The sequence below is a fragment of the Cellulomonas sp. P4_H4 genome, assembly GCF_056400865.1.
In genome coordinates, this window is the sequence record NZ_JBFUKL010000009.1 from 1 (window position 1) to 99,079 (window position 99,079).

A 99,079-nucleotide genomic window follows, 5' to 3' on the forward strand; every position below is an offset into this window, starting at 1 on the left:
TGCGGATCGAGGTGCCCGACGTACGCATCGACATGCCGGTCGACCCGGTCGGTGTGGCGGCGGACGGCTTGATGCAGATCCCCGAGGACGCGAACCGCGCGGGCTGGTACCAGTTCGGACCGACCCCGTGGGATCCCGCCGGCTCCACGCTCGTCGCCGCCCACGTCGACAGCTGGCAGACCGGGATCGGCCAGTTCTCCCGCCTGCGCAAGGTCTCCGTCGGTGCCACCTTGACCGTGACGACCGCGGACGGGGTCGCGCACGCCTACCGGGTGGCCTCGGTCGAGAAGACGCCCAAGTCGCAGGCTCCCGTGGACCAGTGGTTCGACCGCACCGGAGCGCCCCGGCTCGTCCTGGTGACCTGCGGAGGAACCTGGCAGCCCGAGATCGGGCACTATTCGGACAACGTCGTCGTCATGGCAGAGCCGCTGGGTGGCTAACCGTGATATTGCTGGGCGGTGGACCCGTCCCCGGGGTGTCGAGTGAGGTGCCGCCGATGAGCGCGCCCGGACCTCGCGCGGCCCATCGCACGGACCCTGACGGTGAGGGTGTCGAGGAGCTCGGTCGTGCGTTCGCCGCCGGCGACGAGGCCGCGGTGGCCGAGGCCTACCGACGCTGGTCGACCCTCGTGCACACCGTCGCTCTGCGCTCGCTCGGCAGCGTCGCGGACGCCGAGGAGGTCACCCAGCTCGTGTTCGTCGAGGGATGGCGCAGCCGGCACCGCTTCGACCCGTCGAAGTCGCGGCTGCCTGCCTGGCTGCTCGGCATCACGCGACACTGCGTGGCCGACGCCCACGAGCGTCGCTCGCGCGACCGCCGCCTCCGTGACGCGTCGATCACCGACGAGGCCGTGGTGACCTCGGCGGACGACCGGGTCGTGAACCAGGTGGTGGTCGCCGACGAGCTGGACCGGCTGGGCGACCCGCAGCGCACGATCCTGCGGCTCGCGTTCTACGAGGACCTGACGCACGACCAGATCGCTCGACAGCTCGACCTGCCGCTCGGCACGGTCAAGAGCCACGTGCGACGCAGCCTGGCTCGCCTGCGGACCCGATGGGAGGTGGATGGTGCCGTTCGATGACTCGCACGTGGACGGTGAGGTCCTCGCCCTGCTCGCACTCGGGGAGACCGCCGGCAGCACGACCGACCTCGCGCACATCGAGGAGTGCGAGGTGTGCTCCGACGAGGTGACGGCCCTGCGCAGCGTCGTCGACGCCGCCCGGTCCGCCGGTCCGATGGTGCCGCCCGCACCGCACGTGTGGGACCGGATCGCCGACGAGCTCGGGCTGGCTGCGGCGCCACCGGTCGCCACCGACGCGCCGTCCGACGCCGAGCCCGCCGCCGTGACCGACCTCTCCTCTCGCCGCACCGCGCGCCGAGGACCCCGCCAGTGGCGCTGGGTCGCGGCCGCGGCCGCCGCGGGCGTGCTCGTCGGCGCGACCGGGGTGTGGTGGCAGACGTCGAAGGACGAGCCGACCTCCCTCGTGGCGACCGCCACGCTCGAACCCCTGCCGGGCTGGGACGCGAGCGGGTCGGCGGCGGTCGAGACCTCGTCGGACGGCACCCGTGTGCTGGTGGTCGACCTGGACGAGGGCGACGTCGGCGACGACGGGTTCCGTGAGGTCTGGTTGCTCAAGCCGGACGTCAGCGGCCTGGTCAGCGTCGGCACCCTGGAAGGGTCGTCGGGCCGGTTCGACCTGCCCGCGGGCCTCGACCTGACGCAGTTCTCGGTGGTCGACGTGTCCGAGGAGCAGTTCGACGGGGACCCCGCGCACTCGGGGAACTCGATCGTGCGCGGCGCCCTGCAGGCCTGACAGACGCCGGACGCCGCCGACCTGACGTGCAGGTCGGCGGCGTCGGGCGCTGGTGGTGCGTCCCCGTCAGACCGCGGGCGGCGCCGGCGGAGCGGGCGGTGCAGGGGGCGCCTGCGGCGTCGTGCGCTGCTCGACGACCTCACGGTGCGTCGTGTTGTTGCGCTGCGCGTTCATCGCGATCGCCAGGATCAGCGCGAGCGCTCCCGCGCCCATGCAGATGTAACCGATCACGGTCAGGTCCACGCCCTCGATCCGGTCGCTGACCCCGAAAGAGAGGATCGCGCCGATGACGATGAGGGCGATGCCGCCTCCGATACCCATGTCGGAACCTTTCGTCGTGGCGGGCATCTGTTCACCCGTCCATGAGCGGCGATCCTCCCGCGGGACCGACCGACCCGCATCCGGGGGCGGTCGGGATCACCCCAACGTGTCCGGGTACTCGGCGTCCTTCCCGAGCACGTGCTCCGCCAGGAACGCCTCCACCACCTGGTACCAGACGACCGCGTGCTGCGGGCTGAGCACCCAGTGGTTTTCGTCGGGGAAGTAGAGGAAGCGGTGCGGGCTGCGGCCCTCCTCGTCGGCCGGGAGCGCACTCTTGGCCAGCAGCTCGTACCAGAGCCGCAGGCCCTCGCCGATCGGCACGCGGTAGTCCTTGTCACCGTGCACCACGAGCATCGGGGTCGCGATCTTCTCGACGTGCAGGTGCGGCGAGTTGTCGAGCGCCATCTGGTCGGTCATCTCGCGCGCCCAGTAGAACGCCGCGTCGGTGGTCGGTCCGAACTGGTCGAGCGCCCACAGGCTCGCGTGCGTGACGATCGCCTCGAACCGGTCGGTGTGGCCGGCCACCCAGTTGGCCATGTAGCCGCCGAAGGATCCGCCCATCGCCGCGGTCCGGGTCTCGTCGACGGCCGGGTGCTGCTCGGCCGCGTCGGTGATCGCGAGCAGGTCCGTGTATGGGGCTGCGCCCCAGGCACCCCAGCCGTCCTGGACGAACTGCTGCCCGTACCCGGTCGACAGCGCGGGGTCCGGGAGCAGGACCGCGTACCCGCGCGCGACGAGGATCCACGGGTTCCAGCGCCACGACCACGCGTTCCAGGAGCCCAGCGGGCCGCCGTGGATCCACAGGACGAGCGGCGCCTTGTCGTCCGAGGTGGGCCGTGCGAGCCAGGCCCGGACACGCCGGCCGTCCGTCACCGACTCGACCTCCTCGAGCGTGCCGGGGAGCTCCGGCGTGGCGACCGGGCTGATCAGGGGCGTGCTCGCGACCGGGGCGTCGGCGGTGAGGTCGATCCGGACCGGGTGCGACGGCGCCTCGTAGGAAGACCTCAGCGCGTACGCCGTCCGGCCGTCGGGGCTCACGCTCACGTCGGTGAACGTCGCGTCGTCGCTCGTGACCTTGCGGACGTCGCCGGACGCGAGGTCGATGCGGAAGATCGGCCCGCGACCGTCGTCGTCGGCCGTGACCAGGATCGCGTCCGAGTCCGGCAGCCAGACCGGCCCGTGCGGCCAGCGGTCCCACGTCTCGGCGAGGAGCCGCGGCTCGCCGCCCGCCAGCGGGACGATCCCGAGACGGACGACCGGGGCGTCGAACGGCGTCGAGACGGTCTCGTGCGAGAACGCGACCCAGCGCCCGTCCGGCGAGACCGCCGGACCGCCTACGTCCGCACCGGGATCGTCGACGAGTACGCGGCGCGACCCGGTCGCGACCTCGATGGCCACGAGCTTCCCGCGCAGCACGCCGCGCCCGGTCGGCACGTACCAGCCGCTGACCACCGTCGACCCGTCGGGGCTGATCGTCGACCCCTGCTCCAGGAGCTCCTGGCGCGCGTCAGGCGTGACGTCGGTCAGGGTCAGCCGGGGGTCGGTCGCACCCGCGAGCGGCTGCGTCACGTGCTCGCTCAGCGTGGCGGTGAACAGGTGCGGGGCGTCCGGACCCAGGTCGTGGTCCCAGAACCGGATCGGGTACCCGTCGTGCAGGATCGCCGAGACCTTCTTCTCCTTGCGCGCCTTGCGCAGCTTCTCGTCGGACGCGGCGTCGGTGGCCGACGGCAGCACGTCCGACCCGACCAGCACCACGGGCGCGTCCCGGGCCACGACGACCTGACCCAGCCCCGCCGCCCGGTCCGCGATCACGCGTGCCTCGGCGCCGTCGCGCGGCAGGAGCCACAGCGCGGGCACCGGGTCGTCGTCGTCGGAGGCCTTGTCGGGGTCCGGTCGTGCGCTCGTGAACAGCAGGTCGCCGTCGGCGGTGAACGCCTGGCTGCTCTCGCCCTTCGCGCTGCGGGTCAGCCGCCGGGGCTGCTTCACGCCCTCGGGGTCCACCTCCCAGAGCGCGGTCACGAACTTGGTCTTCTTGCTGTCCAGCGTCGCGACGCCGGTCACCAGCCGCGTGCCGTCCTTGTTCAGCACCAACCCGCTCAGCCGCGGGATCGCCACGTAGTCGTTCAGGTCATCGAAGGAGGTCTCACCCATCCCCCCGTCCTATCATCCGCGGCCGCTCCTGCGCGGAGCTCAGCGCGCCGGGGGCTCGCCTGCGTCCCGAGCCGCGAGAGCCGCGAGCATCGCGTTGTACTCGTCCATCTCGACGTCGCCGTCCCGGTCGACCTGCCGGTCGCGGCGGCGGGCGGTGCGCTCGTCGTCGCGCGACCAGGAGATGGCGACCAGCACGGCCAGCACGAGGGTCGGCAGCTCGCCGATGCCCCACGCGATCGCGCCGCCCGCCTGCTGGTCGGCGATCGCCGACGCACCCCAGGGCCGACCCATGAGTCCGAACCAGTCGGCGACGAACAGTGCGTCGCCGGTGACGAGCGTGACGCCGAAGAACGCGTGGAACACCATGGTCCCGAACAGCAGGAGCAGCCGCTGCGGGTAGCCCCACCGACGCGGCCCGGGGTCGATCCCGACGAGCGCGTTGACGAACAGGTACCCCGCGAGCGTGAAGTGGACGACCATCGCCAGGTGCCCGACGTCGCTGCGCAGCGACCACTCGAACAGCCCCGAGTAGTAGAAGACGATCATCGAGCCGATGAAGTTCACGGCCGCGACCAGCGGGTTCGCGAGGAACTGGCCGACGTGGCTGTGCACGAGGACGAGGATCCACTCGCGCGGACCTCGGGACTCGTCGGACCGCAGGAGCGAGGTCCGGACCGGCAGGGCCCGGAGCGCGAGCGTGACCGGCGCGGACAGCACCAGGAAGATCGGCACGACCATCGCCAGGGTCATGTGCTGGATCATGTGGCCGCTGAACAGCACGTGCCCGTACATGTTGGGCGCCCCGTTCGTCGCCCAGCCGAACAGCACCATCCCGGCGGTCCACGAGATCGCGCGCCCGACCGGCCAGTGGTCACCACGCTTGCGCAGCCGCAGCACCCAGCGCCAGTAGACGACGAGCCCGGCACCGACCGCGAACGCCAGGATCAGGTCCCAGCGCCACTCGGTGAGCCAGCGCAGGCCCGTCGGCTCGGGCGGCAGGGGGTGGCCGGTGATCTGGTAGGCGGGCGACGGGTCGACGGGCGGCTCTTCGGAGACGGGCGGCGCGGTCGCACCGAGCGCCACGGCCACCCCGGAGACGGCGCCCATGACGGCCAGCTCGACGAGCACGAGCCGCCAGAACAGCACCCCGCCGACTCGTCGGACCTGGCCCGCCGCGCCGCCCGCGAGCCGGGGCAGGACGCGACGCCGGTGGGCGAGCCCGAGCAGGCCGAGTGCGCCGAACAGGGCCGCCTTGGCCAGCAGGAGGACGCCGTAGGTCGTCGTCAGGTCGGACCAGCCGCCGGTGCGCAGCAGCCCGTTGACCAGTCCGGACACCCCGACGGCGACGAAGCACCAGCCGGCGACGACGGAGTACCGCGCGACCGAGACGGACAGGTCGGTGCCGACGCGCGTGACGAGCAGCGCCAGGGCCGCCAGCGCACCGATCCAGAGCGCGGCGCCGACGAGGTGGACCACCATCGACGACGTCGCGATGCTGTGCCCGGACGCGCCGGCGGCGTGCCCGAGCTGAGCCTGCTGGAACAGGGCGACGAGCACGAGCGCACCGGTCCAGGCCGCTCCGGTCGGCGTCGCGACGACGAGCGAGAGGGCCGTGACGACGGCCGCCACGGTCGTGATCAGCAGCAGCGTGCGCCCGAGGTCGAGCTCGGTGACGAACACCCCGAGCTGCGCGCCGAACGCGTCGGAGGTGAGCGCCTCGCCCGCGACGTCCGCGTAGGTGAGCACCAGGTGCACGATCGACAGCACCGTCCAGGCGCCGGCGGCCACCCCGGCGACGACCAGACTGCGCGGGTAGGCCGTGCCCTCCGCGGTGCCGACGCCGGCACGGGCCGCCCGTGAGGGTCGGGCGCCCGCGGTGACGCGCGGCAGGATGCCGACCGCCAGCAGCAGCGCTCCGAGCGTCACGGAGCCGGCGAGCTCCGACAGGGCCGACGACGCGGGCAGCCCCCACCGGACGAGCGGGCCGGGGTCACGCAGGACCGTCGAGACGGCCGCACCCGAGAACCAGATGCCCAGCAGCGCGAGGGCCACCGCGGCCAGCGGGAGCACGACGACGCGCCACGGACCCAGGGGTCTGCTCACGCCGGTTCCTCCGGCGCTCGTCGCCGGCGCACTCACCCGCTCAGCCTAGGTCGCCGCGGTCAGTCGAGCGGACGGCGTCGCAGGAGCAGGACAGCCGTCAGGCCCCGCCGGCCACGACCACAGCGACGGCGCCGAGGACGGCGGGCGCGGGCAGTCCCCGGACCTCGTCCGCAGGGCAGCCATTGGCTCGGACATGCGGGACGCCGTAGCCGGTGGCAGCGTGGACGTCGCCGCGTGACCGGGAACACATCCGGGTCCGGTGGTTGTTTGATCTCGGTGCGGGATGGTTGTCTCGCGCAACCACTTGCAGCCGGTCGTAACCGCACCCCGTCTCGAGAAGGCCCGATGACCCAGCAGCGCACCGACGCCCCCGCCCCCGCCTCCGGCTTCACGGCTCCGACGCACCGCGAGATCCTCACGATCCTCGGCGGGCTGATGCTCGGCATGTTCATGGCCGCGCTGGACCAGACGATCGTCGCGACGTCGATCCGGACGATCGGCGACGACCTCAACGGCCTCTCGCTGCAGGCGTGGGTCACCACCGCCTACCTGCTCACGGCGACGATCTCGACGCCGCTGTACGGCAAGCTCTCCGACATCTACGGCCGCAAGCCGCTGTACATGATCGCGATCTCGCTGTTCGTCGTCGGGTCGCTGCTCTCGGGCACCGCGAACTCGATGTACGAGCTGGCCGGCTACCGCGCGCTGCAGGGCCTCGGCGCGGGCGGTCTGATGGCGTTGGCCATCACCATCCTCGGCGACCTGGTGGCGCCCCGGGAGCGCGCGGTACCAGGGGTACTTCCTCGCGGTGTTCGGCGTCTCGAGCGTGCTCGGACCCGTGGTCGGCGCGTTCTTCGCCGGGACCGAGACGATCCTCGGGATCGCCGGCTGGCGCTGGGTGTTCCTGATCAACGTCCCGATCGGCATCATCGCGCTCATCGTCATCTCGCGCGTGCTGCACCTGCCGCCGCTCAAGAAGGTCCAGCACCGCATCGACTGGCCGGGCGCCCTGCTGCTCGTCGTCACGCTCGTGCCGATCCTGCTCGTCGCCGAGCAGGGCCGGGTGTGGCACTGGGACTCGCCGAAGGCGATCGCCTGCTACGTCATCGGCGTGCTCGGGCTGATCGGGTTCATCATCGCCGAGCGGTTCGCGAAGGCCGACGCGATCCTGCCGCTCTACCTGTTCCGCAACCGCACCTTCTCGATCGGCGCGGGCGCCAACGTGGTCATCGGCCTCGGCATGTTCGGTGGACTGGCGACGCTGCCGCTCTACCTGCAGATCGTGAAGGGGCAGACCCCCACCTCGGCGGGCCTGACGCTGATCCCGTTCACTCTCGGGATCATGGCGGGCTCGATCATCGCCGGTCAGACGACCTCGCGCACCGGCCGGTACAAGGCCCTGCCGGTGTTCGGCACCGTGCTCATGGCCAGCGGCTCGCTGATGTTCTCGCGGATCCAGACCGACACCTCGTTGAACTTCATCTTCGCCTGCTCGGTGGTGTTCGGGCTCGGGCTCGGCTTCACCATGCAGCCTCTGGTGCTGGCCGTGCAGAACGCGGTGCCCGTGCGGGACATGGGCGTGGCCACGTCGTCGTCGCTGTTCTTCCGGCAGATGGGCGGAACGCTGGGCACGGCGGTCTTCCTGTCGATCCTGTTCTCGACCGTCGGCGACAACATCAAGGCGGCCTTCGCGGCGGCGGTCAAGACGCCGGCGTTCCAGCAGGCGATCGCCGACCCGGCCGTGCAGAGCGATCCGGCCAACGCACCCGTCCTCGGGCTGCTCCAGCCCGGGTCGGGCGCGACGCTGCCCTCGCTGGACAACTCGTCGTTCATCAACGACCTGGATCCACGGCTCGCCAGGCCGTTCCTCGACGGGTTCTCCCAGTCGATCGACACGGTGCTGCTCGTCGCCGCCTGCATCATCGCCGTCGGCATCCTCCTGACGGCCCTGCTGCCCGAGCTGCCGCTGCGCAACGTGTCGGGGATCCAGGGGCGGATGGACGCGGACGCCGCCGACGCCGCAGCGGACGTTCCCGCCGCGGCCGCCGGAGCGACGGCGGTCAGCGGCGTCGCCGCGATCGTCGCCGACCAGTCAGCCGTCGACCGCGCCACGCCCAGCTGACCGTCCCGCTCGGCGCGGCGGTCGGATGGGCGCTAGCGTCCGAACGACACAGGTGCCGCGTGCGGTGAACCTTGCACCACCCCGTCTCGTGACAACTGGTGACAGCTCGTCACTGCTCGCGCACGGAGGTGGACATGTCGTCGCTCATGGATTCCCCGAAGACGCTCAGCCCTCACGACCCGCACCCCGACGGCTGCGGCCGGTGCCTGGACCGGCGGCAGGTGCTCGCCCGGGCGGGCGTCGTGACCATGGGTGTCGCCGCCATGGGGGTGCTGGCGGCCTGCGGTGGCGGCTATGGCGACGGCTCGTCGGACGACAGCAGCAGCGGTGGTGGTGGTGGATCCAGCGACGGGGTCCTGGCCCAGCTATCCGACATCCCCGAGGGCGGCGCGATCTCCGCCGAGGATGCCGACGGCAAGCCGATCATCCTGACGCAGCCGACCGCCGGGACCGTCGTCGCGCTCTCGGCGATCTGCACGCACCAGGGCTGCACGGTCGCGCCGGACGGCAAGCAGCTCAAGTGCCCCTGCCACGGCTCGGTGTACGACCTCGAGGGCGGCAACGTCTCGGGGCCCGCTCCCGATCCGCTGCCCGGGATCGACGTGCACGTGGCCGACGGCGCCGTCGTCGCGGGGAAGGCCTGAGCCATGGAGTGGCACCGCGGTCCTCAGGCGACCTCCGACGTCCTGCGCGCCCTGCTCAGTGCGTGCGTGATGCTGTCGGCGGTCGTGCACCTCGACCTGTGGGCGAACGGCATGAAGTCGCTCGACGTGGTCGGCCCGGCGTTCCTGCTCAACGGAGTCGGCGGCATCGTCCTGGGTGTGCTGGTGCTCGTCTGGCGGCACTGGCTCCCCCTGCTCGGGGCGATCGGCTTCGGCGTCGCGACCCTGACCGCGTTCCTCATCTCGACCACGCCCGGTGGGTTCTTCGGGGTGCACGAGCAGTGGGTCGGCATCCCGGTGTGGCTGTCCGCGATCTCGGAGATCGGCGCGATCCTCCTGGGCACCGCGGCGATCCTGGTCGAGCGCCGCGCACCGGCGACGAGCACGACGCGACGCACCACCAGCACGGGGGCGCGGGCAGCCTAAGGTTCGCCGAGCAGGCGCCGCTCGTAGGCCGCGACCACCTGTGCCGGCGTCCAGTCCTCGGTGCCGACGGCCTGCGACCGGCCGACGTACGTCCCGCGCCCGCGCTCGGCGCCGAGCCAGCACGCCTCGTCGAGGAACACGGCCCGCGCCTGGGCGATCGCACGCGAGGTGAACAGGCTCGTGGTCGCGCCGCTGTCCCGGTAGCCGACGGCGAACCCGTCCGGCCCGGCCTCGAGCACGATGCACTCGTCCCCCATCGACGCGCTCGCGCCGACGACCACGAAGTCGACGCCGTCGACCAGGTCGTTGTCGAGGGCGTCGTCGCGCAGGTCCGTGAGCTCGGCCGGGGCGCCTTCGAGGACGGGGGGCGACGAGGGAGCGGTGGCCGCCGGTGCCGGCTCGGCGACCTTGTGCAGGATCCGGAACCGCCTCAGGTCACGGACGGACAGCGGGGACCGGTTGGTGTCGAGGAACCGGTAGGCCGGACGGTCGGGCGTCTCCGGCGGGTGGGACGCCTCGAGCAGCACCAGCGCGTCGAGCACGAGGCTGCTGGAGGTGTCGACGCGGTAGCGGTGCGCGTTCGAGGCGCCCGTGTCCGGGACCAGCACCTCACCGCGCTCGTACCCGACGCGGCTCAGTGCGAGGTCGTCGTCCACCGTCAGGGTCCGCACCACGCTCATGCCCGGAGCCTGACACACGCGCAGCGGTCGGGCGCCGCCCGCCTCAGCCCCAGACCAGGCCCTGCGCCGGGTCGTGCAGGACGCGGGCGACGTCGGCGAGCACGCGGGACCCGAGCTCGCCGTCGACCAGCCGGTGGTCGAAGCTCAGCGCGAGCTGCGTGACGTGCCGGATCTTGATCTTGCCCTTGTGCACCCAGGGCTGCTCACGGATCGCGCCGAACGCGAGGATCGCGGCCTCGCCCGGGTTGAGGATCGGGGTGCCGGTGTCGATGCCGAAGACCCCGACGTTGGTGATCGTGATCGTCCCGTCGGACATGTCGGCGGGCGTCGTCCTACCGGCTCGCGCCGTGGACGTCAGCTCCGACAGCGCGATCGCGAGCTCCTTGAGGCTCAGCCGGTGCGCGTCCTTCATGTTGGGCACGACGAGCCCGCGGGGGGTCGCGGCCGCGATCCCGAGGTTGATGTAGTGCTTGTAGACGATCTCCTGCGACTGCTCGTCCCACGAGCCGTTGATCTCCGGGTGCCGGCGCACGGCCAGCATGAGCGCCTTCGCGGCGATCAGCAGCGGGGTCACCCGGACGTCCGCGAACTCGCGGTCGGCACGCAGGCGCTCGACCAGCTTCATGGTCGCCGTGACGTCGATCGTGTGGAACACGGTGACGTGCGGCGCGGTGAACGCGCTGGTCACCATGGCCTCGGCGGTCCGCTTGCGCACCGACTTCACCGGGACACGCGTCTGCCGGCCGTCGGGCGAGACCGTGCCGCTGGCCAGCCAGGGGGCGTCGTCGCCGGGGTAGGTGGCCAGCGTTCGGGCCTCGGCCTGCGCCGCACGACCGAGGATGTCCTCCCGCGTCACGATGCCGCCGGGACCGGTCGGGGAGACGGAGTCGAGGTCGACGCCGAGCTCTCGGGCCAGCTTGCGCACGGGCGGCTTGGCCAGCGCGTGCGGGCGGTTGCCCGGCGCCGCACCGTTGGCGGCGCGCTCACGTCGAGCGGTTCCGGCATCAGCGACGCCGTAGCCGACGAGCACCGCCTGCCGTTCGGCCGGCGCCTCGGCCACGGCGGGCTCCGGCTCGGGCTCCTCGGCGACGACCGCGGCAGGTGCCGCCGGTGCCGCGTCGCCCGCGCGACCCGCACGGGCGGCCTCGATCTCGTCGGAACCACCGGGCTCGACGCCCTGGTGACGGTTGGGCCGCCCGCGGTGCCCGTGCTCGATCGCGCTGCCGCCCTCGTCGGAGATGCGGGCGCGCGACGCCTCGATCGGGGCGCCGTCGTCGGCCGGTGCCCCGGCCGGGTCGATGTCGACCTCGATGATCGGGGTGCCGACGTCGACCGTCTGCCCGGGCTCGACCAGGATCCGCGTGACGACGCCCGACCAGGGGCTCGGCAGGTCGACGAGCGACTTGGCCGTCTCGATCTCGACGATGGTCTGGTTGACGGTGACCTCGTCGCCGACGGCCACGTGCCACGCGACGATCTCGGCCTCGGTCAGACCCTCACCGGCGTCGGGGAGGGGGAACTGCTGAAAGTTCGGCACGGCTAGCTTCTCCTCGGCCGCTCGTCGGATGGTGCAGTCTCAGAAGGCGAGCGAGCGGTCCACGGCGTCCAGGACGCGGTCCAGCCCGGGCAGGTAGTCGTGCTCGATCTTGGCGACCGGGTAGGGAGCGTGGAAGCCACCGACCCGCAGCACGGGCGCCTGCAGGTGGTAGAAGCAGTCCTCCGCGATCCGCGCCGCGACCTCGGCGCCGGTGCCGTACAGGACGGGTGCCTCGTGCACGACGACGCAGCGGCCCGTCTTCTTCACGGACTGGGCCACGGTCGCGGTGTCGAGCGGTGACAGGGCCCGCAGGTCGACGACCTCGATCGACGTGCCCTCCGCACCGGCGACCTCGGCGGCCTTGAGCGCGGTCTGCACGGTCGGCCCGTACGCGACGACCGTCAGGTCGGTGCCGGGCCGGATCACGCGCGCGGTGTCGAGGCCGGGGTGCGGGGCGGTCAGCGCGGCGTCGAGGTCGACCGAGCCCTTCTCCCAGTAGCGGCCCTTGGGCTCGAAGAACAGCACGGGGTCCGGCGAGGCGATGGCCTGCTGGATCATCGTGAACGCCTCGGCCGGGCTCGACGGGCTGACGACCCGCAGGCCGGCTGTGTGCGCGAACAGCGCCTCGGGCGACTCGCTGTGGTGCTCGACCGCGCCGATGCCGCCGCCGTAGGGGACGCGGATCACGACGGGGAGGTTCAGGCGGCCCTTGGAGCGGTAGTGCATCTTGGCCAGCTGGGTGGTGATCTGGTCGAACGCCGGGAAGATGAACCCGTCGAACTGGATCTCGCAGACGGGGCGGTAGCCGGCCAGCGCCAGACCGATCGCGGTGCCGACGATGCCCGACTCGGCGAGCGGGGTGTCGACGACGCGGTCGCCGCCGAAGTCCTTCTGCAGCCCGTCGGTCACGCGGAAGACGCCGCCGAGGGCACCGATGTCCTCTCCCATGAGGAGCACCTTGGGACTCGACTCGAGCGAGCGCCGCAGCCCCAGGTTGATCGCCTTGGCCATCGTGACGGTCTGCACGCCGGTGGTCGTGGAGCTCGTCTGTACGGGCGCGTTCATCGGTGGCTCCCCTCGCCGGAGTGGCTGGCGTCCAGGAACGACGCCTCGTACTGCTCGAACCAGGCACGCTCGGACTCGACGACCGAGTGCGGGGCGGCGTAGACGTGCTCGAACATCGAGGCCGCCGACGGACGCCCCATCCCCCGGACGGTAGTCCGCAGCCGCTCGCCCAGCGCGTCGGCCTCGGCGTCCAGGGTCGCGACGAAGTCCGCCGTCAGCTCGCCGCGCTCCTCGAGGTGGATGCGCAGGCGGTCGATCGGGTCGCGCTGACGCCAGTGGTCCTCCTCGGCCGCCGAGCGGTAGCGGCTCGGGTCGTCGGAGGTGGTGTGCGCGCCCATCCGGTACGTGAACGCCTCGATGAACGTCGGGCCGCCGCCGCTGCGTGCCCGCTCCAGCGCCTCGGCGGTCACCGCGTAGGTGGCCAGCACGTCGTTGCCGTCGACCCGCACGCTCGGCACGCCGAACCCGGGCCCGCGGTCGGCGAGCGGGACCCGGGACTGGCGGATCGTGGGCTCGGAGATCGCCCACTGGTTGTTCTGGCAGAAGAAGACGACCGGTGCGTTGTTGACCGCCGCGAAGACGAGGGCCTCGTTGACGTCGCCCTGCGAGGTGGACCCGTCGCCGAAGTAGGCGACCACCGCGGAGTCCCGGTCCGGGTCGCCCGTGCCGACCGCACCGTCGCGCTGGAGCCCCATCGCGTAGCCGGTCGCGTGCAGCGTGTGCGAGCCGATGACCAACGTGTACAGGTGGAAGCCGAACTTCTCCGAGTCCCAGCCGCCATGGTCGATGCCACGGAAGATGCGCAGGACGTCCGCGAGGTCGACGCCTCGGGTGTGCGCGACGCCGTGCTCGCGGTAGCTCGGGAAGACGTGGTCGTGCTGGGCCAGCGCGCGGCCGGAGCCGATCTGTGCGGCCTCCTGGCCGAGCCCCTGCGCGAACAGGGCGAGCTCGCCCTGACGCTGCAGCGAGGTGGCCTCGTTGTCGAACCGGCGGACCAGCACCATGTCGCGGTAGAGGCCGCGCAGGGCCTCCGCGTCCAGGTGGGCCACGCGGGCGTCGTAGTCGGGGTGGGCTGTGCGCTGGCCTGCGGGGGTCAGCAGCTGGACGAGTCCGTCCTCGGTCACAGGGCCGTTCGGGGCCACGCGGTTCTCCTTCGCGTGCAGCGGTCGAGGGGCCGCTCCGGATGGTCGACGCGAGCGACGGGCTCGCAACCTACGACACCGTAGCCTACGGAACCGTAGGTTGCCGCGACGAGGCGCGGCCAAAGGTCCCCTTTCGTGGTTGTGGGGTCTCCACAGGGACCCGGTTCCTTCACAGCTGCCCGCCGTCAGCGGGCCCGCCGTCAGCGGGCGAGCCAGTCCGCCGTGACCTCGAGGAGCAGATCGGTCGCCTCGGGCTCGCCGACGCTGACGCGGACGCCGTCACCCGCGAACGGCCGGACGAGCACACCGGCGCGGCCCGCACGGTCCGCGAACGTCGACGCCTGGTCGCCCAGGGCGAGCCACACGAAGTTGGCCTCGCTGTCAGGCACGGTCCAGCCCTGCTTGCGCAGGCCCGCGAGCAGGCGGGCGCGCTCGACGACGATCTGGTCGACCCGGGCCAGGAGCTCGCCCGTCGCCTGCAGGGACGCGAGCGCCGCGAGCTGCCCGACGTGAGAGACCCCGAACGGCGTCGACGCCATGCGGATCCCGGCGGCCAGGCGCGGGCGGGCGACCGCGTAGCCGACGCGCAGGCCGGCCAGGCCGTAGGCCTTGGAGAACGTCCGCAGCAGGACGACGTTGGGGTGGTCGGCGAACACGGCGAGCCCGTCGGCGACCTGCGGGTCGCGGACGAACTCGACGTAGGCCTCGTCGAGCACGACGAGCACGTGCTCGGGCACGGCGGCGAGGAACGTGGCCAGCTCGTCGGCGCGCACGGCCGGGCCGGTCGGGTTGTTCGGGGTGCAGACGAGCACGACCTTGGTCCGCGGCGTCACGGCCGCGGCCATCGCCTCGAGGTCCAGCCGCCCGTCGTCGCCGACCGGCACCCGCACCCCGGCCGCACCGGCCAGCGTGATCGCGATCGGGTACGCCTCGAACGAGCGCCACGGCAGGACGACCTCGTCGCCCGGCTCGCACACAGCAGTCAGCACGTGGCCCAGCACGGCGACCGAGCCGCAGCCCGTGACGACCGACTCCGGTGCGACGCCGAAGGAGCCTGCGATCGCACCGACCAGCTCGGTCGCGTACATGTCGGGGTAGCGGTTCACGTCAGCGGCTGCGTCCGAGATGGCCATCAGCACGGACGGCAGCGGCGGGAACGGGTTCTCGTTCGACGACAGCTTGTAGGCCGCGGCGCCGACCGGGACGCGAGCCCCCGGGACGTACGCGGGAAGATCGGCGAGGGCCTGGCGAAGCGGGACTCGGCTCACGCGCACAGCATGCCATCCCCTTCGTCGCTGAGGCGTCCCCGCGCAGGGACCGCCGGCGGGAAGGCGTCGGCCGACCCGCGCGCACCTCCCGCAACCGGTGGCAAGATCGGGCACATGGCCTTCGTGATCCGCGTCCTCATCAACGGCGTCGCCATCTGGTTCGCGCAGCTGGTCCTGCCCGGGCTGACGATCGTCGGCGCCGACACCGGATGGCAGCAGCTCGCGATCATCCTGCTGATCGCGCTCGTGTTCGGCATCGTCAACGCGATCGTGAAGCCGATCGTCGCGTTCCTGTCGATCCCGCTCTACGTCCTCACGCTCGGTCTCTTCACGATCATCGTGAACGCGCTCATGCTCATGCTCACGGCGTGGATCACCGAGGCGACCGACTGGGGCCTGCGGATCGCCAACTTCGGCACCGCGTGCTGGGGGGCGATCATCATCTCGATCGTGAGCCTGGTGCTCTCGCTGCTCATCCCGGGCCAGCAGTCGCGGTCGCGTTCCGTCGAGGTGCAGAGCACGACCTACTACGGCTAGCCCTGACTGAGCCTCGGCGTGAGGGTCGCCACGACCTCCGGCTCCCGCGTCGCCCGGAACTGGAACGTCACCGCGGTCGTCCCGGGTGGCCCGAGCACCGACGCAGCGGCGTCGTCGAACGGGGCCATGAACGGGTCGTCGGCCAGCGCCTCGGCGGCCCCGGCGGCCGACTCCGCGTACCGGTCGATGCTGTGCGCCTCGGACGGCGTCGCACCCGTCGTGCCGTCGGACTGATCGAGATCGCGGCGCACGACGGTCTCGTGCGCGCTGCGCCGGTCGCCCTGGCCGTCGAGCTGCGGCACGAGGTCCTCGTCGTGGACGTAGTGCCGCACCTGGACGTCCGGCGACGTGAGCCGCGGGATGTCGGGCGAGCCGGCGGTGACCACCGCCTTGATCGAGTACATCGACCCGTACACCGCTGCGACCGTCATCGCCGCCATCCCGCCCTGGCTGTGCCCGGCGAGCAGCACCGGCTCGTCGGCCCCGACGCCAGCCAGCCGCATCGCGTCCATGATCGAGGTGCTCAGGTCGTCCGGGAGCCCTGCCATCAGGTTCACGTTCGTCGTCAGGTCCATCGGGGAGTCGGAGCCCGGCCGCCAGTCCTGCGTGCCCGGGACCTCGACCACCCACGCGCGCGTGCCGTCCGGGTGCGTCAGCTGCTGCACGGAGATCACCCCCGTCGGCGTGCCCGGCACCCCGGTGGCGGTCGAGTCGTCGTAGCTGCTGCCGATGTTGGCGAGCACGTCGGCGACCGAGCGTGGAACCGGGAGCTGGGGCGGGTCCTCGCGCGGGACCGTCCCTGCGGCACGGGAGGGACCGAGCATGCCCGCGACGTCACGAGCGGTTGCGGGTACCGGGTCGAGCGTCGGGACCTGCATCCCCGGCTCGAGGGCGCGAAGGAACGCGGCGGACCCGGCCATCGCCACCGAGGCGCGCTCGTCGGCGAGCGTCGCCGGGTTGCGGACCTCGGCGAGGACGAGGACGCCCGCCACGCTGATCCCGAAGAACGGCGCGAACCACATCGACTCACCCATCACGGCCGACGCGATCACCGCACCCTGTCGGAGCCCCCGAGACGCCGCCGACTCGGCGTCCGCGTACCCCGTGACCGCCTGCCGGAGCCGGTGCGCCACGGAGCGCAGGTCGGCTGCGGCGAGCGAGGCGCCCCTCTGTGCGGCCTGCAGCGCGGACCTCGCCGCGTGTGCCGTCGGGTCGCCGAACGTCGGCGCTCCCTGCAGCTGCGCCGCGATCAGGACAGCACCTGCACCCGCGAGCCGGTCCGAGGCGGCCTCGAGCAGACGGCAGGCCTGCGCGAGCTCGTCGAGGTCGGCGACCGTGGGCGTCCCGGTCAGCCGATACCCGTCGCCGCTGCTCAGCGGACCGGCCAGACGCCCGGCGACGAGAGCGTCGACTGCGCGTCGAGCGCCGCGACGGGCATGGCCGCCGCCTCGAGCAGCACGGCGACCCGGTGCACCCGCCCCGTGGCCACCTCGACCACCGCACGGTACCTGCCGGCTGCTGGGGACGACCACGCCGCCGTCGCCGTCGCCGCCGTCACGAGGGCACGACGGGCCTCCTCCACCTCGTGGGTCGCCGCTCGCAACGCCCTCGCTTCCGCAGTCCTCACCATGCGGACGACGGTAGGGACCGCGCGCGCGGTCGAGCGGGCGCCCGCAGGACCTCGACCCGGAGCGTGGCTGGGGGCGGGTCACGTTCGCCACCTGAGGATCCGGCGGGGCGGTCGGCGCCCACCGTCGGCAGGGACCGTGAGGATCAGACGACCGGTTGCCGCAGCACCGTCTTGAGCCGCTCCGGCGCAGTACGCCGCGGGTCGCTCAGGTAGATCTCGTGGTGGTCGCCGCCGAACGCGAAGCCGTGCGCGGGCATGAACTCGTGGTGCAGGCGGTGCAGCACGGGCGCCTCGTCGTCGTACGAGCCGATGTGCATCGTCTGGACGGACCGGCCCTCGGACAGCGTCGTCAGCCGGACGGACCCGAGTGCCGGGGAGTGCTCCGTCTTCGCGCCGGCCGTCACGACGGCGTCCTCCACATCGGCGGCCGTGACCCAGGGCGGCTGCGAGATGAGCATCGTCCATTGCCAGGCGTCCTTGTCGCGGCCGGTGAACGCGTCCATGTCGTCGGCACGCCAGAGCCCCTCCAACGGTCCGACGACGAAGTCGCGCCCGTCAGCCTTGCTCGTGAACTTCACGGCGTAGGAGACGGCGTACAGCGCCGAGACGGCCGCCGTGTAGGCCTCGGACGTGTTCGGGTCGCCCGCGCCCCCGACGGCCACGAACGTCTGCGTCGGGACGTCGACGATCGTGAACTCGCCCGCCTTCGGCGCGTAGAGCAGCCGCAGGTCCTTCTTGACGTCGTACTTGTCCACGCCTAAGCGTCGATCGAAGCGCGCGGAAGCACCAGCACGGTCACCGCCATGGCGCTGATCGCCGCGACCGCGCGCCACAGGTCCGCGGCGGCCAGGGACGTCCCGGTCAGCGCGAGCGCCGCGACCGCCAGCACGAGCGCGAACACCTGGACGACGGCGACGTCCCGCAGCCCTCGCCCGATCACTCGCCACTCGATCGCTGCCCGCCATGCGGTCCGCGCGGCCAGCGCCGAGGTCCACAGCGTCAGGTGCACCAGGACGACCAGGCCCAGCACCTCGCCCGACGACGGCGGCTGGAACAGGAGCACCCGGACCCCTGCGACGAGCACGACGAGCGCGCCCAACCCGATCTCCGGCCGCAGCACGACCGCGACGACGAGCGCGAACAGCCCGGCCGCGAAGAGTCCGTGCGCCGCTGGCCCCGGACCAGCGAACGCGATGACCAGCGTCGTCAGGCACAGCGCTCCGAGCACGAGCCGGACGAGCACCGCGGGGACGCTCGGCCCGATCGGGACGACGACCTCGCGTGCGGCACGCGTCGGCAGGAACGGGATCCTCATCGCGACGCCCCCGCCCGCCGCTGCGTCCGCCGGGCGAAGCCCGCGAGCGCCACCGACGGTGCGTCGCGCCACGCGACGATCTCGACGTCCTGCGCCGCGACCACCGCCAACCGGTCTTCGCGCGAGAGCCGGATCAGGCGCAGAGCGAGCCGTTCCCGGTCGGCCAGGTGCGCCTCGCGGACGGTCGGCAGAACGTCGACGGCGATCACCCGGTGCCCGGCGCGCCGCCAGGTGGTGGCGACCGCGGCGGCCTCGTCGTCGAGGAAGGTCGAGAACAGCAGGACGAGCGCACCGGACGGGATCTGCGGGGGTCGCAGCCGACGCAGCGGCTCGCCCTCGGGGTGCGTGAGCGCGAGCGCGTGGCGGATGCGCGACAGCTGCCGACGCCCACCACCGGGCGGCAGGGGCCGACGCACCACGCCGAGGTCGTCCAGGCCGACCCGGTCACCCTGGTTGAGGAACCCCTCGGCGACGGACGCGGCCGCCTGCCGGGCGAGGTCCAGCGACGTCGGGTCCTTCGCACGCGGCGGCGTCGAGCCGCGCCAGGTCATCGGGTCGGGGCCGACCTCGTCGCGCGAGTCGACGACGAGCATCACGACCGCCTCGGCGAGGGCGTGCTCACGTCGGACGTACAGCTCGTGCAGGTCAGGGGCGCGGCGCGCGGTCACGCGCCAGTCGATCCGGCGGAGCCGGTCGCCCGGTGCGTACGGGTGCACGTCACGCAGGCCGCCGCCCTCGCCGGGTCGTCGCGACTCGTGCGCGCCGGTCAGCCCGCGCAGCCGGGGCGGGAGCGGGAGGTCGCCGAGCGGTCGGGTCGACGGCAGGACCAGCGCGGTCCGCGACGAGGGCAACGACGCCTCCGACACGCTCGCCACCCCCGGGCCGACTCCCTGCACGTCGACGACCGCGACCTCCTGCGGCCCGGTGCGGACCGTGTGCACGGTGATCGGCAGGATCCGGGTCCCGTCGACGGAGACGAGGACCTCGGCGATGTCGTCGCGTCCTCGTCGGACCCCGACGAGCACCGCCTCTCCGGGCGACGTGAGGACCGCGTCGACCCGGAGCGCGCCCGCCACGGCCTCGGCGTCGGACGCCACGACGCGCACGGTCGGCATGCTCGACGGCCGTCGTCGCCAGTCCCAGAACCCGGCGACCACCGGCGCGGCCCCGAGGACGGCCACGTCGGGCCGGCCAGCGAAGGCGCCCACCACGACCAGCGCGAGGCCGACGACGACCCCGCAGACGGTCGCGCGCGAGCGGTCCCAGTCCATGCTCAGGCCGATCGCCGCGTCGTCGTCGGCCCCGCCGTGGTCTTGAGGACGTCGGCCACGACACCTTCCGGCGCCGTCCCCGTCGCCCAGGCCTGGGGCGTGAGCGACAACCGGTGCGCGAGGGCCGGGACCGCGACGGCCTTGACGTCCTCGGGCGTCACGAAGTCGCGGCCGTGGAGCACCGCGAGCGACCGCGCGACGAGCACCAGCGCCTGCGACCCACGCGGCGAGGCGCCGACCTCGACCGCGCCGTGCGCGCGCGTGGCCGCTGCCAGGTCGACGCAGTACCGCAGGATGTCGCCCTCGACGTGCACGGCCTCGACTCCGGCCTGCATCGCGAGCAGGGTCTGGGAGTCCACGATCGTGCGGACCGACCCCACCTCGGTGCGACGCGCGAGCCGGCGCGACAGCACGTCGACCTCGTCGTCACGCACGGGGTAGCCGACCGCGAGCCGCACCATGAACCGGTCGAGCTGAGCCTCGGGCAGCGGGTAGGTGCCCTCGTACTCGACCGGGTTCGACGTCGCGACGACGTGGAACGGCGCGGGCAGCGGGTAGGTGGTCCCGTCGACGGTCACCTGCCGCTCGGCCATCGCCTCCAGGAGGGCCGACTGCGTCTTCGGGGCGGTCCGGTTGATCTCGTCGGCAAGAAGGAGCCCCGCGAACACCGGACCGGGCCGGAACGTGAAGCTGGCCGAGGCGGGGTCGAAGACGCTCGACCCGGTGATGTCCGACGGCAGCAGGTCGGGGGTGCACTGCACGCGCCGGAACGTCAGGCCCAGCGCGGTCGCCAGGCTCCGCGCAGCCAAGGTCTTGCCGAGTCCCGGCACATCCTCGAACAGCACGTGCCCGCCCGCGAGCACGGCCGCGAGCGCGGTCTTCAGCGGGTCGCGCATGCCGACGACGAGGGTCGCGACCTCGTCGAGGATCGCGCCGCCCCGGTCGGCCACCTGCGCGACGGTGAGTGTCTCGGTCATGGATGCATGCTCCCTGGTTCGCGCGTGGTGGGGCTGTTCGTCGTCGTGCCGATCTTGTCGAGCGCGTCGATCGCCTGCTTGACCTCGGCCATCTTCGGGTGCGGCGAGGAGGTGCGGGTCAGCGTGCGCAGGGCCTTGGGTCCGACGAGGGCCGCGATGGCCTCGGCGTCGGCGGGATCGCCGAGGTTCAGCCCGTGCAGGGCGAGCCGTCCGGTGCCGACCTCGCGCACGCGCCGCAGCACCCGTTCGCTCACGCGCCCGTCTCGGGCGACCATCGCCCACGCGAGCTCCTGGACCTCGCCGCGAGCGCCGTGCCGCCGGTCGTACTGCGCCCGGTCGAAGCCCGGGTCCGGCCGCGACTCGAGCCGCGTCAGGACGAGGAGCCCGGCGACCGCCGCGACGCCGACCAGTGCGATCGTCACGTAGGTGAGCCCAGCTGCCCACGCGGCTGCCGCAGCGACGACGAACGCGACGTAGACCCGCCAGTCCCTCACGACAGCCCCTCGGCGATCGTCGTCAGGCTGGCCCGAGCGGTGTCGACGTCCTGCGGGGTGAGCGCGTGCTCGCTGTACCGCGCCGCGAGGTAGAGGTCGAGCAGCGTCTGCGTCGCCTGCGGGTCCGCGTGCGTCCCTCGGAGCACCTCGATCGTGAACTCGGTCGCGGTCTGCGCGCGGTCACGGTGGATTCCGGTCTCCTCCGCCGACGCCTCCAGCGCCACCCACGCCGCGATCACCGCGTCCCCGGGCGGCACCTCCTGCTCGAGCACCTGCGCGGCCCGCTGAGCTCCGGCGCGCATCGCGACCGTCGCGATGTCGACCGCGTCGTCCTCGAGAGGGATGTCCGGGTCCGCCGGGTCGATCTCCCGCCCCACGCGCCGCTCCCGCATCTTCTGCGCGATCTTGCGGGCGACGAATGCCAGGACCAGCACCGCGAGGAGCCCGAGCATGCTGAGGATGACGAGGTAGATCCAGCGCTCCTGCTCGATCGGCATCATCTCGCGCGGCGTCGCGCTGCTGCTCGGCTCCGGAGCGTTCGTCTGCGGCGGCAGCGTGACCACAGGCACGGTGCCGCCGGGCACGAACCTGTGCGCGAGCTGCCACGGCCCGGCCAGCGCCGCCATCAGCACCGCCACGGCCACCAGCGCACCGACGAGGAGCACCGGGCCAGGCTTGCGGGGTGGCGGCACTGGACTCCTTGCAGACGGGGGACCGCCTCAGCGCGGCCGATGTGCGGCCAGGCTACCGACCGGGTCACCGACCGTCCGGCGTTCTCGCCCTTCGCGACCACGGTGGCGGCTGCGGACAGTGCCGCCGCGTCGGGCGCCACCCTGGGATGATGGCGTCATGACCCGTGCTCGACTCGCTGACGTCACGCCTGCCATCGCCCTCGGTCCGCTCGACGGGCGCTACCGCGCGTCGGTCGCGCCGCTCGTCGACCACCTCAGCGAGGCGGCCCTGAACCGCGAGCGTGTGCACGTCGAGGTCGAGTGGCTCATCCACCTGACGACCAACGGCGTCGTCCCGGGTGCCCCGACGCTGACGGACGACGACATCAGCTACCTCCGGAACGTGGTCGCGACCTTCGGGGCGGACGAGGTCGCGGAGCTCGCCGAGATCGAGCGCGTCACGGTGCACGACGTCAAGGCGGTCGAGTACTTCCTCAAGAAGCGGCTCGCGGACGCTCCGGCCGACAGCGCTTTGCGAGGCGTCGGCGAGCTCGTGCACTTCGCGTGCACCAGCGAGGACATCAACAACCTGTCCTACGCGCTCATGGTCCGCGGTGCGGTCGACGAGGTGTGGCTGCCGAAGGCCCAGGAGCTCACGGACCAGGTCGCCGCCCTCGCGCACGAGGAGAAGGACCAGCCGCTGCTCGCCCTGACGCACGGGCAGCCGGCCACGCCGACGACGCTCGGCAAGGAGCTCGCGGTCCTCGCGCACCGGCTCCAGCGACAGCTCAAGCGCATCGCGGCCGACGAGTACCTGGGCAAGCTCAACGGCGCGACCGGCACGTTCGGCGCGCACGTCGTCGCGGTGCCCGGAGCCGACTGGCCCGCCGTGTCCCGGTCGTTCGTCGAGCACCTCGGCCTGACCTGGAACCCGCTGACCACGCAGATCGAGTCGCACGACTGGCAGGCCGAGCTGTACGCGGACGTCGCGAGGTTCAACCGCGTGCTGCACAACCTGGCCACCGACGTGTGGACCTACATCTCGCGCGGTGTCTTCATCCAGATCCCGGTCGCCGGCGCGACGGGGTCCTCGACCATGCCGCACAAGGTCAACCCGATCCGGTTCGAGAACGCCGAGGCCAACCTCGAGCTCTCGTCGGCACTCCTGGACACGCTGGCATCGACCTTGGTGACGAGCCGGCTGCAGCGCGACCTGACCGACTCCACGACGCAGCGCAACATCGGCCCGGCGTTCGGGCACTCGCTGCTCGCGATCGACAACGTGGCCCGCGGACTGCGCGCACTGTCGGTCGATCGGGTCCTGCTCGCGCGTGAGCTCGACGAGAACTGGGAGGTGCTCGGCGAACCCGTCCAGTCGGCCATGCGCGCGGCCTCCGTCGCGGGCGTCACCGGCATGGAGAACCCGTACGAGCGGCTCAAGGAGCTCACGCGGGGCCGACGCCTCACGGCCGACGACATGCGCGAGTTCATCGGCGGCCTCGGGCTTCCCGACGAGGTCGCGGCGCGGCTCGTCGAGCTCACGCCCGCGTCCTACACGGGCATCGCGGCGTCGCTCGTGGAGACCTACCTCGACGCCTGACGGTCAGAGACCCTTGCCGGTCATGTCAATGACCGCCCCGGCACCCTCCATCGCGAGCTCGCCCGCCTTGCCGATCGCCGACGCGACGTCGACCACGTCCGCGGCGCCGTTCACGAGGTCCAGGGCGCCGCGACCGACCTCCTGCGCGTCGTGAGTACGCCCTGACGTCGGTTGTCGAGACCCGACCCGCGCAGTGTCCTTGTTTGCCCGAGTTTCCGGGCAAGTCATCACCCGTACGAGCGACTCGTCGGCAGATGAGAACGCCGCCGTGACCTGCTAACTCACCCCAATGCGTGTCGCCATCTGGACAGGTGCCCGGTTAGGGCAGCACAATCGTGCACCGAACCGTCTGATTCATCCGGTTCATCCCCTCGATCCATCCTGTTCATCCCCTCCATGGCAAGGATGCCCATCGTGACGCTTATGCAGAAGGCGATCACGCCAGCGCTCTCCCGCGCTCACCTCACCGCGGGTCACGACCGACTGGCGGGTTACGTCGTGCGCGCCGAGGACGTCGCCTTCGCGACGACGCCGGCTCAGCTGTTCGAGGTTCACGGCCTCGGCTACGAGGGGTCGCCGTTCAGCCCCTACGACCGATCGATCGACGTCCTGCGCTTCGAGAGCTCCCCTCAGCTCCAGTACCGCGACGTCCCGGGCTACATCCTGCCGCTGTGGTGGCTCCGCCACTCGCGCGTCCCCCCGGGCGCGGAGCTCGTCCGCATCTACGACAACGGCACCTCCACGCTGCTCGCGCGCTACGGCGACGTCGGTGCGGGCTGGACCGTCACGCAGCTCGGCGCCCCTCGGCCCTCGCTCGCGTCGCTGTCGCGCTGCGTCGGCCCGGTCGCCAAGTGGCACGGTGCCTACCTCGAGGCCGACGTGGTCGACGGCGGCCACACGGTCGTCCTCGCGCTGGCCAACCCGCCGCTCGCCGAGACTGGCTTCCACCAGTCGGCGTCGGGCCGCTGGTTCCGTCGCGTGGCCCGTGAGGACGTCAGCGAGCTGTTCGAGCTGGACCTCACGGCCCGGTGGAACGGCCTCCACGTGCGTGTGGTCGACCAGTGGCAGGACGCGCAGCGCTACGTCGTCGCGCGGATCTCGCACCTGGGCGACGACATCGAGCGCGCCGAGCGTCTCCAGCTCAGCCGTGTCGAGGCTGGCGTCTACGAGGGAATCGTCTACGCTGCGGAGCTGACCGACATCCAGACCAACCAGGTGGTCCCGCACACGTGGGCCCCCGGACCGGCCGCTCACCAGCAGGTCGTCCGGAGCAGCTAGAAGTCCCCCGATCTGGGGTCACGACGACGACGTCGCGGCTCCGACAGGCGCGTGCCGGGCCAGACCCTCCCCCCCGTTCTGGCCCGGCACGCCCCATGTCCGGCCCCAGAGATCAGCTCGGGCCGAGGTCTGCGTCGTGCACGTACCGCGCCACCTGCACGCGGTTGGTCACGTCGAGCTTGGTGAACAGGCTGCCCACGTGCGTCTTGACGGTCGCGACGCCCATGAAGAGGTCCTGCGCGATCTCGGAGTTCGTCCGCCCCTCGCTCACGGCGATCGCCACCTCGCGCTCCCGGTCCGTCAGCCGGGCCATCGCGGCGCGCGCGGCTCGTCGACGGTCGTCGTCGTGCGGCTTCGTCACCGCGGCGATGAGCTGCGACGTGACGCTCGGCGAGAGCATCGGGTCCCCGGCCGCCACACGACGCACCGCGGCGATCAGCTCGACCGGCGGCGTGTCCTTGAGCAGGAACCCGGACGCACCGTTCTGGAGCGCGGTCAGCACCATCTCGTCGGTGTCGAACGTGGTCAGCACGATGACCCGGGTGGTCGACGAGCGCAACGCCCGGGTGGCCTGCAGGCCGTCCATGCGCGGCATCCGGATGTCCATGAGGGCCACGTCCGGCCTCACGCGCTCGACGAGCTCGACCCCGGCCTGCCCGTCGGACGCCTCGCCGACGATCTCCAGGTCGGGTGCACCTCCGAGGATCATCCGCAGGCCGGCCAGCACCAGGCTGTCGTCGTCCACCAGGACGACCCGGATCTGAGGGTTCACAGAACCCACGGCAACCTCGCTCTCACCAGGAACGACCCATCGGGCTGTCCGCCGTACGTCAGTGCCCCGCCGGCCAGCTCGGCCCGTTCGGTCATGCCCGTCAGCCCCACGCCGGGACGTCCCCCACCCACGGAGACTCCCACCCGGTTGCGCACCTCGAGCTCCAGGACCCCGCCCGGCTCACCGGCGAGCCGCACCGACACCGACTCGCCGGGTGCGTGCTTGCGGGCGTTCGTGAGCGCCTCCTGGACGATCCGGAACCCCGTGCGCGAGAGCGTGACCGGGATCTTGGCCAGGTCCGAGCTGCTCAGGCCCAGCACGTCGAGCTGCACCTGCGAGCCGGTCTCGCGCACGTCGGCCAGGAGCGCTGCCAGCTCGGCGAGGGTCGGTTGCGGCGCCTCGACGCCGTCGGCGACCCGGCCCGCGCGCAGCACACCGAGCACCTGGCGCAGCTCGGCCAGCGCCAGCTGAGCGTTCGCCTGGATCGTCGCGGCGGTCTCGGCGGTCTGCTCGCGGGTCAGGTCCTCGCGGTACGCCAGCGCGCCCGCGTGCATCGCGACCAGCGAGATCCGGTGCGCGAGCACGTCGTGCATCTCGCGGGCGATACGGGTGCGCTCGGCGTCCCGCGCCGCCTCCGTCGTCAACGCCTGCTCGCGCTCCGCCGTGAGGATCCGCTCGTTCAGCGATGCGACCAGCTCACGCCGGGCGCGGACGTAGAAGCCGGTGACGATGGCGAGGCCGTAGAGGAGCACGCCGAGCAGGTTGTTCGCCACGATCGCGTACCAGGGCTCGCCCGACGGAGGGAGGTCGCGCGCGGTGTAGATCGCCGCCGAGACGGCGCCGGACAGGATCCAGACGACCCCGATGACGATGACCCAGTTGCGTCGCCGCCACGTCGCCATGGACACGGTGGCGAGGGCGGCGGCGCCGATGCTCGCCGTCGAGACAGAGGTGGCCGCGACCGTCACGAACGCCACGAGGAACGGGCGCCGGCGCCGCAGGGGCAGGAGTGCGACCGACACCACTCCGAGCACCAGGTCGAGCAGCAACCAGCCGACGAGGAGGTGCTCGGGCGCAGTGGACGGGTGCGCGCCCAGCTGCTCGGCCGCTGTCACCGCCCAGGCGATCAGACCGGCGAGCACCGCGATCAGGTACCTCCACACACGCGACCACGTCTGCAGCGGCGGGTGCAGCAACGCCTCGGGGACCGGGGTCACCCGGATCGGGGTCGCAGCAGGCAGGGACACACGAGCAGCCTAGGCAGCATGCTCGGTTCACCGGATCAACCGGTCGGCCTGATCCGCCTCCACCGCGAGGGGGAGGGCGTCGGTCCGCCGCCGTCGGGAAGTGCCCGACGGAGGGGCAGTCAGCCCGCGTCGGCGAGGGCCGGGACCGGGATCGCGGCGAGCTCGGCGAGCGCCTCGGCGTAGGCGACCATGTCTCCGGCCCGTGCGGCCTCGCGGGCACGGACGGTCGGGCCGTGCAGCGCTGCGCGCGTGCGGCGACGCAGGGCGCGGACCGCGCGCTCGTCGGACAGGTCCACGAGCTCGGACTCCAGTCCGCCGAGGACCCGGGTGCGCTCCGCGACGACGGCGGGGTTCCACTCGCGGACCCGACGGTCGGCCTCGTACGCCTCGGCGGCTGCGACGACGACCTCGTGCGCGGTCGCGACGGCGGCATGCTCGGCGGGGGCGTGCTCGGCGACCGTGTGCAGGCTGACCAGGCGCACGCCGGGCAGCGAGCGGACGCCGGGGTCGACGTCGTGCCGCAACGCCAGGTCGACCACCGTGAGCGGGTGGGCCGCGTCCGTGCGGGCCGCGGCGAGGGCGTCGACACCCAGCACCGCGCCGGCCGCGCCGCTGCAGGCGACGACGAGGTCCACGTCGGACACCTCGGCGGCCAGGTCGGCGCCGGTCGGCAGCGAGCGGACCCCGCGCGCGGCGGCGAACGCCCGCGCGCGACCCGTGGTGGAGAACACCCGGACGTCGGTACAGCCGCGCGCCTTGAGCTGCGCCAGGGTCGCGCCCGCGTAGGAACCCGTCCCGATGAGCACGCACCGCACCGACGACCAGTCGGGCAGCTGCCCCTCGGCGATGTCGAGAGCGACGCCGACGACGGACCGCCCGGTCGCGCCCAGACCCGTGCGCGCCTCGACGTCGCGCGAGACGCGCGACGCCGCCTGGAACAGGGACTCGAGGCTGCTCGTCGTGGTGCCCTCGCGGCGAGCGGTGCTGAGCGCGCGGCGGACCTGACCGGCGATCTCTCGCTCGCCGACGACCATCGACTCGAGCCCGCTGGCCACGGCGAACAGGTGGGACGCCGCGTCGGTCCCGGTCAGGACACGCAGGTGGGAGGCCACCTCGTCGGCGCCGTAGCCGGAGCGCTCGGCCACCGTGGCTGCCGCGGCGGCCCGGGCGTGCGGGGTGTCCTGCGCGTCGTCGACCTCGAGGTACAGCTCGAAACGGTTGCACGTCGCGAGAACGACGGCACCCGAGACGGACGCGGCCGAGTGCACGAGCTCGGACGCGACGGCCTGGACGTCCGACGAGAGACGTTCCAGCACATCGAGGTCGAGGTCGTGGTGACTGGCGGCGAGGGACAGCAGCACCACGTGCCCGATTCAATCATCTGTTCATTTGTCCGGCACAATCGCAGACGTGAACCTTCCTTCCTCGCACCCGCTCGTCGACGGCCGCACGGCGCATTCTTCGCTGGTCCGTGCGTATTCCGGTGAGCGGCCGTCGCGGCGGCCGGTGTGGTTCATGCGACAGGCCGGTCGGTCCTTGCCCGAGTACCGCGCCGCGCGCGAGGGGACCGCGATGCTCGACGCGTGCCTGACCCCGTCGCTGGCGAGCGAGGTCACCCTGCAGCCCGTCCGCCGGCACGACGTCGACGCGGCGATCTTCTTCTCCGACATCGTGGTCCCGCTCAAGCTCGCGGGCGTCGACGTGGAGATCAAGCCGGGGGTCGGGCCGGTCATGGGCTCGGCCGTGCGGACCGCCGACGACGTCGCCCGCCTCCGGGACCTCGGTCCGCTCACGCCCGACGCTCTGAGCCCCGTGTCCGAGGGCGTCGCGCTCACGGTCGGGGCCCTGGGGGGCACCCCGCTCATCGGGTTCGCGGGTGCACCCTTCACGCTCGCGGCGTACCTCGTCGAGGGGGGGCCGTCGCGCGACCACCTGGCAGCGCGCACCCTCATGCACTCGGACCCCGTGACGTGGGCCGAGCTCACCGACTGGGCCGCGGACGTCACCGGAGCCTTCCTGCGGGCGCAGGTGCTCGCAGGCGCCAGCGCCGCGCAGCTGTTCGACTCGTGGGCCGGCTCGCTGGCTCTGTCCGACTACACCGCGCACGTCGCTCCGGCCTCGTCCCGGGCCCTGAGCCACATCGCCGACCTGGGCGTGAAGAAGGTCCACTTCGGCACCGGGACGAGCGAGCTCCTCGGCGCCATGCGTGACGTCGGCGCGGACGTGATCGGTGTCGACTACCGGCTGCCGCTCGACGAGGCGAACCGCCGTCTGGGCGGAACCACACCGCTGCAGGGCAACATCGACCCCGCTCTGCTGGCCGCCCCCTGGCCGGTCCTCGAGGCACACGTGCGCGACGTCGTGGCTCGGGGCGAGAGCGCCCCGGGTCACGTGGTCAACCTGGGCCACGGGGTCCCGCCGGACACCGACCCGACCGTGCTCACGCGCGTCGTCAAGCTCGTCCACGGGCTCTGACCGGCTCGTGACCGTGCCCGGCGCCACGTGGGACGCGATCGTCGTCGGCGGCGGTGTCGCCGGCCTGGTCGCCGCCCGCTGCCTGGGTCAGGACGGCCTGCGCGTGCTCGTGCTCGAGGCCGAGGCCGAGGCAGGCGGGGCGGTGCGTGGTCACACGGTCGCGGGGCTGCGGCTCGACGCCGGGGCCGAGTCGTTCGCGACACGCCAGGGCACCGTCGGCGCCCTGCTCCGGGAGCTGTCGCTGCCCGTGGTCTCGCCCGAGCCGATCGGCTCGTGGGTGCACCTGCCGTCCGGGGACGGGCCGCTGCCCCGCACAGGGTTGCTCGGGATCCCGGCCCACCCGTGGGCGCCGGACGTCCGCCGGACGCTGGGTCTGGTGGGTGCCTTGCGCGCCTCGCTCGACCTGGTGCTGCCGCGCACCGACGACCCGCGGACGCTCGGCGCCCTGGTCCGGTCCCGGATGGGGGACCGCGCTCTCGACCGGCTCGTGCGACCGATCGTGGGCGGGGTGCACGCCGCCGACCCGGACGACCTGGCGGTCGACGCCGTGGCGCCCGGCCTGTCCGCCGCACGCCGTCGCGGCTCCCTGGCGCGCGCCGTGCGGACGATGCGTGCGAACGCCCCGGCCGGCGCCGCGGCCCAGGGCATCGACGGCGGCATGCATCTCCTTGTCGAGGCGCTGGTCGCGCAGGTCGAGTCTCAGGGCGGCCAGATCCGCACGGGCGTCACCGTCGACGCCGTCCGACGAGCTGGTGACTGGCAGGTGACGACGGCGCCCGGGATCGAGTCGGCACCCCGGCTGGTCCTGGCCACTCCGAAGGCCCCTGCGCTTCTGGGCCTCTCGGTGGCGGCCACCGACCCCGGCGCCGAGGTCACGCTCGTCACGCTCGTGCTCGACGCCCCGGCCTTGGACGCCGCCCCGCGCGGCACAGGCGTGCTGGTCCCACCCGGCTCGAGCGACGTGCGCGCCAAGGCACTCACGCACGGCACCGCGAAGTGGGCGTGGCTCGCGCGTCGGGCCGGTGCGGGGCGGCACGTCGTGCGCCTGTCCTACGGCCGCGCGGGCTCGTCCGAACCGGAGCCCACGGTGGCCGAGGCCCTGGCGGACGCGAGCGTGCTGCTCGGGGTGCCGCTCCACGCGGAGCAGCTCCTCGGGCACGCCACCGTGCGCTGGTCGCAGGCCCTGCCACGGCCGAGCGCGTCGCACCGGGAGGCCGTCGAGCAGGTGCGTGCCGCGGTCGCCGAGCTGCCGGGTGCGGCCGTGTGCGGGGCATGGGTGGCGGGCAACGGTCTCGCGTCCGTGGTGCCCGACGCCGAGGCCGCCGCGCGTCGCGTCGCGTAATGCGAGACGGATCACACAATTGCCGCGCGAATTCGCTTTCTGACGACTCGTCGTGAAAATCGTGAAATGACGTCGGTCACATTGTTAGGGTGCCCTCAGTCGGGTGTTCTGACACATTGTCAGGACCGCCTCGGGACGCATTCCCTCCGCACCCGTTACGGTCGGATCCGATGACCACCGACGCCGACCCCGCTCGCTCGAGGCGGGTCCTCGGCTGCCTGCTGCCTCTCCTGGCGGTCGCGTTCGGTCTGCTGCTCGTGCTCCTGGGCCTGGTCGCCTACGTGTTGCCCCTGCTCGGGCCGTGGAACGCCGACAAGCAGTGCACCGCCGCCCGAGGGGTCGAACCTGGTGCCGCGCTCGGTCCGGTGACCGTCACGCGGCACTTCCTCCCGGCCGGGCTGACGTGCCACTGGCGGGACGAGCCGGGCGTCACGACCGAGCTGTTCGACCCGAGCACCACCTGGTGGGCGCTCGGGCTGGTCTGTGCGGGCGTGGCCGTCGTGGCCGCACCTGTCGTAGGACGTTTCGCTCGGCGCACCTAGAGAGGGACACTGGAGCCATGCCTCAGCACGTGCTCGTCGGGACGCGTGCGAGCGCGCTCGCGACCACGCAGACGGGTCACGTGGTCGACGCGCTCGCCGCCGCGGACCTGACCCTGTCGACGGTGCACATCCGCACCGACGGCGACCGCCTGAAAGGTTCGCTCGCGAGCCTCGGTGGCACGGGGGTGTTCGTCACCGCCCTGCGCGACGCCCTGCTCGACGGCCGGTGCGACCTCGCCGTGCACTCGCTCAAGGACCTGCCGACCGGCGACGCCGAGGGCCTCGTCATCGGCGCCGTCCCGGTCCGCGAGGACCCGGCCGACGCCCTGTGCGCGCGCGACGGGCTCAAGCTCGCCGACCTCCCCCTCGGCGCGCGCGTCGGCACCGGCTCCCCGCGCCGCAGGGCCCAGCTGCTCGCCGTGCGACCCGACCTCGACGTCGTCGACATCCGCGGCAACGTCGACACCCGCCTGGGTCGCATCACGTCCGACCTCGACGCCGTGGTCCTCGCGCGTGCCGGCCTGGCCCGCCTGGGCCGCCTCGACGCCGTGACCGAGGCGTTCGGGCCGGACGTCATGGCCCCGGCACCCGGCCAGGGAGCGCTCGCGATCGAGGTCCGCGCGGACGTCGACGGTCCGCTCAAGGACGCCCTCGCGGCGCTCGACCACTGGCCCACCCGCCTCGCCGTGACGGCCGAGCGCGCCCTGCTCCAGCGCCTCGAGGCGGGCTGTGCCGCACCGGTCGGCGCGTGGGCGCTGCTGAGCGGGACGACCCTGCGTCTCGACGCGGTCGTCGCACGCCCGGACGGCACGGCGACCCTGCGCCGGGGCGCGTCGACCACTGCCCAGAGCGAGGACGACGCCCGGCGCCTGGGCATCCAGGTCGCCGACGACCTCCTGGTGCACGGCGCCGCCGACCTGGCCGACCTCGGAGGATCGCGATGACCGCCCTCCCGCTCACCGGCTGGCGCGTCCTGGTCCCCCGCCCGACGGCCGGTCGCAGCCCCGCCGTGGTCGCGCTCGCCGCCGCGGGCGCCGAGGCCGTCGTCGTGCCCCTCATCGAGACGACCGCACCGCAGGACACCACGTCCCTCGACGACGCCCTCCTGGCGCTGGAGGCGGGCTGGTACGACTGGCTCGCCGTGACGAGCGCCGCCGCCGTGCAGATCCTCGGCGAGCGCGGGCTGACCCTGACCGGCGCGCGCGTCGCCGCCGTAGGACCTGGCACCGCACGCGCCCTGCGCGAGGCCGGGATCACGGTGGACCTCGTGCCGTCGGGTCGCTCGACCGCCCAGTCGCTGGTCGAGCAGTTCCCGGCGCCGTCGGGCCGGGCACGCGTGCTCTTCCCCCGGGGCGACCTGGCCTCTCCGACGCTCGCCGACGGACTGCGCTCGCGCGGCTGGTTGGTGGACGACGTCGTCGCGTACCGCACGGTGTCGGCGCAGGCGCCCTCCGCGGAGATTCGTGAGGCGTGGGTCGACGGGACGATCCGCGGCGCGCTCCTCACGTCGGCCAGCACCGTGCGCGAGCTCAACACGCAGCTCGGACCCCCGCCGACAAGCACCCTGCTCGTGGGCATCGGCCCGACGACGGCCGCGGAGGCCGCCCGCCTCGGGCTGCCGCTCGCGGGCGTCGCGACCGAGCAGACCATGACCGGCCTCGTCGACGCGCTGGCCAAGGCCGCGAGCACCGCGATGCCCGAACCGATCCCCAGCCCCGAGGAGCTCTGAGTGAACCGTCGGATCCGCCCGCGCCGGCTGCGCGCGACCCCCGCGATGCGGCGCCTGACGGCCGAGACCCGCCTGCACCCGTCGCAGCTCGTGCTGCCGGTGTTCCTCAAGGAAGGCCTGACCGAGCCGCGCCCGATCGCGTCGATGCCGGGCGTGTTCCAGCACAGCCGCGACTCGCTGCGCAAGGCGGTCGCGGAGGCTGCGGGCGCCGGGCTCGGCGGCGTGATGCTCTTCGCGATCCCGACCGTCCGGGACTCCGTCGGATCGCAGGCCACCGACCCTTCCGGGATCCTCAACCTCGCGATCGCCGACACGGTCGCCGAGGTGGGCGACGCACTCGTCGTGCAGGCCGACCTGTGCCTCGACGAGTTCACCGACCACGGGCACTGCGGCGTGCTCACTCCTTCGGGTGCGGTCGACAACGACGCGACGCTCGTCCGCTACGCCGAGATGGCCCTCGCCCAGGCCGAGGCGGGCGCCCACATGGTCGGGCTCAGCGGGATGATGGACGGCCAGGTCGGCTACGTCCGGGACGCGCTGGACGCCGCAGGTCGCGACGACGTCGCGGTGCTGGCGTACGCCGCCAAGTACGCCTCCGCGTTCTACGGCCCCTTCCGCGACGCGGTCGAGTCGCAGCTCGAGGGCGACCGACGGACTTACCAGATGGACCCCGCGAACCGTCGCGAGGCCGTCCGTGAGGTCGCTATCGACATCGCCGAAGGGGCTGACGTCGTCATGGTCAAGCCCGCGCTCGCGTACCTCGACATCCTCGCCGACGTGGCCGCCACGAGCACGGTTCCGGTCGCGGCCTACCAGGTGTCGGGGGAGTACGCGATGATCGAGGCTGCGTCCGAACGGGGCTGGATCGAGCGCAGACGGGCGATCCTCGAGTCTGTGCTCAGCATCAGGCGCGCGGGTGCCGATCACGTGCTGACGTACTCTGCGACAGAGCTGGCCGGATGGCTGGCAGAGGAGATTTGATGAGCGTGCACGCCGCCACCGACCTGACCGTGAGCGCTGCCGCTTTCGAGCGCGCGCAGGCCGTGATCCCCGGAGGGGTGAACTCCCCGGTGCGGGCGTACGGCAACGTCGGCGGCACCCCCCGGTTCCTCGCCTCCGCTCGTGGCGCCTACGTCACGGACGTGGACGGCAACGAGTACGTCGACCTCGTCGGCTCGTGGGGTCCCGCGCTCCTGGGCCACGCACACCCCGAGGTCGTCGAGGCCGTGCGCGAGGCGGCGGGCCGCGGCCTGAGCTTCGGCGCGCCGACGATCACCGAGGTCGAGCTCGTCGACGAGATCCGCTTCCGCGTACCCCCGGCCGAGAAGGTCCGCCTGGTGTCCACCGGCACCGAGGCGACCATGACGGCGCTGCGGATGGCACGCGCGTTCACCGGGCGCGACCTCGTGGTCAAGTTCGCCGGCAACTACCACGGGCACGTCGACGCGCTGCTGGCGTCCGCCGGCTCCGGCGTCGCGACCCTCGCGCTGCCCGACTCCGCAGGCGTGTCCGCCGCGGTCGCCGGCGAGACCCTGGTCCTGCCCTACAACTCCGTCGAGGCCGTCGAGACCGCCTTCACGCTGCACGGCTCACGCATCGCCGCGGTCATCGTCGAGGCTGCGCCCGCGAACATGGGCGTCGTCCCGCCGCTGCCCGGTTTCAATGCCGCCCTCCGCCGGCTGACCGTGGCCCACGGCGCGCTGCTCATCCAGGACGAGGTCCTCACGGGCTTCCGGGTCGGGTACTCCGGCTGGTGGGGGCTCGAGGGCCTGCGCGAGGGCTGGTCCGCGGACCTCTACACGTTCGGCAAGGTCATCGGCGGCGGTCTGCCCGTCGCCGCGGTCGGCGGCCGGCGCGACGTCATGGCCCAGCTGGCGCCGGTCGGACCCGTCTACCAGGCGGGCACGTTGTCCGGTAACCCCGTGGCCACGGCCGCAGGCCTGGCCACGCTGCGGCTGGCCGACAAGGACGTGTACGCGCGGGTCGACGAGGTCGCCGAGCAGCTGCGCACCGCGCTCAACGCGGCGTTCGCGGCCGAGGGTGTCCCGCACACGATCCAGTGGGCCGGGAACCTGTTCAGCACGTTCTTCGGCGAGGACGCCGCCCGCCAGGGTGCCCGCGACTACGCCGCCGTGCTCGCCACCGAGTCGTGGCGGTACGCGCCGTTCTTCCACTCGCTCCTGGACAACGGCGTCTACGCACCGCCGTCGCCGTTCGAGGCCTGGTTCGTCTCGGCGGCCCACGACGACGCCGCCGTCGACCGCATCGTCAGCGCCCTCCCGGCGGCAGTCCGGGCTGCCGCGAGCGCCACGCAGGACTGAACGCCCGCAGACCTACGGGTTGACCCACGCGTCGTGGCGGGCGGCCAGCGCGTGGACCTCGGGTGGGAGCTCGCCGGAGACGAGGCCGGCGAGCGTCACGCGGTCCAGGACGTCGCGCACGCTCACGCGGAGTGCGACCCACACCTCGAGCAGCGCCTGCGCGGACCCGGCGTACTCCAGGGCGGTCGGTCGCTCGTCGCGCACGGTGACGAGCGGGCCGTCGACCGCCCGGATGATGTCCGCGAGGGTGATCTGGTCGGCGGTGCGGGCCAGCCGGTAGCCGCCCGAGCGGCCCCGCACGCTGACCACGACGTCTCCGCGGCGCAGGTCGCCGAGGATCCGCTCGAGGAACGCGACCGGGAGCTGCTGACCGACCGCAAGGTCGTCGGCGCGCACGGGGTTGCCCTGGGGCGACGCCGCGAGCTCTGCGCACGCCCGCACCGCATAGTCCGCCTTCGCTGAGACCCGCATGGGGACGATTGTGCCGTCTGCGTGCACGAGGAATACCCCCTAGGGGTATGTTGGTTGTAGACGACGAGCAACCTTCACCCCCAGGAGACCCCGATGCAGCCCCACACGCCCGGTTACACCGACGACAAGGACGACTACCTCAAGCGCCTGCGACGCGTGGAGGGGCAGGTCCGCGGCATCGCGCGCATGGTCGACGAGGACGTCTACTGCATCGACGTCCTCACCCAGATCGCCGCCGTCACCAAAGCCCTGCAGGCCGTCTCCATCGGCCTCGTCGAGGACCACCTCGCGCACTGCGTCGTCGACGCCGCCCGCCAGTCCCCCGAGGAGGGCGCGGCCAAGGTCCGCGAGGCCTCGGACGCCATCGCCCGTCTCGTCCGTTCCTGAGGAGCTCCACGATGTCCACGACCACCACGACCACCTTCGGCGTCGACGGCATGACCTGCGGCCACTGCGTCTCCGCGGTCACCTCCGAGCTGTCCGCCCTGCCCGGCGTCTCCGACGTCGCGATCCAGCTGGCGGTCGGCGGCTCGTCGACCGTGTCGGTCACCTCCGCCGCACCTCTGTCCGACGACGCGGTCCGTGAGGCCGTCGTCGAGGCCGGGTACGCGGTGACGCCGCTGAGGTCGCTGCTATGACGACCGCGCACACCGTCGACCTCGCGATCGAGGGCATGACCTGCGCGTCGTGCGTCGCACGCGTGGAGAAGAAGCTCAACCGCCTGCCCGGGGTCGAGGCCACGGTGAACCTCCCCCTGGAGTCGGCGCACGTGCGCATCGACCTCTCCGACGAGGGCGCCGACGCCACCGACACCGACGCGCTGGTCGCAGCCGTCCGGTCGGCGGGCTACGACGCCACCGTCACGCGGTCCTCGACGCCGGCGGGGCGCCCGCCCACCGCCCCCGCGCAGGACCCGGGCCACGACCTCGCGGAGCACGGCATGTCCGGGCACAGCATGTCGGGCCACGGGCACCAGATGGACACCTTCGAGCACGCGCTCTCGGGGCACACGATGGCCCCCGGCCATGACATGGACGCCGAGGAGGACACGTCGGCCCCGACCGACGCCCGCGGCACCGACCTGCGCCGACGGCTGCGCGTCGCCGTCGTCCTGAGCGTCCCCGTACTCCTGCTGTCGATGGTTCCCGCGCTGCAGTTCACGGGCTGGCAGTGGGTCGTCGCGGCGCTCGCGCTCCCGGTGGCCACCTGGGCCGCGTGGCCGTTCCACCGTGCCGCCGCCCGGGCGGCCCGGCACCGGGCGTCGACGATGGACACGCTCGTGTCGATCGGCATCATCGCCGCGACGGGCTGGTCGCTGTGGGCGCTGTTCTTCGGCGGCGCGGGCGAGCTCGGCATGACCATGACGCCGTCGCTGTGGCCGCGGGAGGGACACGCCACCGAGCTCTACTTCGAGGTCGCGGCCGTGGTCACCACGTTCCTGCTGGCCGGCCGGTACGCCGAGCACCGCTCACGCCGCCGGGCCGGCGACGCGCTGCGCGCGCTGCTCGACCTCGGCGCCAAAGACGTGTCGCTGCTCGTCGACGGCACCGAGCACCGCGTGCCGGTCGCGCAGCTCTCCGTGGACAGCGAGTTCATCGTGCGCCCCGGCGAGAAGGTCGCCACAGACGGCATCGTCGTCAGCGGCACGTCCGCCCTCGACACGAGCCTGCTCACGGGTGAGCCCGTGCCGGTCGACGTCGGCCCCGGCGACGAGGTGACCGGCGCGACGATCAACACCTCGGGCGCGCTCGTCGTGCGCGCGACCCGCGTGGGCGAGCAGACACGGCTCGCGCAGATCGGTCGCCTGGTCGCCGCTGCTCAGACCGGCAAGGCGCCGGTCCAGCGGCTCGCGGACCGGATCTCCGCGGTGTTCGTCCCCGTGGTCCTGGTCCTGGCGCTCGTGACGCTCGGTGCCTGGCTCGCGACGGGAGCGAGCACGCAGGCCGCGTTCGCCGCCGCCGTCGCCGTGCTGATCATCGCCTGCCCCTGCGCACTCGGCCTCGCGACGCCGACCGCGCTCCTCGTCGGCACCGGCCGCGGCGCCCAGCTCGGCGTCCTCATCAAGGGTCCCGAGGTGCTGGAGCAGACCCGCGCCGTCGACACCGTGGTGCTCGACAAGACGGGCACCGTCACCGAGGGCCGCATGGCGCTCGTCGACGTTCTCGGTGGCGATGAGGTGCTCCGGTACGCCGCCGCGGTCGAGCAGCTGGCCGAGCACCCGATCGGGCGCGCGATCGCTGCCGCGGTGGACAGCCGCGACGGCACCGTCGGGGGCGACGGCGTCGTCATCGGCTCCGACCAGGTGCTCGACTTCCGGGCCGACGCCGGCCTGGGCGTCTCCGGCGTGGTCCGCACCGCGCACTCGGGCGTCGGGCTGGGTCGGCGCGTCCTCGTCGGCAAGCCTGCGTGGCTCGAGGCGCAGGGAGTGCCGACGACGGACTGGCGGGAGCCGTTCGACGCCGCCGAGGCCGACGGCGCGACCGCGGTCATGGTGGCCTGGGACGGATCCGCGCGCGGCGTCCTGGTGCTGCGCGACCCGGTGAAGCCAAGCTCGGCGCAGGCGGTCCAGGAGCTCAAGGCGCTCGGGCTCCGGCCGATCCTGCTCACCGGTGACAGCCGGGGTGCCGCACTCGAGGCCGCCCGCGAGGTCGGCATCGCGCAGGACGACGTGTTCGCCCAGGTGCTCCCCGCCGACAAGGTCGACGTCGTCGCCCGCCTCCAGAGAGAGGGTGCCCGCGTCGCGATGGTCGGCGACGGCGTCAACGACGCCGCCGCCCTGGCCACCGCCGACCTGGGCCTCGCGATGGGCACCGGCACCGACGTGGCGATCGAGGCCGCCGACGTGACGCTCGTCCGCGGCGACCTGCGTGCGGCGGGCGACGCGATCCGGCTCAGCCGCAAGACGCTGCGCGTGATCAAGCAGAACCTGTTCTGGGCGTTCGCCTACAACGTCGCGGCGATCCCGCTCGCGGCGTTCGGGCTCCTGAACCCGATGATCGCGGGTGCGGCGATGGCCTTCTCGTCGGTGCTGGTGGTCGGCAACTCGCTGCGGCTGCGCACGTTCCGGTAGGGCGGTCCTTCAGCGGGCGTCCAGCAAACACTCAGAGATCGGTCCTACCCTCGGGGCATGACAGCGCCGCCACCTGCCGGGCTGCCTCCTGCCGCCGAGGTGGACGGTTCGAGGTTTGCCGACGCCCCCAGCACGCCCTCGGTCCTGGCCGTCGCGCCCCCGATCAGCGAGAAGGCGTACCGCCGCCGCATCACGACCGAGATCTGGATCGTCCTCGGCCTCTCCTTGGGCAGGTCCGGGCTCTACGCGATCGTCGCCATCATCGACCGGCTGACCCGCGAGGAGTCGCTGGGGTCGCAGTCGACGACGCTGAACCCGAGCCGGTCGCCGCGTCCGTGGCTGGACCTGACGTACCAGCTGCTGCAGATCGGCTTCGCGCTCATCCCCGTCGCGCTCGCCCTCTACCTGCTGTCCGCCAACGGACGCTCGGCGGTCCGTCGGATCGGGCTCACGTTCACGCGACCGCTGCGGGACCTCGGGGTCGGTGTCGCGCTCGCCGCGTGCATCGGCATCCCCGGCCTCGCGCTGTACGCCGGCGCTCGCTACCTCGGGCTCGCCGTCGAGGTCCAGGCCTCCGCGCTGAATGCCGCCTGGTGGACCATCCCGGTCCTGCTCTTCGCGGCCGTGCAGAACGCGCTGCTGGAGGAGGTCATCGTCGTCGGGTACCTCATGGAGCGGCTCCGGGAGCTGCGCTGGAAGGTCCCGGTGATCATCGCGGCGAGCGCCCTGCTGCGCGGCTCATACCACCTGTACCAGGGCTGGGGCGGTTTCGTCGGCAACGCGATCATGGGTGTGCTGTTCGCGTTCTACTACACGCGCAGGCGGCGGGTCATGCCGTTGGTCGTCGCGCACACGATCATGGACACGTTCGTGTTCGTCGGCTACGCCCTGATACCCGCCGCCTGGCTGGCAGCACTGCACGTCAACTAGCGGTCAGCCCTCGATGACCGTGGGGGCCGGCTTGTCGACCTTCTTCGACGCGAAGCCGCCCACGACCAGCAGCACGCCCGCGACGAACGCGAACAGGCCCAGGATCACGACGACGACCTTCACGGACGTCTGCGGGTGCGTGATGAGCAGCAGGCCGATCAGGAACGACGTGAGCCCCGACGCGAGGATCCAGGACCAGAACTCGTCCTTGGCGCGGTAGCGGATGACCGACGCGATGATCTGCAGGATGCCGACGAGCAGGACCCAGATCGCGATCAGCCAGAACACGACCGTTGCCGTCTTCTCGCTGAAGAACATGGCGACCAGACCGATCACCAGGCTGACGATGCCGGTCAGCAGCCACCAGCCGGCGCCCGCCTCCTTGCGCTGCGTGAACCACTCGGCGATCGCGACGATGCCGTCGAGGACCGCGAAGAACCCGAAGATCCACACGAGCGCGGTGACCGACCAGAGCGGGTTGGCGAGCATGACCCCGCCGAGGATCAGCAGGAACACGCCGCGGACGACGGGCACCCACCAGACGCGCTGGGCGGCGGCCGAGGCTTCGGCTGCGGAGAGGTTGGACATCGAGGCCTCCACGAGAGTCGGGGCACGGCGCTCTCGCGCCGGCTCGTGCGCCACGGTAGTGGACCGATCCCCACGAATCGTGCACCGCGTGCCGCGACTCGACTGCCGGGCGCTCGCGGCCGTGTGCGCAGCACCACGCACGCGACGGACACCCAACTAGCCTGTGTTCTGAGCCTGGCTGCCTAGACTCGCCCCTATGTCCGCGACGCCGTCCGCAAGTCGCGCGGCGGCGGACGACCTCGCCGCCGCGGGCTCTGCGACGGCCGGCGACGAGCCACCTGACGCGTCGCCCGCAGACGCCGTGGGACCGCCCCGCCAGCCCATCGAGATCATCGACATCCCGAGCGCGCGTGTGCACCACCCGAGCGACCTGCTGGGCATCATCCTGTCGCTGCTCGGCATCGTCCTCGTCATGGCGCTGGCCACGTACGCGCACAACACCACGACCGGCGTCGCCGAGGACGTCCAGGGCTTCGCCTCGCTGCTGTCCGAGATCCTGTTCGTGCCCGTGCAGGTGCTCGAGGGGCTCGTGACCCTCCTGGTCCCTCTGGCCGTGATCACCGAGCTCGCGATCCGGCGGCTCGGGCGCCAGCTGCTCGAGGGGCTGCTCGCGGCGCTCGTCGCGGTGCTGCTGAACGAGATCGTGCGGTACGCGATCGAGCAGCTCGCGTCCGAGGAGCTCTCGATCGGCCTGTCCATCCGCTCCGGCGGCGAGTGGGTGCTGACCCTTCCCGGCTACGTCGCACTGCTGGTCGGGCTCCTGACCGTCGTCGGCCCGCGTGCTCGTCGGCGGACCGTGAGGTGGTCCTGGAACCTGCTCTGGATCGCTACCGGTGTCCTGCTCATCACCGCCGGGGTGTCGCTGCCGGGCCTGATGGTCTCGTTCTTCGTCGGCCGCGTCGCCGGGCTCGGGGTGCGGTACCTCTCGGGTGTCCGCTCGGAGCGCGCGTACGGCGAGAGCCTCGTCAGCGGCGTCCGTCGCGCGGGCTTCGACCCGGTCCGGATCGTGCGTGTCGCCGACCCGACCACCGAGGCCGAGGCCGCGGACTCCAAGGTGCCGCTGCCCGACCTCGGCACCGACCCCGCCGCGCGCGCGCTGACCCGTTCGACCCGCAACCGCGTCTACGCCCTGACCACAGACCTTGGCGACGACCTCGACCTCGTCGTGGTCGACGGCGACCGACAGGTCGTCGGCATGCTCACCCGGCTGTGGCGCTCGTTGCGGATGCGGGGCATCGAGCGACGCTCGGTCGTCTCCCTGCGTCAGGCGAGCGAGCGCGCCGCGCTGCTCTCCTACGCGGCTCGCGCCGCGGGCGTCCGCACGCCGAAGCTGCTGAGCATGGCCGAGGCCGAGGACTCGATGATCCTGGTCCAGGAACGCCCCGGCCACGCGGTCCCGCTCGCGGACCTGCCGCCGGAGGCCTTCACCGACGGGCTGCTCGCAGAGATCTGGGCCCAGCTGCACCTCGCGCACGAGGCCGGCATCGCGCACCGCGCCCTGACCAGTGACGTGATCCTGGTCGAGGACGTCGTCGGTCAGCCCGTCGTGTGGATCACCAGCTGGGAGCTGGGCGACGTCGCGTCGTCCGACCTGGCGCGCCGGATGGACGTCACGCAGCTCGTCGCCCTGCTGGCCCTGCGCGTCGGCGCCGAGCGGGCCGTCGGGTCCGCCGCCGACGTGCTCCCCGACCACGACATCGGCGCGATCGGGCCTCTCCTGCAGACGATCTCGCTGCCGCGCCTGACACGCGACGAGATGCGCGCGCACAAGGAGGTCCTCCCCGAGCTTCGGTCGGCCCTCGTGGCACGGCTTCCCGAGGCCGACGTGGAGCCGCAGCAGCTCGTGCGGTTCGGCGCGCGCACGGTGCTGACCGTCGTCGTGCCGATCGTGGCGGTCCTGTTCGTCGTCACGACGATCAACATCGACGAGATCTCGTCGGCGCTCGTCGAGAGCGACTGGCGCTGGACCGCGGTCGCGTTCCTGCTCGGGATGCTCACGCTGCTCGGCGCCGCCCTGGCGTTCGTCGCGTTCTCGCCGGTCAAGCTCCGCCTGTGGACCACGATCCTTGTGCAGACGGCAGCAGCGTTCGTCGCGCTCGCCGCACCCGCCGGCCTCGGCCCGGCCGCCCTCAACCTGCGCATGCTCACCAAGCGCGGCATCTCCGCCACGCTGTCGGCAGCGACGGTCGCACTCGTCCAGGTCAGCCAGCTGATCGTCACGCTCGGGCTCCTGATCGTGCTCACCCTGATCTCGGGCAACCAGCAGTCCGAGCTCCCGATCTCGCCCGCGGTGCTCATCATCATCGGCATCATCGCCGCGCTCGTCGCCGCGTCCCTGCTGATCCCGCGCGTCCGGCAGTGGGTGCTCGCCAAGACCCTCCCGACGCTCCGGCAGACCTGGCCCCGGCTCATCGAGGTGCTCGGTCAGCCGTGGCGGCTCGCACTCGCGCTGGCCGGCAACCTGCTCATCACGCTCGGGTTCATCTTCGCGTTCTACGCCTCGATGCAGGCGTTCGGGCAGCACGCGACGCTCATCCAGGTCGCCCTGGTCTACCTCGTCGGCAACACCGCCGGCGCACTGATCCCCACCCCTGGCGGCATGGGCACCATCGAGCTCGCGCTCGCCGGTGCTCTCACCAGCATCACCGGCATCAACGCCGGTGTCGCGACCTCCATCGCGGTCGTCTTCCGCGTGGTGACCTACTGGTTGCGCATCCCGATCGGCTGGGTCGCGATGCAGTACCTGCAGAAGAGGAACGAGCTCTAGCTCGCGTCGTGCTGGCGGCCCCGTCGCCGTCCCGCCTCGTCGCCCGGCGAGCAGGTCCGGACAGACTTCCGGGCCGGCACCCCTGGAGGGGTACCGGCCCGGACGCCGTCGTTCAGCTGCAGGTCAGGCGAGCGCCTTGGCCTTCAGGGTGTCGAACTCCGCCTGCGAGATCGTGCCCGCGTCGAGGAGCGCCTTCGCGTCGGTGATGTGCTCGGCGGGCGACTTCCCACCGGCGACCTCACGGATGTACTGGTCCTGGTTGGCCTGCGCCTTCTGCATGGCGGAGACCTGGCGCTCGGCCATGCCACGACCGCGGGCGATCAGGTAGATCAGCGCGATCAGGAACGGTGCGAAGACGAGTCCGATGATCCAGAGCGCCTTCCACCAGCCGCTGAGCTCGCGGTCGCGGAACAGGTCACCGATGATCTGGAACAGGATCATCAGGTAGACGACGAACAGGAACCACCAGATCAGCAGCCAGAGCCACTGGGAGAAGTTGTTCATACGACCTTCTTCTTTCCACCCTGGGACCACCCCGAGTGGCGGGCCCGCTGCGCTGAGGCTAGCCGACATTGTGAAGATTCTGCATTTATCCACCTGGATGGACGCATGTCGGTCTGAATCTGGTCTGCGACCCGTCCGGAACTGGCCTCTGACCTGCGGTTGGGCGCTCGCTGTCCCTCCGGCGACTCGAACGCGGGCTCGCGCACGGGACCCGCCGCCGCCCAGGCGCAGGGTGCTAAGACCCATCAAGACGGATTCAGTGCCCAGTCGCCGGACATGACGAAACCCCCGCCCCGAGGGGCGAGGGTTACGTGGAGTGCGAAGGTGTGCTGTGGTTCAGGCGGCCGCGTGCTCGCGCTGCGCCGGAACCAGCTCGACCGCCTGGCCGCGGGCCGCGAGTCCTGCCCACGCCTGAAGGCGGGTGGCCGGGAACGCGTTCTTGACCGGGATCGACGTCTCTGACGGGTCGACCGAGTATCCACGCTGGTCCATGTGGGTGTCCTGTCTGTTCGGTAGCCCGGCTGACCGTGTAGGTCCCGTGGCTTTGCGTCCCCTCTTTGCAGAGGGTTTGCCGTTTTCGCTGACAAGTCCGACATTAGCCGACGGGTGTCTGTGAAGGAAGTGATCGCGCCCGCGCAACTTCGCACACACGTTCTTTTCACCCAGTCGGCGGTATCTGAGCGAGCGCTGTGACCTCCTTGGGCGTTCACCCGGCGCAATCCGGACGGTCGTTCAGTTCACCCGGCGTGTCATCCGAACGTGAAGGAGAACACCTGGACACCCTCAGGAACATGGAGCTCGAGCGTCCCTTCCCCCGTCTCCGTGCCGCTGACCAGCGGATATGCCCGCGGCGATCCCCCGACATCAATGACGAGATCCTCCGCCGTATCCCCGTTCGTGTGTGGAATCCGCACTGTGACGGCGCCAACACCGCCGATTACTGCTTGGACGACTGCTGCGTGGTAGCGCAGCCGGATCGTCGCGCCAGGTCCCGCCGTGGCGCCCTGATAGTCGGTCGTCCATGTTCCACCAAGTGCGATCGTGTCCGTTTGCTGGTCCTCGGGGAGCGTGTACGTCGACGTGCCCTCCCGGTAGTCGCCCGCCACGTTGCGGTGCTTGCCGACCGACAGGAAGGTCTCCGGCGTCACGTCGTCGACGGGCGTGGTGTCGTCGACGTCGGTCGATGCCGGGAGCGCTACGCCGGGGTCCGCGTCGGCGAGCAGCTCGCGGATCAAGGCCTCCGTCTGGACGTACCCGCCCTCGCCCTGCGACACCTGGCGGATCGTCCCGGTCGCGTCGATCAGGTAGTGCGCGGGCCAGAAGCGGTTCCGGTACGCCGTCCACGTGGCATAGGAGTTGTCCTGCGCGACGGGGTAGGTGATCCCCAGCCGCCTCGCGCCGTCCTCGACGTTGCGGGTCTCACGCTCGAACGCGTACTCGGGGGTGTGCACCCCGATCACGACGAGCCCGGCGTCCTTGTAGGCCTCGTCCCACGCGGTGACGTGCGGGACGGAGCGCTGGCAGTTGATGCAGGAGTACGCCCAGAAGTCGAGCAGGACGACCTTGCCCCGGAGCTCGGCCAGGTCGATCGGCGCTCCGTCCGGCGTGTTCAGCCATGTGTCGATGCCACGCAGCGCCGGGGCCGGTCCGCAGTCCTCCAGCGCGGCCGAGTTGTTCGTGCAGTCGCCGATCTTCTGGTTCTCCGCGGTCACGAGCCCGCCGAGGTCGAGCTGCTCGCGCACGGTCTCGTTGGCGGCGACCTTCTCCTGGAGCGCGTCGGTGTACCCGGGGAGCGCGCGCTGGATCGCGTCGGTGACGTTGAACGCGAGAGCGAGCGCCAGCAGGATCATCAGGACCCCGCCCGCTGCACGGATCCCCCGCTGGTGGTTCCGGAACGTCGCGATGCGCTCGGCCACCTTGCGGCCTGCGAGCGCCAGGACCAGCAGCGGGATCGCCGCGCCGAGGGCGAACGTCACCGTGAGGACGATCGTGCTCAGACCGACCGACCCTGTCGCGCCCGCCACGGTGATCGCCGCCAGCACCGGGCCGGCGCAGGGCACGTAGACCGCGCCGAGCCCGAGTCCCAGCACGAACCCGCCCCGGCCCTTGCCCGGCACCCGGTTCGGGGTCAGCCGTGCGAACGGTCGCTCGAGCAGCTCCTCGAAGCGCGGCACGAGCAGTCCGAGCCCCAGCAGCGCCAGCACGGCGATCCCCGCCCAGCGCAGCAGGTCCTGCGGGAGGCCGAGCAGGTTGAGCACGACGGTCCCGACGAGGGTCACCAGCGTGAAGCTCGTGACCAGGCCGGCGATCACCAGGTACGGACGCCGCGCCGCAGCGCGGTCCCGCTCGTCGTCGGAGTGCGTCCTCTCCAGGACCGCGACGTGGCTCTCCGACGACGGACCGGCCGCCGGCATCGGCGCGCTCTGGCTGGTCGGTGCGGGTCCCCCGACGGGCGTCGTCGTCGTGCGCGTGAGGAACGACGGCTGTGCGAGCGCACCGACAGTCATCCCCCTCGGCGCGGCACGGCCGGCGACGACCGGCCGCGCAGCGCCTGACGGTCCGCTCGTCCTGCCCTCGTCCGAACCCGCTCCGGGTGGGGGCCTGCGGGGCTTGTCCCGCGCCGCCTCCACGCCGCCGGCGAAGAACACGACCGGGAGCACAGGGAGGATGCACGGCGAGATGCCGGTGATGAGGCCGCCGATGAGGCCGATGAGCGCGAGCGTGAGCAGGTCCATGGCGGAGGTTCGCGACGAGGCACCCCGTGGATGGGTCGAGCTCCGCCGACGATCCGGACCCATCCGGCACTGCGTCGGCCCCGAACCACCCTGCGACACGGGACGACCGGGCACACCGCCCGGACCACGATCACAGGGAGTCACCATGCGCACCACGAACCGCACCCGCATCGCCGCCGTCCTGCTCGCCGGCGTGACGGGCCTCGCGCTCACCGCCTGCTCCAGCGCGTCGGACGACGACACCACAGCCGGCTCGTCCGAGATGGCGGCGCCGTCGCAGACCCCCGACGCGATGGCCGACGACGACGCGATGACGGCCGACCCGGCTGCAGACCTCGTCGGCACCGGCTGTGCCGACTACGCGACCGCCGTCCCCGACGGGCCTGGCTCCGTGACCGGCATGTCGACTGACCCGGTCGCGGTGGCGGCGTCGAACAACCCGCTGCTCACCACGCTGACCGCCGCGGTCTCGGGCCAGCTGAACCCGGACGTGAACCTGGTCGACACCCTGAACGGCGGGGAGTTCACGGTGTTCGCACCGGTCGACGACGCGTTCGCAGCGATCGACCCGGCCACGATCGAGTCGCTCAAGACCGACTCGGCGACCCTGACCAAGATCCTGACGTACCACGTGGTCCCCGGGCAGCTCTCGCCCGACATGGTGGCCGGCACGCAGACCACCGTCGAGGGCGGAACGGTCGAGGTCGCCGGCTCGGGCGACGACCTCACGGTGAACGGCGCCAAGGTCATCTGCGGCGGCGTCCACACCGCGAACGCGACCGTCTACCTCATCGACGCGGTCCTGATGCCGACCATGTGATCCGCCCACTGCGAAGCCCCCTCCCGCTCGTCCGTCTCGGATGAGCGGGAGGGGGCTTCGTTCGTGAGGATCACCCGTCCGATTCGGGCCCTAAGCCTCTGGTACACGCGCCCGGGGCGAGCAGAGTGGCTGGCACCGGAGACCCCGGCCGCAGTGTCACACAAGGAAGTGGAGACCCCACGTGAACCCCGAGCTCAACCTCATGGACTACCTCAACCGCGAGCGTCAGCTCGCCCTGGCCGTCGAACGTCGTCGCGCCTGCGCCGCGCGCCAGCAGGACGTGCGCCCGATCACCCGCAAGGGTCTGCTGAGCCGCCTGCGCCACACGCACGCACACTGACGGGCCGGGCCGAATCACGAGTGCTGGAGGTCGCCCAACGACGGGTTGCCTCCAGTGCTCGGTCGCGAGACGGGTAGCACCCGTAGGCGCCTCGGGGAGGTGCGACGAGCAGGTCAGGCGGCCGAGAGGACGACGACCGGCGTCGTCGTGGGCTGGTCCGAGCCGCCCGCGGGTTCCACCGTGATCGCGAGCGCGTCGCCCGGGGAGAAGTCGTCCGTCAACGCTCGGGCGCTGCCGCCTGCGTCGGCGAGGATGCCGGCAGACGCCGCCTCGTCACCGCTGACCACCCAGAGCTGGTAGACGTGCTCGTCGCCAGGATCCGGCAGGTCCGACGCGCTGACCAGCGCCTGTGAGTCCGTCATGACGGCGGTCGCCGTGCCCCCGCCGTCCAGCGTGCCGTGCACGACGACGGCCGAGGGGTCCGTCAGCAGGTCCGCGAGCGCCTGCTGCTGCTCTTCGACCTCGTTCGCCCGCTGCGCCTGCTGCACCGCGATGGCCGTCGGGATGGCGGCGCCCACGACGACCGCCGCGGCGATCGCCAGCCACTGCGTCCGACGTGGGCGCCGACGCGACGCCAGGTCGGTCACGGGCGTCTCGACGTCTGGTATCGACGGGCTCTCTGCTGCCGCATGGCGTGGGCCGACCTGCGGGGTCGTCGCGACCGCGGAGAGGACCGCGTCGCGCAGGGCCGGCGGCGGGTCGGCAGCGACCGCGTCGCCGAGGATCGCGGCGACGGCAGTCAGGTCGGCCAGCTGACGCGCGGCCTCCGGGTCGGCGGCCACCAGCTCCTCGACGGCGGCACGCTCGGAGGCGTCCACGGCGTGCACGGCGTAGGCGCCGAGCAGCGAACGGGCGTCGTCGGACGGAAGGTCCGGTCCCGAGGGCTCCGCGTGGGTCGGGTTCTCGCTCATGAGCTCACCCCCAGGCAGTCGCGGAGCCGGAGCAGGCCGTCCCGGATGCGCGACTTCACGGTGGGCAGCGGCGCGGCGAGCTCGTCGGCCACCTCACGGTAGGTCCGCCCGCCGTAGTAGGCGAGCACCACGGACTCCTTCTGCGTCGGCGTGAGCGTGCCCAGGCAGTCACGCACCCGGGTCTGCTCGAGCGCGGCCTCGACCTCGTCGGCCACCACGTCGGACGGACGCTCGGGGCTCAGGTCGAGGTCGCGCTGGTCACGGTCACGCTGAGACTGCACGGAGCGCACCCGGTCGACAGCCCGCCGGTGCGCGAGCGTGAGCGCCCAGGTGCGCGCGGACCCGCGGGTGGCGTCGAACCGTGGCGCCTGCCGCCAGACCTCGACCCAGACCTCCTGGGCGACCTCGGCCGCGTGGTCCGGGTCGCGCAGGACGCCGAGGCACGTGCCGAACACGCCACGACCGAGGGTGTCGTACAGGGCCGCGAAGGCGGAGTCGTCGCCGATCGCGACCGCGGCCAGCAGCGACTCGGCCGAGATCGGGGACGCGCCGGGGTCAGCGGCGGGACCGGACGGTCTCGGGGCTGGCTCCACGCGGGCCAGTGTGCCCCACCGCTCGGCTGCCCGCTCTGCGGCGGTGCCGCGGCGGTCCACGACGAGTGCGGCCGTGGCCGCGGGCCGGACGAGAGACATGGGAGCACCGAGCGTCGAAGGAGTGTGACGCACAGGGTTCGGCGCGGACCGCCGTCCGGATGGCTCGATCGGGGGCTCAGTACCCCGCGCCCGACCGCAGAGCCAGGGCGGCGGCGCGCTGCGCCTCGTTGCGACGCTCCGCAGCGGCGCGTTCGGTCCGCACCCAGTGCGGGCGGTGCGCGACCGGGACCGGGCGCCGCTGCAGGCGTGCTCGGCCGGCGCGGAGCACGAGTCGGGGGATGGGGATGCGCACCGTGCGCACGTCGTACGTCAGCGCGACCATGTCACGCCTCCTCTGGGGAGTGCTGGGCTGTCTGCTGGGGGGCGTCGGACGCCTCCGGACCGGGTGCTGCAGGGAACGCGAGATCAGGGTGGAGCGTCGAGAACCAGCGCATGAGGCGCGCGCCCGGCGGACGTCCGGTCGCGTCGGACGAGCGGACGAGGAGGGGCTCCATGAGCGCGGCGATCGCCTCGTTGAGCTGCTCGACCTCGTCGGGCGTGGCCCAGAACGACTCCCCGTTCAGGACGACCGGCAGGCGCTGGCCGGCCAGCTCCTCGGTGCGGGCGGCGCGCTCGCGCATGAAGTCCACGAACTGGTCGGCCTCGCGGCGAACCGCGATCTCCGCGAGCTCGGCGACCGCGTGGATCGACCCCGGGACCGACACGTCGGGCGTGAAGTACTGGCGCGTCTCGACGCGGCGCCACGGGCGCTCACGGCCGCGACGGGCGGCGGGCTCGATGAACCCGTAGCGGGCGAGGAGGCGCAGGTGGAACGAGCAGTTGGCCACCGTCTCGCCCGTGTGCTTGGCGCACTCGGTGGCCGTGGCCTCGCCGACGTCCGCGAGGAAGTCGAGCAGCTCGAGGCGCAGCGGGTGGGCGAGCGCCCGGATGCGCTCGGGGTCGCTGGACCGTTCAGCTCCCGCGAAGGGGTGCGACTCGGTGGTGCCGTCGGTGCTCATGGCACCACCGTACGACGCGCAACACTCATTGCGCAATAGTCGTTGCGCAATGAGTGTTGCTTCTTGGTCACCTGGATTCAGGCAGACGAGAGCCCCCGCCTCTCTCGTCGAGAGACAGGGGCCCCGGTACGTGGAGACGGTCCGTTACTTGAACGCGTCCTTGACCTTCTCGCCTGCCTGCTTGAGGTCGGCACTGGCCTGGTCGGCCTTGCCTTCCGCCTCGAGGCGCTCGTCGTCGGTCACCTTGCCGGTGGCCTCCTTGACCTTGCCCTTGGCGTCCTGTGCGGCATTCGAGACCTTGTCGTCGATACCCATGGGAATCACTCCTTTCGGGTTGGCAACGCTTCGACGTTACGTCGGCTCTGATGCCTTCGCATCCGGAGCGATCGCAGCAGCGAGTGCCTCGAGCACCTGCCCCCAGAGGCCCTCGGCGTGCTTCACCTCGTCGGCGGAGCCGTTGCCGTCCTGCTCGAGCGAGACCGTCGTCGACCCCCCGGACTCCACCAGCGTGAAGGTCAGGTGGTGGTAGTTCTCCGGCACGTCGGGCTGTCCGGACAACGGTGAGTAGTGGGTGTACCGCAGCAGGTTCGGCGGGTCGACCTCGACGATCTCGCCGTGGTCCTGGAAGGGCTTGCCCTCCCACTCCCCGTCGAACGTGATGGGGTCCCCGACCTCGTAGGTGCTGGTCACGCGTGCACCCACCATCCAGCGCTGGGTCGGGTCCACGAGCACCGACCAGACCTCCTCGGCCGACGCCGGCACCTCGACGACGGCCCGCGCGACCAGGTTCTCAGCCATGGACGCCGGCCGGGTGGAGGTCGGTCCGGGACCAGTCGAGCTCGTCGTGTGCCCTCATCCGACCGACGTTAGCGAGGGGTGCCGAGACATGCCTCTCAGGAGCTGGTGACCGTGCAGATCCCCTCGGGGTGGTCACCGGTCGACACCGACCAGCTGTACGGCTGGCCGACGACCTCCGCGGCCGTCGGGACGTCCACGGTCATCCGGGCATCGTCGCAGGTGAGGGCGACGCGCGCGGCGGAACCGTCAGGCAGTTTCCTCGCGGAGCCGCGGCTCGGTGCGGCGCGCGGGCACGAAGCCGGACTTGTCGGCGTAGAACGCTCGGATGACGTCCATGTCCGCGGGCACGTCGCCCGTCAGCTCGATCGTCGGGCCGAGCCCAGCGGTCATCGTGGTGCGGTCGACGTAGCCGAGCGTGACCGGCAGGCCCGTAGCGCGTGCGATGCGGTAGAACCCGGACTTCCAGCCGTCACCGCTGCGCGTGCCCTCGGGTGTGACGACGAGGTAGAAGCGGTCACCACCCTGGATCCGCGCGACCAGGTCGTCGACGAGCCCGGCCGGGTTGGCCCTGTCCACCGGGATGCCCCCGAGCCCGCGCATGACCGGTCCGCCGATCCCCCGGAAGAGCCCGTTCTTGCCGAGCCACCGGATGGGGACCTCACCTTCGCCGGCGATGGCGAGCATCAGGATGAAGTCCCAGTTCGAGGTGTGCGGTGCGCCGATGAGCAGCCCCGCACCGTCCGTCGGCACCCGTTCGGTCTTCAGGGTCCACCGGCTCACCCGCCAGAACCCGCGCGCCAGGGCGTGTCGAACGGTCATCGTCTGCTCACCCCGGAACGGTACCTGCCGTCAGGCTGGTCCTCGGTGCCGCCTCGTGGACCGGGCGACGCCCGCGCACCAGCGCACCCGGGACGCGCACGGCCCGTGAGCGCGACGGCATGAAGCGCACGAAGAACCCGACGCGCAGGAGCCAGGCGGCCCAGCCGGTGATCGGGAGACCGTAGAGGTCCGCGACGCCGTGACCGACGCCGAACGACGCGGCCTGTCCGAGGCCGAGGTACCGGAACGGTCGCGACGAACCGCCTCGCAGCACGTGCGCGACGTTGCGACCCACCTGGTCGCCCGCCTTGATGGCCCACAGCGCGTTCGCGGTGACAGGCTCGCCCGAGCGCGGGTGCAGCACACGAGCCGCGTCCCCCGCGGCCCAGACGTCGGGCGCGACCTCGAGCTCACGGGTGGTGACCAGACGGCCCTGCGGGTCGCGCGGGAGGTCGTCGAGACCGGGCAGCGCGACCGCCCGCTGGCCGGTCGTTGCGAGGACCACGCGGCTGTCGAGCCTCGACCCGTCGGACAGGGCCACCCCGGACGCGTCGACCGACACCGCCCGCACGCCGGTCCGTACGTCGACGCCGAGGCGCGCGAGCTCACGGTCGCAACGGACCGCGAGCCGGGGCTGCTCCGCACGCAGGGCCTGCACCAGAGCGTCGCCCGCGTGCACCAGCGTCACCGACGAGCCGCGGTCCGCGAGAGCCGCCGCAAGCTCGACGCCGGCCAGGCCGCCGCCGATCACCACGACCGGTCCGTCGTCGGCACGCTCGACCACCCTCATGATGTCGCCCGGACCCCGCAGGGTCAGCGCGCCCTCGAGGCCGGCGACCGGTTCGCGCGCGCCGGTGCCGACGACGAGCGCGTCGTAGGTGACGACCTGACCGACGCCGTAGTGCACCTGGCGGTCGTCGAGCGAGACCCTGGTGACGCGGGCGTGGATGACCCGGGCCTTCGGCATCGCCTCCGTGAGCGGGGTCCGGGTCAGGTCGATGGGCAGCAGCCCCGCCAGAACCTCGCCGGTGAACCCGTGGAAGCTGTGCACGGTGTCCGCGCTGATCACGACGATCTCCACCTCGCCACGACGCAGCTCGCCGCGCAGGCGCCGGGCGAGCGCACCGTACGCGTGCAGGCTGACGTACCCGCCGCCGAGCAGGACGACGCGCCTCATCGGACCGACACCAGCGCTTCCGGCAGCGGCCGTCCGAAGCTCGTCGGCGGGGCGGCGCCGAACCCGAGGTGCCCGAACCGGTGCGCGAGGTCGCGCACGTGCGAGACCTGGTCGAGGGTCGGTACGCCGATCGAGAAGTGACCGGCGTGGCCGGCCAGACCGAGCAGGAACGTCTCCGCGAAGCACGCGTACGCGCGCCCCGGCGGCAGGCCGATGTCCGCACCCCGGAGGCGCATGGTCGGGATGTCGACCACGCCACCGTCGACGACCGTCACGTCCGGGCGCTGCACCAGCAGGTCGGGGTCGGTGTTGCGCGGCTGCGTCGCGTCGAGCACGACGGCGCCGGGCGCCAGGTGCTCCGCACCGAGCAGAGCCTCCGTCGACGCGGTCAGGAGCACCACGACGTCGCAGTCGCGCACGCCGAGGACGTCGGTGGCGATGGTCGTCGGAACCCGACCCCCCACCTCCTTCTGGAGCATCGCGAGCTTGGGATCCCCACGGGCGACGAGCGTCAGCGAGTCCACCGCACCGCCGCGCGCGAGCAGACGCACGAGCGTGGTGCCGACGCTTCCGGTGGCCCCGACCACGGCGACGCGACGCCGGTGCCCGAGCAGGGCGAGCAGCTGGTCCTCGACGACGGCCGCGGTGTACGCGTTGCCGTTGGTCACACCGATGTCGGTCCGCCCGCGCAGGCTCACGCCGCCGGCGGTGACGGTCGCGGTCAGCGCGCCCAGGCCCACCACCCCGGCGCCGAGCGAGGCCGCGTGCTCGACCGCACGTGTGACGCGCGCCCGGCCCTCGCCGGGCTCGCTCAGCAGGTGTCGCGCGCCGTAGGGCACGTACACCACGTCGCCGGCGGGCTGGTCGCCCAGGAGCACGCGCGAGATCGACGCCGGGGGCAGCGGCAGCCGGCGGACGGCCGCGTCGAGCAGCCGCTCGGGGATCGCCCCCAGCGGACGCCAGATCCGGGCCAGGTCCTGCCCGATCTGGGCCCGGGGATGGACCAGGAACGCGAACGGCACGGCGCTGCTCATGGGTGGCTCCCTCGGACGGCGCGCGGGAGCGGGCCCGCGTCGTCAGGGTGGTGGGTGCGCGACCTCCACTCGGCCGCACATCCCTAGGGGTGCGGCCGACGCCCACGGATACGCGGCCACGGGGGTGAAAGGGCCCAGTGACCAGGGCAGTGACGGCTCAGACGTGGTTGCGCCAGCTGTGCACGGGCTGGAAGTCGAGGAGCCGGCGCGCCTTGTCGATCGACAGGAGCGTCTCGGTGCCGTGCACGGGTCGCTTGAGCGGGACGTCCGGGAAGTACCGCGCCATGAGGTCGGCCGAGTCGGTGCTCATGACGTTGTCCGGGGAGGCCACGATGAACGCCTCGAACCCGGTGAGGTCGGACTCGAGCGCGCGTTGCACGGCCAAGGCTCCGTCACGCGCGTCGATGTAGCTCCACAGGTTCCAGATGCGCTGCCGCGGGTCGGCCTCGAACGACGGGAACTGCGCGTAGTCCTCGACGTCCATGACGTTCGAGAAGCGCAGCCCGATCAGCTTGGCCTCCGGGTCCCAGCGAGCGAAGTGCCGGGCCATCTCTTCCTCAACGGCCTTGCCGAGCGAGTACGTGCTCTCGGGCCGGACCGTGTACTCCTCGTCGACCGGCGCGTACGGCGGGGGCGTCTCGAACGGCAGGCCGAGGACGGTCTCGCTGGACGCCCACACGACGTTCCGGATGCCCGCTCGTCGGGCCGCGTCGAACACGTGGTGCGTGCTCAGCACGTTGTTCGCGAACGTCGCACCGCTCGGCCGCAGACCCGGCGCGGGGATCGCCGCGAGGTGCACGACGGCGTCGACGCCCTGGTAGCGGTCGTCGATCCCGGTCAGCGCCTCGGTGACCTGACCGAGGTCGGTCAGGTCGACGCGCGTGAACAGCGCGGGCTGGCCGGGCGGGGGCGGTGTCGTGTCCACGTTGACGACCTCGTACCCCTGCTCGGCGAGGTGCGTGACGACCGCCCGCCCGAGCTTTCCGCTGCCACCCGTGACCACGACTCGACTCATACGAGCGACGCTAGCTCCTCGAGGGCGCTGCGCGGGTCGGGGCCTGCCGGGATGAGCACCGGGCTGGTGACGCCGGCCTCGCGCAGCTGCGCGAGCCGTGCCCTGGCCTGCGCCGGCGTCCCGACGACGGCCAGCTGGTCGACCCAGCCGGCCGGGGCGCGGGCCATGAACTCGGACCGGCTCGACGATGACGCCCGGAGCGCGCGGAACTCGTCGGCGAACGGCAGCGGGTCGATGTGCGGCGCCCAGTCGGGATCGCCCACCCACTCGAGGGCTGGCCGCACGCGGTCACGAGCCCGGTCCGCGTCGGCGTCCACGGCGGCGACGCAGTAGGCGACGACCGGCACGCGCCGGCCGACGTGCGCCAGCACCTGCGCCAGGTACTCCGGCGTCACAGGCTCGGCCAGCACGACGCCGTCGGCGACCCGGCCGGCGAGCGCGAGCGACCTTGCCCCGCGCACCCCGGCATAGACCGGCGGCGGCGTCGCCGGCGGCGTGTTCAGCTGCACCCCGTCGACCTGGACGTACCGCCCGTCGAGCGTGACCCTCTCGCCGTGCAGGAGCGCCCGGAGCGCACCGATGTGCTCGTCGAGCATCGTCAGCGGGCTGGCCGGCCAGGCACCGACCTGCCGGATCCAGCCCTGCATCCCGTGTCCGACGCCGAGATCCAGCCGACCCGGGTACAGCTCGGCGAGGGTCGAGGCCTCCATCGCCGCGAAGACCGGGTTGCGCACGGCCGCAGGCAGGATGCCGATGCCGACCCGGATGTGCTCGGTGCTCGCAAGAACGACGCCGGCCTGCGCGATGCCGCCACGGAAGGGCAGGTCCTCGACCACCCAGATCTCGGTGAATCCGAGGGCTTCCGCACGCCTGGCATAGGGGACGAGCTGCGCGATCGGCAGGTCGCGCGGCAGCAGGATGCCGGTCATTCAGACCTCCTTCACGACGCGGGCCGGGTTGCCCACCGCCACGACGTCGGCGGGGAGGTCCTTGGTCACCACCGAGCCGGCGCCGACGACCGTGTTGTCGCCGATCGTCACGCCGGGGCACACGATCACGCCGCCACCGAGCCACACGTTGTTGCCGATCGTGATCGCCCTCGCCGACTCGAGCTTGGCGCCCCGAGCCTCGGGGTCGATCGGGTGCACGGGCGTGAGGAGCTGGACGTTCGGACCCAGGAGGACGTCGTCGCCGATGTGGATCGGCGCCACGTCCAGCGCCACCAGCCCGAAGTTCACGAACGTCCGCGCGCCGATGTGGAGGTGCTTGCCGTAGTCGACGTACAGCGGCGGGCGGATCGTCGTGTCGTCGCCGAGAGTCCCCAGAAGCGCCCGCAGCTCGACCTGTGCCGCGTCGGCGTCTATCCGGAACGCGTCCGCGTACTGGTGTGCCCGCTCCTGGGCCTGGTTGGTCATGGCCACCAGGTCGGCGGTGGCCTCGTACCAGTCGCCGGCGACCATGCGCTCGTACTGGGACCTCGTGTCGTCATCGCTCACGGGAAGACGCTCGCACAGTCCCGGGGCTCATGGCACGTGAGGGTGTACTCACGTGTCAGCCCTGCGGCTGCGCGGCCTCCAGGAACGACTTCAGGAGCGGGCCCGCGGTGGTCGATCCGTAGTCACCGACGTCGACGAAGACGGCGACGGCCAGGTCACCCTGCACCGCGATCATCCATACGTGGTTCTGCAGGTCGTCGCCCTCGCCGAACTGCGCGGTCCCCGTCTTGGCAGCCACCTCGTCGCCCGGAACGTCCTGCAGGAACGACGCGCCGCCCTCGGTGACCACGCTGCGCATGAGCGACTTCAGGGTCGCCGCCTCCTCCGCGGTCAGCGGCACCTGCGGGCGAGCGGACTCTGACGCGTCCGGGGCCGGCTCGTCGGTCTCGCTCGGCTCGGGGGCGGGCGTGCCCTCGGGGACGACGACGAGGCGGGGCACGACGGTCGAGCCCTTGGCCACCGACGCCGCGACCGTCGCCATGCCGAGCGGCGACGCCAGCACGCGTCCCTGCCCGATCATCGACGCCGCGTGGTCCGTGCCGTCCGAGTCGCCCGGCACCGCCCCGAGGAACGCGGGGAACCCGAGCGACGCGTCCGGGTCGAGCCCGAGCGAGCCTGCCGCGTCGATGAGCTCGTCCTGCGACGCCGAGTCACGCGCCGAGATGAAGGCGGTGTTGCACGAGTTGGCGAAGGCCGTCCGCAGCGGGACGTCGCCGAGCTTGTCAGCCGGGTAGCCCGGGAAGTTCTGGAACTCGCGACCGTCGACGGTGACGGTCTCCGGGCAGGTGACCGGCGAGTCGGGCGAGAGGCCGGATCGCAGGAGCGCGAGCGCGCTGGCCACCTTGAACGTCGACCCCGGGGCGAACTGACCGAGCGTCGAGGTCGACATCCCCTCGCCGCCGGCACCGCTCGCCGCCGCGAGGACGTCACCGGTCGACGGCCGGATCGCCACGATCGCGCTGGCGGGTCCTACGCCGACGAGCACGTTCTCCGCCGCCTGCTGGAGGTCGACGTCCAACGTCGTCTGGAGCGGCGTTCCCGCGACCGGGTCCTGCTCGTACAGCTCACGCACCGCAGCGCCGTCGGCCCCGACCGCCTCGATGCTCAAGCCGGGGAAGCCGCGCAGCTGGGCGTCGTACTGCCGCTCGAGCCCCGACAGCCCCGCGAGGTCACCGGCCGCGACAGCACCGTCGGACTTCTCGACGATCTCCGCGGTCGCGTCACCGACCGTCCCCAGGATCGGGCGGGCGAAGGAGCGGGTCGGCGCGAGCGGGATGGTGTCGGACAACGCGCTGACTCCCGGGATCGCCGCGATCACCCCCCGGTCGTAGGACGAGTCGTTGTCGCGCAGCACGATCGCCTCGACGAACGCCTTCGGCCCGGCCGCCGCGACCTTCGCCGCGTACTCGTCGGCGTTCATGCCGAGTGCCACTGCGAGCGCGCGGGCCGAGGCATCCTGGTCTGCCGCGACGACGTGCGTCTTGTCGAGACCGATGCGGTTGACCGCGCGCGGCTCGATGATCGGCGCGCCGCCGGCTCCGAGCACGTTGGCCCGCGTCGCGGCGGCCCGCTTCACGACGAGCTTCTCGGCCTCGCTCAGGTCGGGCGCCAGGATGGTCGGCGCCCAGGCGGCCTGCCACGTGTCGTCCTCGGCGCGCGTCAACCTGGCGTGCGTCTCGTAGGTCCAGTCGGCGTCGCTGTCGTCCAGGTCCCACGTGAAACGCAGGGTTGCCGTGGCGGAGTCCTCGTCCTTCTCGTCCACCGTGCTGGATGCGAGCTCGACCTTGGGCGTCCACGGCTGCAGGCCTTCGTAGGCAGCGGCCCACTGGGCGGCTGCCGCGGTCGCGTCGGTCGACGTCAGGGGCGCCGAGGTGAACGTTCCCGACGAGAGCGCGGCCGCGAGCTCCTTGCTGGCCTCGTCCGGGCCCGGGGGGTCCGCCGAGCACGACGTCAGTCCGAGCACCAGCCCGAGGGAGACGACGAACGTCCCCGCGGCTCCCCGCGCCACCCTGCGTGGTCCCCCTGCGAACGTCATCCGAACCTCTCGTGATGTCAGGCCTGCCCGCTCGTGCCCCCGAACGGACCGGCACAGCCTCGCGAAGCGTGCCACGGCCGGGTGAAGCGTGTCCGGCGAATTGATGAGCCTTCACGCTTCCTCCCCAGCTCAGGGGAGCGCGAACACCCCGGCAGGGTCGTACGTATGCCGGACGTCACCCAGACGGTCGGCTGTCGCCGCGTTCCAGCGTGCCTGTCCCCGGCCCGCGAAGTTCGGGTTCATCTCGTCGGCCGCCCACGGCGCGAGAGCGGCGAAGAACGACTCGGCCGCCGCGGGCAGCTCGGTCTCGAACGTCGTCGGGTCGACGCCGAGCACGCCGAGCACGAACGCAGCGCCACGGCCCGCCACGGCGGACCCACCACGCACGTCGCGTGCCGTGGCGCCGGCGACGTGCCGCAGCTCGACGGCGAGGAACGGGAAGTCCTGGCCGGGCCCTGCGTGCTCGAGGAGAGTGGTCGACAGGTCGTCGTCGGACGTCGCGAGCATCAGCCCCCGCGTCCAGCTCGGTGCCGGCGCGACCCGGTCACCGTGGATCCGCTCGGCCTGCGCCGCGGGCAGGACGTCGAGGTCGTCGACCATCACGGGCGCAAGCTCCCGCAGGGGTGCGGCGGCCTCCACGCCGGACTCCGCGTCGCCCGGACGCGCGAACCGCAGGGACAGCAGCGTCCGTCCGCGCAGCGGTGGCGGGACCATCTCGAGCGCGGGGAACCGGACGATCGCGGCGCTCGTGGTCGTCACGCCGTCCGCGCGCGCCGTCCAGTCCAGCCAGCCGCGCAGCACCGCGGGGATGTCCTCCGTGTCGAACATCAGCGAGCCTGCGTACAGCTCGGGCACGGACGCCAGGTGGAGACGCACCTGCGTGACCACGCCGAGCCCGGACCACCCGCCCTGCAACGCCCAGAACAGGTCCGGGGCCTCGGTGGCGCTGGCCTCGACCACCTCGCTGGTCCCGGTGACCACGGTCAGCGACTCGATCCGGTCCGAGCTGAACCCGTGACTGCGCGCGAGCGGCCCGAGGCCTCCACCGAGCAGATAGCCGACGACCCCGACGTGCGTCGACGCTCCTCCCACCGGTGTGAGCCCCTCAGGGTCGGCCGCAGTCACGACGTCCGTCCAGGCGGAACCCGCGCCGATCGTCGCGACCGCCGTCTCGGCGTCGACTGCGACTCCGGTGATCCGGCTCGTCGTGACCATCACGCCCGAGGTCACCGGCCGTCGCGCGCCGTGACCCGTGGCCTGAACGCTCAGCGGCAGGCGCTGCATCGCGGCCCACCGGACCGCCTCGACCACGTCCTGCGTGCTCGTCGCACCGACCACGAGGTCCGGCCGGTGGACGACGGCCCGGTTGTACGCGAGGACCTCGTCGGCGAAGCCGTCGTCGCCGGGCACGAGGACGGGGCCCAGGACGCGGGCGGTGAGCGGGTGGTCAAACATGCTGGGCTCCTGTCTGTCCGTCGTCGTTCCGACAGACCACCATTCCAGCCACCACCGACAACGCAACAGACGCGAGCGTCCACGGCGCCATCCGCTGTCGATCGGCCTGTTCTCCGTTCGTACAGGCAGTGAGACGCTGGCCGAGGGCCGGCGACGAACACGAGGAGGACGCCATGACCCACTACCTGCTGAGCGTGATCGAGCCCGACGGCCCGATGCCCGACCCCGAGTTCCTCGAGCCGATCATGCGGGCCGTCGGTGCCGTGGACGACGCCATGCGGGAGGCCGGCGTGTGGGTGTACGCGGGCGGCCTGCACAACCCGAGCACCGCGACCGTGCTGCGCGCGAAGGACGGCGAGGTGCTCACGACGGACGGCCCGTACGTCGAGGGCAAGGAGCACCTCGGCGGCTTCACCATCGTCGACGTCCCTGACCTCGACGAGGCCATGTCGTGGGGATCGCAGCTGGCGCTGGCCACGACGTTGCCGATCGAGGTCCGGCCGTTCCGTTGACAACCCCCTCGGGGTCACCGAGCGGGATCTCGGACGACGAGATCGCGGCCGTGTTCCGCGCGGAGCACGGCCGCGCGGTCGCCGTGCTGACCCGGGCGTTCCGTTCGCTCGACGTCGCCGAGGAGGCCGTCCAGGACGCCTTCGTCGCGGCCGTCGAGCACTGGCCGCGCGAGGGTGTGCCACCGAGCCCGGCCGGCTGGATCATCACGACTGCGCGCCGCAAGGCCATCGACCGGCTGCGACGCGAGGCGTCGCGCGACGACCGGCACGCGGAGGCGGCACTGCTGTACGCCCAGGAGCACGTGGAGGTGGGGCCGGTGCGGGACGACCAGCTCCGGCTCGTGTTCACGTGCTGCCACCCCGCGCTCGCGCCCGAGGCGCAGGTCGCGCTCACGCTGCGGATGGTCGGCGGCCTGACCACCGAGCAGATCGCGCACGCGTTCCTGGTGCCGGTGCCGACCATGCAGCAGCGCCTCGTGCGGGCCAAGGGCAAGATCCGCGACGCGCGGATCCCCTACCGGGTCCCGGCGGACCCGGACCTCCCCGACCGGCTGCGCAGCGTGCTCGCGGTCGTCTACCTCGTCTTCACCGAGGGCCACCAGGCGTCGAGCGGCCCGGCCGTGATGCGCGAGGACCTGTGTGCCGACGCGATCCGGCTCGGCCGGCTGATGGTCGAGCTCATGCCCGACGAGCCCGAGGCGGCCGGCCTGCTGGCGCTGATGCTCCTGGTCGACGCCCGCCGCCCGGCCCGTTCCGACTCGGGGCTGGTCCTGCTGGCCGACCAGGACCGCACGCTGTGGGACCGCGCGATGCTCGACGAGGGCCTCGCCCTGGTCCGTGAGTCGCTGCGCCGCAACCAGCCCGGTCCGTACCAGCTCCAGGCCGCGATCCAGGCGGTGCACGCGTCCGCCCCGACCGCCTCGCTCACGCAGTGGTGGCAGGTGGTGGCCCTCTACGACCAGCTTCTCGCCGTCACGCCGACTCCGGTGGTCGCGTTGAACCGGGCGGTCGCGGTCGCGGAGGTCGACGGACCCGCCGCCGGCCTCGCCCTGGTGGACGGGCTGCCCCTGCAGCACTTCGCGCTCTTCCACTCGGTGCGTGCGGACTTCCTGCGGCGCCTGGACCGCTCCGAGGAGGCCGCGGCGGAGTACGAGCGTGCGTCGGCGCTGACGGAGAACGACGCGGAACGGGAGTTCCTGGAGTCTCGTCGCGACGCCCTGACGAGAGGCGTCAGCGGAGCCGGTTCGTGAGCCCCGCGCGCACCGCGAACCACTCCGCCGCGACGATCGAGAAGTACGCCGAGTCGCGCACCGTTCCGTCGGTCGCCATCGTGTGCGCGCGGCGAACACCCTCGAACCGGCCTCCGATCCGCTCGATCGCGTTGCGCGACGCCCAGTTCCGCGCGTCGGTCTTGAGGGTCACGCGCAGCACGCGCCACGTCTCGAACGCGTGCGTGAGCAGCAGCAGCTTCGTCTCCGTGTTCACCGGGGTCCGCTGGGCGCTCGCCGAGTACCAGGTGCTCCCGATCTCGGCGACGGACGGCGGGTGCTCGTCGTCGGGTGCGCTCCCGACCGCGACGCCCGGCGGCCACGGCGTCGGAGTCTCGAACACCTCGAGGTCGAGGAACCGCGTGCTCCCGACGAGGGTGTCGTCGGCCAGCCGGCGGACGGCGAAGGGCACCGCTCGGGGCTGCTCGAGAGCTCCTCGGACGTACCTCTCGGCCTCGTCGCGGCCGTCGGGCACCCAGGTGTACCCGAAGCTTCCCCGCTCGCCAGCGGCCGCGGCCGCGAGTCCGTCCACGTGGTCGAGGGTCAGGTGCTCGAGCCGCACGTGGCGGCCCTCCAGGGTGAAGCTCATGCCCCCATCGTCGGGCATCGGGCACCCTCGGTCATCCGGTGCGTGGGTCAGAGAGCGGCGTGTGCATCGGCCGCCCGCAATAAACGACGCCCGGCCGGGACTGCCAGTGCGATCGCGACGACGGCCAGGAGCATGAGGCCCGCGACCACGAGCAGCGACTCGACGCTGAACTGGTCGGCAAGAGGCCCGAACACCGCCATGCCGAACGGCATCGCGAGCGCCATGACGATCCCGACGAAACCGAAGACGCGACCCTGCATCTCCGGCTCGACGGTCTCCTGCAGCACCGTGTAGCTCGGCGTCGAGAAGGCGGGGACCGACAGCCCGAGCACGAACATGAAGGAAAAGAAGACCCACAGGTTGGTGGACAGTCCGAGGCCGATCGAGAGGATGCCGAACACGACTGTCGACCCGAGGATGAGCGCGACCCGGTTCCACCTCGTCGCGAACGTCGCGATGAGCGCACCGCCGATCACCATGCCGATGCTGAACGCGAGCTCGTTGGCGGTCAGCTTCCAGACCTCCTCGCCGAACGTCCGAGCGATCATCAGCGGCGTCAGGAACGACGGCGCGACGATGAGCACGAACACGACCGCGTAGAGCACGAGGATCCACCGCACGAACGGGTGCGTGAGCATGTACCGCACGCCGCCGCGCAGGTCGTCGAGGTAGCCGAGCTTCTCGGTGTGCTCCCGGACCAGCGGCCTGACCTTCACCAGGAGGAGCAGGCCGATGCCCAGGACCGCGGTGACCACGTCGATGTAGAACACGGCGACGATCGACATGCTCGCGTAGACCGCGGCGGCCGCGGCCGGGGCGACGAGCATCATGGCCGACTGGATGGTGCCGTTGATGCCGTTGACGCGCATGAGCTTGTCGGTCGGGACGATCTGCGGGATCAGCGCCGCGACCGCGGGCATCTGGATCCCGGCTCCCGCCGAGCGGACGGCGATCGCGACGAAGATGAACAGCAGGTCGTCGGCACCCGCGCTCATGAGCAGCGCCAGCGCGAGGGTGACCAGGGCGATCGTGCCGTCCGCCGCGATGATCAGGAGCTTGCGGTTGAGGCGGTCGGCCCAGACGCCACCGAAGATCGAGAGCACGGCCTGCGGCAGGAACCCGAACACCGCGTACAGGGCCATCACGCCGCCGGACTTGGTCTCGAGCGTCAGGTGCCACATGACCGCGTACTGCACGAGCATCGACCCGAACAGCGAGATCGTCTGACCGCTCAAGAAGAGGGTGACGTCGCGGCGCCAGCCGGGCTCGGGGTCCACGACGACCGGATCGTTCACCGGCTCTGTCGTGGGCTCGGTCGCGGCCCCGGCGTCGCTCATGCCCCCACCCTCACCCGGCGGGCCTCCCGCCGTCCACGGAGATCCGCGTCCCGACGGACCGTATCTCCACGCTCCGACACGCTCAGTCCGTGACGGTCGCGGCCGCTCGTTCGAGGAGCAGGTTCCGTTCACGCTGCGTCGGGGCCAGGTCGGCCGCGCGTTCCAGCTCGGCCGCGGCCTCGTCGGGACGCCCGAGCTGCGTCAGCACCTCCGCCCGGACCGCGCCGAGCAGGTGGTAGCGGGCCATGCGCGGGTCGCCGGCGATCGCGTCGAGCGCCTCGAGGGCGGCCTGCGGGCCGTCGGCGTGCAGGACGGCGACGGCGCGGTTGAGCTCGACGACCGGGCTCGGGGTCAGCTGCGCGAGCGCGTCGTAGAGCGCGACGACTGCCTCCCAGTCGGTCGCCTCGAAGCTCGGCGCGCGGCTGTGGCAGGCCGCGATCGCCGCCTGCACGGTGTACGGACCGAGCGGGCGCCCCAACGCGATCGACGTGTCCAGCGCCTTGAGCCCGTGCTCGATCAGTGCTTTGTCCCAGAAGCGGCGGTCCTGGTCCTGCAGCAGCGTGCCCGCGCCGCGGGCGTCGAACCGGGACGCCTGCAGCTCCATGAGGGCGACCAGGCCGTGCACCTCAGACTCGCGCGGCAGCAGGCCGGCGAGGACCCGGCCCAGGCGGGTCGCCTCGTCCGCCAGGTCCCGACGGACCCAGTCGTCGCCGGAGGTCGCCGCATACCCCTCGGTGAAGACCAGGTAGATCACCTCGAGCACGGAGCCCAGTCGCGCCGGCATCTCGTCGGCCTGCGGCACCTCGAACGGGACGTGCGCCTCGGCGAGCGTGCGCTTGGCGCGGGAGATCCGCTGGCCGATCGTCGCGCTCGGTGTCAGGTACGCGCGGGCGATCTCGTCCGTGGTCAGCCCGCCGAACAGCCGCAGCGTGAGTGCGATCCGCGCGTCGCGGGGCAGCACCGGGTGGCAGGTCAGGAACACGAGCGAGAGCAGGTCGTCGCCGACGGGGTCCTCGATGATCCCGTCGGCGGGCGGTTCGTCGGACAACCCCTGCGCCAGCACCGCGTACTTGACGTCGCGGTTCTGCTCACGTCGGATGACGTCGATCGCCCGACGCCTGGCCGTCGTCATCAGCCAGGCACCGGGCTTGTCCGGGACGCCGTCCGTGGGCCACTGCTCGAGGGCCGCGACGAACGCGTCCTGTGCGAGCTCCTCGGCCAGGCCGACGTCCCGGACCAGGCGGGTGAGCGAGGCGATCAGCCGTGGCGACTCGATCCGCCAGACGACCTCGACGGTGCGCCGAGGGTCGCTCATCGCCCTACCCGCCCGCTCGCCCCCGTCAGGCGTCCAGCTTCGCCTGGTTGCGCTCCACGAGGTCCTGCTGGGTGGCGATCGTCTCCGGCGAGAGGACCTGCTCGAAGTCCTCCATCTCGAAGAACGGCCGGATCTCCAGCACGGACCGCACGCCCGGCGTCGACGGGCACCGCTTGGCCCACTCGGTGGCCTCGTCGAGCGACGTGACCTGCCAGATCCAGTAGCCGGCGATGATCTCCTTCGCCTCCGTGAACGGCCCGTCGACCACCGACGTCCCGCCCTCGGCCGCGAACACGACCTTCGCTCCGGCCGAGCTCGGCTTGAGCCCCTCGCCGCCGAGCATGATCCCGGCGCTCACCAGCTGCTCGTTGTACGCGTTCATGACCGCGAACATCTCGTCGTTCGGCGCGATCTTGCCCTCGTCGGCGCCGTCACCCTTGATCATGACCAGGACCTTCATGACGAACTCCTTCGTTGTGGATGCCGTCCCGACGCTAGTGCCGGGCGGGCCTTCACCACTACGTCGAACGGCCCCGGTGCATCTTCGACACCGGGTGCCGACGAGTTTGTCGGCGGACGTAGCAACGCCCGGACCACGGGCCCCGTCAGATGCCGGAGACCGCGACGGATCGACGATCTCGGGCGTCTCACCTGGTGTCGCGGCCGCCGCGTACGGTGGCGTGCGAACCTGCGCGCCGGATCGTTCGGTGCGCAGCGTCGGACGGCGGATAGTGGTGGCGACGGCCCTGAGGGGTTGCCCCTGCGGACGATCGCGATCGAAGGAGATCCCCATGGTCGGTACCGGAACCCACGACGACCCGTGGCAGCTCACCACGGCACCTGGCTCGTCCGCGTACGCGATGTACCGGGACGACACGGCCGACCCGCCCGCGCTCGTCTGCCAGGTCGGGACCACCACCCTGCGGTACCACCTGAGCGCGATCGACGACCTGTACGCCTGGCTCCTCGCCCAGGGCGACTGGGTGCCGCTCGGCGCGGCCGACGAGACAAAGCCCGCGAGCGCCGGGACCGTCGAGGCCTGGGGCCGCGACGAGTCCAACCCGGTGGGTGGTTGGTACGGGCTGCGCAAGGGCTACCGCGGACGGTTCGGCATGTACCTGCCGCCGCTGCTCGAGTCGCTCGGCCTGGTCGAGCTCACGCACGACGCCCGCAACAACTCGGTCCGCGCGATCCCGACCGGAGCGCCTCAGCCGAGCGTGTAGTCGAAGCGCATCCGGTGCGTGCCGTCGGCGTCGACGACGAGTGCCCCGCCGCCCGCGATCCCGGCCAGCTCGCCGGTGCCGCTCCCGGCCACGATGGTGAAGAACTCGCCGGACCGGTCGGAGCCGCTGGTCGACGCCACGTGCGCGAAGTTGAACGTGCCGGTCCGCCCGTCGAGCGACCCCTCGAACGACTCCAGCGCCACGTAGGTGCCGATGCCCCGCTCGGGATCGAACGCCGACGTGAACAGCGTGTTCGAGCGTCCCTCGACCGCGCCGGAGTACCGCTTCTCCATCGTGGCGACTCCGACGCCGAGCGCGGTCTGCACCGGATCGGGCACCGCGATCGGCACGCCGGTGAACCCGCTGACCTCGAACGTTCCCTCGGTGGTGACCATCACTGGACGTTATCGGCGGCCACCGACAACCCGTAGGCCTCGGTCAGCTCGCGCCCGATCCGGCCCAGCTCGACCAGGACCTCGCCCGGCGAGACCACCTCGACCGACGATCCGTGACCGGCGAGCTGCTCGGCGACCGATCGCGCCATGTGCGCGGCGACGGTGAGCCGCACGCGTCCGTCGTCGGCCGGTCCCACGACCGCGCAGTGCCGGCCGAACTGCCGCTGCAGCACCGGCACGAGCCGCGCAGGCGCGAGCACCTCCGCCGACACCCTCGACCGGCGCTCCTCCAGCTCACCGACGACCGACGCCCACACCTCCTCGACGTCGAGCGCGTCGGGCCGGCGGAACACCGCGTCGAGGACGTCGACGGACACCATCCGGTCCACCCGGAACGTTCGTCGGCCGCCTGCCGTGCCGGCGATCAGGTACCAGGTGCCGTCCTTGTCGACGAGCGCCCACGGGTCCACGGCCCGCGGCTCGGGAGAGGACCGGTAGACCATCGACACCCGCCGCCGCCGCACGACGGCCACCTGGAGCTCGTCGACGAGCGCGTCGGAGGCCGGTGCCGTCGCGCCCCACCCGCTCCGGTCGACGACCACGGCACGCGCGGCCGCCTCGGCCTCGGCCCGGAAGGTCTCCGGAAGCGCGCGGACGAGCTTGCGCAGCGCCGACACCGCCGCGGGAGAGCGTCCTGACGTCGGGCCGACGAGGAGGAACAGCGCCTGCGCCTCCGACGACGTCAGACCGGTGAGGTCGGTGCGCGCGCCACCGACCAGCGACCAGCCGCCCCCGCGACCGGGCTGCGGGCACACCGGGATCCCGGCCGACGAGAGCGCCTCGAGGTCACGGCGCGCAGTCGCGACAGACACCTCGAGCGACGACGCCACCTCGGCTGCCGTCACCCGCCCGCGCGCCTGCATGAGCAGGAGCGTCGCCACCAGCCGGTCCGCTCTCACGACCACGAAGATAGTCGGAAACGTAGTCAGAAGATGAGCACTTTGACCGGAAGAGTGGGTGCCATGAACACAACGAAGAGCACCCTGCGCGGCCTGGCCAACGTCTCCTTCTTCACCGACGACCTCGGTGCGGCCCGCACCTGGTACGCCGACTTCCTGGGCCTCGAGCCCTACTTCGTCCGCGACGGCTACATCGAGTTCCGGCTCGGCGACCACCACGACGAGCTCGGCATCGTCGACCGCCGGTACGCCCCGGCGCAGGGCGGACCGGCCGGCGCGATCCCCTACTGGCACGTCGACGACGTCGCGGCGACCTACCAGCGCGCCCTCGACCAGGGTGCCGCGGTGCACGACGAGATCCGCGAGCGCGGCGGGGGCTTCGTCACGGCCTCGGTCACGGACCCCTTCGGCAACGTCCTCGCGTTCATGTCGAACCCGAACTGGCTGGAGAACGCGACGACGGCCTAGACGGGCGTCAGGACGCCCTACTCGCGCAGCAGGGTCCCGACGATCGCCGTCGCCTCGCGATCGGGGTCGACGGCCACCCGGGCGGAGAGCCCGGCGGCCTCGAAGACGGCACAGGCGTCGGCGGCCTGCGCCTCGCTGGTCTCGACGAGCAGGTGCCCACCGGGGACCAGCCACCGGGGCGCGAGCGCGGCGACACGGCGCAGGACGTCGAGCCCGTCGAGTCCTCCGTCGAGCGTCACGCGGGGCTCGTGCTCGCGGGCCTCGACCGGCATGCGGGCGATCGCCTCGCTCGGGACGTAGGGCACGTTGGCCAGCATGACCTCGACGCGTCCGAGCAGGTGGTCGGGCAACGGCGCGTCGAGGTCGCCCTCGAGCACGGTGCCGCCGACGACGTCGACGTTCCGGCGCGCGCACGCGACGGCCCGCGGCTCGATGTCGGTGGCGTACAGCTCGACCGGCAGGTGCAGCGTCTCCGCGAGCGCGACGCCGAGCGCGCCGGACCCGCAGCACAGGTCGACGATGACCACGGGCTCACCGGACGGGAGGACGAGCCGCACCAGCTCCACGAGCCGGGCGGACTCGTCGACCAGGAACTCGGTGCGCAGCCTCGGCACGAACACGCCGGCGTCGATCTCGATCTGCAGGCCGCAGAACGAGGCCCACCCGACGACGACCTCGAGCGGCTCGCCCGCGACCCGACGCGCGAGCATCGACGCGAGCTCCTCGGGGGAACGCGCCGTCTCGATCAGGAGGACCGCCTCGTCCTCCGCGAACACGCATCCCGCGGTGCGCAGGGTCCTCACCACGACCTCGTACGACAGCTGTGCCACGACGTCCTCTCGAGACGGAACGGCTCACCCTAGGCCACGACGAGGCGGCCGCACCCCCGACAGGGATGCGGCCGCCCGGACGAACGAGGTCAGGCGGTCGCGTAGCCCACGGGCGCGACGCCGACGCCGCCGGGGCCCTGGTAGCGGCTCGAGTCGAACGCGAGGATGTAGTAGAAGATCAGGCTCAGGAAGACCAGGCCGACGGTGAACCCTGCGCCGTGCCCGAACGACACGGACAGCCCGTGCAGCATGAGGATCAGGAACACGAGGTTCACGACCGGGATGAGGAACAGGAGGATCCACCACATCGGCTTGCCGGCGATCTTGAGCATGACGAGCGTGTTCCAGATCGGGATCAGCGCCTGCCAGCCGGCCTCGCCCGCCTTCGTGAAGATGACCCAGATCGGGATGACGGCGATCGCGTAGGCGATCAGCCAGATCACGAAGAGGAGCCCCGGGTTGACCGAGGACGCCGACGTCGTGGTGACGGCCACGTCCGAGAAGAGTGTGTGCATGCCGCGACAGTAGCGACGGCCGTGGTCCCGCGTACGCGCTTTCGTGCATCTCGTCGCCGGCATCCGCGTGAATGTTCGGAGGCTTCGACGCGACGCCCTCCGCGGTCCCGGTGTTGCCGCCGCCGAGCGCGGCTTCTACCGTGGCGTGACGGCCTGCGGTCGAGGCCCTCCCACCGAGAGGCTCCTGCCCATGAGCGCACCGGCGACCTCTCTGCGGAGTCAGCTCTGGCGGAAGAAGCCGATCACCGCGTACACGGTGAAGTCGAGCGAAGGCCTGGAACGGTCGCTCGGCACGTTCACGCTCATGATGTTCGGCGTCGGCGCGACGGTCGGCACCGGCGTGTTCTTCGTGATGCACGAGGCGGTTCCCGACGCCGGTCCGGCGGTGATCATCTCGTTCGTCCTCGCAGGCATCGCGGCCGGCCTCTCGGCCCTGTCGTACGCCGAGATGGCGTCGGCGGTCCCGGTCTCGGGGTCGACCTACTCCTATGCGTACGCGACGCTCGGCGAGCTCGTCGCGATGGGGGTCGCGGCCTGCCTGCTGCTCGAGTACGGGGTCTCGACGGCCGCCGTCGCGGTCGGGTGGAGCGGGTACCTCAACCAGCTGCTGCACAACCTCTTCGGGTTCGAGGTGCCTCACGCGCTGTCCGCGGCGCCCTGGGACGCCGACCCCGGGTTCATCAACCTGCCGGCCGTTTTCCTCATCGGCTGCTGCGCGCTGCTGCTCGTCCGCGGAGCCTCCGAGTCCGCCAAGGTCAACGCGACGATGGTCGTGATCAAGCTCGCGGTGCTGCTGGTGTTCGTCGCCATCGCGTTCACCGGGTTCGACGCCGACAACTTCGCCGACTTCGCCCCCATGGGCGTCTCGGGCATCACCGCGGCGGCCGGCACGATCTTCTTCACGTTCATCGGCCTGGACGCGGTCTCCACGGCCGGCGACGAGGTGCGTGACCCGCAGCGGACCATGCCGCGGGCCATCCTCGGCGCACTCGGCATCGTCACGACGATCTACGTCCTCGTCGCGGTCTCCGCCCTCGGGACGCAACCGTGGGAGGCGTTCTCGGACGCGGAGCAGGGCGAGGCCGGGCTGGCCAAGATCCTGCAGGACGTGGTCGGCGCATCCTGGCCGGGCACGATCCTGTCGGCCGGCGCGGTCGTCTCGATCTTCTCGGTGACGCTCGTGACGATGTACGGCCAGACGCGCATCCTGTTCGCGATCGGCCGTGACGGGCTGCTGCCGAAGGCGTTCGCGAAGGTCAACCCACGCACGCACACGCCGGTCAACAACACCCTGATCGTGGCGCTCGTCGTCGGGCTGCTCTCGGCGTTCATCCCGCTCGACTACCTGTGGGACCTGGTCTCGATCGGCACGCTCGTCGCGTTCATCGTCGTGTCGCTCGGCGTGCTCATCCTGCGCCGTACCCGTCCCGACCTGCCGCGCGGGTTCAAGGTCCCGGGCTACCCCGTCACGCCGTTCCTGGCCATCGCCGCGTGCCTGTACATCCTGTCCGGCCTGCACTGGTACACGTACGCGTGGTTCCTGGTGTGGCTCGCCGTGGTGCTGGGCTTCTACCTCCTCTGGGGCCGGCGGCACTCGCACCTCGCACTCGGCATCCCCGAGGACGCGGGGGTCGACGAGGTCGACGAGGTCGGCCGATGACCATCGTCGTCGGCGCCAACCCGTTCAGGGACACCCATGCCGCGATCGACCTCGGCATGTCCCTGGTCCGCACCCTCCCGGAGGCCACCCGCTCGCTCGAGCTCGTCGTCGCGACCGTCGTGCCGCCCGGCTGGCAGGCCTCGGCGGCGGCGACGTCCGACGGTGACATGGAGGCGTGGCTCGACGAGCGCACGAGCCGCGCCGAGGCGGCCGCGCTCGCGTTCCTCGGGCCGCGAGCCGACGACGTCACGGTCGAGCTCGTGCGGCTGCAGAACCGCTCGACCTCTCGGGCTCTGGCCGGGCTCGCACACGAACGCGAGGCGACCGCGCTGGTCCTGGGCTCCGCCACCGAGGGCGGTGCGGACGGACGCGTCGTGGTCGGGTCCACCGCCGACCACCTGCTGCACTCCTCGCCGGTCCCGCTCGCGATCGCACCGCGCGGCTACGCGTCCGCCGGAGGCGCGGCCGGTGACTCCGCGCACCGGCTGACCTGCTCGTACGGAGGCGCGTCGGAACAGGCGCCCGCGGTCCGCTGGGCGGCTGCCCTGACCCGGGAGATCGACGTGCGGCTGCGGATCGCGTCGTTCGGCGTGCGGGCGCACACCATGTACCCGCCCGAGATCGGCACCGACATCGAAGCCGAGGTCAACGCGCAATGGCGGGAGCAGGTGGTCGAGGCGCAGGCCGCCCTGCGTGCGTCGATGGGCGGCCTGCTCGACGACGCGACGTTCGTCATCTCCGCCGGGACGAGCTGGTCCGAGGCGCTCACCTCGACCGACTGGATGCCCAACGAGCTGCTGGTCCTCGGCTCGTCGACCAGCGGTACGCTCCGGCGCGTGTTCCTCGGCACCCGCGCGACCAAGATCGTGCGCTGCTCGCCCGTGCCCGTCCTCGTCGTCCCGCGCGAGGCCCTGTGACCGACCAGTGGGGCGTCGACCGGCTCGACCTCGACGCCTACCTCGCCCGCGTCGGACGCGCTGCCGGCGCGTCTCTGGCCGACGTCCACCGATCCCACCTCGCCGCCATCCCGTTCGAGAACCTCGACGTCCTGCTCGGGGTGGGCGTCAGCGTCGACCTGCCCGACATCCAGCGCAAGCTCGTCCTGGGCGGCCGCGGCGGGTACTGCTACGAGCAGGCGCTGCTCCTGGGCGCGGCGCTGGAGCGCCTCGGCTGGACCGTCCACCGGCGGCTCGCCCGGATCGGCGACCCGTCGGTGACGCCCCGACCCCGCTCGCACCTCGTCCTCTTCGTGCTCGTCGACGACGTCTGGCACCTGGCCGACACCGGCTACGGCTCGGGGCTCCTGCTCCCCGTGCCGCTGATCGCCGGCAACGTGGTCGTGCAGGGCGGCTGGACGTTCCGCACCGTCCTGCTCGACGACGGCAGCTGGCAGCTGCACGAGCTGCGGTCGCGACGCTGGTTCACGCACTACACGGTGCCGTCGGAGGACACGTTCCTGGTGGACGTCGCGGCCGCGAACTGGGTCACCTCGACGTCTCCGTCGTCCCGGTTCACGCCGCAGCTCGTCGTCCAGCGCAAGGACGAGTCGCTGACGCACATGCTCACAGGGCGCGAGCTCGTGGTCGAGTCGCCCGCGGGCGTCGTCTCGAAGGCCACGGTCACCGACGACGCGCTCGACGACGTCCTGCGCGCGATGGGCCTGACGATGACGCCCGACCAGCTCGCGGTGCTCGTCGCGACGTTCTGACGTCAGGGCCAGAGCGCTCGCGCCTCGTCGGCGGCCGCGCGGATGGCCGTGGCGTCGAGGATCGTGCTGGTCTCCGGGATGTCGCGCTCCGGCCACGCGCACACGGCACGCAGGTCGCCCGGCGGCGGCAGCGGCCACAGCCAGACGTCACGGGACCACCGCTCGCCGTAGTGCATGCTCTGGCTCGCGCCATCCATGACGAGCCCGGCGGGGGTCCAGTCCATCGGGTCCGCCTCGACCGGGACCTGCGTCCACGGCGAGCGGTCCAGCGTGGTGACGCGCTGCCCGTCGGCGTACTCGAAGCCCCAGCGCAGCCCGCCCTGCGGCAGGCCCAGGTGCAGCATCCCCCGCCCGTGCGTCACGTCCAGCTGGCCGAGGACGCGCGTGCGTTCGCGCATCGACGTGTGCCGGATCCGTACGTCGATCCGGAAGACGACGCCCTGAGGGAACACGCGGACGTCCTCGAGGCGAACCACGGTGCTCGCAGACCGGCCGAGCTCGACGGTGAGGTGGAGGGTCCCCGGCAGCAGGTCGCGCGGCTGGCCGGCCCACACGGGCTCGAGCACCTCGACGTCGTCGGCGTCCTCGGGCTCGGTCGGCGACTCGAACGGCGGGAAGAAGGAGGACATCACTCCATGATGTCGGACGCGGCCAGGATGGGCACGAGGTTGTTGTTGCACCTTCTGGTTCAGTGTCGTATGGTGAACCGTATGGTTCAGCAAGAGGTTCTCGACCGGCTCTACTCGGCGCTCGCCGACTCGACCCGCCGCGACATCCTGGTCCGCCTCGGACAGGGACCAGCGACGATCGGGGAGCTGGCCGAGCCGCACCAGATGAGCCTGACCGGCATGAAGAAGCACGTGCAGGTCCTCGAGGACGCCGGGCTGGTGAGCACTGAGAAGGTCGGCCGGTCCCGGCAGTGCCGCCTGGGCGCCGAACGACTGGACGACGCCATGGCATGGATCACCTTCTACCAGCGGCTCTGGGAGCGTCGTCTCGACGGCCTGGACGCCTACTTCACACTCGAGAGAGGGACGGACCAGTGACCACCAGCTCTGCCACAGACGAAGGAACCATCGAGCTGCGCCTGACGCGCGTGCTCCCCGCGACGCCCGAGGCGGTCTTCGACGCCTACACCGACGCCGAGAAGCAGAAGATCTGGTTCTCGATCCTCGACGAGACGCCCGGCATCGTCGAGATCGAGGTCGACCTGCGCGTCGGTGGAACGCAGACCGCCGTCTGGGGTCCGGACCGCGACACGCTCTTCCGGGAGACCCAGACGTTCCGCCTGATCGAGCCGCCCCAGGGCGACCGCGCCGGCCGGCTCGTCACGGAGTCGTCCGGGAGCAGCCCCGACGGCATGACCATGACGACGCAGATCGACATCACGTTCGAGGCCGTCGACGCCGGCACGCTCATGACCGTCGTGCAGAGCGGGTTCCCGTCGGTCGAGGTCCGCGACTTCTTCGCGTCGATGGCCTGGGTCGGGGCGCTGGACCGGATCGAGGCGTTCCTCACGCGCTGAGGACGGTCAGGCGGTCGCCTCGGCGGGCGTCGGCGGGCGCTCGTCCGGGCGAGCCTCGAGCTGCGGCTCGTCGGGCACGGCGTCGTCGGGCGAGACCGGCTCCTTGGGTCCGGTCTCGCCCGACAGCCAGAAGAAGAACGCGTTCGACGAGTTCTTCTGCAGCAGGAGCGCCCGGGTCAGCAGCGTCATCGGGACGGCCAGGATCGCGCCCAGCGGGCCGATGATGAACGTCCAGAAGACGACCGAGACGAAGCTCAGCGTGAGCGTGATGTTCACCGCGTCGGAGACGAACCGCGGCTGCACCATCACCTGGAGCGTCACGTTCACGAGGCAGTAGATGACCAGCACCGCGAGCGCCAGCTGCCACCCGCCGGTCACGAAGCCCAGGATCAGCGGCGGGATGAGGCCGATGACGAAGCCGATGTTCGGGATGAAGTTGGTGACGAACGCGAGGATCGCCCACACCGCGGCGGCGGGGATGCCGAGCCAGAAGAGCGCGAGCCCGTCGATGACCGCGACGATGCCACCGAACGTCGCACTCACCACGAAGTAGCTGCGTACGCCCCGGTTGAAGATCGTCGCGCGCTCCAGGACGTCCGACTTCGTGGGCAAGAACGCCGGGCGCCCGCGGTCGTAGCGTGCGGCGTCGACACCCATGAAGATCACGTACGCCAGGACGAAGAAGAACGAGCCGGCGATGCTGAGCACCGTGGTGGCGACCGAGCTCGCGGCACCGATGACCTGCGACGGGTTGATCTCGCTCGTGATGGAGCTCGCGGTGTCCTGGTCGACGCCGATCGAGGCGAGCCAGGTGGTCAGGTCCCCGACGGACGACTGGATCTCGTCGGCGTAGTCCTGCACGAGGTTCGCGAACCGGATGCCGGCGAAGACGAGCATCGCCACGAGGATCGCCAGGATCAGGTACACCGACACGATCACCGCGGTCGTGGCCATCCACGGCTTCCAGCCGCGACGCTCGAGCGGGATCCGGATCGGGTGGCAGATGATGACCAGCACCACGGCCAGGATGATCGGCGCGAGGAAGCCGCCCGCCGCGTGCAGGCCCGCCAGCGTGACGACGAAGGCGGCGAGGGTCAGCAGAGTTCGGGTGGCGGGCGCGAGGCCCAGAGGCGAAGCCATCGGGCGCGCTCCTTCGCGAGAGCTGGACGAGGACGGGACGAACGATCGCAAGATACAAGGATTCCGGCCCCGCGCGCGGGATCTCCCGTCCTGGACCGCTCGCCGGTCCGGTGTCACCAGGGCGTGCGAGCATGCGGTCGTGACCAGGGACACCGAGCGCGAGCAGCCCAGCGCCGTCCACTGGCAGCCCGGGACCGTCCGCGAGGCCACCGGCGGCATCGTCGCGCTGGGGCTGGCCACCTTCGTCGCGATCACCACCGAGCTCGTGCCTGTCGGTCTGCTCCCGCAGATGAGCGACGACCTCGAGGTCACCGAGTCGATCGCCGGCCTCCTGGTCACCGTCTACGCGTTCATGGTCGCCGCGCTCGCCGTCCCCCTGGTCCTCGCCACGCGGCGGCTGCCGCGCAAGGGACTCCTGCTCGGCACGCTGGTCGCCTACACGGCCAGCAACGCGCTCGTCGCGATCGCCCCGTCCTTCGGGGTCGTCGCGGGAGCCCGGGCGCTCGGCGGGGTCGCGCACGCGATCTTCTTCTCCGTGGCCATCGGCTACGCGTCCCGCCTGGTCAGCCAGCAGTTCACGGGGCGCGCGCTCGCCCTGGTCACCGCAGGCGCGTCCGCGGGGTTCGTGCTCGGGGTGCCGCTGTCCACCACGCTCGGCGCGGCGGTCGGGTGGCGAGCGGCGTTCGCGGTGCTGGGCGGCGCGTGCGCGGTCGCGGTCGTCCTGGTCGCTCTCTTCCTGCCGGCCGTCGCCGGGGGAGGAGCACCGGTCGCCGACGAGGCGCGCAGCACCAACCGCGCCAGGCTCGCGCTCGTCGCCACGACGAACTCGCTGACCTACCTCGGCCAGTACACCGTCTACACGTACGTCGCGGTCCTGCTGCTCGCGGCCGGGCTCGGCGAGGTCGCGGTCGGCCCGGTGCTGCTCGGCCTGGGCGCGCTCGGCCTCGTCGGCACCGCCTACTCCGTCGCTGCCCTCGACAAGCGGCCGCGTCGGAGCACGATCCTCGTCCTGACCTCGGTCGCGCTCGGCCTGCTCGCGCTCGGCCTGCTGTTTCCCTCGCTCGCCGGTGTGCTCGTCGCCGCTGCCGTCTGGTCCGCCGGCTTCGGCGCAGTCGCCTCGGTGTTCCAGACGGCGGCGATCCGGACCCGGGGCGCCTCGCCCGACGTCATCGGCGCGCTCGTGAACAGCACCGCCAACATCGGGATCGGTGGCGGCGCCGCGCTCGGTGCGCTCGTGCTCGCCGGTCCCGGGCTCGAGTGGCTGCCATACCTCGGCGCGGCGATCGTCGCGGCCGGGCTGGTCGTGGTGCTGACGTCGCGACGAGCCTTCCCGGCGGCGCCGTGAGCGACGCTCTGCGCGAGCCCGTGCCGGGGCCGGGCGCCCTCGTCGCGCGGCACGCCGCACTCGCGGCCGACGCATCCGCCGTTCTTGCCGCCGTCGACGACGCGATCGCCGCGACGACCGCGCTGGTCGCCGAGCGCCGCGAGGTCCAGGTCCGCCAGGAGCTCACGCGGATCGGGGTCGAACGGCTCGGTGAGCTGACGGAGAAGAACCTGCGCCTGCGTGCCCTGGCCGACGCCGGGTACGTCACGGCCGCGGACCTCTTCGGCCGCACCCCGGAGCAGCTCGACGCCGCCCCGGGCGTCGGCCCGCAGACTGCCCGGACCGTCGTCGCCGCGGTCGCTCAGCTCGCCGACACGATCCGGGCCAGCACGTCCGTCCGTATCGAGCCGGACCGCACCGGCCGCCGCGACGCGTCGTCGGACGCCGAGCTCCTCCGGCTGCTGCACCGGCTCCACCGTCTGCGCCCTCTGGTCGAGCCGCACCGCAGACGCCTCACCGAGTACACGTCCTCGGTGCGGGACCAGCTGCCCGACGCACGCCGGGCCACCCACCCGATCCGCCTCGCCCTGTCTCGCAGGCGGACCAAGATCCGCACCCAGGCAGCACTCGCGGCGCTCGCCGGGTGGGATGCGCGGCTCGACGGCCCGCCGGTCTTCGTCGAGAGCCTCGTCGGCCAGTGCCGGGAGCCAGAACCGCCGGCCGCCGTGCTCTGGAGCGACTTCGAGCAACACAGCCCCGTCTACTACTCGACGCTCGAGTCGATCGTCCCGGTCGGGGACCAGACGCTCGCAGCACGGGGGCTGCTGGCCACCGAGCTGGCCGACCTGGTGGCCGCGCAGCAGCTCGACACGCGGGCCCTGCGCGTGGAGCTGCGCGGGTACCAGGCGTTCGGCGCGCGCTTCATGCTCCGTCAGGGCCGCGCGCTGCTCGGCGACGAGATGGGTCTGGGCAAGACCGTCCAGGCGCTCGCCGTCATGTCGTCGCTCGTCGCCGAGGGCCAGCACAGGTTCCTCGTCGTGTGCCCCGCGAGCGTGCTGGTCAACTGGATGCGGGAGGTCTCCGCGCACAGCACGCTCGTCCCGCACCGGCTGCACGGCCAGGACCGTGACGACGCGATCGAGGCGTGGCTGAGCACGGGCGGCGTCGGGGTGACGACGTACGAGGGCCTCGCCCACGTCCCGGTGTCCCCGGTGGGGCTCCTCGTGGTCGACGAGGCGCACTACGTGAAGCACCCGACCGCGCTCCGGTCGACGCTCGTCGCGCAGTGGACGTCGCAGGTGCGTCGCGTCGCGTTCCTCACGGGTACGCCTCTGGACAACGAGCTCGAGGACTTCCTGTCGCTCGTCCGGCAGCTCCAGCCCGAGCTGGAAGGGATGCTGCCGCGCCACCTCGGCCTCGTGAATGCTGACGTGTTCCGGCAGTCGGTGTCGCCGGTCTACCTGCGCCGCAACGCCGAGGACGTCCTGGTCGAGCTGCCCGAGCTCGTGGTCGTCGACGAGTGGGAGGAGCTGTCCCGGGCGGGTTCGGTCGCCTACCGCGCCGCGGTGCGGGACGGCAGCTTCATGGGCATGCGACGCGCGGCGTTCGTCGGACCGGACTCGACCAAGCTCGAACGGCTCCTCGAGATCGTCGACGACGCCGCGCTCAACGGGCGCCGCACCGTCGTGTTCTCCTACTTCCGCGACGTGATCGATGCCGTGGTCTCGGCGTTGGGCGCTCGGCCGGCGGACACCGACGGGTCGGCCGTGCGCGACGCGACCGTCGGCCGACAGGTCTTCGGCCCGCTGACCGGTGACGTCCCGCCAGACGAGCGCCAGGCGATCATCGACGCCTTCTCGGTCGCCGGCGCCGGTGCCGTCCTGGTCGCGCAGGTGACCGTCGGCGGGGTCGGGCTGAACCTGCAGGCGGCGAGCGTGGCGGTCCTCTGCGAACCGCAGCTGACCCCCTCCGCCGAGGCCCAGGCGTTCGCGCGGCTGCACCGCATGGGTCAGGTGCGCACCGTCCGGGCGCACCGGCTGCTCGCGGTGGGCGGGGTCGACGAGCGCATCACCGAGATCCTGGCCGGCAAGCGCACGGTGTTCGACCAGTTCGTGCGCGAGTCGAGCGTCGCCGCGGCCACGGTCCGCGCCGTCGACGTGACCGAGGCCCAGCTGGCCCGCGCGGTCGTGTCGTCGGAGCGAGCACGGCTGGGCTACTCACCGACGTCGGACGCGGTGGTCACCGACCGGCCGTCCTGACGACCGTGAGCGTCGGGGGCCGCGCTCCTACATGTCCGCCGTCGCGCGCAGCGCCACCCCGACCCAGGTGCGCCACGGGCGCCACGCCTCCGCGACCAGCGCCAGCCGGTCGGGTGCGAGCGGCTCGGCCTCGCCGAGGGCGGCCGCGACCGCGCCCCGGACCATGGGCTCGTTGACCGGGAGCACGTCGGTGTGTCCGAGCGCCCGGACAAGCACGAGCTCGGAGTAGAACGGACCGATCCCCTCGAGCTCCTGCAGCTGCTCGCGGGTGCGGTCCGGGTCCTGGGCGCGCAGCGTCGCGGTGTCGAGCTCCCCGTCCAGGGCGGCCCGGGCGATCGCGTGCATGCGGTGCAGCTTGATCTCGGGGATCTGCGAGACGTCGCGCAGGGCGAGCAGCTGCGACGGCAGCGGCAGCGCGGCCAGCTCGACGCCGTCGACCGTGAACGTCCGGCCGTGCGACCTGCCGAGCTGCTCGCGCACGATCGCCATCTGCCGCTGCGGGCGGCGCGCCGACAGCACGGACCAGAGCAGCGCCTCGTAGGCGGAGTAGAACAGCGGCGGACGCAGGCCCGGGCGCTTCGCCTGGGCCGCGCCGACGACGAGGTCGCGCGCACCGAGCTCGTCGTACCCCGTCGCGTCCAGGTCGACGGAGAGCACCCGCGCCACGTGGTCGGCGACGCGCTGCGGCTCCGCCTCACCCAGGACCTCGACCCGCAGGACGTCCGGCGACGGCTGGCGGACCGCCGCGGCGACCTGCTCGGCATACCCGTCCAGGCAGAACGCGAGCCGCATGACGTCGCCGCTGCCCGCGTCGCGACCGCCGAACCCGAAGCCGATGCTCTGCGCGAGGTCGAACTTGCCCTGCAGCGGAATCTCCACGACGGTCATCTCTGCACGCTAGGCCCGATCTCCGACAGTCGGGCGTGGGCGAGCAACCCGATCCGACGCTGACCTGTGCTCCTATGGGCACATGACGAGCGCGGACATCGACCTGGACGTGGTCTCGACCGGCACGCTGCCGCGGCGCGAGCTGGTCGAGCAGCTCATGCAGGACGCGCACGACCGGTACGCGGCCGTCGACGACGGCGAGGTCGCCGACTACATCCCGGCGCTCGCCCAGGCGGACCCCGCGCTGTTCGGGCTGAGCATCGTCTCGGTCGACGGGGCGTCGCACAGCGTCGGCGACGCGCGGTACGAGTTCTCCATCCAGTCGGTCTCCAAGGCGTTCGTCTTCGCCCTCGTCGCCGATGCCCTCGGCCCGGATGCCGTCCTGGAGGCCGTCGGTGTGAACAACACCGGCCTGCCGTTCAACTCGGTCATGGCGCTCGAGCTCAACGGCGGAAGCCCGATGAACCCGCTGGTCAACGCAGGCGCGCTCACCACGACAAGCCTGGCGCCCGGGGCCACGGGCGACGAGAAGTGGGCGTTCGTGCAGGCGGGCCTGTCCGCCTTCGCAGGTCGGCCTCTGGTGCTCGACGAGGCCGTGTACGCCTCCGAGGCCGCGCACAACCGGCGCAACCAGGCGATCGCCCGCCTGCTCGAGAGCTACGGCCGCATCACCCACGACCCCCTCGAGGTCACGGACGTCTACACCCGGCAGTGCTCCCTGCTCGTCTCGGCGTTCGACCTGGCGGTCATGGGGGCGACGCTGGCGGACGGCGGCGTGAACCCCATCACCGGGGAACGCGTGGTCGACGCCGCGATCTGCCACCACGTCCTCGCGGCGCTGGCCACCAGCGGGCTGTACGAGCGCTCGGGCGAGTGGCTGTTCAGCGTCGGGCTTCCCGGCAAGAGCGGGGTGTCCGGCGGCATCGTCACCGTGGCACCCGGCAAAGGGTCGCTGGCCACGTTCTCGCCCCGGCTCGACACGGCGGGGAACAGCGTCAGGGGTCAGCTGGCCACGCGGCACCTGTCCGCGGCGCTCGGGCTCAACCTCTTCGCGTCGCGTCCAGAACCTAGAACCGCGTCCCAGTAGTCGCGCACGTCCTGACGGACGGGTCCGGGCGTCACCTCACTCGTCGTCGGGCCCGCCACGCGGTCGGCGCCGGCGCCAGAGCAGCCACGAGATCACGGCTGCGGCGACGACGACCACGACGATCACGGGCGCACTCGTCTGGTCGTCGGGTGCCTCGTCGGTCGTCTCGTCGGGCGTCGCTACGGGTGTCTCGGTCGGGCTCGAGCTCGGGCTGGCGCTCGGAGTCTCGCTCGGGGTCGGGGTCTCGACGGTCGGCGTCCCGCTCGTCGCCGTGAACGAGAGCTGTCCGGTGATCGGGTGGCCGTCCGCCGAGGTGACCCGCCACGCGACCGTGTAGACACCCGCCGGGCGGGCGTCGACCAGCGTCTGCGTGACCGTCGCGTCGACCAGGAGCGGGTCGCCGGTGCTCACGACCGTGCCGTCCGCGCTCCGCACCTCGACCTGCGTCCCGAGCGCGAGCCCGGGCTCGTCGAATGCCAGCGTCACGTGGTCCGGTGCGACGGCGACCGTCGACCCGTCGGCCGGGTCCGTCGACCGGAGCGCGTTGTGCGCCTGCGCCGAGGTCGCTCCGGCGACCGCGAGCATGCCGAGGATGAGCCCGGCCACGGCAAGGGCGAGGATGCGCGGACGGTGGTGCGTGCTCGAGAGCGCGGGACATGTCGCGACGACTCGGCGGGGACGGCGGTGGATCGAGGGCATGACGAGAGCTCCAGAAGGGGGTGTCGACGGTGGCGGGCGTTCGCGCACGTCGTGGCCCTTCGTGATCAGGCAGCCAGAGCGACGTGCGTGGCCGCGACCGGCGGACCACGCAGCGGGGCGACCACCACGGTGCGGCGACGGGCGACGCGCCGCGTCTCGACCTGGGTAGGAAGGCACGCCGACGCCGGGAGCACCGCGGGCGCGAGAAGGGCGACGAGCGGGCGCAACCAGTGTGCGATCCAGGACAGTGCTCGGTCGGTGCCGGCGATCAGGAGCGCGGTGGCGAGCGTCGCGAGCGCGTGCAGCACGAGCATGGTGGAGGCGCCGAGCAGCGCGCTCGCACCCAGGTGGGACCCGGAGGTGGTGCACGCCAGGTCGACCGTCTGCGCCGCGTGCGCGTGCGTGACCAGCGGGCTCGTCGGCGCGCAGCCCATCGTGCGGAGCAGGTCGAACGCGACGTGCAGGACCACCTGTCCGGTCCCGAGGAGCGCGATCGCGCCGAGCGGCCCGATCCGGCGCCCGCTGAACGGGACCGCCGCTGCCAGCGCCACCGCGGCGAGCGGCCCGAGGACCACGGTGGAGGGCGGCACCCCGCCGCCCAGCACGTGCGCGACCAGCGCGAGGGCAACGGTCGTAGACGCCATGACCGATGCGCGCGCGAGTCGCGCGGATCCGGTCGAGGCTGCAGGCACGGCGCCACGGTACCCGCGGGCGCTGAGCTCCCCTCTCACGCCTCCCGAGACCGGCACTCCGTCACGAGACCGGCACTCGCAACTGCCGGTCTCGTGACGAGCTGACGGTCTCGACCTCAGTCCGCGTCGGGGGCCGCCCTAGGTGCGGGCGGGGTTCGTCGCCTTGCCGTCCAGCCACAGCTCCTCGGACTCGTCCCGGTGCACACCGTCCGTGCCGACGTGCTTGGTGCTGATCGTCGGCCCCTTCTTGATCACGTGCACCAGGGCCATCGCGTGGCCTCGGCCGAGGCCGTAGTCGTCCTTGAGCCAGTCGACGATGACGCCCGCCTTGACGGACGGGTCGTCATAACCGCGTTCCTTGGCGAGCTCGACCAGCTGCCGGGGGACCAGGCCGGTCTTGTCCTCGATGGTGTCGAGATATGCCTGGAAGGACATGGCGTCTCCTTCGTGCCGGCCCACGCGGGGGCCAGGTCGTCTTACGGGACGGAGTGCCCTGCGGCACGGAAGAGCTCGTACCACTCGGCGCGGGTCAGGGGGATGTCGGAGCCCTGCGCCGCACCGCGCACGCGGTCGGGGCTGGTCGTGCCCAGGACCACCTGCATCCGGGCAGGGTGCCGCGTGATCCAGGCGGTCGCGATGGCGATCGCGGGCACGCCGTACTGGGCGGCGAGCCGGTCGATCACGGCGTTGAGCTCGGCGTACTCGGGGTTGCCGAGGAAGACGCCCGTGAAGAAGCCGGCCTGGAACGGGGACCACGCCTGGATGGTGATGTCGTGGAGGCGGCAGTAGTCGACGATGCCGTTGTCGCGGCTGATCGACTGGTCGAGGTCGGCCATGTTCGACGCGACGCCCTGCGCGACGAGCGACGCGTGCGTGATCGACAGCTGCAGCTGGTTGGCGACGATCGGCTGCTCCACGTAGCGCTTGAGCAGCTCGATCTGCCCGGGCGTCTGGTTGGAGACGCCGAACGCACGCACCTTGCCGGACGCCTCCATGGCATCGAACGCGCGCGCGACCTCCTCGGGCTCGACCAGTGCGTCGGGACGGTGCAGCAGCAGGATGTCGATGTAGTCGGTGTTGAGCGCGAGGAGCGACGCCTCGACCGACTCGACGAGGTGCTCGTACGAGAAGTCGAAGTACGGGCCGCTGGGGACGATGCCCGCCTTCGTCTGGATGATGACCTCGGAGCGGTCGGCCGGGGTCAGGCGCAGCGCCTCGGCGAACCGGCGCTCGCAGCCGTGCAGAGGGCTGCCGTACACGTCGGCGTGGTCGAGGAACGCGATGCCCGAGTCGCGGGCCGCGGAGACGAGCTCACGGACCTCGTCGTCGGACTTGTCCTGGATCCGCATCAGCCCGAGCACGACGTTGGGGACGACCATGTCGGTGCCGGGGAGAGTAAAGGTCTTCACAGCGATGTGTTCCTCTCGGTGGTTTTGTCCACCGACGAGACTAATCCTCCACGACGACAGTTGGCGAAGTCGGGCAAACGATCACTCGATACTTGCGTTCGTAAGTTCGTCGCGTATGTTTAAACCCATGGACAGCCCCACCCGCCAGCACCTGATCGTGCAGCGCCTGCGCGAGACCGAACGCCTCGAGGTCGCCGACCTCGCCCTCGAGCTCGAGACCTCGGAGGTCACGGTCCGCCGCGACCTGGACGCGCTCGCGGCGGCCGGCGCCCTGCGACGCGTGCACGGCGGTGCGGTCAGCCTGCTGCTGCGCGGCGAGGAGCTCCCGTTCGCGCTGCGTGAGGTCGAGTCGTCGGCGGCCAAGGAGCGGATCGCCGCGATGGCCGCCGACCTGATCGCGGACGGCGAGGCCGTCATCCTCGACAGCGGCACCACCGGTTTGGCGGTGGCCCGCCGGTTCGTCGGCCGCCGGCTCACCGTCGTTCCCCTGTCGCTGCCCGCCGCGCACGTGCTGTCGGGGAGCGCCGAGACCACGCTCAAGGTTCCCGGTGGCACCTCGCGGTTCGGGGAGGGCTCGCTCGTCGGCCCGATGACGGAGGCCTCGCTGCGGTCCCTGCGGGTCGACACCGCGATCATCAGCTGCTGCGGTCTGTCCCTGGCCGACGGCGTCACCGCGTACGACGACGTCGAGGCCGCCACCAAGCGCGCCGCGATGCTCAGCGCCCGGCGCACGATCCTCGTCGGTGAGGCGGCGAAGTTCGTCCGCACCGCGCTGGCGGTCGTGTGCCCGATCGCGGACTTCGACGTCCTGGTCACCGACGACGAGACCCCGCAGGACACCCTCGACGAGGTCCGCCGGGCCGGCGTGGAGGTGCGCGTTGCGTGACGTCAAGACGTCGGAGACCCGTTCCGACACGAGGGCCCGCGCCGCGGTAGCCGCCCTGTTCTTCACCAACGGGGCGGTCTTCGCGAACCTGTTCCCCGAGTACCCCGCGATCAAGGACGACCTCGGTCTGAGCAACGCGCAGTACGGCCTCGCGATCGCCGCGTTCCCGGTCGGGGCGCTGCTGGCCGGGCTCGCCGCGGGGGTGCTGATCCGGCGGTTCCGCTCGTCACGGGTCTCCGTCGCCGGAACGATCCTCACCGCGGCCGGCGTGCTCGCCGCCGGTGTCTCCGGCACGTGGGCGCTGCTCGCACTCGGGCTCCTGCTGGCCGGTGCGATGGACGCGATCACCGACGTCGCGCAGAACGCCCACGGTCTGCGCGTACAGCGCCGCTACGGTCGCTCGATCCTCAACTCGTTCCACGCGGTCTGGAGCATCGGGGCGGTCACCGGCGGGCTCATGGGTGCCGCCGCGGTCGCGGTCGGCATGTCTCGAGGGCTGCACCTGGGCCTGTCCGCGGTGCTGTTCTCGGTCGTCGTGCTCGGCGCCTACCGCTTCCTCCTGAAGGGTCACGACGAGGAGGACCGGCCGACGTCGGACGCACCCGGCTCCGGGCGCGGCGGCTGGTCGCCGGCCGTCGTCGCCACCATGGCCGCGCTCGTCCTCATCGCCGCGGCCGGTTCGATCGTCGAGGACTCCGGCAGCACGTGGGGCGCGGTCTACCTGTCGACGTCGCTCGGCTCCCCGCTGTCGGTCGCGGCCTTCGGGTTCATCGCGCTGACCGGTGCGCAGTTCGTCGGGCGCACGATCGGCGACCGCATGGTCGACCGCTTCGGGCACCGCGCGATGGCCCGCTCCGGAGGGGCGCTCGTCGCCGTCGGCATGGGTCTCGCGCTCGCGTTCCCGACCGTGCCCGGCACGATCGCGGGCTTCGCGGCCGCCGGGTTCGGCATCGCGACCCTGGTGCCGTCGGCCATGCACGGCGCCGACAGCCTGCCGGGTCTGCGTGCCGGCACCGGACTGGCCGTCCTGTCCTGGCTCATGCGGGTCGGGTTCCTGCTCTCGCCGCCGGTCGTCGGCCTGATCGCCGACCAGACCTCGCTCCGTGTCGGTCTCCTCGTCGTGCCGGTCGCCGGGCTCATCGTGGTCGCCGCCGCGCAGGTGCTCGACACGCGGCGGGGACCCGCCGCCGCACCGGTGGAGACGACCACGGCCACGGTTCCGGAAACCCTCGAGCGCCTCTGATCGTTCACCGGGGAAGCCAGACACCAGAGTCCCTTGGAGGAGCTCCCCATGATCTGTCCCAAGTGCGGCGCCGAGATGCGGATGTACGAGCGCAACGGCGTGACCGTCGACCAGTGCACCGGCTGCCGAGGTGTGTTCCTGGACCGCGGCGAGCTCGAGCGGCTGATCGACGCGGAGGGTGCCTACTACGGATCCCCGCAAGCACAGCAGCCGCAGACCCGGCCGCAGGCCCAGCCCCAGGGCCAGCCCCCTCGCACCGACGACCGCTACCGGAGCGACGACGACTACTACCGCGCCAAGAAGAAGAAGAGCCCGGGCAGCTTCCTCGAGGACCTGTTCGGCTAGCCCGGGCGTCGTGGTGCGGCGGAGGTTCTCCCGTTCCTCCGCCGCACCAGGGTGTCCCGCGTCGGGGTCCCCTCAGACCCGCGGCAGGCGCAGGGTGACGATCTGGAACGGGCGCAGTGCGAGCTGCACCGCCTCGTCGGCCGCGGCGACCCCCGGCGCCTCGACGTCCCGCTCCAGCAGGTCCACGGCTCGCGCACCCGCCACGGCGAACGACGGGGTGAGCGTGGCCTTGGCATGTCCGCCGAGCGACTCGTAGAGCCGCACGATGACGTCCCCGCTGCGGTCCTCGGCCAGCTTGACGGCCTCGACCACGATCGCCGGGTTGTCGACGACGACCAGCGGGGTCACCGGTCCGGCACCCTGCACGACGCGCGCCGGCAGGTTGGTCCGGTAGCCGTCCTCGATCGCCGCGGCGATGTCCGCGCCAGGGTGCAGCACCGTCGTGAGCCGGTGGTGGCCCTGGTCGGCCTCGGGGTCGGGGAAGACCGGCGCCCGCAGGAGCGAGAGGCGGACAGTCGTGCCCGTGCCGCCCTCTCGCCGCGTCACGTCGTGCCCGTACGTGGCGTCGTTGGCGATCGAGACGCCGTAGCCGGCCTCACCGACGTGCAGCCAGCGGTGCGCGCAGATCTCGAACCGGGCCGCGTCCCACGACGTGTTGGTGTGCGTCGCGCGGAACACGTGGCCGAACTGCGTCTCGGCCGCGGACCGGTCGGCGTGCACGTCCAGCGGGAACGCGAGCTTGAGCAGCTTCTGCCGCTCGCGCCACTCGATGTCTGTGACGATCTCGATCGCCGCGCTGCCCCGCCGGAACGTGAGGTCCTGCACCACGACCGACGATCCGAACGCCCTCGTGGTCCGCACCACGACGACGTCGGCGGTCTCGGTGACCACCTCGCGGGAGTCCGCGTCGAGCAGGTCGGTCGCGACCCGGCGGTACTCGGTGTCGATGTCCCACGCGTCCCACTTGGCGGGGGTGTCCCGGTGCAGCTGCAGGAGGTTGGCCAGGGAGCCCGCGGGGACGACCTCGCGGTCCGCGACCAGGTCGACCAGCGAGTCGATCTGACCGCCCGGAGTCACGTGCACGTCGATCAGGCCGTTGCGCACGCGGATGCTCCCGCCCTCGCCGCGGACGAGGTGGACCGGGTCGCCGACCGGCTCCGCGACCGGTGCAGCGCCGAGCGCCGGCACGCCGTCGCGGGTGTGCGGTGCGGCGTTGAGCAGCAGCGGGGTGTCCCCGGACCCGACGACCGCAGCCGTCGATTCCGAGATGAGGGTCTCGAGCTCGCCGCCCACGCGGGCGTACGTCTCCTCGGCCTGGCGGTGCACCCAGCCGATCGAGCTGCCCGGCAGGATGTCGTGGAACTGGTGCAGGAGCGCGGTGTGCCAGATCGTCTCGAGCTCGTCGTACGGATACTCGGTCCCGTTCTGTACAGCGGCCGTGGCGGCCCACAGCTCCGCCTCACGCAGGAGGTGCTCCGTGCGCCGGTTGCCCTGCTTGGTGCGCGCCTGCGAGGTGTACGTCCCGCGGTGGAACTCGAGGTACATCTCGCCCGACCACACGGCCGGGTGCGTGAACTGCGACTCCGCACGCTCGAAGAACGTGTTCGGGCTGCCCAGCTCGACGCGCGGCGCACCCTCGAGGTTCTCGAACCGTCGTGCCGACGCGATCATCTCCCGCGTCGGGCCGCCACCGCCGTCCCCCCAGCCGAAGGGCACGATCGACGACGCGGCGACGCCCTTCTCGTTGAAGTTCGCCTCGGTGTGCAGCAGCTCCTTGGCGGACAGGTCCGAGTTGTACGTGTCGACCGGCGGGAAGTGCGTGAGCACGCGCGAGCCGTCGATGCCCTCCCACGTGAACGTGTGGTGCGGCATGCGGTCGGTGTCGTTCCAGGACAGCTTCTGGGAGACGAACCACCTGGACCCCGCGGCGCGGACGATCTGCGGGAGGGCGCCCGAGTACCCGAAGGAGTCGGGGAGCCAGACGTCCTGGGTCTCGACGCCGAACTCCTCCAGGAAGAACCGCTTGCCGGCCACCATCTGCCGGGCCATCGCCTCCGAGCCGGGCATGTTGGTGTCCGACTCGACCCACATGCCGCCCACGGGCACGAACTGTCCGGCGGCGACCTTCTTGCGGATGCGGTCGAAGATGTCCGGGTAGAACTCCTTCATCCACGCGTACTGCTGGGCCGACGAGCACGCGAACACGAAGTCCGGGTCGGCGTCCATGAGGGCCAGCACGTTGGAGAACGTGCGCGCGCACTTCCGGACGGTCTCGCGCAGCGGCCACAGCCACGCCGAGTCGATGTGCGCGTGCCCGACCGCGATCGCGCGGTGAGCCGACGCCGAGGCGGGGGCGTCGAGCAGGGGACGCAGAGCGGACCGAGCCGCTGCGGCGCCGCCGGGCACGTCGTGCGGGTCGACCAGGTCGATCACCGCGTCGAGCCCGTACCGGATGGCGGCCCGGCGCGTGGACTCCGCCGGCAGCTCCTTCATCAGCCCCACCAGGGCGACGAGGTCCTGCCACAGCTCCCACACCGCGATGTCACGCAGCGCGACGTCGACGACCTTGAGCTCGTACTGGGGCTCGGTGCCGGCGGTCGCCAGGTCGCCGTACGGCGTCGGGACGAAGCCGAAGTTGCTCGCGATGTTCGGGTTGCCCGCGGCCTCGACGAAGACGTCGATCGCGGCCCCCTCCGACCAGGGGACCGCCTGGTTGAACGGCGAGACGCCCTTGATCGTCGTTCCGTCTGTGCGCCAGACCAGTCCCTCGGCCTGGAAGCCGGGGTTGTCCTTGTTGAAGCCCAGGTCGATCACGAGCTCGACCGACGTGCCCGCGGCGGGCCACCCCTCGGGGACGGCACCGGTGACGTGGAACCAGGTCGTGCTCCAGGGAGCACCCCAGGCCAGACCTGGGCCGACCGGCTCGAACGACTGGCTGACCGCGTCGCGGAACAGCACCGGTTCACCGGGTGCGGACCATGCCGTCAGGTCGAGCGCCACCCGGTCGCGGTAGATCGCCGGGACGATCCGCTCGGCCACGAACCGGTCGATCCGGGCCTCGGTGAGCAGGGGGTTGCCGTGCATGTGCTCCTCTTTCCGTACGTGTGTGGTGTCAGCCCTTGACGGCGCCGGCCATGGCGAACGAGCCACCGGACAGCCGTTGGACCAGCAGGTAGAGCGCCAGGACGGGAGCGGCGTACAGGATCGAGAAGGCCGCGAGCTTCCCGTACGCGACCGATCCGTAGGTCCCGAAGAAGTTGAAGATGGCCACTGCAGCCGGCTGGTTCTCCGGGCTGAACAGCAGGACGAACGGGACGAAGAAGTTCCCCCACGCCGTCGTGAACGAGAAGATGAAGACCACGGCGATGCCCGGCCTCATCAGCGGCAGGACGATCGCCACCAGTGCCCGCATCGCGCTCGCGCCGTCCACCCACGCCGCCTCCTCGAGGGAGATCGGCACCGAGTCCATGAAGTTCTTCGTCATCCAGATCGACATGGGCAGCCCGGCGGCGGCCATGAAGAAGATGGTCCCGGGCACCGAGTCGAGCAGGTGCAGGTATACGAAGAGCGAGTAGACCGGCACCATCATCGCGGTGATCGGCAGGCCGGTCGCGAAGAGGATGGTGTAGAGGAACGAGCGCCGGAACCGCATCTGGTAGCGCGACAGCGGGTACGCCGCGAGCACCGAGACGACGACGGTGATGAGCGCGGTGCCCATCGAGATGACGAACGAGTTCCACAGCGGCAGAAGCGTCTGCTGGTAGGTGAACACGTCCTTGAAGTTGTCGAACGTCGGGCTCTCCGGCACCTTCACGCCGACCGTGGCAGCCGGGTCGAACGCCGAGAGCAGGATCCAGGCGAGCGGCACCAGGAACGTGAGGCCGATGAGCCCGAGGATCAGCGTGCTGACCCACTTCACGTTCCGGCTGCGCGGGGCGGCCAGCGCCGTCTGCTCCCGCAGCGTCGGCGGGACGATCGGAGGTGCAGGGGTGTCAATGACGGACATCTAGTCCACCTCCGGCTTCAGCGCCTTGATGTACACGACCGAGAAGATCGCTCCGATGAGCAGCGTCACGGTCGCGATGGCGGTGCCGTAGCCCACCTGCGAGAACTTGAACGCCTCCTGGTACGCGAGCACCGGCAGCGTGGAGCTGTTGGTGCCCGGCCCGCCGCCCGTCATCACCCAGATCAGCGTGAACACGCCGAGCGTCTGGAGCGTGGTGAGCATGAGGTTGGTCGAGATCGACCGCCGGATCATCGGCAGCGTGATCTGGAAGAAGCGCTGGAACATGTTCGCCCCGTCGATCTCCGCCGCTTCCGTGATCTCGGGCGGCACCTCGGCGAGCGCCGCGTTGTAGACCATCATCGAGAAGGCCGTCCCCCGCCAGATGTTCGCCATGATGACCGCGAACATCGGGAAGGTGATGAGCCACGTGGTGTTCGCTATCCCGAACCAGCCGAGCATCGTGTTGAGCGTGCCGTCGGTGGAGAAGAAGGCGTAGAGCGCGAACGCCGCGACGATCTCCGGCAGGACCCAGGCGCAGACGACCAGGCCACCGACGATGGACCGCATGGGCTTCGCCGCCGACCGCATGAGCAGCGCCAGCAGCATCCCCAGGACGTTCTGCCCGATCACGGCCGAGGCCAGCACGAACAGGACGGTGAGCCAGAGCGACTTCCAGAAGTCGGCGCTCGAGAACAGGTTGGCGTAGTTCTCGAGCCCGATGAACTGCGGGTTCGCCGCCTTGTAGCCGGTGAGTGCCGTGTTGGTCAGCGACCCGTAGAGCGACCAGACGATCGGGCCGGCCAGGAAGATCGCGAGCAGGGCGACGGCGGGGCCGAGCGGGAGGATCCGGAAGAACCCGTCGCGGCGGGACCGCCGCCGCGGGCGGGGGCTCTGGTGCCCCCGCCCACGGCCTGCCTGCGTCGGCAGTGCGAGATCAACCACGACGGAGTCAGTCCGTCGTCGTGGTGTTGTCGTCGCCGACGATGCCCTTCACGGCCTCGTCGTACGCCTTCGCCGCATCCTCGGCCGACTGCTGGCCGGTCGCCATCGCCTCGGCTGCGACCTGGATGTTCGACGAGATCTGCGAGTAGTCCGGCGTCGCCGGGCGGAAGTGCGTCACGTCGACCAGGTCGGAGAAGAACGCGAACGACGGGTTGTAGGAGACGTACGCCGGGTCCTCCGCGACGTCCTTGCGGACGGCGATCTGGCTGTTCTCGGTGTCGTACTTGAAGGTGTTCTCCTTGTTCAGCGCGGTCGTGATGAAGTCGAACGCCGCCTGCTTGTCCTTCGCGTTGGCACCGACCGCGAGCGTCCAGCCGCCCGACATCGACGTCGCGCCCGGGTCGGAGCCGTCCTGAGTCGGCATCTTCGCCATGCCCATGGTCTGCTCCCACTCCGGCCACGCGTTCTCGCCGGAGATCCAGCCACCGGGCACCCACGAGCCGTCGATCGCCATGGCGAGCTTGCCCTGGGGCAGCAGCTCGGTGCTGACGCGGTTGCCGACCGCCGCGTCGAGCGCGATGTCCAGCGGCGGCGCGAGCTCCTCGCCGTAGACCGTCTTCACGAAGTCGAGCGAGTCCTTGAAGCCCTGCGAGCCCACGACCCACTTGCTCGAGTCGGTGTCGTACAGCGTGTCCTTCGTCCCGTACAGGAGCATCTCGAAGCCCTGCATCGTGGTGGCCTCACCGGCCGCCTTGCCCGCGTAGATGTTCAGCGGGATGACGTCCGGGACCTTCTCCTTGACGGTCTTGGCCGCCGAGATGATGTCGTCCCAGTTCTCCGGCTGCCAGTCGGCGGGGAGCCCGGCCTGCTCGAAGATGGTCTTGTTGAAGTAGATGGCGCGGGTGTCGGTGCCCATCGAGACGCCGTAGGTCTTGCCGTCGTCGCCGAGGCCGGCCTGCTTGGCGTTCTCGTAGAACTGGCCCCACTCGTCCCACTTGGCCAGGTAGTCGTCGATCGGGGCGAGGTAGCCGGCCGCGGCGTCCGAGCGGATCTGGAACGTGTCCTCGTAGATCACGTCGGGAGCGGTCTCCGGGGAGCCGTTCATGAGTGCGAGCTTGGTGAAGTACTGGTCCTGCTCCGCCTCGATGGGCTGCAGGTCGATCGTGATGCCGGGGTTGGCGTCCTCGAACTGGGTCTTCGCCACCTGCAGCATGTCGTCGAGCTGGTGGAACGCGGTGGTCTTCTGGTACGCGACCGTGACGGTCGTGTCACCGCCGCTGGCGTCGTCGCTGCTGCCGCCGTCGCCGCTGCTGCACGCGGTGAGCGCGCCGAGCGCCACGACCGAGACCATTGCCATCGTTGACTTGAGACGCATGGGGGCTCCCTTGCTCCTGTGCTTCCTCGCGTGCCGGGCTTCGTCGCCGCACGTCGCGTAATATTAACGCGAAAGGACTTATTAAAGTCGAGAGTACACACATCTCGGATCGATAACGATCGGACACTTCAGGATCTGCCCGGCGAACCGCCGGGGACCCACCAGTGAAGCGAGCTCTCAGGCGAGCAGCATCAGGTCGGACGGCCGCGGCGTGAACGCCTGGCTCAGCACCAGGCACCCTGCCCCGACGGCACCCACCTGCGGTCCCAACGGAGATCCCAGCACGGCGACCGAGTGCGCGCCACTGGGCACGTGGTGCTCGGAGACGAGCTTCGACATGCCCGGCATCGCGTGCCGCTCCATGCGCGACCACAGGGGTCCGCCGACGATCACGGTGTCCAGGTCGCACAGGTCGGTGATCACCGTGGCGGCCATGCCGAGCCGCCGACCGGCTCGCTCGAGCACGCCGATCGCCCGCTGGTCGCCCTCGTCCGCGGCCACGCACAGCGCGCTGAACGCCAGGTCGATGTCGCGCGGGTCGGTCATGTCGCCGGTCGGCAGCTCGACCCCTGCATCGAGGCCCTGCTGGACCAGCATCTCGGCCCGGAGCAGCGCGCCGAGGCAGCCCCGCTTGCCGCACTCGCAGTCCGGACCGGTGGGGTCGACGACGAAGTGACCGGACTCGCCGGCGTTCCCGGAGATGCCACGGACCACCTCGTCGCGGATCACCAGCGAGAGGGCGACTCCCGTGCCGAGGTAGAAGAACGCGAACTCGGCGGACCGGTGCACGCCCGGGTTCCACAGGTGCGCGGACGCCGCCGCGATCGTGTCCTTGTCGAGCATGACCGGCAGGTGGGTACCGGAGGCGACGTCGTCGCGCAGGGGGACACCGTGCCAGCCGGGCAGGTGCGGCGGGTCGAGCACCACGCCCCGGTCGACGTCGATCGGTCCGGGGGTGGCGATCCCGACACCCAGCAGCAGAGAGCGGTCGATGTCCGCCGAGACGATCAGGCTCTCGATCGCTCCGACGATGCCCGCGATGACCTGGTCCGGCTGGTCGGGGAGGGGTGTCGGCATCTGGGACTGCGCGACCGGGGTCCCGGCCAGGTCCAGGATCACGAACGTCATGACGGCGGGGTCCAGGTGCACGCCGATCGCGTACCGTCCGCTCGGGTCGAGGTGCACGAGCGTGCCCGGCCGGCCCGGGCCGGGACGCGAGCTCTCACCCTCTTCGCGGACCAGGCCCTGCTCGAGGAGCCGACGCGTCGCGTTCGTGACCGTCTGCGCGGACAGGCCCGTGCGGCGGGCCAGCTGCGCCCGGGTGAGCCCCGAGTCCGCGCGCCGGACCACGTCGAGGATCACCGTCTGGTTGAACCCGGCCACGCGCGGCAGGTTCGTCCCTCGGCGCATCGCAGTCTCCCGTGTGTGGTCGTCGTCGGCCCGTGGCGCCGCCGCTCCGGAGTCGTCGCGGCTGAGCGGGGGCCATCATGTCACCGCCCAGGGAGGTTGCGGCGAACTCTGCCCGAATCTCGATCGCCACCCCGGGTCCTTCGTCGCAGGTCACGCGGCCGAGCCCGCCGGGTACAGTGCGCTCGTGCGGACACGTCTGGCGGACCTTGCAGTTCAGGCCGGGGTCAGCACGGCCACGGTCTCGCGCGTTCTCAACGGCAAGGTCGGCGTCTCGGAGGATGCCCACCAGCGCGTGCTCGCCGCGATGGACGTGCTCGGCTACGAACGGCCCTCGAGCCTGACGTCGACCCCGATCGGCCTGATCGGCCTCATCGTGCCCGAGCTCACCAACCCGGTCTTCCCCGCGTTCGCGCAGGTCATCGAGACACTGCTGGCGGCACGGGGGTTCACGCCCCTGCTGTGCACGCAGTCGCCGGGCGGCACCACGGAGGCCGAGTACGTCGACGTCCTGCTCCGCCACAACGTGGACGGCATCGTGTTCGTGTCCGGGCTCCACGCCGACTCGCGCGCGGACCTCACGCGCTACAAGCGACTCAGTGCCTCCGGCCTGCCGATGGTGCTGATCAACGGCTACGCGCCCGACATCGACGCGCCCTTCGTGTCGCCCGACGACGTCGCGAGCATCGACCTCTCGGTGCGGCACCTGGTGTCCCTCGGGCACCGCCGCATCGGTCTGGCGATCGGCCCGGAGCGCTTCGTACCCGCCCAGCGCAAGATCGCCGCGTTCACCGACGCACTGGTCGCGAGCGGGCTGGCCGCCGACGCCGAGGACGCCGCGACCCACATCGCCACCTCGCTGTACACGCTCGAGGGCGGTCAGGCCGCGACGACCCAGCTGCTGGCCGCGGGTCACACCGCGGTCGTCTGCGGGTCGGACGTCATGGCCCTGGGCGCCCTGCGCGCCGCGCGTTCGCACCGGCTGCGCGTGCCGGACGACCTGTCGATCATCGGCTACGACGACTCCCCGTTCGTCGCGTACACCGATCCGCCGCTGACCACGATCAGGCAGCCCGTGGAGGCGATGTGCCGGGCGGCGGTCGACGCCCTGCTCTCCGAGCTCGCCGGCGACCACCCGACCCGGACCGAGCTCCTGTTCGCCCCCGAGCTCATCGTGCGCGAGTCGACGGCCGCCGCACCCCGGTGACGCGGGTGCAGCGGCCGTCGTCGGCGATCAGCTGCGCCAGGTGTCCGTGAACGTCACGGTCCCGCCCGAGCCGACGGTGCCGGTCCGGTTGGCCCCGGACTCCCAGGTCACGTTCCCCGCGCCGTCCTTCTTGATGTACTTGTACTGGAACGAGGTCCCCGCGGGAAGGTCGACCGTGCCCGCCCAGACGGGGTAGGTGGCCGCCGACAGAGGCTTCGCGGACGCCGGGCTCCACGCCCCGAGGCCGGAGATGTCGCCCACCACGTAGACGTTCTGGCCGAGGACCGTGCTCGCGGTGACCTTGAAGGTCGCGCCGCTCGACGCGATGGGGCCGCTGCACGGGTTCGATGCGGTCACGACGCCGGCGGACACCGCGACGTTCGCTCCCGTCAGCGAGTAGTCACGCCCGCCGTTGTTGTCCCACGTGCCCGAGCCGTTGTTGAACGCAGCCGTGACGGTCGCGCCACCGGTCGTGATCGTGCGGCTCACCCAGCCCGTGCAGGCCGCGGTCAGGTCGACGCCAGGAACTGCGGTCCACGCACCGGTGCCGACCCGGTAGTGGATCTTGTAGGCGCTCCAGCCCGGGGTCGTCGAGTAGTACACCGTCGTCGTCGTCGAGCCGTTGCCGGGGTCCGTCCCGCCACCGGTGCTCGTCGCGCCGACGTGCAGTGCCACGGCACCGAACGCGGGGACCGTCGTCGTGAACGAGCCCGACGCGACCGTGATCTTGGCCGTGCAGTCCGTCGCCGCGATGACGTTGCAGTACGTGCCCGCGGGCAGGGACGTCGTGAACGTGCGGGTGGTCGCCGTGCCGGAGTTGTTGATCGCGACGTACCCCTTGGCGCCACGGCCGAAGCCGATGAGGTTCGAACCGTCGTCGGTCCAGTCCGTCACGCCCGTACCGGCCACCGCGTTGTGGAAGCCCACCATGCCGGCGACGTCGGTCCAGCGCTGCACGCAGGTCCAGTCGGCCGACGAGCAGCTCGCGTCCGACACGTCCGAGCTCGTCGACCCGGGCGCTCCGGCCTGCGGGTCACTGAACCGGTAGCCCGTATAGACCGCCGGCGAGCCGTACGGGTAGGCGAGCATGAACGTGTTGGCCAGGTTGTAACGGGCGCCCGACTTGTAGGTGAGCGTCTGGCCGTTGCGCTCGGTGTCGTGGTTGTCGACGAAGACCCCGGCGTTCGCCGACGGGACGAGCCCGTCGGAGAGGGTGCGAAGGTCCTTGATGTTCCCTTCGAACCGCGACTTCAACGTGCGCGCGTAGTTGAACTCGTGCGTGTCACCCGAGCCCCAGTACTCGGACGGCTGCACCGGCTCGCCGGACGCGGCGATGACCTCCTCGACCCAGTAGATGTTCGGGTTGGTCAGCCGCGACTTGATGGCCTGCAGATCGGCCGCCGGGATGTGCTTGGCCGCGTCGATGCGGAAGCCCGCGACGCCCAGCCCGATGAGGTCGTTCAGGTAGCCCGCGATCTTGCCGCGGACGTAGTCCGAGCCCGTCTTCAGGTCCTGCAGCGAGCTGAGCCGGCAGTTCTGCACCTGGTACCGGTCGCCGTAGTTCGAGATGTCCGTCCGGCAGGTGTTGTAGTCGTCGTACCCGTACGGCACGCCCGGCGTCGAGTCGATGCCGTACGACGTGCCCGCGACCCCGACCCCGCTGCCCCGGTCCGCGCCCGTGGTGTGGTTGATGACCGCGTCGACGATGACGCCGACCCCGGCATTCGCGCAGGCGTCGACCATCGCCTTGAACTCCGTGCGTGTGCCGAGCTTGGACTCGATCTTGTAGCTGACGGGCTGGTAGGAGGTCCACCACTGCGAGCCGGTCACGTGCTCCTGCGGCGGGGAGACCTGGACGTAGCCGTAGCCGGCCGGGCCGACGCTGGCCGGGCACTCGGCCGCGACCGAGCTCCACGTCCACTGGAACATGTTGAGGATGACGTCGCCCTTGGCGTGCACGGGGGCGGACGCGGTGCTGGGCACAGAGGCCGCGACCAGGCCGGTCACGGCGAGGGCCGCGGCGGCCGCGAGCGCGGCGAGTCGATGGTGGCGGGTGGCGATCGTCGTTGTTCGCATGGGAGTCCCTTCGGAAGGACCGGCACCGTTGCCAGGTCCTCGGAAGATGCGTCCTGCAACGTTGCTGCAAGTTGCATCCCTGTTGCAGGACCGTACCAAACGGACGTCGATCGGTCGATGGGGGCGGCGCTCAGGCCTCGAACTGGTCCAGCAGGTCGTCGAGGAGCCCGCGCGCCAGTCGTACTGGGACGGGTCGGTGCGCCCGCGGTAGACGGTCTCTCTACACCGCGCCAGAGCAGCGGCCCGGAGGGCCGTGTCAGACCCGTCAGGCAGGCTGTTCGGATGGACCTGGTGCGGGCAGCGGTCGAGCGGCACGTCGACCATCCGGTGCGCGGCGCCGCATGGCTCGTGGACCGGGGAGGTGTCGTGTCGGCGGGCGCCGCGGGCAGCTCGACACGGGAGGATCTCTTCCGCATCTCGTCGGTGACCAAGCCGGTCGTCGCGGCACTGGCCATGACCCTCGTCGAAGACGGCACGCTGTCGCTCGACGGCCCGGTCGACGACCTGCTGCCCGAGCTCGCACACCGCCAGGTGCTGCGCACGCCCACGAGCGCGCTCGACGACACCGTGCCCGCCGACCGCCCGATCACGGTGCGGGACGTGCTCGAGTTCCGGCTCGGCCTGGGCATGGACTTCGCGGGGCCGTTCCCCGGCACGGTCCTGGGCGCGCTCGCCGAGCGCGGGCTCCCGGTCGGGCCGCCCGCGCCACAGCAGTTCCCACCGCCGGACGAGTGGCTGCGGATCGTCGGCGAGGTACCGCTGTCCGCGCAGCCCGGCACGACGTGGCTCTACAACACGGGCGCGCAGGTGCTCGGCGTCCTGCTCGCCCGAGCCGCAGGCGAGTCCCTTCCCTCCCTGCTGGCCTCACGGGTGACCGGGCCGCTCGGCATGCGGGACACGGCCTTCCACGTGCCCGCCGACCAGCTGCACCGGCTCCAGCCCGTGTGGACCGGGGAGGACGTGTACGACGCGCCGGACGGGCAGTGGTCACGGCCCCCCGCGTTCGCCGACGCGGCCGCCGGCCTGGTCTCGACGGTCGACGACCTGCACGCGTTCGCGACCGCGCTGCGGGACGGCTCCCTGCTCCCCGCCGAACGCTTCGCCGAGATGGTCACTTCGTCGGTCGGAGCGCACGACCCGGAGCACGCCGAGGGTTGGGGACTCGGGATCGGGGTCGGCGTCGCGAACCGTTCGGACGGTCGCCACGCAGGCAGCTACGGGTGGGACGGAGGCATGGGTTCCACGTGGTGGACCGACCCGGTGACCGACACGATCGCGATCCTGCTGACCACCGACGCGTGGTCTGCCGCGCAGCCAACGCCGATCTTCACCGACTTCTGGCGCGCGGCGTTCGACGGGTCAGCGCGGGGGTAACACCGTGAGGTGCACCGTGACCGTGTCGCCCAGCTGCAGGTCCTCCGCCTCGCGCACCCGGTCCTTGAGCGGCACGACGTAGAGCCCGTCCTTGGGCCAGAGCGCCGTCTCCCAGGAGGTGGACCCGATACCGACACGGACGGGGATCATGCCCCAGCCGTAGGTGACCGCCGACGAGACTGCCTTGATGCTCGCGCTCTCGGCCGCCGGCACCGTGACGAAGTGGTACGGCGCCGGACCGCGCCAGTGCCAGACCTCGCCGGTGATCTCCAGCTCCATGCCGCTGCCCACCGCGCCAGGATCCCGGTC

At 71.9% G+C, this 99,079-nt stretch carries 98 protein-coding genes, 2 pseudogenes and 1 riboswitch; of the genes and pseudogenes, 41 read left to right on the forward strand and 59 right to left on the reverse strand.

The features are described from left to right. The 3 genes from AC1DPN_RS18885 to AC1DPN_RS18895 all read left to right on the forward strand — a co-directional run. A partial coding sequence (locus tag AC1DPN_RS18885) for a class F sortase (RefSeq protein ID WP_477086321.1) occupies positions 1-440 on the forward strand: 440 nt, incomplete at its 5' end. Between the two features lie 56 nt (positions 441-496). After that, positions 497-1,081: an RNA polymerase sigma factor gene (locus tag AC1DPN_RS18890; RefSeq protein WP_477086322.1), complete on the forward strand. Its 585-nt coding sequence runs from the start codon at positions 497-499 to the stop codon at positions 1,079-1,081. Beyond that, positions 1,065-1,814, forward strand: coding sequence for an anti-sigma factor (locus AC1DPN_RS18895; protein ID WP_477086323.1), 750 nt, complete (start codon positions 1,065-1,067; stop codon positions 1,812-1,814). The genes AC1DPN_RS18890 and AC1DPN_RS18895 overlap by 17 nt, the downstream gene beginning before the upstream one ends. 66 nt (positions 1,815-1,880) lie before the next feature. On the opposite strand, the gene AC1DPN_RS18900 is transcribed toward AC1DPN_RS18895, so the two are convergent. From AC1DPN_RS18900 to AC1DPN_RS18910, 3 genes are all read right to left on the reverse strand, one after another. Beyond that, positions 1,881-2,135 carry a DUF6458 family protein gene (locus tag AC1DPN_RS18900; protein ID WP_477086324.1) on the reverse strand — a complete coding sequence of 85 codons (255 nt, stop codon included), beginning with the start codon at positions 2,133-2,135 and terminating at the stop codon, positions 1,881-1,883. 96 nt (positions 2,136-2,231) lie between these two features. After that, positions 2,232-4,286 carry a S9 family peptidase gene (locus AC1DPN_RS18905; protein ID WP_477086325.1) on the reverse strand — a complete coding sequence of 685 codons (2,055 nt, stop codon included), beginning with the start codon at positions 4,284-4,286 and terminating at the stop codon, positions 2,232-2,234. A gap of 39 nt (positions 4,287-4,325) precedes the next feature. Next, the gene (locus tag AC1DPN_RS18910; protein ID WP_477086326.1) at positions 4,326-6,389 is read right to left on the reverse strand and encodes a bifunctional copper resistance protein CopD/cytochrome c oxidase assembly protein; all 2,064 of its coding nucleotides are present in this window, start codon (positions 6,387-6,389) and stop codon (positions 4,326-4,328) included. Between the two features lie 450 nt (positions 6,390-6,839). On the opposite strand from AC1DPN_RS18910, the pseudogene AC1DPN_RS18915 reads away from it, so the two are divergent. From AC1DPN_RS18915 to AC1DPN_RS18930, 4 genes and pseudogenes are all read left to right on the forward strand, one after another. Continuing rightward, positions 6,840-7,085: pseudogene (locus tag AC1DPN_RS18915) on the forward strand (MFS transporter); the annotation flags it as partial. Positions 7,086-7,197: 112 nt separating this feature from the next. Beyond that, positions 7,198-8,511, forward strand: coding sequence for an MFS transporter (locus AC1DPN_RS18920; RefSeq protein WP_477086327.1), 1,314 nt, complete (start codon positions 7,198-7,200; stop codon positions 8,509-8,511). 134 nt (positions 8,512-8,645) lie between these two features. Next, positions 8,646-9,155: a QcrA and Rieske domain-containing protein gene (locus tag AC1DPN_RS18925; protein WP_477086328.1), complete on the forward strand. Its 510-nt coding sequence runs from the start codon at positions 8,646-8,648 to the stop codon at positions 9,153-9,155. A 3-nt stretch (positions 9,156-9,158) separates the two neighbouring features. After that, positions 9,159-9,599: a hypothetical protein gene (locus AC1DPN_RS18930; RefSeq protein ID WP_477086329.1), complete on the forward strand. Its 441-nt coding sequence runs from the start codon at positions 9,159-9,161 to the stop codon at positions 9,597-9,599. Here AC1DPN_RS18930 and AC1DPN_RS18935 read toward each other — a convergent pair. The 5 genes from AC1DPN_RS18935 to hisC form a co-directional block, all read right to left on the reverse strand. After that, the gene (locus AC1DPN_RS18935) at positions 9,596-10,279 is read right to left on the reverse strand and encodes a hypothetical protein (RefSeq protein ID WP_477086330.1); all 684 of its coding nucleotides are present in this window, start codon (positions 10,277-10,279) and stop codon (positions 9,596-9,598) included. The genes AC1DPN_RS18930 and AC1DPN_RS18935 overlap by 4 nt on opposite strands. A gap of 43 nt (positions 10,280-10,322) precedes the next feature. After that, positions 10,323-11,816 carry a dihydrolipoamide acetyltransferase family protein gene (locus AC1DPN_RS18940; protein WP_477086331.1) on the reverse strand — a complete coding sequence of 498 codons (1,494 nt, stop codon included), beginning with the start codon at positions 11,814-11,816 and terminating at the stop codon, positions 10,323-10,325. Positions 11,817-11,855: 39 nt separating this feature from the next. Further along, positions 11,856-12,881, reverse strand: coding sequence for an alpha-ketoacid dehydrogenase subunit beta (locus AC1DPN_RS18945; protein ID WP_477086332.1), 1,026 nt, complete (start codon positions 12,879-12,881; stop codon positions 11,856-11,858). Next, a complete protein-coding gene (gene pdhA / locus AC1DPN_RS18950) occupies positions 12,878-14,023 on the reverse strand; it encodes a pyruvate dehydrogenase (acetyl-transferring) E1 component subunit alpha (protein WP_477086333.1) in 1,146 nt (381 codons plus the stop codon). The genes AC1DPN_RS18945 and pdhA overlap by 4 nt, the downstream gene beginning before the upstream one ends. 200 nt (positions 14,024-14,223) lie before the next feature. Then, a complete protein-coding gene (gene hisC, locus AC1DPN_RS18955; protein WP_477086334.1) occupies positions 14,224-15,291 on the reverse strand; it encodes a histidinol-phosphate transaminase in 1,068 nt (355 codons plus the stop codon). 114 nt (positions 15,292-15,405) lie between these two features. Between hisC and AC1DPN_RS18960 the strand changes: the two genes are divergently transcribed. Next, complete coding sequence (locus tag AC1DPN_RS18960; protein WP_477086335.1) at positions 15,406-15,828, forward strand: phage holin family protein; 423 nt, start codon at positions 15,406-15,408, stop codon at positions 15,826-15,828. On the opposite strand, the gene AC1DPN_RS18965 is transcribed toward AC1DPN_RS18960, so the two are convergent. The 7 genes from AC1DPN_RS18965 to AC1DPN_RS18995 all read right to left on the reverse strand — a co-directional run bounded on the left by AC1DPN_RS18965 (position 15,825) and on the right by AC1DPN_RS18995 (position 22,207). After that, complete coding sequence (locus AC1DPN_RS18965; RefSeq protein ID WP_477086336.1) at positions 15,825-17,360, reverse strand: hypothetical protein; 1,536 nt, start codon at positions 17,358-17,360, stop codon at positions 15,825-15,827. The genes AC1DPN_RS18960 and AC1DPN_RS18965 overlap by 4 nt on opposite strands. A gap of 241 nt (positions 17,361-17,601) precedes the next feature. Then, positions 17,602-18,213 carry a GyrI-like domain-containing protein gene (locus AC1DPN_RS18970; protein ID WP_477086337.1) on the reverse strand — a complete coding sequence of 204 codons (612 nt, stop codon included), beginning with the start codon at positions 18,211-18,213 and terminating at the stop codon, positions 17,602-17,604. A 2-nt stretch (positions 18,214-18,215) separates the two neighbouring features. Further along, entirely contained in the window at positions 18,216-18,773 is a 558-nt protein-coding gene (locus AC1DPN_RS18975) for a hypothetical protein (protein WP_477086338.1), read from the reverse strand. After that, positions 18,770-20,044: a DUF58 domain-containing protein gene (locus AC1DPN_RS18980; protein WP_477086339.1), complete on the reverse strand. Its 1,275-nt coding sequence runs from the start codon at positions 20,042-20,044 to the stop codon at positions 18,770-18,772. Before AC1DPN_RS18980 ends, AC1DPN_RS18975 begins: the two co-directional genes overlap by 4 nt. A 2-nt stretch (positions 20,045-20,046) precedes the next feature. Then, positions 20,047-21,021, reverse strand: a complete 975-nt coding sequence (locus AC1DPN_RS18985; RefSeq protein WP_477086340.1) for an AAA family ATPase — start codon at positions 21,019-21,021, stop codon at positions 20,047-20,049. Then, positions 21,018-21,515 carry a hypothetical protein gene (locus AC1DPN_RS18990; protein WP_477086341.1) on the reverse strand — a complete coding sequence of 166 codons (498 nt, stop codon included), beginning with the start codon at positions 21,513-21,515 and terminating at the stop codon, positions 21,018-21,020. The genes AC1DPN_RS18985 and AC1DPN_RS18990 overlap by 4 nt, the downstream gene beginning before the upstream one ends. Continuing rightward, on the reverse strand, positions 21,512-22,207 hold the full coding sequence (locus AC1DPN_RS18995; protein ID WP_477086342.1) for a DUF4129 domain-containing protein: 696 nt from the start codon (positions 22,205-22,207) through the stop codon (positions 21,512-21,514). Before AC1DPN_RS18995 ends, AC1DPN_RS18990 begins: the two co-directional genes overlap by 4 nt. A gap of 157 nt (positions 22,208-22,364) precedes the next feature. Between AC1DPN_RS18995 and purB the strand changes: the two genes are divergently transcribed. Together purB and AC1DPN_RS19005 are read left to right on the forward strand one after the other, a co-directional pair. Further along, complete coding sequence (gene purB, locus AC1DPN_RS19000) at positions 22,365-23,786, forward strand: adenylosuccinate lyase (protein WP_477086343.1); 1,422 nt, start codon at positions 22,365-22,367, stop codon at positions 23,784-23,786. Positions 23,787-24,209: 423 nt separating this feature from the next. Beyond that, positions 24,210-25,064: a hypothetical protein gene (locus AC1DPN_RS19005; protein WP_477086417.1), complete on the forward strand. Its 855-nt coding sequence runs from the start codon at positions 24,210-24,212 to the stop codon at positions 25,062-25,064. Between the two features lie 112 nt (positions 25,065-25,176). Here the strand turns inward: AC1DPN_RS19005 and AC1DPN_RS19010 are convergent, their stop codons facing one another. The 3 genes from AC1DPN_RS19010 to AC1DPN_RS19020 form a co-directional block, all read right to left on the reverse strand. Further along, a complete protein-coding gene (locus tag AC1DPN_RS19010; RefSeq protein ID WP_477086344.1) occupies positions 25,177-25,836 on the reverse strand; it encodes a response regulator in 660 nt (219 codons plus the stop codon). Next, a complete protein-coding gene (locus AC1DPN_RS19015; RefSeq protein WP_477086345.1) occupies positions 25,833-27,083 on the reverse strand; it encodes a sensor histidine kinase in 1,251 nt (416 codons plus the stop codon). Before AC1DPN_RS19015 ends, AC1DPN_RS19010 begins: the two co-directional genes overlap by 4 nt. A gap of 119 nt (positions 27,084-27,202) precedes the next feature. After that, complete coding sequence (locus AC1DPN_RS19020) at positions 27,203-28,447, reverse strand: glutamyl-tRNA reductase (protein WP_477086346.1); 1,245 nt, start codon at positions 28,445-28,447, stop codon at positions 27,203-27,205. Positions 28,448-28,493: 46 nt separating this feature from the next. Between AC1DPN_RS19020 and hemE the strand changes: the two genes are divergently transcribed. The 7 genes from hemE (at position 28,494) to hemL (ending at position 35,492) form a co-directional block, all read left to right on the forward strand. After that, the gene (hemE, locus tag AC1DPN_RS19025) at positions 28,494-29,558 is read left to right on the forward strand and encodes a uroporphyrinogen decarboxylase (protein WP_477086347.1); all 1,065 of its coding nucleotides are present in this window, start codon (positions 28,494-28,496) and stop codon (positions 29,556-29,558) included. A gap of 7 nt (positions 29,559-29,565) precedes the next feature. Next, complete coding sequence (locus tag AC1DPN_RS19030) at positions 29,566-30,900, forward strand: protoporphyrinogen/coproporphyrinogen oxidase (protein ID WP_477086348.1); 1,335 nt, start codon at positions 29,566-29,568, stop codon at positions 30,898-30,900. Between the two features lie 170 nt (positions 30,901-31,070). Beyond that, the gene (locus AC1DPN_RS19035; protein ID WP_477086349.1) at positions 31,071-31,442 is read left to right on the forward strand and encodes a hypothetical protein; all 372 of its coding nucleotides are present in this window, start codon (positions 31,071-31,073) and stop codon (positions 31,440-31,442) included. Positions 31,443-31,459: 17 nt separating this feature from the next. After that, a complete protein-coding gene (gene hemC / locus AC1DPN_RS19040; RefSeq protein ID WP_477086350.1) occupies positions 31,460-32,386 on the forward strand; it encodes a hydroxymethylbilane synthase in 927 nt (308 codons plus the stop codon). Further along, a complete protein-coding gene (locus AC1DPN_RS19045) occupies positions 32,383-33,171 on the forward strand; it encodes a uroporphyrinogen-III synthase (RefSeq protein WP_477086351.1) in 789 nt (262 codons plus the stop codon). Before hemC ends, AC1DPN_RS19045 begins: the two co-directional genes overlap by 4 nt. A gap of 45 nt (positions 33,172-33,216) precedes the next feature. Beyond that, on the forward strand, positions 33,217-34,152 hold the full coding sequence (hemB, locus tag AC1DPN_RS19050; RefSeq protein ID WP_477086418.1) for a porphobilinogen synthase: 936 nt from the start codon (positions 33,217-33,219) through the stop codon (positions 34,150-34,152). Then, entirely contained in the window at positions 34,152-35,492 is a 1,341-nt protein-coding gene (hemL, locus tag AC1DPN_RS19055; RefSeq protein WP_477086352.1) for a glutamate-1-semialdehyde 2,1-aminomutase, read from the forward strand. The genes hemB and hemL overlap by 1 nt, the downstream gene beginning before the upstream one ends. A gap of 12 nt (positions 35,493-35,504) precedes the next feature. Here the strand turns inward: hemL and AC1DPN_RS19060 are convergent, their stop codons facing one another. Beyond that, positions 35,505-35,963 (reverse strand): RrF2 family transcriptional regulator, encoded by a 459-nt coding sequence (locus tag AC1DPN_RS19060; RefSeq protein WP_477086353.1) that lies wholly within the window; start codon positions 35,961-35,963, stop codon positions 35,505-35,507. A 93-nt stretch (positions 35,964-36,056) separates the two neighbouring features. Between AC1DPN_RS19060 and AC1DPN_RS19065 the strand changes: the two genes are divergently transcribed. From AC1DPN_RS19065 to AC1DPN_RS19080, 4 genes are read left to right on the forward strand one after another with little or no spacing between them, the layout of a single operon-like run. Further along, complete coding sequence (locus AC1DPN_RS19065; RefSeq protein WP_477086354.1) at positions 36,057-36,350, forward strand: metal-sensitive transcriptional regulator; 294 nt, start codon at positions 36,057-36,059, stop codon at positions 36,348-36,350. 11 nt (positions 36,351-36,361) lie between these two features. Further along, positions 36,362-36,601: a heavy-metal-associated domain-containing protein gene (locus tag AC1DPN_RS19070; RefSeq protein WP_477086355.1), complete on the forward strand. Its 240-nt coding sequence runs from the start codon at positions 36,362-36,364 to the stop codon at positions 36,599-36,601. Continuing rightward, positions 36,598-39,033 (forward strand): heavy metal translocating P-type ATPase, encoded by a 2,436-nt coding sequence (locus tag AC1DPN_RS19075; protein ID WP_477086356.1) that lies wholly within the window; start codon positions 36,598-36,600, stop codon positions 39,031-39,033. The genes AC1DPN_RS19070 and AC1DPN_RS19075 overlap by 4 nt, the downstream gene beginning before the upstream one ends. 57 nt (positions 39,034-39,090) lie before the next feature. Further along, positions 39,091-39,963, forward strand: coding sequence for a CPBP family intramembrane glutamic endopeptidase (locus AC1DPN_RS19080; RefSeq protein ID WP_477086357.1), 873 nt, complete (start codon positions 39,091-39,093; stop codon positions 39,961-39,963). 3 nt (positions 39,964-39,966) lie between these two features. Here the strand turns inward: AC1DPN_RS19080 and AC1DPN_RS19085 are convergent, their stop codons facing one another. Continuing rightward, positions 39,967-40,551, reverse strand: coding sequence for an HdeD family acid-resistance protein (locus AC1DPN_RS19085; RefSeq protein WP_477086358.1), 585 nt, complete (start codon positions 40,549-40,551; stop codon positions 39,967-39,969). A gap of 196 nt (positions 40,552-40,747) precedes the next feature. Here AC1DPN_RS19085 and AC1DPN_RS19090 point away from each other — a divergent pair, with 196 nt between their 5' ends. After that, positions 40,748-43,318 (forward strand): flippase-like domain-containing protein, encoded by a 2,571-nt coding sequence (locus AC1DPN_RS19090; RefSeq protein ID WP_477086359.1) that lies wholly within the window; start codon positions 40,748-40,750, stop codon positions 43,316-43,318. A 123-nt stretch (positions 43,319-43,441) separates the two neighbouring features. On the opposite strand, the gene AC1DPN_RS19095 is transcribed toward AC1DPN_RS19090, so the two are convergent. From AC1DPN_RS19095 to AC1DPN_RS19105, 3 genes are all read right to left on the reverse strand, one after another. Beyond that, positions 43,442-43,822, reverse strand: coding sequence for a hypothetical protein (locus tag AC1DPN_RS19095; RefSeq protein WP_477086360.1), 381 nt, complete (start codon positions 43,820-43,822; stop codon positions 43,442-43,444). A gap of 336 nt (positions 43,823-44,158) precedes the next feature. Next, positions 44,159-44,314 (reverse strand): hypothetical protein, encoded by a 156-nt coding sequence (locus AC1DPN_RS19100; protein WP_477086361.1) that lies wholly within the window; start codon positions 44,312-44,314, stop codon positions 44,159-44,161. A 16-nt stretch (positions 44,315-44,330) separates the two neighbouring features. Further along, positions 44,331-44,405: riboswitch (cyclic di-GMP riboswitch) on the reverse strand. A gap of 166 nt (positions 44,406-44,571) precedes the next feature. Beyond that, the gene (locus tag AC1DPN_RS19105) at positions 44,572-46,557 is read right to left on the reverse strand and encodes a cytochrome c biogenesis protein DipZ (protein ID WP_477086362.1); all 1,986 of its coding nucleotides are present in this window, start codon (positions 46,555-46,557) and stop codon (positions 44,572-44,574) included. A 145-nt stretch (positions 46,558-46,702) separates the two neighbouring features. Here AC1DPN_RS19105 and AC1DPN_RS19110 point away from each other — a divergent pair, with 145 nt between their 5' ends. Further along, positions 46,703-47,377 carry a fasciclin domain-containing protein gene (locus AC1DPN_RS19110; RefSeq protein ID WP_477086363.1) on the forward strand — a complete coding sequence of 225 codons (675 nt, stop codon included), beginning with the start codon at positions 46,703-46,705 and terminating at the stop codon, positions 47,375-47,377. Positions 47,378-47,558: 181 nt separating this feature from the next. Next, positions 47,559-47,717: a hypothetical protein gene (locus AC1DPN_RS19115; protein ID WP_477086364.1), complete on the forward strand. Its 159-nt coding sequence runs from the start codon at positions 47,559-47,561 to the stop codon at positions 47,715-47,717. A gap of 113 nt (positions 47,718-47,830) precedes the next feature. Here AC1DPN_RS19115 and AC1DPN_RS19120 read toward each other — a convergent pair whose 3' ends face one another. The 14 genes from AC1DPN_RS19120 to AC1DPN_RS19185 all read right to left on the reverse strand — a co-directional run bounded on the left by AC1DPN_RS19120 (position 47,831) and on the right by AC1DPN_RS19185 (position 60,108). Then, positions 47,831-48,628, reverse strand: coding sequence for an anti-sigma factor (locus tag AC1DPN_RS19120; protein ID WP_477086365.1), 798 nt, complete (start codon positions 48,626-48,628; stop codon positions 47,831-47,833). Next, positions 48,625-49,320, reverse strand: coding sequence for an ECF RNA polymerase sigma factor SigK (gene sigK / locus AC1DPN_RS19125; RefSeq protein ID WP_477086366.1), 696 nt, complete (start codon positions 49,318-49,320; stop codon positions 48,625-48,627). Before sigK ends, AC1DPN_RS19120 begins: the two co-directional genes overlap by 4 nt. A gap of 76 nt (positions 49,321-49,396) precedes the next feature. Continuing rightward, positions 49,397-49,603, reverse strand: coding sequence for a hypothetical protein (locus AC1DPN_RS19130; protein WP_477086367.1), 207 nt, complete (start codon positions 49,601-49,603; stop codon positions 49,397-49,399). Position 49,604: 1 nt separating this feature from the next. After that, positions 49,605-50,279, reverse strand: coding sequence for an ArsR/SmtB family transcription factor (locus AC1DPN_RS19135; protein WP_477086368.1), 675 nt, complete (start codon positions 50,277-50,279; stop codon positions 49,605-49,607). A gap of 144 nt (positions 50,280-50,423) precedes the next feature. Then, complete coding sequence (locus tag AC1DPN_RS19140) at positions 50,424-50,594, reverse strand: CsbD family protein (RefSeq protein WP_477086369.1); 171 nt, start codon at positions 50,592-50,594, stop codon at positions 50,424-50,426. A 36-nt stretch (positions 50,595-50,630) separates the two neighbouring features. Then, positions 50,631-51,077 (reverse strand): SRPBCC family protein, encoded by a 447-nt coding sequence (locus AC1DPN_RS19145; protein ID WP_477086370.1) that lies wholly within the window; start codon positions 51,075-51,077, stop codon positions 50,631-50,633. Positions 51,078-51,323: 246 nt separating this feature from the next. Next, on the reverse strand, positions 51,324-51,896 hold the full coding sequence (locus tag AC1DPN_RS19150) for a 1-acyl-sn-glycerol-3-phosphate acyltransferase (protein WP_477086371.1): 573 nt from the start codon (positions 51,894-51,896) through the stop codon (positions 51,324-51,326). A 7-nt stretch (positions 51,897-51,903) separates the two neighbouring features. Continuing rightward, positions 51,904-53,073, reverse strand: a complete 1,170-nt coding sequence (locus tag AC1DPN_RS19155) for an NAD(P)/FAD-dependent oxidoreductase (RefSeq protein ID WP_477086372.1) — start codon at positions 53,071-53,073, stop codon at positions 51,904-51,906. After that, positions 53,070-54,107 carry a semialdehyde dehydrogenase gene (locus tag AC1DPN_RS19160; protein WP_477086373.1) on the reverse strand — a complete coding sequence of 346 codons (1,038 nt, stop codon included), beginning with the start codon at positions 54,105-54,107 and terminating at the stop codon, positions 53,070-53,072. Before AC1DPN_RS19160 ends, AC1DPN_RS19155 begins: the two co-directional genes overlap by 4 nt. A gap of 157 nt (positions 54,108-54,264) precedes the next feature. Then, positions 54,265-55,122 (reverse strand): NAD-dependent epimerase/dehydratase family protein, encoded by an 858-nt coding sequence (locus AC1DPN_RS19165; protein ID WP_477086374.1) that lies wholly within the window; start codon positions 55,120-55,122, stop codon positions 54,265-54,267. Then, complete coding sequence (locus AC1DPN_RS19170) at positions 55,119-56,051, reverse strand: LLM class flavin-dependent oxidoreductase (RefSeq protein ID WP_477086375.1); 933 nt, start codon at positions 56,049-56,051, stop codon at positions 55,119-55,121. Before AC1DPN_RS19170 ends, AC1DPN_RS19165 begins: the two co-directional genes overlap by 4 nt. Then, positions 56,052-56,618, reverse strand: coding sequence for a sugar O-acetyltransferase (locus AC1DPN_RS19175; protein WP_477086376.1), 567 nt, complete (start codon positions 56,616-56,618; stop codon positions 56,052-56,054). Positions 56,619-56,673: 55 nt separating this feature from the next. Further along, on the reverse strand, positions 56,674-58,653 hold the full coding sequence (locus AC1DPN_RS19180) for a penicillin-binding transpeptidase domain-containing protein (RefSeq protein WP_477086377.1): 1,980 nt from the start codon (positions 58,651-58,653) through the stop codon (positions 56,674-56,676). Positions 58,654-58,782: 129 nt separating this feature from the next. Then, entirely contained in the window at positions 58,783-60,108 is a 1,326-nt protein-coding gene (locus tag AC1DPN_RS19185; RefSeq protein WP_477086378.1) for an FAD-binding oxidoreductase, read from the reverse strand. Between the two features lie 173 nt (positions 60,109-60,281). Here AC1DPN_RS19185 and AC1DPN_RS19190 point away from each other — a divergent pair, with 173 nt between their 5' ends. Beyond that, positions 60,282-60,620 (forward strand): YciI family protein, encoded by a 339-nt coding sequence (locus AC1DPN_RS19190; protein WP_477086379.1) that lies wholly within the window; start codon positions 60,282-60,284, stop codon positions 60,618-60,620. Continuing rightward, positions 60,617-61,870, forward strand: coding sequence for an RNA polymerase sigma factor (locus AC1DPN_RS19195; RefSeq protein ID WP_477086380.1), 1,254 nt, complete (start codon positions 60,617-60,619; stop codon positions 61,868-61,870). The genes AC1DPN_RS19190 and AC1DPN_RS19195 overlap by 4 nt, the downstream gene beginning before the upstream one ends. Here the strand turns inward: AC1DPN_RS19195 and AC1DPN_RS19200 are convergent. The 4 genes from AC1DPN_RS19200 to AC1DPN_RS19215 form a co-directional block, all read right to left on the reverse strand. Beyond that, the gene (locus AC1DPN_RS19200) at positions 61,851-62,477 is read right to left on the reverse strand and encodes a GNAT family N-acetyltransferase (RefSeq protein WP_477086381.1); all 627 of its coding nucleotides are present in this window, start codon (positions 62,475-62,477) and stop codon (positions 61,851-61,853) included. The two genes, AC1DPN_RS19195 and AC1DPN_RS19200, sit on opposite strands and share 20 nt — an antisense overlap. A gap of 47 nt (positions 62,478-62,524) precedes the next feature. After that, entirely contained in the window at positions 62,525-63,814 is a 1,290-nt protein-coding gene (locus AC1DPN_RS19205) for an MFS transporter (protein WP_477086382.1), read from the reverse strand. A gap of 82 nt (positions 63,815-63,896) precedes the next feature. Beyond that, a complete protein-coding gene (locus AC1DPN_RS19210) occupies positions 63,897-65,129 on the reverse strand; it encodes an RNA polymerase sigma factor (RefSeq protein ID WP_477086383.1) in 1,233 nt (410 codons plus the stop codon). A 25-nt stretch (positions 65,130-65,154) separates the two neighbouring features. Continuing rightward, positions 65,155-65,589 (reverse strand): YciI family protein, encoded by a 435-nt coding sequence (locus tag AC1DPN_RS19215; RefSeq protein WP_477086384.1) that lies wholly within the window; start codon positions 65,587-65,589, stop codon positions 65,155-65,157. A 331-nt stretch (positions 65,590-65,920) separates the two neighbouring features. Here AC1DPN_RS19215 and AC1DPN_RS19220 point away from each other — a divergent pair, with 331 nt between their 5' ends. Continuing rightward, positions 65,921-66,352 carry a DUF6855 family protein gene (locus AC1DPN_RS19220; RefSeq protein ID WP_477086385.1) on the forward strand — a complete coding sequence of 144 codons (432 nt, stop codon included), beginning with the start codon at positions 65,921-65,923 and terminating at the stop codon, positions 66,350-66,352. On the opposite strand, the gene AC1DPN_RS19225 is transcribed toward AC1DPN_RS19220, so the two are convergent. Then, positions 66,337-66,747, reverse strand: coding sequence for a DUF3224 domain-containing protein (locus AC1DPN_RS19225; protein ID WP_477086386.1), 411 nt, complete (start codon positions 66,745-66,747; stop codon positions 66,337-66,339). The genes AC1DPN_RS19220 and AC1DPN_RS19225 overlap by 16 nt on opposite strands. Then, on the reverse strand, positions 66,747-67,706 hold the full coding sequence (locus AC1DPN_RS19230; protein WP_477086387.1) for a helix-turn-helix transcriptional regulator: 960 nt from the start codon (positions 67,704-67,706) through the stop codon (positions 66,747-66,749). The genes AC1DPN_RS19225 and AC1DPN_RS19230 overlap by 1 nt, the downstream gene beginning before the upstream one ends. A gap of 63 nt (positions 67,707-67,769) precedes the next feature. Between AC1DPN_RS19230 and AC1DPN_RS19235 the strand changes: the two genes are divergently transcribed. Beyond that, positions 67,770-68,174: a VOC family protein gene (locus AC1DPN_RS19235; protein WP_477086388.1), complete on the forward strand. Its 405-nt coding sequence runs from the start codon at positions 67,770-67,772 to the stop codon at positions 68,172-68,174. A 17-nt stretch (positions 68,175-68,191) separates the two neighbouring features. Here the strand turns inward: AC1DPN_RS19235 and AC1DPN_RS19240 are convergent, their stop codons facing one another. Continuing rightward, complete coding sequence (locus AC1DPN_RS19240; protein ID WP_477086389.1) at positions 68,192-69,004, reverse strand: putative protein N(5)-glutamine methyltransferase; 813 nt, start codon at positions 69,002-69,004, stop codon at positions 68,192-68,194. Between the two features lie 89 nt (positions 69,005-69,093). Beyond that, the gene (locus AC1DPN_RS19245) at positions 69,094-69,519 is read right to left on the reverse strand and encodes a DUF5684 domain-containing protein (protein ID WP_477086390.1); all 426 of its coding nucleotides are present in this window, start codon (positions 69,517-69,519) and stop codon (positions 69,094-69,096) included. A 190-nt stretch (positions 69,520-69,709) separates the two neighbouring features. Here AC1DPN_RS19245 and AC1DPN_RS19250 point away from each other — a divergent pair, with 190 nt between their 5' ends. Genes AC1DPN_RS19250 through AC1DPN_RS19260 form a run of 3 tightly spaced genes read left to right on the forward strand, consistent with a single transcriptional unit; the run spans position 69,710 to position 72,887 of the window. Further along, positions 69,710-71,179, forward strand: a complete 1,470-nt coding sequence (locus tag AC1DPN_RS19250) for an APC family permease (RefSeq protein WP_477086391.1) — start codon at positions 69,710-69,712, stop codon at positions 71,177-71,179. Next, positions 71,176-72,096, forward strand: coding sequence for a universal stress protein (locus tag AC1DPN_RS19255; RefSeq protein WP_477086392.1), 921 nt, complete (start codon positions 71,176-71,178; stop codon positions 72,094-72,096). Before AC1DPN_RS19250 ends, AC1DPN_RS19255 begins: the two co-directional genes overlap by 4 nt. After that, entirely contained in the window at positions 72,093-72,887 is a 795-nt protein-coding gene (locus AC1DPN_RS19260) for an arylamine N-acetyltransferase family protein (RefSeq protein WP_477086393.1), read from the forward strand. The genes AC1DPN_RS19255 and AC1DPN_RS19260 overlap by 4 nt, the downstream gene beginning before the upstream one ends. A gap of 2 nt (positions 72,888-72,889) precedes the next feature. Here the strand turns inward: AC1DPN_RS19260 and AC1DPN_RS19265 are convergent, their stop codons facing one another. After that, positions 72,890-73,516 (reverse strand): hypothetical protein, encoded by a 627-nt coding sequence (locus AC1DPN_RS19265; RefSeq protein WP_477086394.1) that lies wholly within the window; start codon positions 73,514-73,516, stop codon positions 72,890-72,892. Between the two features lie 81 nt (positions 73,517-73,597). Here AC1DPN_RS19265 and AC1DPN_RS19270 point away from each other — a divergent pair, with 81 nt between their 5' ends. Both AC1DPN_RS19270 and AC1DPN_RS19275 read left to right on the forward strand, forming a co-directional pair. After that, positions 73,598-73,933, forward strand: coding sequence for an ArsR/SmtB family transcription factor (locus AC1DPN_RS19270; RefSeq protein WP_477086395.1), 336 nt, complete (start codon positions 73,598-73,600; stop codon positions 73,931-73,933). Beyond that, on the forward strand, positions 73,930-74,412 hold the full coding sequence (locus tag AC1DPN_RS19275; RefSeq protein WP_477086396.1) for an SRPBCC family protein: 483 nt from the start codon (positions 73,930-73,932) through the stop codon (positions 74,410-74,412). The genes AC1DPN_RS19270 and AC1DPN_RS19275 overlap by 4 nt, the downstream gene beginning before the upstream one ends. Positions 74,413-74,418: 6 nt before the next feature. Here AC1DPN_RS19275 and AC1DPN_RS19280 read toward each other — a convergent pair whose 3' ends face one another. Beyond that, positions 74,419-75,552: an AI-2E family transporter gene (locus tag AC1DPN_RS19280; protein ID WP_477086397.1), complete on the reverse strand. Its 1,134-nt coding sequence runs from the start codon at positions 75,550-75,552 to the stop codon at positions 74,419-74,421. Positions 75,553-75,691: 139 nt separating this feature from the next. Here AC1DPN_RS19280 and AC1DPN_RS19285 point away from each other — a divergent pair, with 139 nt between their 5' ends. After that, positions 75,692-76,897 carry an MFS transporter gene (locus AC1DPN_RS19285; protein ID WP_477086398.1) on the forward strand — a complete coding sequence of 402 codons (1,206 nt, stop codon included), beginning with the start codon at positions 75,692-75,694 and terminating at the stop codon, positions 76,895-76,897. After that, positions 76,894-79,134, forward strand: a complete 2,241-nt coding sequence (locus AC1DPN_RS19290) for a DEAD/DEAH box helicase (RefSeq protein WP_477086399.1) — start codon at positions 76,894-76,896, stop codon at positions 79,132-79,134. The genes AC1DPN_RS19285 and AC1DPN_RS19290 overlap by 4 nt, the downstream gene beginning before the upstream one ends. Before the next feature lie 27 nt (positions 79,135-79,161). Here AC1DPN_RS19290 and AC1DPN_RS19295 read toward each other — a convergent pair whose 3' ends face one another. Further along, positions 79,162-80,022 (reverse strand): DNA-3-methyladenine glycosylase family protein, encoded by an 861-nt coding sequence (locus AC1DPN_RS19295; RefSeq protein WP_477086400.1) that lies wholly within the window; start codon positions 80,020-80,022, stop codon positions 79,162-79,164. An 82-nt stretch (positions 80,023-80,104) separates the two neighbouring features. Between AC1DPN_RS19295 and glsA the strand changes: the two genes are divergently transcribed. Beyond that, positions 80,105-81,109, forward strand: coding sequence for a glutaminase A (gene glsA / locus AC1DPN_RS19300; RefSeq protein WP_477086401.1), 1,005 nt, complete (start codon positions 80,105-80,107; stop codon positions 81,107-81,109). 36 nt (positions 81,110-81,145) lie between these two features. Here the strand turns inward: glsA and AC1DPN_RS19305 are convergent, their stop codons facing one another. The 4 genes from AC1DPN_RS19305 to AC1DPN_RS19320 form a co-directional block, all read right to left on the reverse strand. Next, positions 81,146-81,808 carry a copper resistance CopC family protein gene (locus AC1DPN_RS19305; protein WP_477086402.1) on the reverse strand — a complete coding sequence of 221 codons (663 nt, stop codon included), beginning with the start codon at positions 81,806-81,808 and terminating at the stop codon, positions 81,146-81,148. A gap of 65 nt (positions 81,809-81,873) precedes the next feature. Then, positions 81,874-82,500 carry a hypothetical protein gene (locus AC1DPN_RS19310; protein ID WP_477086403.1) on the reverse strand — a complete coding sequence of 209 codons (627 nt, stop codon included), beginning with the start codon at positions 82,498-82,500 and terminating at the stop codon, positions 81,874-81,876. Positions 82,501-82,638: 138 nt separating this feature from the next. Further along, positions 82,639-82,935, reverse strand: coding sequence for a DUF4287 domain-containing protein (locus AC1DPN_RS19315; RefSeq protein WP_477086404.1), 297 nt, complete (start codon positions 82,933-82,935; stop codon positions 82,639-82,641). A 41-nt stretch (positions 82,936-82,976) separates the two neighbouring features. Next, positions 82,977-83,909: an aldo/keto reductase gene (locus AC1DPN_RS19320; RefSeq protein ID WP_477086405.1), complete on the reverse strand. Its 933-nt coding sequence runs from the start codon at positions 83,907-83,909 to the stop codon at positions 82,977-82,979. Between the two features lie 127 nt (positions 83,910-84,036). Between AC1DPN_RS19320 and AC1DPN_RS19325 the strand changes: the two genes are divergently transcribed. From AC1DPN_RS19325 to AC1DPN_RS19335, 3 genes and pseudogenes are all read left to right on the forward strand, one after another. After that, a complete protein-coding gene (locus AC1DPN_RS19325; protein ID WP_477086406.1) occupies positions 84,037-84,795 on the forward strand; it encodes a DeoR/GlpR family DNA-binding transcription regulator in 759 nt (252 codons plus the stop codon). Beyond that, positions 84,761-86,038 (forward strand): annotated as a pseudogene (locus AC1DPN_RS19330) (MFS transporter); the annotation flags it as partial. The gene AC1DPN_RS19325 and the pseudogene AC1DPN_RS19330, both read left to right, overlap by 35 nt. A gap of 48 nt (positions 86,039-86,086) precedes the next feature. After that, a complete protein-coding gene (locus AC1DPN_RS19335) occupies positions 86,087-86,383 on the forward strand; it encodes a TFIIB-type zinc ribbon-containing protein (RefSeq protein WP_477086407.1) in 297 nt (98 codons plus the stop codon). A 72-nt stretch (positions 86,384-86,455) separates the two neighbouring features. On the opposite strand, the gene AC1DPN_RS19340 is transcribed toward AC1DPN_RS19335, so the two are convergent. From AC1DPN_RS19340 to AC1DPN_RS19360, 5 genes are all read right to left on the reverse strand, one after another. After that, on the reverse strand, positions 86,456-89,467 hold the full coding sequence (locus tag AC1DPN_RS19340) for an alpha-mannosidase (protein ID WP_477086408.1): 3,012 nt from the start codon (positions 89,465-89,467) through the stop codon (positions 86,456-86,458). 28 nt (positions 89,468-89,495) lie between these two features. Beyond that, positions 89,496-90,389, reverse strand: a complete 894-nt coding sequence (locus AC1DPN_RS19345) for a carbohydrate ABC transporter permease (protein ID WP_477086409.1) — start codon at positions 90,387-90,389, stop codon at positions 89,496-89,498. Further along, positions 90,390-91,331 carry a carbohydrate ABC transporter permease gene (locus AC1DPN_RS19350; protein ID WP_477086410.1) on the reverse strand — a complete coding sequence of 314 codons (942 nt, stop codon included), beginning with the start codon at positions 91,329-91,331 and terminating at the stop codon, positions 90,390-90,392. Positions 91,332-91,338: 7 nt separating this feature from the next. Then, positions 91,339-92,706 (reverse strand): extracellular solute-binding protein, encoded by a 1,368-nt coding sequence (locus tag AC1DPN_RS19355; RefSeq protein ID WP_477086411.1) that lies wholly within the window; start codon positions 92,704-92,706, stop codon positions 91,339-91,341. 177 nt (positions 92,707-92,883) lie between these two features. Continuing rightward, positions 92,884-94,116 carry an ROK family transcriptional regulator gene (locus tag AC1DPN_RS19360; protein ID WP_477086412.1) on the reverse strand — a complete coding sequence of 411 codons (1,233 nt, stop codon included), beginning with the start codon at positions 94,114-94,116 and terminating at the stop codon, positions 92,884-92,886. A 184-nt stretch (positions 94,117-94,300) separates the two neighbouring features. Between AC1DPN_RS19360 and AC1DPN_RS19365 the strand changes: the two genes are divergently transcribed. Then, positions 94,301-95,320 (forward strand): LacI family DNA-binding transcriptional regulator, encoded by a 1,020-nt coding sequence (locus AC1DPN_RS19365; protein WP_477086413.1) that lies wholly within the window; start codon positions 94,301-94,303, stop codon positions 95,318-95,320. A gap of 27 nt (positions 95,321-95,347) precedes the next feature. Here the strand turns inward: AC1DPN_RS19365 and AC1DPN_RS19370 are convergent, their stop codons facing one another. After that, entirely contained in the window at positions 95,348-97,396 is a 2,049-nt protein-coding gene (locus tag AC1DPN_RS19370; protein ID WP_477086414.1) for a carbohydrate-binding module family 20 domain-containing protein, read from the reverse strand. A 282-nt stretch (positions 97,397-97,678) separates the two neighbouring features. Between AC1DPN_RS19370 and AC1DPN_RS19375 the strand changes: the two genes are divergently transcribed. After that, the gene (locus AC1DPN_RS19375; protein WP_477086415.1) at positions 97,679-98,770 is read left to right on the forward strand and encodes a serine hydrolase domain-containing protein; all 1,092 of its coding nucleotides are present in this window, start codon (positions 97,679-97,681) and stop codon (positions 98,768-98,770) included. Here AC1DPN_RS19375 and AC1DPN_RS19380 read toward each other — a convergent pair. After that, positions 98,756-99,079: DUF1905 domain-containing protein (locus tag AC1DPN_RS19380; protein WP_477086416.1), on the reverse strand; the 324-nt coding region annotated here is incomplete at its 5' end. The genes AC1DPN_RS19375 and AC1DPN_RS19380 overlap by 15 nt on opposite strands.

Excerpts from the sequence above, each read along its gene's own strand:
- AC1DPN_RS18890 (WP_477086322.1), top strand. The coding sequence starts at position 497 with ATGAGCGCGCCCGGACCTCGCGCGGCCCATCGCACGGACCCTGACGGT.
- AC1DPN_RS18895 (WP_477086323.1), top strand. The coding sequence starts at position 1,065 with ATGGTGCCGTTCGATGACTCGCACGTGGACGGTGAGGTCCTCGCCCTG.
- AC1DPN_RS18900 (WP_477086324.1), bottom strand. The coding sequence starts at position 2,135 with ATGGGTATCGGAGGCGGCATCGCCCTCATCGTCATCGGCGCGATCCTC.
- AC1DPN_RS18905 (WP_477086325.1), bottom strand. The coding sequence starts at position 4,286 with ATGGGTGAGACCTCCTTCGATGACCTGAACGACTACGTGGCGATCCCG.
- AC1DPN_RS18925 (WP_477086328.1), top strand. The coding sequence starts at position 8,646 with ATGTCGTCGCTCATGGATTCCCCGAAGACGCTCAGCCCTCACGACCCG.
- AC1DPN_RS18930 (WP_477086329.1), top strand. The coding sequence starts at position 9,159 with ATGGAGTGGCACCGCGGTCCTCAGGCGACCTCCGACGTCCTGCGCGCC.
- AC1DPN_RS18935 (WP_477086330.1), bottom strand. The coding sequence starts at position 10,279 with ATGAGCGTGGTGCGGACCCTGACGGTGGACGACGACCTCGCACTGAGC.
- AC1DPN_RS18945 (WP_477086332.1), bottom strand. The coding sequence starts at position 12,881 with ATGAACGCGCCCGTACAGACGAGCTCCACGACCACCGGCGTGCAGACC.
- AC1DPN_RS18960 (WP_477086335.1), top strand. The coding sequence starts at position 15,406 with ATGGCCTTCGTGATCCGCGTCCTCATCAACGGCGTCGCCATCTGGTTC.
- AC1DPN_RS18975 (WP_477086338.1), bottom strand. The coding sequence starts at position 18,773 with ATGAGGATCCCGTTCCTGCCGACGCGTGCCGCACGCGAGGTCGTCGTC.
- AC1DPN_RS18980 (WP_477086339.1), bottom strand. The coding sequence starts at position 20,044 with ATGGACTGGGACCGCTCGCGCGCGACCGTCTGCGGGGTCGTCGTCGGC.
- AC1DPN_RS18985 (WP_477086340.1), bottom strand. The coding sequence starts at position 21,021 with ATGACCGAGACACTCACCGTCGCGCAGGTGGCCGACCGGGGCGGCGCG.
- purB (WP_477086343.1), top strand. The coding sequence starts at position 22,365 with ATGACCCGTGCTCGACTCGCTGACGTCACGCCTGCCATCGCCCTCGGT.
- AC1DPN_RS19005 (WP_477086417.1), top strand. The coding sequence starts at position 24,210 with ATGCAGAAGGCGATCACGCCAGCGCTCTCCCGCGCTCACCTCACCGCG.
- AC1DPN_RS19035 (WP_477086349.1), top strand. The coding sequence starts at position 31,071 with ATGACCACCGACGCCGACCCCGCTCGCTCGAGGCGGGTCCTCGGCTGC.
- hemC (WP_477086350.1), top strand. The coding sequence starts at position 31,460 with ATGCCTCAGCACGTGCTCGTCGGGACGCGTGCGAGCGCGCTCGCGACC.
- AC1DPN_RS19045 (WP_477086351.1), top strand. The coding sequence starts at position 32,383 with ATGACCGCCCTCCCGCTCACCGGCTGGCGCGTCCTGGTCCCCCGCCCG.
- hemB (WP_477086418.1), top strand. The coding sequence starts at position 33,217 with ATGCGGCGCCTGACGGCCGAGACCCGCCTGCACCCGTCGCAGCTCGTG.
- hemL (WP_477086352.1), top strand. The coding sequence starts at position 34,152 with ATGAGCGTGCACGCCGCCACCGACCTGACCGTGAGCGCTGCCGCTTTC.
- AC1DPN_RS19060 (WP_477086353.1), bottom strand. The coding sequence starts at position 35,963 with ATGCGGGTCTCAGCGAAGGCGGACTATGCGGTGCGGGCGTGCGCAGAG.
- AC1DPN_RS19065 (WP_477086354.1), top strand. The coding sequence starts at position 36,057 with ATGCAGCCCCACACGCCCGGTTACACCGACGACAAGGACGACTACCTC.
- AC1DPN_RS19070 (WP_477086355.1), top strand. The coding sequence starts at position 36,362 with ATGTCCACGACCACCACGACCACCTTCGGCGTCGACGGCATGACCTGC.
- AC1DPN_RS19075 (WP_477086356.1), top strand. The coding sequence starts at position 36,598 with ATGACGACCGCGCACACCGTCGACCTCGCGATCGAGGGCATGACCTGC.
- AC1DPN_RS19080 (WP_477086357.1), top strand. The coding sequence starts at position 39,091 with ATGACAGCGCCGCCACCTGCCGGGCTGCCTCCTGCCGCCGAGGTGGAC.
- AC1DPN_RS19085 (WP_477086358.1), bottom strand. The coding sequence starts at position 40,551 with ATGTCCAACCTCTCCGCAGCCGAAGCCTCGGCCGCCGCCCAGCGCGTC.
- AC1DPN_RS19090 (WP_477086359.1), top strand. The coding sequence starts at position 40,748 with ATGTCCGCGACGCCGTCCGCAAGTCGCGCGGCGGCGGACGACCTCGCC.
- AC1DPN_RS19095 (WP_477086360.1), bottom strand. The coding sequence starts at position 43,822 with ATGAACAACTTCTCCCAGTGGCTCTGGCTGCTGATCTGGTGGTTCCTG.
- AC1DPN_RS19100 (WP_477086361.1), bottom strand. The coding sequence starts at position 44,314 with ATGGACCAGCGTGGATACTCGGTCGACCCGTCAGAGACGTCGATCCCG.
- AC1DPN_RS19105 (WP_477086362.1), bottom strand. The coding sequence starts at position 46,557 with ATGGACCTGCTCACGCTCGCGCTCATCGGCCTCATCGGCGGCCTCATC.
- AC1DPN_RS19110 (WP_477086363.1), top strand. The coding sequence starts at position 46,703 with ATGCGCACCACGAACCGCACCCGCATCGCCGCCGTCCTGCTCGCCGGC.
- AC1DPN_RS19120 (WP_477086365.1), bottom strand. The coding sequence starts at position 48,628 with ATGAGCGAGAACCCGACCCACGCGGAGCCCTCGGGACCGGACCTTCCG.
- sigK (WP_477086366.1), bottom strand. The coding sequence starts at position 49,320 with ATGTCTCTCGTCCGGCCCGCGGCCACGGCCGCACTCGTCGTGGACCGC.
- AC1DPN_RS19130 (WP_477086367.1), bottom strand. The coding sequence starts at position 49,603 with ATGGTCGCGCTGACGTACGACGTGCGCACGGTGCGCATCCCCATCCCC.
- AC1DPN_RS19135 (WP_477086368.1), bottom strand. The coding sequence starts at position 50,279 with ATGAGCACCGACGGCACCACCGAGTCGCACCCCTTCGCGGGAGCTGAA.
- AC1DPN_RS19140 (WP_477086369.1), bottom strand. The coding sequence starts at position 50,594 with ATGGGTATCGACGACAAGGTCTCGAATGCCGCACAGGACGCCAAGGGC.
- AC1DPN_RS19145 (WP_477086370.1), bottom strand. The coding sequence starts at position 51,077 with ATGGCTGAGAACCTGGTCGCGCGGGCCGTCGTCGAGGTGCCGGCGTCG.
- AC1DPN_RS19150 (WP_477086371.1), bottom strand. The coding sequence starts at position 51,896 with ATGACCGTTCGACACGCCCTGGCGCGCGGGTTCTGGCGGGTGAGCCGG.
- AC1DPN_RS19155 (WP_477086372.1), bottom strand. The coding sequence starts at position 53,073 with ATGAGGCGCGTCGTCCTGCTCGGCGGCGGGTACGTCAGCCTGCACGCG.
- AC1DPN_RS19160 (WP_477086373.1), bottom strand. The coding sequence starts at position 54,107 with ATGAGCAGCGCCGTGCCGTTCGCGTTCCTGGTCCATCCCCGGGCCCAG.
- AC1DPN_RS19165 (WP_477086374.1), bottom strand. The coding sequence starts at position 55,122 with ATGAGTCGAGTCGTGGTCACGGGTGGCAGCGGAAAGCTCGGGCGGGCG.
- AC1DPN_RS19170 (WP_477086375.1), bottom strand. The coding sequence starts at position 56,051 with ATGACCGGCATCCTGCTGCCGCGCGACCTGCCGATCGCGCAGCTCGTC.
- AC1DPN_RS19180 (WP_477086377.1), bottom strand. The coding sequence starts at position 58,653 with ATGACGTTCGCAGGGGGACCACGCAGGGTGGCGCGGGGAGCCGCGGGG.
- AC1DPN_RS19185 (WP_477086378.1), bottom strand. The coding sequence starts at position 60,108 with ATGTTTGACCACCCGCTCACCGCCCGCGTCCTGGGCCCCGTCCTCGTG.
- AC1DPN_RS19190 (WP_477086379.1), top strand. The coding sequence starts at position 60,282 with ATGACCCACTACCTGCTGAGCGTGATCGAGCCCGACGGCCCGATGCCC.
- AC1DPN_RS19200 (WP_477086381.1), bottom strand. The coding sequence starts at position 62,477 with ATGAGCTTCACCCTGGAGGGCCGCCACGTGCGGCTCGAGCACCTGACC.
- AC1DPN_RS19205 (WP_477086382.1), bottom strand. The coding sequence starts at position 63,814 with ATGAGCGACGCCGGGGCCGCGACCGAGCCCACGACAGAGCCGGTGAAC.
- AC1DPN_RS19210 (WP_477086383.1), bottom strand. The coding sequence starts at position 65,129 with ATGAGCGACCCTCGGCGCACCGTCGAGGTCGTCTGGCGGATCGAGTCG.
- AC1DPN_RS19215 (WP_477086384.1), bottom strand. The coding sequence starts at position 65,589 with ATGAAGGTCCTGGTCATGATCAAGGGTGACGGCGCCGACGAGGGCAAG.
- AC1DPN_RS19220 (WP_477086385.1), top strand. The coding sequence starts at position 65,921 with ATGGTCGGTACCGGAACCCACGACGACCCGTGGCAGCTCACCACGGCA.
- AC1DPN_RS19225 (WP_477086386.1), bottom strand. The coding sequence starts at position 66,747 with ATGGTCACCACCGAGGGAACGTTCGAGGTCAGCGGGTTCACCGGCGTG.
- AC1DPN_RS19235 (WP_477086388.1), top strand. The coding sequence starts at position 67,770 with ATGAACACAACGAAGAGCACCCTGCGCGGCCTGGCCAACGTCTCCTTC.
- AC1DPN_RS19245 (WP_477086390.1), bottom strand. The coding sequence starts at position 69,519 with ATGCACACACTCTTCTCGGACGTGGCCGTCACCACGACGTCGGCGTCC.
- AC1DPN_RS19250 (WP_477086391.1), top strand. The coding sequence starts at position 69,710 with ATGAGCGCACCGGCGACCTCTCTGCGGAGTCAGCTCTGGCGGAAGAAG.
- AC1DPN_RS19255 (WP_477086392.1), top strand. The coding sequence starts at position 71,176 with ATGACCATCGTCGTCGGCGCCAACCCGTTCAGGGACACCCATGCCGCG.
- AC1DPN_RS19265 (WP_477086394.1), bottom strand. The coding sequence starts at position 73,516 with ATGTCCTCCTTCTTCCCGCCGTTCGAGTCGCCGACCGAGCCCGAGGAC.
- AC1DPN_RS19270 (WP_477086395.1), top strand. The coding sequence starts at position 73,598 with ATGGTTCAGCAAGAGGTTCTCGACCGGCTCTACTCGGCGCTCGCCGAC.
- AC1DPN_RS19280 (WP_477086397.1), bottom strand. The coding sequence starts at position 75,552 with ATGGCTTCGCCTCTGGGCCTCGCGCCCGCCACCCGAACTCTGCTGACC.
- AC1DPN_RS19295 (WP_477086400.1), bottom strand. The coding sequence starts at position 80,022 with ATGACCGTCGTGGAGATTCCGCTGCAGGGCAAGTTCGACCTCGCGCAG.
- glsA (WP_477086401.1), top strand. The coding sequence starts at position 80,105 with ATGACGAGCGCGGACATCGACCTGGACGTGGTCTCGACCGGCACGCTG.
- AC1DPN_RS19305 (WP_477086402.1), bottom strand. The coding sequence starts at position 81,808 with ATGCCCTCGATCCACCGCCGTCCCCGCCGAGTCGTCGCGACATGTCCC.
- AC1DPN_RS19315 (WP_477086404.1), bottom strand. The coding sequence starts at position 82,935 with ATGTCCTTCCAGGCATATCTCGACACCATCGAGGACAAGACCGGCCTG.
- AC1DPN_RS19325 (WP_477086406.1), top strand. The coding sequence starts at position 84,037 with ATGGACAGCCCCACCCGCCAGCACCTGATCGTGCAGCGCCTGCGCGAG.
- AC1DPN_RS19335 (WP_477086407.1), top strand. The coding sequence starts at position 86,087 with ATGATCTGTCCCAAGTGCGGCGCCGAGATGCGGATGTACGAGCGCAAC.
- AC1DPN_RS19340 (WP_477086408.1), bottom strand. The coding sequence starts at position 89,467 with ATGCACGGCAACCCCCTGCTCACCGAGGCCCGGATCGACCGGTTCGTG.
- AC1DPN_RS19345 (WP_477086409.1), bottom strand. The coding sequence starts at position 90,389 with ATGTCCGTCATTGACACCCCTGCACCTCCGATCGTCCCGCCGACGCTG.
- AC1DPN_RS19355 (WP_477086411.1), bottom strand. The coding sequence starts at position 92,706 with ATGCGTCTCAAGTCAACGATGGCAATGGTCTCGGTCGTGGCGCTCGGC.
- AC1DPN_RS19360 (WP_477086412.1), bottom strand. The coding sequence starts at position 94,116 with ATGCGCCGAGGGACGAACCTGCCGCGCGTGGCCGGGTTCAACCAGACG.
- AC1DPN_RS19370 (WP_477086414.1), bottom strand. The coding sequence starts at position 97,396 with ATGCGAACAACGACGATCGCCACCCGCCACCATCGACTCGCCGCGCTC.
- AC1DPN_RS19375 (WP_477086415.1), top strand. The coding sequence starts at position 97,679 with ATGGACCTGGTGCGGGCAGCGGTCGAGCGGCACGTCGACCATCCGGTG.